Annotated in this window: 106 protein-coding genes and 1 pseudogene (1 of these 107 running past the window's edge); 76 read left to right on the forward strand and 31 right to left on the reverse strand. The window is 50.3% G+C overall.

Translation table 11 applies throughout. The features are described 5' to 3' along the window. Window positions 1-60: 60 nt before the first annotated feature. The 11 genes from ACR9FF_RS06105 (at window position 61) to ACR9FF_RS06155 (ending at window position 20702) form a co-directional block, all read left to right on the forward strand. Window positions 61-1866, forward strand: a complete 1806-nt coding sequence (locus ACR9FF_RS06105; RefSeq protein WP_127490966.1) for a cache domain-containing sensor histidine kinase — start codon at window positions 61-63, stop codon at window positions 1864-1866. 51 nt (window positions 1867-1917) lie between these two features. Beyond that, complete coding sequence (locus ACR9FF_RS06110; protein ID WP_435169698.1) at window positions 1918-3243, forward strand: ABC transporter substrate-binding protein; 1326 nt, start codon at window positions 1918-1920, stop codon at window positions 3241-3243. A 190-nt stretch (window positions 3244-3433) separates the two neighbouring features. Continuing rightward, a complete protein-coding gene (locus ACR9FF_RS06115) occupies window positions 3434-4798 on the forward strand; it encodes an MATE family efflux transporter (protein ID WP_435169700.1) in 1365 nt (454 codons plus the stop codon). Window positions 4799-4999: 201 nt separating this feature from the next. After that, complete coding sequence (locus ACR9FF_RS06120; protein ID WP_435169702.1) at window positions 5000-8632, forward strand: AAA family ATPase; 3633 nt, start codon at window positions 5000-5002, stop codon at window positions 8630-8632. A 15-nt stretch (window positions 8633-8647) separates the two neighbouring features. Continuing rightward, window positions 8648-9079 (forward strand): hypothetical protein, encoded by a 432-nt coding sequence (locus ACR9FF_RS06125; protein ID WP_435169704.1) that lies wholly within the window; start codon window positions 8648-8650, stop codon window positions 9077-9079. A 21-nt stretch (window positions 9080-9100) separates the two neighbouring features. After that, window positions 9101-9751, forward strand: a complete 651-nt coding sequence (locus ACR9FF_RS06130) for a hypothetical protein (protein WP_435169706.1) — start codon at window positions 9101-9103, stop codon at window positions 9749-9751. 291 nt (window positions 9752-10042) lie between these two features. Further along, on the forward strand, window positions 10043-10966 hold the full coding sequence (locus tag ACR9FF_RS06135; protein ID WP_435169708.1) for an ABC transporter permease: 924 nt from the start codon (window positions 10043-10045) through the stop codon (window positions 10964-10966). A gap of 18 nt (window positions 10967-10984) precedes the next feature. Then, complete coding sequence (locus ACR9FF_RS06140) at window positions 10985-11869, forward strand: carbohydrate ABC transporter permease (RefSeq protein ID WP_435169710.1); 885 nt, start codon at window positions 10985-10987, stop codon at window positions 11867-11869. A 56-nt stretch (window positions 11870-11925) separates the two neighbouring features. Beyond that, complete coding sequence (locus tag ACR9FF_RS06145; protein WP_435169712.1) at window positions 11926-13497, forward strand: extracellular solute-binding protein; 1572 nt, start codon at window positions 11926-11928, stop codon at window positions 13495-13497. Window positions 13498-13635: 138 nt separating this feature from the next. Then, window positions 13636-19575, forward strand: a complete 5940-nt coding sequence (locus ACR9FF_RS06150; RefSeq protein WP_435169714.1) for an S-layer homology domain-containing protein — start codon at window positions 13636-13638, stop codon at window positions 19573-19575. Window positions 19576-19733: 158 nt separating this feature from the next. After that, the gene (locus ACR9FF_RS06155) at window positions 19734-20702 is read left to right on the forward strand and encodes a Gfo/Idh/MocA family protein (RefSeq protein ID WP_435169716.1); all 969 of its coding nucleotides are present in this window, start codon (window positions 19734-19736) and stop codon (window positions 20700-20702) included. A 150-nt stretch (window positions 20703-20852) separates the two neighbouring features. On the opposite strand, the gene ACR9FF_RS06160 is transcribed toward ACR9FF_RS06155, so the two are convergent. Beyond that, entirely contained in the window at window positions 20853-23489 is a 2637-nt protein-coding gene (locus tag ACR9FF_RS06160; protein WP_435169718.1) for a glycoside hydrolase family 3 N-terminal domain-containing protein, read from the reverse strand. Window positions 23490-23671: 182 nt separating this feature from the next. On the opposite strand from ACR9FF_RS06160, the gene ACR9FF_RS06165 reads away from it, so the two are divergent. Further along, a complete protein-coding gene (locus ACR9FF_RS06165) occupies window positions 23672-24895 on the forward strand; it encodes an enolase C-terminal domain-like protein (RefSeq protein ID WP_435169720.1) in 1224 nt (407 codons plus the stop codon). A gap of 28 nt (window positions 24896-24923) precedes the next feature. After that, window positions 24924-25760 (forward strand): NAD-dependent epimerase/dehydratase family protein, encoded by an 837-nt coding sequence (locus ACR9FF_RS06170; RefSeq protein WP_435169722.1) that lies wholly within the window; start codon window positions 24924-24926, stop codon window positions 25758-25760. Between the two features lie 48 nt (window positions 25761-25808). On the opposite strand, the gene ACR9FF_RS06175 is transcribed toward ACR9FF_RS06170, so the two are convergent. The 5 genes from ACR9FF_RS06175 to ACR9FF_RS06195 form a co-directional block, all read right to left on the reverse strand. Continuing rightward, window positions 25809-26693: a carbohydrate ABC transporter permease gene (locus tag ACR9FF_RS06175; RefSeq protein ID WP_435169724.1), complete on the reverse strand. Its 885-nt coding sequence runs from the start codon at window positions 26691-26693 to the stop codon at window positions 25809-25811. 12 nt (window positions 26694-26705) lie between these two features. Further along, entirely contained in the window at window positions 26706-27668 is a 963-nt protein-coding gene (locus tag ACR9FF_RS06180; protein ID WP_435169726.1) for an ABC transporter permease, read from the reverse strand. Between the two features lie 19 nt (window positions 27669-27687). Further along, window positions 27688-29277, reverse strand: a complete 1590-nt coding sequence (locus ACR9FF_RS06185) for an extracellular solute-binding protein (RefSeq protein ID WP_435172045.1) — start codon at window positions 29275-29277, stop codon at window positions 27688-27690. Between the two features lie 111 nt (window positions 29278-29388). Further along, complete coding sequence (locus ACR9FF_RS06190) at window positions 29389-30255, reverse strand: AraC family transcriptional regulator (RefSeq protein ID WP_435169728.1); 867 nt, start codon at window positions 30253-30255, stop codon at window positions 29389-29391. A gap of 114 nt (window positions 30256-30369) precedes the next feature. Continuing rightward, window positions 30370-31518, reverse strand: a complete 1149-nt coding sequence (locus ACR9FF_RS06195) for a glycosyl hydrolase family 8 (protein WP_435169730.1) — start codon at window positions 31516-31518, stop codon at window positions 30370-30372. 380 nt (window positions 31519-31898) lie between these two features. On the opposite strand from ACR9FF_RS06195, the gene ACR9FF_RS06200 reads away from it, so the two are divergent. Beyond that, a complete protein-coding gene (locus ACR9FF_RS06200) occupies window positions 31899-32285 on the forward strand; it encodes a VOC family protein (protein WP_435169732.1) in 387 nt (128 codons plus the stop codon). 132 nt (window positions 32286-32417) lie between these two features. Here ACR9FF_RS06200 and hxlB read toward each other — a convergent pair whose 3' ends face one another. From hxlB to ACR9FF_RS06215, 3 genes are all read right to left on the reverse strand, one after another. After that, window positions 32418-32969: a 6-phospho-3-hexuloisomerase gene (gene hxlB / locus ACR9FF_RS06205; protein ID WP_435169734.1), complete on the reverse strand. Its 552-nt coding sequence runs from the start codon at window positions 32967-32969 to the stop codon at window positions 32418-32420. Between the two features lie 6 nt (window positions 32970-32975). Next, complete coding sequence (gene hxlA, locus ACR9FF_RS06210) at window positions 32976-33605, reverse strand: 3-hexulose-6-phosphate synthase (protein WP_127490935.1); 630 nt, start codon at window positions 33603-33605, stop codon at window positions 32976-32978. A gap of 176 nt (window positions 33606-33781) precedes the next feature. Next, the gene (locus tag ACR9FF_RS06215; protein ID WP_435169737.1) at window positions 33782-34177 is read right to left on the reverse strand and encodes a winged helix-turn-helix transcriptional regulator; all 396 of its coding nucleotides are present in this window, start codon (window positions 34175-34177) and stop codon (window positions 33782-33784) included. Window positions 34178-34235: 58 nt separating this feature from the next. Between ACR9FF_RS06215 and ACR9FF_RS06220 the strand changes: the two genes are divergently transcribed. Together ACR9FF_RS06220 and ACR9FF_RS06225 are read left to right on the forward strand one after the other, a co-directional pair. Beyond that, window positions 34236-34643, forward strand: a complete 408-nt coding sequence (locus ACR9FF_RS06220) for a hypothetical protein (RefSeq protein ID WP_435169739.1) — start codon at window positions 34236-34238, stop codon at window positions 34641-34643. Further along, the gene (locus tag ACR9FF_RS06225; RefSeq protein ID WP_435169741.1) at window positions 34615-35046 is read left to right on the forward strand and encodes a hypothetical protein; all 432 of its coding nucleotides are present in this window, start codon (window positions 34615-34617) and stop codon (window positions 35044-35046) included. The genes ACR9FF_RS06220 and ACR9FF_RS06225 overlap by 29 nt, the downstream gene beginning before the upstream one ends. Window positions 35047-35098: 52 nt before the next feature. On the opposite strand, the gene ACR9FF_RS06230 is transcribed toward ACR9FF_RS06225, so the two are convergent. Genes ACR9FF_RS06230 through ACR9FF_RS06245 form a run of 4 tightly spaced genes read right to left on the reverse strand, consistent with a single transcriptional unit; the run spans window position 35099 to window position 39142 of the window. Then, entirely contained in the window at window positions 35099-35320 is a 222-nt protein-coding gene (locus ACR9FF_RS06230; RefSeq protein WP_127490929.1) for a hypothetical protein, read from the reverse strand. A 2-nt stretch (window positions 35321-35322) separates the two neighbouring features. Continuing rightward, the gene (locus tag ACR9FF_RS06235) at window positions 35323-36495 is read right to left on the reverse strand and encodes a Ger(x)C family spore germination protein (RefSeq protein ID WP_435169743.1); all 1173 of its coding nucleotides are present in this window, start codon (window positions 36493-36495) and stop codon (window positions 35323-35325) included. Beyond that, on the reverse strand, window positions 36492-37604 hold the full coding sequence (locus ACR9FF_RS06240; RefSeq protein ID WP_435169745.1) for a GerAB/ArcD/ProY family transporter: 1113 nt from the start codon (window positions 37602-37604) through the stop codon (window positions 36492-36494). The genes ACR9FF_RS06235 and ACR9FF_RS06240 overlap by 4 nt, the downstream gene beginning before the upstream one ends. Next, window positions 37601-39142 carry a spore germination protein gene (locus ACR9FF_RS06245; RefSeq protein WP_435169747.1) on the reverse strand — a complete coding sequence of 514 codons (1542 nt, stop codon included), beginning with the start codon at window positions 39140-39142 and terminating at the stop codon, window positions 37601-37603. Before ACR9FF_RS06245 ends, ACR9FF_RS06240 begins: the two co-directional genes overlap by 4 nt. 259 nt (window positions 39143-39401) lie before the next feature. Here ACR9FF_RS06245 and ACR9FF_RS06250 point away from each other — a divergent pair, with 259 nt between their 5' ends. The 3 genes from ACR9FF_RS06250 to ACR9FF_RS06260 are packed head-to-tail and all read left to right on the forward strand — an operon-like array spanning window position 39402 to window position 40991. Further along, window positions 39402-39617 (forward strand): DUF6199 family natural product biosynthesis protein, encoded by a 216-nt coding sequence (locus ACR9FF_RS06250; protein WP_127490921.1) that lies wholly within the window; start codon window positions 39402-39404, stop codon window positions 39615-39617. An 18-nt stretch (window positions 39618-39635) separates the two neighbouring features. Continuing rightward, a complete protein-coding gene (locus ACR9FF_RS06255; protein ID WP_435169749.1) occupies window positions 39636-40238 on the forward strand; it encodes a hypothetical protein in 603 nt (200 codons plus the stop codon). Window positions 40239-40283: 45 nt separating this feature from the next. Then, entirely contained in the window at window positions 40284-40991 is a 708-nt protein-coding gene (locus ACR9FF_RS06260; protein WP_435169751.1) for a hypothetical protein, read from the forward strand. 49 nt (window positions 40992-41040) lie between these two features. Here the strand turns inward: ACR9FF_RS06260 and ACR9FF_RS06265 are convergent, their stop codons facing one another. Both ACR9FF_RS06265 and manA read right to left on the reverse strand, forming a co-directional pair. Further along, window positions 41041-41916: an ROK family protein gene (locus ACR9FF_RS06265; RefSeq protein WP_435169753.1), complete on the reverse strand. Its 876-nt coding sequence runs from the start codon at window positions 41914-41916 to the stop codon at window positions 41041-41043. Between the two features lie 87 nt (window positions 41917-42003). After that, window positions 42004-42951: a mannose-6-phosphate isomerase, class I gene (gene manA, locus ACR9FF_RS06270; protein ID WP_435169755.1), complete on the reverse strand. Its 948-nt coding sequence runs from the start codon at window positions 42949-42951 to the stop codon at window positions 42004-42006. A gap of 102 nt (window positions 42952-43053) precedes the next feature. On the opposite strand from manA, the gene ACR9FF_RS06275 reads away from it, so the two are divergent. After that, complete coding sequence (locus tag ACR9FF_RS06275; RefSeq protein WP_435169757.1) at window positions 43054-44091, forward strand: substrate-binding domain-containing protein; 1038 nt, start codon at window positions 43054-43056, stop codon at window positions 44089-44091. Window positions 44092-44106: 15 nt separating this feature from the next. Here ACR9FF_RS06275 and ACR9FF_RS06280 read toward each other — a convergent pair whose 3' ends face one another. Further along, a complete protein-coding gene (locus ACR9FF_RS06280; RefSeq protein WP_201006122.1) occupies window positions 44107-44502 on the reverse strand; it encodes a DUF2500 domain-containing protein in 396 nt (131 codons plus the stop codon). Between the two features lie 190 nt (window positions 44503-44692). On the opposite strand from ACR9FF_RS06280, the gene ACR9FF_RS06285 reads away from it, so the two are divergent. From ACR9FF_RS06285 to ACR9FF_RS06295, 3 genes are all read left to right on the forward strand, one after another. Further along, window positions 44693-45289, forward strand: a complete 597-nt coding sequence (locus ACR9FF_RS06285; RefSeq protein WP_127490908.1) for a TetR/AcrR family transcriptional regulator — start codon at window positions 44693-44695, stop codon at window positions 45287-45289. A 93-nt stretch (window positions 45290-45382) separates the two neighbouring features. Further along, complete coding sequence (locus tag ACR9FF_RS06290) at window positions 45383-47473, forward strand: YhgE/Pip domain-containing protein (RefSeq protein ID WP_201006127.1); 2091 nt, start codon at window positions 45383-45385, stop codon at window positions 47471-47473. A gap of 202 nt (window positions 47474-47675) precedes the next feature. Continuing rightward, entirely contained in the window at window positions 47676-49520 is a 1845-nt protein-coding gene (locus tag ACR9FF_RS06295; RefSeq protein ID WP_435172047.1) for an LTA synthase family protein, read from the forward strand. A 201-nt stretch (window positions 49521-49721) separates the two neighbouring features. On the opposite strand, the gene ACR9FF_RS06300 is transcribed toward ACR9FF_RS06295, so the two are convergent. Continuing rightward, window positions 49722-49925, reverse strand: coding sequence for a DUF6199 family natural product biosynthesis protein (locus tag ACR9FF_RS06300; RefSeq protein ID WP_435169760.1), 204 nt, complete (start codon window positions 49923-49925; stop codon window positions 49722-49724). Between the two features lie 311 nt (window positions 49926-50236). Next, entirely contained in the window at window positions 50237-50722 is a 486-nt protein-coding gene (locus tag ACR9FF_RS06305) for a hypothetical protein (RefSeq protein WP_435169762.1), read from the reverse strand. 201 nt (window positions 50723-50923) lie between these two features. Here ACR9FF_RS06305 and ACR9FF_RS06310 point away from each other — a divergent pair, with 201 nt between their 5' ends. Continuing rightward, a complete protein-coding gene (locus ACR9FF_RS06310) occupies window positions 50924-51403 on the forward strand; it encodes a nucleoside deaminase (protein ID WP_201006131.1) in 480 nt (159 codons plus the stop codon). A gap of 297 nt (window positions 51404-51700) precedes the next feature. Then, window positions 51701-52834 carry a sporulation protein YunB gene (yunB, locus tag ACR9FF_RS06315; RefSeq protein WP_435169765.1) on the forward strand — a complete coding sequence of 378 codons (1134 nt, stop codon included), beginning with the start codon at window positions 51701-51703 and terminating at the stop codon, window positions 52832-52834. 55 nt (window positions 52835-52889) lie between these two features. Here the strand turns inward: yunB and ACR9FF_RS06320 are convergent, their stop codons facing one another. Then, entirely contained in the window at window positions 52890-53918 is a 1029-nt protein-coding gene (locus ACR9FF_RS06320; RefSeq protein ID WP_435172049.1) for a M23 family metallopeptidase, read from the reverse strand. A gap of 176 nt (window positions 53919-54094) precedes the next feature. On the opposite strand from ACR9FF_RS06320, the gene lipA reads away from it, so the two are divergent. Together lipA and ACR9FF_RS06330 are read left to right on the forward strand one after the other, a co-directional pair. Beyond that, window positions 54095-54997, forward strand: a complete 903-nt coding sequence (gene lipA, locus ACR9FF_RS06325) for a lipoyl synthase (RefSeq protein WP_317981750.1) — start codon at window positions 54095-54097, stop codon at window positions 54995-54997. 35 nt (window positions 54998-55032) lie between these two features. Next, entirely contained in the window at window positions 55033-55830 is a 798-nt protein-coding gene (locus tag ACR9FF_RS06330; RefSeq protein WP_317981751.1) for a YutD family protein, read from the forward strand. A gap of 83 nt (window positions 55831-55913) precedes the next feature. Here ACR9FF_RS06330 and ACR9FF_RS06335 read toward each other — a convergent pair whose 3' ends face one another. Both ACR9FF_RS06335 and ylbJ read right to left on the reverse strand, forming a co-directional pair. After that, window positions 55914-56702, reverse strand: a complete 789-nt coding sequence (locus tag ACR9FF_RS06335) for an NAD kinase (protein WP_201006145.1) — start codon at window positions 56700-56702, stop codon at window positions 55914-55916. Between the two features lie 84 nt (window positions 56703-56786). Beyond that, window positions 56787-57845, reverse strand: a complete 1059-nt coding sequence (ylbJ, locus tag ACR9FF_RS06340; protein WP_435169768.1) for a sporulation integral membrane protein YlbJ — start codon at window positions 57843-57845, stop codon at window positions 56787-56789. Window positions 57846-58255: 410 nt separating this feature from the next. Between ylbJ and ACR9FF_RS06345 the strand changes: the two genes are divergently transcribed. Further along, complete coding sequence (locus ACR9FF_RS06345) at window positions 58256-58639, forward strand: globin (protein ID WP_041613309.1); 384 nt, start codon at window positions 58256-58258, stop codon at window positions 58637-58639. A gap of 13 nt (window positions 58640-58652) precedes the next feature. Continuing rightward, window positions 58653-59378 (forward strand): DUF2225 domain-containing protein, encoded by a 726-nt coding sequence (locus ACR9FF_RS06350; RefSeq protein WP_435169770.1) that lies wholly within the window; start codon window positions 58653-58655, stop codon window positions 59376-59378. A gap of 15 nt (window positions 59379-59393) precedes the next feature. Here ACR9FF_RS06350 and ACR9FF_RS06355 read toward each other — a convergent pair whose 3' ends face one another. Next, on the reverse strand, window positions 59394-59636 hold the full coding sequence (locus tag ACR9FF_RS06355) for a hypothetical protein (RefSeq protein ID WP_435169772.1): 243 nt from the start codon (window positions 59634-59636) through the stop codon (window positions 59394-59396). Beyond that, the gene (locus ACR9FF_RS06360; protein WP_015842834.1) at window positions 59633-59824 is read right to left on the reverse strand and encodes a YycC family protein; all 192 of its coding nucleotides are present in this window, start codon (window positions 59822-59824) and stop codon (window positions 59633-59635) included. The genes ACR9FF_RS06355 and ACR9FF_RS06360 overlap by 4 nt, the downstream gene beginning before the upstream one ends. A 152-nt stretch (window positions 59825-59976) precedes the next feature. On the opposite strand from ACR9FF_RS06360, the gene ACR9FF_RS06365 reads away from it, so the two are divergent. Beyond that, window positions 59977-61761 carry a M3 family oligoendopeptidase gene (locus ACR9FF_RS06365; protein WP_201006158.1) on the forward strand — a complete coding sequence of 595 codons (1785 nt, stop codon included), beginning with the start codon at window positions 59977-59979 and terminating at the stop codon, window positions 61759-61761. 71 nt (window positions 61762-61832) lie between these two features. Here ACR9FF_RS06365 and ACR9FF_RS06370 read toward each other — a convergent pair whose 3' ends face one another. Beyond that, the gene (locus ACR9FF_RS06370; RefSeq protein ID WP_435172259.1) at window positions 61833-62126 is read right to left on the reverse strand and encodes a hypothetical protein; all 294 of its coding nucleotides are present in this window, start codon (window positions 62124-62126) and stop codon (window positions 61833-61835) included. A 39-nt stretch (window positions 62127-62165) separates the two neighbouring features. Next, window positions 62166-62417, reverse strand: a pseudogene (locus ACR9FF_RS06375) (DNA-binding response regulator); the annotation flags it as partial. A 446-nt stretch (window positions 62418-62863) separates the two neighbouring features. On the opposite strand from ACR9FF_RS06375, the gene ACR9FF_RS06380 reads away from it, so the two are divergent. The 28 genes from ACR9FF_RS06380 to ACR9FF_RS06515 all read left to right on the forward strand — a co-directional run bounded on the left by ACR9FF_RS06380 (window position 62864) and on the right by ACR9FF_RS06515 (window position 91695). Continuing rightward, entirely contained in the window at window positions 62864-63181 is a 318-nt protein-coding gene (locus ACR9FF_RS06380) for a transposase (RefSeq protein ID WP_201004885.1), read from the forward strand. Further along, window positions 63178-64056, forward strand: coding sequence for an IS3 family transposase (locus ACR9FF_RS06385; RefSeq protein ID WP_201005073.1), 879 nt, complete (start codon window positions 63178-63180; stop codon window positions 64054-64056). Before ACR9FF_RS06380 ends, ACR9FF_RS06385 begins: the two co-directional genes overlap by 4 nt. A 456-nt stretch (window positions 64057-64512) precedes the next feature. Next, the gene (locus ACR9FF_RS06390; RefSeq protein ID WP_435169776.1) at window positions 64513-65130 is read left to right on the forward strand and encodes a CBS domain-containing protein; all 618 of its coding nucleotides are present in this window, start codon (window positions 64513-64515) and stop codon (window positions 65128-65130) included. A gap of 6 nt (window positions 65131-65136) precedes the next feature. Continuing rightward, on the forward strand, window positions 65137-65934 hold the full coding sequence (locus ACR9FF_RS06395) for a pyruvate, water dikinase regulatory protein (RefSeq protein ID WP_435169778.1): 798 nt from the start codon (window positions 65137-65139) through the stop codon (window positions 65932-65934). A gap of 87 nt (window positions 65935-66021) precedes the next feature. Continuing rightward, the gene (gene glpX, locus ACR9FF_RS06400; RefSeq protein ID WP_127490892.1) at window positions 66022-66990 is read left to right on the forward strand and encodes a class II fructose-bisphosphatase; all 969 of its coding nucleotides are present in this window, start codon (window positions 66022-66024) and stop codon (window positions 66988-66990) included. A 26-nt stretch (window positions 66991-67016) separates the two neighbouring features. Beyond that, window positions 67017-67424, forward strand: coding sequence for a nucleoside-diphosphate kinase (gene ndk / locus ACR9FF_RS06405; protein ID WP_127490891.1), 408 nt, complete (start codon window positions 67017-67019; stop codon window positions 67422-67424). Further along, window positions 67421-68071 (forward strand): fructose-6-phosphate aldolase, encoded by a 651-nt coding sequence (fsa, locus tag ACR9FF_RS06410; RefSeq protein WP_435169781.1) that lies wholly within the window; start codon window positions 67421-67423, stop codon window positions 68069-68071. The genes ndk and fsa overlap by 4 nt, the downstream gene beginning before the upstream one ends. 214 nt (window positions 68072-68285) lie before the next feature. Next, window positions 68286-69041: a YveK family protein gene (locus ACR9FF_RS06415; protein ID WP_435169783.1), complete on the forward strand. Its 756-nt coding sequence runs from the start codon at window positions 68286-68288 to the stop codon at window positions 69039-69041. 102 nt (window positions 69042-69143) lie between these two features. Next, complete coding sequence (gene galU / locus ACR9FF_RS06420; RefSeq protein ID WP_435169785.1) at window positions 69144-70031, forward strand: UTP--glucose-1-phosphate uridylyltransferase GalU; 888 nt, start codon at window positions 69144-69146, stop codon at window positions 70029-70031. Between the two features lie 11 nt (window positions 70032-70042). Then, window positions 70043-70732 carry a sugar transferase gene (locus ACR9FF_RS06425; RefSeq protein WP_201006189.1) on the forward strand — a complete coding sequence of 230 codons (690 nt, stop codon included), beginning with the start codon at window positions 70043-70045 and terminating at the stop codon, window positions 70730-70732. A gap of 27 nt (window positions 70733-70759) precedes the next feature. Further along, window positions 70760-72136, forward strand: coding sequence for a sugar phosphate nucleotidyltransferase (locus ACR9FF_RS06430; protein ID WP_201006196.1), 1377 nt, complete (start codon window positions 70760-70762; stop codon window positions 72134-72136). Between the two features lie 161 nt (window positions 72137-72297). Then, on the forward strand, window positions 72298-74529 hold the full coding sequence (locus ACR9FF_RS06435) for a glycosyl hydrolase family 28-related protein (protein WP_435169788.1): 2232 nt from the start codon (window positions 72298-72300) through the stop codon (window positions 74527-74529). Window positions 74530-74686: 157 nt separating this feature from the next. Beyond that, window positions 74687-75448: a YveK family protein gene (locus ACR9FF_RS06440; RefSeq protein WP_435169790.1), complete on the forward strand. Its 762-nt coding sequence runs from the start codon at window positions 74687-74689 to the stop codon at window positions 75446-75448. Next, a complete protein-coding gene (locus tag ACR9FF_RS06445) occupies window positions 75429-76112 on the forward strand; it encodes a CpsD/CapB family tyrosine-protein kinase (protein WP_201006202.1) in 684 nt (227 codons plus the stop codon). Before ACR9FF_RS06440 ends, ACR9FF_RS06445 begins: the two co-directional genes overlap by 20 nt. Window positions 76113-76350: 238 nt before the next feature. Next, window positions 76351-77277, forward strand: coding sequence for a glycosyltransferase family 2 protein (locus ACR9FF_RS06450; protein WP_435169792.1), 927 nt, complete (start codon window positions 76351-76353; stop codon window positions 77275-77277). A 35-nt stretch (window positions 77278-77312) separates the two neighbouring features. Then, window positions 77313-78683 (forward strand): O-antigen ligase family protein, encoded by a 1371-nt coding sequence (locus tag ACR9FF_RS06455; RefSeq protein ID WP_236013388.1) that lies wholly within the window; start codon window positions 77313-77315, stop codon window positions 78681-78683. Continuing rightward, the gene (locus tag ACR9FF_RS06460; protein ID WP_435169794.1) at window positions 78655-79809 is read left to right on the forward strand and encodes a glycosyltransferase family 4 protein; all 1155 of its coding nucleotides are present in this window, start codon (window positions 78655-78657) and stop codon (window positions 79807-79809) included. The genes ACR9FF_RS06455 and ACR9FF_RS06460 overlap by 29 nt, the downstream gene beginning before the upstream one ends. A 12-nt stretch (window positions 79810-79821) precedes the next feature. Next, complete coding sequence (locus tag ACR9FF_RS06465) at window positions 79822-81168, forward strand: lipopolysaccharide biosynthesis protein (RefSeq protein WP_435169796.1); 1347 nt, start codon at window positions 79822-79824, stop codon at window positions 81166-81168. Continuing rightward, complete coding sequence (locus ACR9FF_RS06470) at window positions 81165-82301, forward strand: glycosyltransferase family 4 protein (RefSeq protein ID WP_435169798.1); 1137 nt, start codon at window positions 81165-81167, stop codon at window positions 82299-82301. Before ACR9FF_RS06465 ends, ACR9FF_RS06470 begins: the two co-directional genes overlap by 4 nt. Then, window positions 82298-83353, forward strand: coding sequence for a glycosyltransferase family 4 protein (locus tag ACR9FF_RS06475; RefSeq protein WP_435169800.1), 1056 nt, complete (start codon window positions 82298-82300; stop codon window positions 83351-83353). Before ACR9FF_RS06470 ends, ACR9FF_RS06475 begins: the two co-directional genes overlap by 4 nt. Before the next feature lie 24 nt (window positions 83354-83377). Beyond that, window positions 83378-84565 (forward strand): glycosyltransferase family 4 protein, encoded by a 1188-nt coding sequence (locus tag ACR9FF_RS06480; protein WP_435169802.1) that lies wholly within the window; start codon window positions 83378-83380, stop codon window positions 84563-84565. Continuing rightward, window positions 84562-85755, forward strand: a complete 1194-nt coding sequence (locus ACR9FF_RS06485) for a glycosyltransferase family 4 protein (RefSeq protein ID WP_435169804.1) — start codon at window positions 84562-84564, stop codon at window positions 85753-85755. The genes ACR9FF_RS06480 and ACR9FF_RS06485 overlap by 4 nt, the downstream gene beginning before the upstream one ends. Then, window positions 85752-86900: a glycosyltransferase gene (locus tag ACR9FF_RS06490; RefSeq protein ID WP_435169806.1), complete on the forward strand. Its 1149-nt coding sequence runs from the start codon at window positions 85752-85754 to the stop codon at window positions 86898-86900. The genes ACR9FF_RS06485 and ACR9FF_RS06490 overlap by 4 nt, the downstream gene beginning before the upstream one ends. Before the next feature lie 155 nt (window positions 86901-87055). Beyond that, window positions 87056-87931: a hypothetical protein gene (locus ACR9FF_RS06495; RefSeq protein WP_435169808.1), complete on the forward strand. Its 876-nt coding sequence runs from the start codon at window positions 87056-87058 to the stop codon at window positions 87929-87931. Continuing rightward, window positions 87928-88221 (forward strand): lasso peptide biosynthesis PqqD family chaperone, encoded by a 294-nt coding sequence (locus ACR9FF_RS06500; protein WP_435169810.1) that lies wholly within the window; start codon window positions 87928-87930, stop codon window positions 88219-88221. Before ACR9FF_RS06495 ends, ACR9FF_RS06500 begins: the two co-directional genes overlap by 4 nt. 4 nt (window positions 88222-88225) lie before the next feature. Next, window positions 88226-88690 (forward strand): lasso peptide biosynthesis B2 protein, encoded by a 465-nt coding sequence (locus tag ACR9FF_RS06505; protein ID WP_435169812.1) that lies wholly within the window; start codon window positions 88226-88228, stop codon window positions 88688-88690. Window position 88691: 1 nt separating this feature from the next. After that, window positions 88692-89879, forward strand: a complete 1188-nt coding sequence (locus ACR9FF_RS06510; protein WP_201006237.1) for a nucleotidyltransferase domain-containing protein — start codon at window positions 88692-88694, stop codon at window positions 89877-89879. A gap of 13 nt (window positions 89880-89892) precedes the next feature. Beyond that, window positions 89893-91695, forward strand: coding sequence for an ABC transporter ATP-binding protein (locus ACR9FF_RS06515; protein ID WP_435169814.1), 1803 nt, complete (start codon window positions 89893-89895; stop codon window positions 91693-91695). Window positions 91696-91737: 42 nt separating this feature from the next. Here the strand turns inward: ACR9FF_RS06515 and ACR9FF_RS06520 are convergent. Together ACR9FF_RS06520 and ACR9FF_RS06525 are read right to left on the reverse strand one after the other, a co-directional pair. Further along, window positions 91738-92900, reverse strand: a protein-coding gene (locus ACR9FF_RS06520; RefSeq protein WP_317980299.1) for an IS3 family transposase whose coding sequence is annotated in 2 segments (ribosomal slippage) — window positions 91738-92624 and window positions 92624-92900 — 1164 coding nt in all. Because the reading frame shifts where the segments join, the coding sequence is not laid out codon by codon here. Window positions 92901-93070: 170 nt separating this feature from the next. After that, complete coding sequence (locus ACR9FF_RS06525; RefSeq protein WP_201006241.1) at window positions 93071-93190, reverse strand: paeninodin family lasso peptide; 120 nt, start codon at window positions 93188-93190, stop codon at window positions 93071-93073. Between the two features lie 280 nt (window positions 93191-93470). On the opposite strand from ACR9FF_RS06525, the gene ACR9FF_RS06530 reads away from it, so the two are divergent. The 10 genes from ACR9FF_RS06530 to ACR9FF_RS06575 are packed head-to-tail and all read left to right on the forward strand — an operon-like array spanning window position 93471 to window position 103636. Beyond that, window positions 93471-94583: a hypothetical protein gene (locus ACR9FF_RS06530; RefSeq protein ID WP_435169817.1), complete on the forward strand. Its 1113-nt coding sequence runs from the start codon at window positions 93471-93473 to the stop codon at window positions 94581-94583. Further along, entirely contained in the window at window positions 94561-95814 is a 1254-nt protein-coding gene (locus ACR9FF_RS06535; RefSeq protein WP_435169819.1) for a CpaF family protein, read from the forward strand. The genes ACR9FF_RS06530 and ACR9FF_RS06535 overlap by 23 nt, the downstream gene beginning before the upstream one ends. Beyond that, a complete protein-coding gene (locus ACR9FF_RS06540; RefSeq protein WP_435169821.1) occupies window positions 95805-96668 on the forward strand; it encodes a type II secretion system F family protein in 864 nt (287 codons plus the stop codon). The genes ACR9FF_RS06535 and ACR9FF_RS06540 overlap by 10 nt, the downstream gene beginning before the upstream one ends. Window positions 96669-96678: 10 nt before the next feature. Beyond that, complete coding sequence (locus ACR9FF_RS06545) at window positions 96679-97527, forward strand: type II secretion system F family protein (RefSeq protein WP_435169823.1); 849 nt, start codon at window positions 96679-96681, stop codon at window positions 97525-97527. 34 nt (window positions 97528-97561) lie between these two features. Then, on the forward strand, window positions 97562-97753 hold the full coding sequence (locus ACR9FF_RS06550; RefSeq protein ID WP_127490866.1) for a Flp1 family type IVb pilin: 192 nt from the start codon (window positions 97562-97564) through the stop codon (window positions 97751-97753). Beyond that, complete coding sequence (locus tag ACR9FF_RS06555) at window positions 97722-98447, forward strand: TadE/TadG family type IV pilus assembly protein (RefSeq protein WP_435169826.1); 726 nt, start codon at window positions 97722-97724, stop codon at window positions 98445-98447. The genes ACR9FF_RS06550 and ACR9FF_RS06555 overlap by 32 nt, the downstream gene beginning before the upstream one ends. Next, window positions 98444-100657 carry a hypothetical protein gene (locus tag ACR9FF_RS06560; RefSeq protein WP_435169828.1) on the forward strand — a complete coding sequence of 738 codons (2214 nt, stop codon included), beginning with the start codon at window positions 98444-98446 and terminating at the stop codon, window positions 100655-100657. Before ACR9FF_RS06555 ends, ACR9FF_RS06560 begins: the two co-directional genes overlap by 4 nt. Next, window positions 100623-101594, forward strand: coding sequence for a TadE/TadG family type IV pilus assembly protein (locus ACR9FF_RS06565; protein WP_127490863.1), 972 nt, complete (start codon window positions 100623-100625; stop codon window positions 101592-101594). Before ACR9FF_RS06560 ends, ACR9FF_RS06565 begins: the two co-directional genes overlap by 35 nt. After that, a complete protein-coding gene (locus ACR9FF_RS06570; RefSeq protein WP_201006282.1) occupies window positions 101591-102106 on the forward strand; it encodes an A24 family peptidase in 516 nt (171 codons plus the stop codon). The genes ACR9FF_RS06565 and ACR9FF_RS06570 overlap by 4 nt, the downstream gene beginning before the upstream one ends. Window positions 102107-102124: 18 nt before the next feature. Further along, window positions 102125-103636, forward strand: coding sequence for a DUF6382 domain-containing protein (locus ACR9FF_RS06575; protein WP_435169831.1), 1512 nt, complete (start codon window positions 102125-102127; stop codon window positions 103634-103636). Between the two features lie 31 nt (window positions 103637-103667). Here ACR9FF_RS06575 and ACR9FF_RS06580 read toward each other — a convergent pair whose 3' ends face one another. The 3 genes from ACR9FF_RS06580 to ACR9FF_RS06590 form a co-directional block, all read right to left on the reverse strand. Then, window positions 103668-104570: a TIGR01777 family oxidoreductase gene (locus ACR9FF_RS06580; protein WP_435169833.1), complete on the reverse strand. Its 903-nt coding sequence runs from the start codon at window positions 104568-104570 to the stop codon at window positions 103668-103670. A 17-nt stretch (window positions 104571-104587) separates the two neighbouring features. Next, entirely contained in the window at window positions 104588-105094 is a 507-nt protein-coding gene (locus ACR9FF_RS06585; RefSeq protein ID WP_435169836.1) for a hypothetical protein, read from the reverse strand. Between the two features lie 177 nt (window positions 105095-105271). Further along, the gene (locus tag ACR9FF_RS06590; protein WP_435169838.1) at window positions 105272-105709 is read right to left on the reverse strand and encodes a DUF2621 domain-containing protein; all 438 of its coding nucleotides are present in this window, start codon (window positions 105707-105709) and stop codon (window positions 105272-105274) included. 99 nt (window positions 105710-105808) lie between these two features. On the opposite strand from ACR9FF_RS06590, the gene ACR9FF_RS06595 reads away from it, so the two are divergent. The 4 genes from ACR9FF_RS06595 to ACR9FF_RS06610 all read left to right on the forward strand — a co-directional run bounded on the left by ACR9FF_RS06595 (window position 105809) and on the right by ACR9FF_RS06610 (window position 110396). Then, entirely contained in the window at window positions 105809-106939 is a 1131-nt protein-coding gene (locus ACR9FF_RS06595; protein WP_127490858.1) for a deoxyribonuclease IV, read from the forward strand. A gap of 47 nt (window positions 106940-106986) precedes the next feature. Next, window positions 106987-107865 (forward strand): formyltetrahydrofolate deformylase, encoded by an 879-nt coding sequence (gene purU, locus ACR9FF_RS06600; RefSeq protein WP_435169840.1) that lies wholly within the window; start codon window positions 106987-106989, stop codon window positions 107863-107865. Window positions 107866-108021: 156 nt separating this feature from the next. After that, window positions 108022-110040, forward strand: coding sequence for a transketolase (gene tkt, locus ACR9FF_RS06605; protein WP_248758222.1), 2019 nt, complete (start codon window positions 108022-108024; stop codon window positions 110038-110040). Window positions 110041-110078: 38 nt separating this feature from the next. Further along, entirely contained in the window at window positions 110079-110396 is a 318-nt protein-coding gene (locus tag ACR9FF_RS06610; RefSeq protein WP_015842878.1) for a pyrimidine/purine nucleoside phosphorylase, read from the forward strand. A 339-nt stretch (window positions 110397-110735) separates the two neighbouring features. On the opposite strand, the gene ACR9FF_RS06615 is transcribed toward ACR9FF_RS06610, so the two are convergent. Next, window positions 110736-111650 carry an NAD(P)-dependent oxidoreductase gene (locus ACR9FF_RS06615; protein ID WP_373312756.1) on the reverse strand — a complete coding sequence of 305 codons (915 nt, stop codon included), beginning with the start codon at window positions 111648-111650 and terminating at the stop codon, window positions 110736-110738. Between the two features lie 270 nt (window positions 111651-111920). Between ACR9FF_RS06615 and ACR9FF_RS06620 the strand changes: the two genes are divergently transcribed. The 4 genes from ACR9FF_RS06620 to ACR9FF_RS06635 form a co-directional block, all read left to right on the forward strand. After that, window positions 111921-113270, forward strand: coding sequence for a glucose-6-phosphate isomerase (locus tag ACR9FF_RS06620; RefSeq protein WP_127490854.1), 1350 nt, complete (start codon window positions 111921-111923; stop codon window positions 113268-113270). Continuing rightward, window positions 113270-113902, forward strand: coding sequence for a YigZ family protein (locus tag ACR9FF_RS06625; RefSeq protein WP_435169843.1), 633 nt, complete (start codon window positions 113270-113272; stop codon window positions 113900-113902). The genes ACR9FF_RS06620 and ACR9FF_RS06625 overlap by 1 nt, the downstream gene beginning before the upstream one ends. A gap of 246 nt (window positions 113903-114148) precedes the next feature. Beyond that, a complete protein-coding gene (gene cysT, locus ACR9FF_RS06630) occupies window positions 114149-114964 on the forward strand; it encodes a sulfate ABC transporter permease subunit CysT (RefSeq protein WP_435169845.1) in 816 nt (271 codons plus the stop codon). Window positions 114965-114966: 2 nt separating this feature from the next. Beyond that, on the forward strand, window positions 114967-115343 hold the 5' end (the start) of the coding sequence (locus ACR9FF_RS06635; protein WP_127491085.1) for a sulfate ABC transporter permease subunit. It continues 421 nt past the right edge of the window; only the first 377 of its 798 coding nucleotides appear in the window; its start codon is at window positions 114967-114969; its stop codon lies beyond the right edge, outside the window.

Consider the following 115343-nt stretch of genomic DNA (forward strand, 5'->3'; position numbering starts at 1 on the left):
AGAATCGGGTATGCCGTCACAATGAGGGAAACGCAAACTTTAAGGGGGAATGTTATCGTTATGAGAAAAGTTTCGTTTCGGCTGGCGTCGTCCTTCCGCAACCGTATGATTTTTATCTTTTTGCTTATTATCATTGTCCCGTTCCTGCTCTTCGCCTACTATTCCCACATCAAGTCGATTGAGGGGATATCCGAGACGAATACAAAGATGACGATGAGCTATCTTCTTCAGGCGAAGAAGAACTTCGAAATCTATTTAAATAATTTGAATGAACAGGTCAACGAGGTTATCGGCAATAAAAGCATTCAGGATTTACTATACAAGGAGCCCGTTGACGAACAGGACGAGGAATCGTTTGCGGTAAATATGTTGACGGCTCTCTATCATGCCACGCCGGTTATCGATGCTTTCCGGGTGAAGGTATATCCGATTAATCCAACGAAGTACCCTTCCTATATGCGATCTATCGATGAGTCCGTGCGGATTGGCGACCAGTACTGGTTCCAACGTTCGAAAGCAACGGTAGAGCCGACCTGGTACCTGACCATGCCGAAGCAGGGGAAATACGCAAAGCCGCTGCTCACTTACGTGAAACGGTTTACCGGATTGTATGATTCCAAGCTAAGGGGGCTTATTGCGACGGATCTGTCGGACGATTTCCTGGAGCGGTATTTCTCCCCGTCGGATCAGCTCAAGGATCAAAAGCTGCTGCTCGTAAACGATAAAGGCATTGTGCATTACGATTCGGCCGTCAATGAATGGACCGGTCAGCCGTTCCCTTCGGAGTCTTTCGTGGGCTATATGAAAAAAAGCGACGCCGGTTCGCAGTCCATCGCTATCGGCGGACAAACCTACCTGGCGACCTACGTGACGATGGCCAATCATCCTTGGACGATTGTCAGTTTAACGCCGCTCAAAGAGCTGACCGGTGCCATGGACGAGATTAACCGTGTCCTTATTATTTTTCTGATCGTGTACTTGGTGTGCTGCTTCAGTGTCGTAATCTATCTGACCGTAACGTATACGCAGCCGATCGCCCATCTTGTCCGCCTGATGCGCAAGCTGGAATCGGATAATCTCCATTTTTTATCGCCATGGTCCTCCCGCAAGGATGAAGTAGGCTGGCTGTACCGGAGCGTTGGCAGCATGGTGCACCGGATAGACGGGCTTGTGAAGGATGCTGCGCGCTCGGAGCGCAACAAGAAGGCGCTGGAATTCCAGGTGCTCAGCCATCAGATTAATCCGCATTTCCTGTACAACACGCTGGAGTCGATCAGGTGGAAGGCAGAAAACCACGGCCGGAGCGATATTAGCGAGATGGTATCGGCGCTTGGCAATTTGCTTCGCTTGAGCCTCAACCAAGGGAAAGAAATCACGACGCTGAAGCGGGAATTCGATCAGGTGAAAGCTTATGTGGCGATTGAGCAGGCACGGATGGGCAAGACCGTCCGGATCCTGTACGCTTGCGATGAGGAAACGCTGGAGCTGCCGTTCCTCCGGCTGCTCTTGCAGCCCCTTGTGGAGAATGCGATCCAGCATAGCGTGAGGGATAACTTCGACAAAGGGAAGATCATGATTGCCGCAAGGCAAGAAGAGGATGATATTGTGATTGATATCGCCGATAATGGGAAAGGCATACCGCAGCATGTGCTCGACCAGCTTGAGCAGGCGGAGGAACCGTCAGGCGGCAAGTTCTCGCCATCGCGCAGAGGCGTGGGACTGCGTAACGTGAATGACCGGCTGCAGCTGTATTTTGGCGAGGCGTATAAGCTGAAAATTGTAACGGGACCGGAGATCGGAACCAAAATTACGTTAAGGCATCCGGTGCTGAAGGAAGGCCAGGAGCTGGATTCGACCTTTGAGTGAAAAAAGGGGAGCACGTTCCATGTCATGCTGCTATAAAAGGAGGAGTATCAATTGAATAACAGACGTTACGTTATTGGAAGTTTACTCCTGACGCTTATACTGGTTCTTGCCGCATGCTCCGGCTATTCGGCAGAGTCTCCCGCCAAGTCTCCGGAGCCCGCGCCGGTTACGCTCAGGCTGCTCACTTGGGCGGATGACCGTTACCTGCAGCTGTACGAGATGTTCCATAAGAAATATCCCTGGATTACGATTGAGCCGGTTAAGGTGGAAGCGAACGAGAAGGACATTATGGCGAAAATCAAAGAGCTGCAGAAGGCCGGGACACCTGCCGACCTGGCCTGGATTGACGGAGATCTGCTCGCCTATGAGGAAAAAGGGCTGTTGGAAAATTTGAAGCCTTATATGGACAAGGACTCCTCCTTCCAGGATAAAGTGCTCCCGGACGGTTACTTCGATACGATGAATTTCCGCGGGCGCAGACTAGCCGTGCCGTTCGTGGATGTGCCGATGTGGATTGTCGTTAACAAGGATTTACTGGCCAAGCACGGGGTGGAAATGCCGCCAAACAGCTGGACGTTTGATGACTTCCGATCCATTGCGAAGCAGGTAACCGACCCCGCGCAGGGCGAATACGGACTTACGACAAGCAATGAATTCGTCATGCGCCTGCTCCCGCTTAAGGCGGCGGCTGACGGCCATGCGGCCAATCTGGCTTATTTGGACGAGAGCATGACCCAAAGCCTGCTTAACACGCCGGCCGTTCTGGATGATGTGCGCTGGCTGAGCGGCTTTGTGACGGAAGACGGCTCCATGCTCTCGTGGTCCAAGGCCAAGGAGCAGCATGATGTCGCGCGCAATTTCATGAATGGCAAGACAGCCTTTGAAGTCGGAGGCGACTGGCTGCTGCCGCGGTTGAAGAAGGATGCAAAGTTTAACTGGGATATCCTTCCGTTTCCGCGCGGGAAGCTGAATCAATATTCTTTCCACATTTACGGACCGCTGGCTCTGCTCAGCGGATCGGAGCATAAGGATGAAGCTTACAAATGGATCAGCTTCCAGTTCGAGCTGGAAGCGCAGAAGTGGAAGATCGACGAGGGCGCCAATGCTTCCGTCATAGATCCGGAGCTGACCGATTATATCGACGCAGCTCCAATCTGGCAGGGCCGCAATATCGAAGCGGTCAAGATGACCAAAGACAACGGCCTTGTCCTTCCGGGAGCAACGATCCCCGGTTTCTCCGAATACAACTGGGTCAACATGATCAACGAGATCGTGTTCAACGGTTACGATATCGAGCATTTGATCCCGGAGACGACAAGCTGGAATAAGAAGACGCTGCAGCTTCGCGAGCAGTGGAAGCGGCAGACGGCTAAATAAAGAAATGAAGCCATCCATTTTAAATGGATGGCTTTTTGTTTGTTCTCCGCACAACTATACCCAAGGATAGTAACTGATCTTCATATCACTTCTTTTCAGCGGGGGGACTCCCTCCTATAATGAAAACAGGTTTTGCTTTGCCTATAGTAAAGACCGGGCAGAATCGAATTCCATATGAAGAGGTGCAGTCTTGCAGTTGGTCAAACGAATCCTAACATTAGCGATTCCGTCTATCGCCACATTTTCCTCCATGACTTTTACCGGATTGCTGGTGCTTATGATCGTCGGAAATCTGGGAGCGGCATCCATTGCGGTTGTCGGTATTACGAACATTATCATTTATAATCTATGGGCTTTATTCTCCGGCGTGCAAGGAGCGATTAACTTTCTCGTTGCCCAGAACTATGGCTCCGGCAATATCCGGCAGGGAAACCAACGGATGCAGATTGCGCTTTTAATTACGGCCGTACAGGGAGTGACCCTGCTCATAGGCAGCTTCCTGCTTCCTTACGGTATTCTCTATCTTATGGGCTCGAATGAAACCATCCTTACCCTTGGCTCTCCTTATTTGCTGGTGAGAATGATTGCGCTGATCTTTACGATGTTTAATACCGTATTTTTTGCTTATATGCGGGCGGTTGGGGATACGCGTACGCCAATGACCCTCTCGCTCATTAATAGCGCATTGGTCGTTACCTTAACTTATGTCCTTGCCTATGGAAAGTTCGGTTTTCCGGAGCTGGGGCTTCAAGGAGCGGCTTGGAGCATGGTGGCTGCCGAAGCGGTGACCTTCCTGCTTGGATTGTTGGTCTATTACAGTTTCATGAGCGGCATGTACGCAACGCGAAGCTGGGTACGCATCGAGGTTCAACAGGTGCGCCTATTGTTGTTCGAGAGCGTTAAGCTAGGCATTACGGAACTGTCCAACAGCGTTGGAATGCTTGTGTTTACCGCATGTATTACAAGGCTTGGCACAACCGCTATTGCCGCCAATGAGATTGCGCTTAACATCTTGTCCTTCGGGTTTATGCCTTCGAATGGCTTCGGCGCTGCGGCTACGATCGGGATTGGCCAGGAAGTGGGGAAGGGCAACGGGGCTTTTGCCCGAAGATTCGGGATTGTGACGGTTTATCTAGGCCTTATCTTTATGGCGTTGATCTCGGTCGTCTTCTTCCTGTTCGCCTTGCCGATCGCCAAGCTGTATACCTCGGAGAGGGAAGTGTACGAAACGGCGATTGCGCTTATCCATCTAACCGCTTGCGTCCAGCTGTTCACAGGGGCAAACATTATTTTCGGCGGCGGACTTCGAGGCATAGGGGACACCACGTTTTTGTCCCGGACGGCACTTATCTTGAACTGGCTGTTATTCATCCCGCTAACGATTTTGTTAACCAGAGTGCTAGATTGGGGGCAAACCGGCGCTTGGTCCGCGCTATGCCTGCTCATCGTGCTTTCGGCGGTTGCGAACGGATGGCGCTACTTGACGATTAACTGGTCGCAAGTGAAAGTGAAGACAGGCAAAGTACCGGTAACCTCATCGGCAGGACATATGTGAAAAAGAGAAGACGTCCATTACGGACGTCTTTGTTTTTTTTCTACGAGGATCTTTCTAGTGGCTGTTGACAAGGTTTTGTATTTAGAAACTATGAACTTTTGGCTAGTCCATAAGCCTTAATAGCTAGATTACTCTGCCATATATTGTGATATACTGTAGAAAAATAGAGCTCTCTGCGGCTTTAGAGAGGATAGCATGACTATGAAGATACTACTTAGAAGAGTTTATGCTGCGTTTCGGTTTCTTCTGCCAGAAATGCAACTCATTCAATTGGTTAAAGAGAAAGGTTTTTTTGCCCCTAAAGAGCCTTCATTTCCAAAGCGAAAAAAAGAAAGCTCACAGCAGTTTTCTCATGAATATCAGCAACGCAGTTCCAGATTGAATCACAGAGGAGCAGCGGCAAACTTAAATCCTTCGTTTGGAACCGGCAATAACTCCGCAACAGCGAATAGTTATTCTGCAGCTACTCCAAATGCAGAAACATTCGAGCTAAGTATTAATGAAATCGAAAAGATTTTCCAATCCATAGAGTCGGAAATCAACAGCAAGGTATACGGCCAAGAATCACTGATCACGGAGTTGATCGCCGCTTATAAGCAAGGATACATTAATGAACGGAAAGGACAAGCCCGAAATGTGATTCTATTGGCGGGAAATGCAGGCACAGGCAAAAAGACGGTACTCGACCAGTTGGTTAGTGCCATGCATCCGCACAGGCTGAGTCTTAGGCAGCAAGCGGTGGAAATCGATCTAAGCAGGTATGAAGAGGAAGAAATCTCGGGTAATTTCATTACCGATATGTCCAGTGCTTTTGCGGATGGGGAAGGTACAGTTATATTCCGTGGATTCAATGAGGCAAATGCTTCTATTCTTAACTTAGTTGCACAGCTTGCATCTGAAGGGAGTTTTCGCATCAAAGAAGGGGTGCGTATTAACGCAGCGAATTTTTTTCTGGTCTTTTATATGGATTATCCAATCACTAAACGCGAGAATGGCAGTCAGATTCCGTCCGATATAGCCGCACAAATACCTGTATCCGTTTTGCGCAGCATCAGGACTGCCGTTATTTCTCTGCCTCTAGATCATCAGTCTCTAGAGCGAATTACGGAATCTCTAATTAATAAAGCCATAGAGAAATTATCGGAGCAAGCAGAAGTATCGGTTTCCGTTTCTTCTTCTGTAATTGATGCATTAGCTGAAATGGCTACGATGAACAAAACGTTTGGCGAGGCAGTTCAATATTGGATAGATAATGAGCTCATGCCAGTGGTGGCGGGCTTGCGTGCTAGAAATGAGATTCGCAGGAAAGACAAAGTCAAAATTAAGTTTGAGAATGGTGTATTCTCGGTAGAAACTCGTCAAATTGAGGTTCCGATCAAGGTGCAGTCATTTGACCGCACGGAATCCGTTGATGAGGTTCTGCAAGAGCTTCAACAGTTAACCGGTTTGGAGTCGGTAAAGGAATTCGTAGAGGAATTGCTGGAGACTGTGCAAGTCAACCGGCTTAGGTCACGGGAAGGCCATAACACTGTAGCCATGGCGCTTCATATGGTTTTCACCGGTAATCCGGGAACGGGCAAAACGACTGTCGCTCGCTTGGTTGCGCGTATTCTAAAAGCCATGGGCTTATTGTCCCACGGTCAGTTGGTAGAGGTTGCAAGACAGGATCTTGTGGGTCAATACCTGGGTTCAACCGCTCCTAAGACAATGGCCAAGATAAATGAAGCAATAGGCGGTGTTCTATTTATTGACGAAGCCTATACACTGGCACGTAACGATAGCGATTCATTTGGCCTTGAAGCTATTGATACAATCGTAAAAGCGATGGAGGATCATCGTGATAATCTCGTTGTTGTCATTGCGGGCTATACGCAAGAAATGGAAACTTTCTTGCGGGCAAACCCTGGGTTGAGGTCAAGATTTCCTTATATCGTTGAATTCCCGGATTATACGCCGAATGATATGCTGGATATTCTCCTTCGCATAGCTAAGTCGAACGGCTTCGAGATTGACCAGAACGCAAATGAGGGCTTATTGGAGTTATTCGGGCAAAAACAAATTCCCGGCCGCAACGATAGCGGCAATGGCCGCATGGTCCGCAATCTTTTCGAAGAGGCCGTTCGCAAACAGTCTACCCGAATAAGCAAAACGGGCGAAGCGAATTTACAGCTTCTTATCGGGGAAGATTTTGGAATTGGCGAGAAAGAAGTATTTAATATTGAGAATGAACTCGCAGCTATTGTTGGCATGGAAAAGGTCAAAGCGTTCATCCGGGCGTTGGAGAAACAGTTGGTTGTTGACCGCAGACGCAAAGAAGCGGGCATACACGTTGATACGGGGCAAACGATTAATATGATTTTTTCCGGTAATCCGGGTACAGGCAAGACAACTATGGCCAGATTACTCGCCCGCATGCTCCAATCAATGGGGTATTTGAAAAAAGGTCATCTTGTCGAGGTTGATCGTTCAGATTTAGTAGCGGAGTATGTGGGCCAAACGGCAAACAAGACCAAGATTGTGGTAGAATCCGCGCTTGGTGGCGTTTTGTTTATTGACGAAGCTTATGCCCTAGCGCAAGACGGCGTACAAGGCGGGGGCTTTGGGAAGGAAGCCATCGATACTCTAGTTCGTTTGATTGAACTGCACAAGGATAATCTTGTCGTAATATTAGCGGGATATACAGAAGATATGCAAGCTTTCGTTCGAGTTAATCCCGGGATGTCCTCTCGTTTTCCGCTGCAAATTGAATTTCCCGATTATACAGCCGACGAGATGGAGCGTATCGCATCCTTAATGATAAAATCCAGGGGCTTTGTCATGGATTCAAACGTGAGTCAGTTACTTCGCGATTATTACGAAAGGAAGCAAATTCCGGGCAAAAAAGACGGAGGCAATGGCCGCTTGGTCCGCAATACTTTGGAAGCGGCAATTCGTCAACAGGCAGAGCGGCTTGCGGAGCATCCGGAAATTGCGCGGGAGAAGCTTAATGAGCTTCTAGTGGAAGATTTCGGTATTGTGGACGAAGCAAATCCAGCAGGCAATACAACGAATGCTCTTAACACTTTAGATGAAGTGGTAGGACTGGCAACGGTTAAAGATTTTGTGCGCAGCATGTCCGCACAAATCGAGGTAGCCAAGCGCAGACAAGAGCTTGGGCTTCAGAAGGCGTCTGCTCAGACGCTGCACATGGTATTCAAAGGGAATCCGGGTACAGGCAAGACAACGATTGCTCGCATATTGGCGCGCCGATTAAGAGAATTGGGAGTTATTAAGACAGACACACTTATTGAGACCGATCGCTCGGGATTAGTCGCCGGCTACGTTGGCCAGACAGCCCTTAAGACGAAAGAGGTCATCGAAAGCGCGCTTGGCGGTGTGCTTTTTGTAGATGAAGCATATGCATTGGCGGAGGGGGATCAGTTCGGGAAGGAAGCCATTGATACGCTTGTGAAGGCGATGGATGATTATCGGGACAGGCTATTAGTTATATTAGCCGGTTACGATCAAGACATGGAGAGATTTCTCGACCAGAATGCCGGACTGCGATCCCGTTTTCCGAATATTATTACGTTCCCGGACTATTCATTAGACGAACTCGTTCAAATTTCTCATAACTTGATTAGTTCACAAGGCTACGTCATGCAAGGGGAAGCTGAGAGCAAGCTGCGTGGCATCCTGGAGAAATATAAGGGGAATCAAAGCGCCGGAAACGGACGTTTGGTACGGAATTTAGTTGAGAAGGCGATAAGAAGTCATGCGATGAGACTAAGCGCCAAGGTTGATGCGACAGCTGAGGAATTATCTACAATTACAGCTAAAGACTTTGTAGAGTAGGAGGGCGAAAATAAATTGAAATGGTTGATAGCGATATTGTACCACCCTTTAATGATTTTAATGATTCCAATTACCCTGTTAATGCCTATTATGGTTTTTAGTGATGCAGTATCCATTATAGAAAATGAAGTACCGGCTTCAACTATAGCTTTTACTATTATTGGTTTTTCAGCATTTCTGGTCTATATAGCAACACGAAGCCAATTTTTCGGGAAACCGTACCGTAAAATTACAATACTGTTACCACTTTTGCACATGTGTATTTACACTTGCGCAGCTATAAATACAGGTATTGTGATCTTAAATAAATGGGCGGATGAAGCACTTTTTTCAAAAGCAGGGGCAGTTACTCTGGCATTGATTGCTTTTATTGTAACCCGGCTATTGATGTCATTACTGTATTGGAAGTATCCGATGATCCAAAGAGTCCCAAAGGAAGAGACTTAGTCTATATATGGGGGGAATTTCATGGCATTTAATAAAGGTAATAGACAGAACCAAAGGAATAATCAATCTAATATTCGACCACTCGATTCGCAATGGTACCTGAAACACGAGAATCAAGAGTTAAATTCTAATGCTGAACCTGAATCGGAAATCTCAGTACCAGTTGTACAGAAACCTAAATGGATTAAGAAGCATCAATTTTGGATAGGAATCACTGCAATTGTGACTATCGCAATTGGAATATTTATAGGAGGTATGAAAAATTACTCAATGAAAGATGTAGTTTCCAATGGTATAGGTAAGGGGATACCCGCAGGTACAACATTGATTTCTGCGGATGCTGACGCAGATTTGGTACCGAGAGATTATGATATTGAGATGAAAAAAGGTAAAAACTCAAGTCGAGTACTCATTTGGGATTTTGCAGCTGAAGATGGTGATGTCGTGACGGTAAAAGTGAATGATGTTGTTATTGCAGCTAATATCCAAATCATGCATAAACCGGTACCGTTGGAAATCACTCTACCAAGCAAGGTCGAGATTGTGGGAGATAAAGATGGTGGAGGCGGCATTACCTACGGCATCAAGTTCCCCGGTGCAGCAAATAATAGCTCCTATTTTAACGCAGCGCCTGAAGGAACGGCCAACACGTATAATCTGACTATTCCTTAAAGTTAGTCATTTCACTGATTCTATATTTTACAGCGAGCAACAACACCCATACAAACAAAGCCGTCCATTTCGGACGGCTTTTTGCTTTGATTAAGGTATTGATACCGCCCATTTAGGAGAAGGGACATACCCTCTCCCCCACAAAAGGCGTATCTAATCTCTAATCAATACAAAAATCGTCCCTAGTTCGGCTTTGTTTAATCCCAAACTAGAAAGGATAAGATTCACTCATGGTTTTCGATTTCCCTCAAATCTACAATAAAACTATCACAAGAGAGAAGGGAAAACGCTATGAAAAATGGAGTCATTCGGGAATTGTTTAAAAATCGCACCTTACTGCTTATGTTCCTCCCTGTAGCGGTACTCCTATTTTTGTTCAACTACCTGCCGCTGGCCGGACTTGTAATCGCCTTCAAAGATTTCGACTTTACAAAAGGCATCTTCGGCAGCGACTGGATGGATCCGCTATTCGATAACTTTGATTACCTGTTCTCCTCGGACACGGCGTTCCGGGCCGTGAGAAACACGATTCTGCTGAATGCGCTGTTTATCACCGTTGGCCTCATTTTCGAAGTCGGATTCGCGCTTCTGCTGAACGAGGTCAGGAACAAATATTTCAAACGGGTATCGCAATCCCTGACGTTCCTGCCGTTCTTTATCTCCTGGATCGTCGTTGGCGTATTCGCCTACAACCTGCTCGACTTCGAGAGCGGTGCGATTAACCACTTCCTTATAACCATTGGCCTCCAGCCAATCGACTTCTACAGTGAAGCAGGCTTATGGCCGCTGATTCTAACCATTGCAATCAGGTGGAAGGCAACGGGTTACGGCACGATCATCTACCTGGCCGCTCTGACTTCCGTGGATAACTCTTATTATGAAGCGGCTTCGATCGACGGAGCGACAAGATGGCAGCAAATCCGTTACATCAGTCTTCCGATGCTGCGTCCAACGGTTATCATACTAACGCTGCTCGCCGTGGGAAGAATTATGAATGCGGACTTCGGGATGTTTTACGCGATGGTTGGCGATGCTTCCCTGCTGTTCCCGACGACAGACGTTATCGATACGTTCGTGTACCGCAGCTTGCGTAAATCCGGCGACATCGGCATGGCATCCGCGGCAGGCTTCCTGCAGTCCATGATCGCATTTGTCCTGGTTATCGCGAGCAACTACGCGGCACGCAAAATCGATAAAGATTCAGCTATCTTCTAGGAACGGAGGAAACTCAATATGCCCGCAAAAAGGTTCTCAATCTCGCAATCTCTGATTATTCTCGTCATTTCCTTGTTCAGCTTGTCCTGCCTATTCCCGTTCATCATGGTTATATCGGGCTCGCTAAGCACAGAGAAGGACATTATGGATTTCGGCTATACGGTGTGGCCGCATCACATTACGCTTGACTCTTACAAAATCTTGCTCCTCGGTTCCAACCGAATTATCGATGCTTACGGCATCAGCATTCTCGTAACCGTTGCCGGTACCATTCTATCGGTGTTTGTCACCAGTATGGGCGCCTATGTAATGGCGAGGAGGTCGTTCAAGTACCGGAATATTTTATCCGTCTACGTCATCATTACGATGCTGTTCAACGGCGGTCTGGTACCTTGGTATATCATCTGCGTTCATTATCTGAATTTGAAGGACACGCTTTGGGCATTGATTCTGCCGATGCTCGCCAACGCGTTTAATATGTTCCTAATCCGCAACTTCATGAATTCGATTCCGGAAGAGATTAACGAGTCGGCGAAAATGGACGGAGCGGGGGAATTCAAAATTTTCTACCGCCTGATCATGCCGCTTTCGCTGCCCGTACTCGCCACTGTAGGATTGTTCGTCGCCTTGAGCTACTGGAACGACTGGTTCCTCGGCCTCATGTTCGTCGACAAGCAGGAGCTTCAGCCCCTGCAGCTGCTGCTAAGAACATTGGTATCCAACGTTGAGTTTCTTAAGAGCTCGAGCAACGCTTCGGCGATGCAGCGCATATCGGCGCAAATTCCGTCGGAATCGATCAAGATGGCGCTTACGGTCGTTACGATCGGTCCAATCGTTTTCCTGTATCCGTTCCTGCAGCGTTATTTCGTCAAAGGACTTATGGTAGGCGCAGTAAAAGGATGACTATATCGGCTAACGCCGTGTAGTATATAAATCACAAGCATAAGGGAGAGGTCAGGATGAAGAAGAAGGTCCGCATTATGTCGTTAGCTCTCGCTACTACGATGTCGCTCAGCTTAATGCTGTCGGCATGCAGCAGCTCCAATAACGGCAACGGCAACACGCCAAGCGATAGCAGCAGCGGCGGGAACACTCCTAAAGAAAGCACGGCAGCCGAAAGCACGGAGCCGGAAAAAGAAGTGACGCTGAAGTTCTACTTCGGCGGCGATAAAAAAGCGGCTACGGACGAAGTATGGTCCAAAGTCAGCGAGTACGTGAAAGAAAAAGGACTTAACGTTAAATTCGATATCAACTTTATTCCGTTTGGCGACTTCAAGGATAAAATGCTCGTTATGGCCGCTTCCGGCGATAAATGGGATATGAACTTTGACGGCGATTGGCTGTCCTACAAGCAAATGGCGGCAAAAGGCTCTTACATGACGCTGAACGATCTGCTGCCCGAGTATGCGCCTAACCTTTACAAGAAATACCAGGAGCAAGGCACACTTGGCGCCGCTACTGTTAACGGCAATATCGTAGGCCTGCCATGGACGATGAAGATGAATGAACGTAAGTTCATCGCCTGGCGTTCCGATTTGACTGAAAAAGCGGGAATCGATGTTCCGGAAGGTTCGATTAAGACGATTGAGGATCTTGACAAATTGCTCCGCCAGATGAAGGAAGCTTATCCGAACGAAAGGATTAACCGCACAACCCCGTTGTCCATGTATATGGTCCGTGATGAGTGGGTGGACCTGAACTTCCATGGCCTTGGCTTCTACTTGAACGATCCAGCCGTAAAGGTTCAGCCGGTCGAGCAACAGCCATTTTATATGGAAGCATCCAAGCTGGTCAAAACATGGTATGACGACAACCTGATTAACCGTGATGCCATGATCGACAAAACGGATGGAGCAGCCGAGTGGAGAAACGGTAAAATGCTCGTGACGCTTACTTCCCATGAATGGGTTAACGCGAATCCAGGCTTCTCCGATCCGACGTACAAACTGTCATCTTCCGTGCTTTATCCGGATAAAAAGTTCGTGAACCGAACAGCGCTCGCTAACGTTGTTGCTATTAACCGCAACTCCAAAAACGCGGATCGCGTGCTCCGCTTCCTCGACATGATGGAAACGGACAAAACGCTTTACGATCTTGTTCAATACGGTATCGAAGGCAAGACTTACGTTCTGAACGGAGATACGGCCGAATATCCGGAAGGCATGGATACAACAACAAGCAACTACATGGAGTGGGGCGGCCAATGGGCGTTCTGGAAGCCGCAATTCATGCGTCCAACGATGACTTACGGACCGGACTTCTGGGTGAACGAAGCGAAATTCGCAAGCGAGCCTAACAACGTTAACTCGCCAATCGACGGTCTGTTCCTCGCGGAAGACACGATGAAAAACGAGTTGGCAAAACGCGATGCGGCAAGCGACGAGCTGAGCCGGCCAATTGAATTCGGCGTAGTGAAGGATGTTGACAAAGCAGTTAACGACTACATCGAAGCGCAAAAGAAAAACGGTCTGGATACCATTATCGCTGAGACCCAAAAACAGATCGACGCATTTCTTGCCAACAAGAAGTAATCCAGCAGCAATCTACTAACATATCGCACAGACAAACAAGAGAAGCCGGCCTGATGACACCTATGGGGGGCTTCTCTTTTTCTTGGACTTGTAAGCGGATACAATTCACAAATACATCTGCAAACTGGAGGTTTGATTGTGATTACGAACCGAAATTGGACAAAAGCACGTGCCGGAATGGCGAAAATGCTTGTCATGCTGATTATTTTTTCTTCCGTTGGTTTTATGGGACTGCCGAGTGCTTATGCCGCGGACGATGCTTCCGATACAGCGTCGGTTACGCTAGGTGAGACCCCTGTGGAAAGCGGGATCTCCGGCAGAGCCGGCGATAACGGCGACGGGCTTCTAACAGGAACGGAAGCAGGTACTCCCTACTGGCAGACGAATAAAGCAGAAGGTACCACTTATCTCTATATGAACGTAAGCGACGATTATTTATTCGACAGCGCGGATTACGATGTGGATGTAACCCTCCGCTACTTCGATGAAGGAAACGGAAGCTTCCTGCTGCAATACGATGCACAGTCGGCTGCGTTCAAGGACAGCGCGAAGTTTACGTACACGGATACAAAGACATGGAAGGACTATACCTTTAATTTAAGCGATGCCAAATTCGCCAACCGCACGAACGGTTCCGACTTCCGAATCGCCATTGAAGGCGGAGGGATTAACGGCGAACAGAATCCGGACCTGAAGCTAGCAAGCGTAACGGTCAAAAAGACGCTTAAGGAAACGGCTGCTCCGGAAGCCAGCATAACGCTTGGCGCAACCCCGGTATCGCATGGCATTACAGCCCATCCTGGCGATGGCGCCGCGGACAATCTTTTGACTGGCGAGATCGGCGGCAAGACGTACTGGAAAACGAACCAGACGATCAGCCCAACCGACCATGGCGCCAATATTCTTTATTTCTACTTTGACGTTTCGGACAGTTATTTGTTCGACAACGAGGACCAGGATGTTTTCGTAACGGTCGAGTATTACGACAGCGGCAGCGGCAGCATGAAGCTGCAGTACGATGCGCAGTCGGCAGCCTTTAAGGATGCGCCTGAATTTACTTATACGAACACGAATACGTGGAAAAAACATACGTTTAAGCTTGGCGATGCCAAGTTCGCAAACGGCACGAACGGCGGCGACTTCCGCCTTCACGTATCCGGGCCGGGGGCGATTGGCGCCAATCCGGATCTCTATATCGCTTCGGTATCGGTAAAAACCCAGCCGCAGCAAAATGTTTCGACGGAGACAAAGGTGTACGACACGGTTTATCCGACGGATGACGTTGTCATCGCCGATATGAGCGTGAAGGACTTCGGCGCGGCCGGCGACGGCGTGAAGGATGATACCAAAGCGTTCCAGGACGCGCTTGCCGCAGCGGGCAACCGCGGGGGCGGCGTTGTTTTTGCGCCGGCGGGCACGTATAAGCTGACTAGTCATCTGATCGTTCCGACAGGGGTAACGCTGCGAGGCGATTGGATTAGTCCCGATTCAGCAGGCGGCGAAGTAAAAGGAACGATCCTGGCTGTCTATGCCGATAAAGGCATCGAGAACGGTCCAAGCTTCCTGCAGCTGGCGCCGGTGAGCGGCGTGACGAACTTGTCCGTCTGGTATCCGGAGCAGTCGCTGAATGCCCCGGTTGCTTATCCTTGGACGTTCGAGCAGTTATCGGGCGACAGCATGACGGTCAAGAATGTGACGCTTGTCAATTCTTACAACGGCATTAAGATTGGTCCTAGCTGGAACGAATTACATTACGTACGGAATCTGTACGGTACGGTGCTGAAAACGGGCATTTTCCTCGACTTCACGACCGATATCGGAAGACTGGAGCATATCCGTCTGGCATCCTCGTATTGGGCGGGCTCCGGCTTGGCAGGCTCGCCGCAGCAGGCAGAGCTGAAAGCCTATACGACCGGTAACACCGAAGGGATTGTCATGGGCCGCTCGGACTGGGAGTATATGTCCGATATTGATCTGGCCGATTTCAAGAACGGCATGCGGATTACGACAAGAACGGGTAGCCTGGAGACGGCTAACGCCCAGCTCTACAAAATCAATGTTCATGACAGCAACGTGGCGCTGAAGGTTGAAGGCGTGAACGATTTTGGACTTTTAATCTCGGACAGCAGCTTTAAAGCCAACGTAGGCGTTGACCCGAAAGCGGTCTATGCAACCGAAGGCTTCCACTCCATCGTTCAGTTCAACCAAGTAACGTTTGGCGGTACGCCTCATCATGCGGTTGTGAATGAAGGCAGCGGCGTATTGTCGTTCGAGAACAGCACGTTTGAGAACTGGGATGATCAGAACGGCGGTTACGCGATTGCCGCGAAGGGCGGTTCGCTTATTCTAGGTCAGTCGGCTTTCTCCAAGACTGCCAAGCATGTGCTCTTGGAAGACAGCGTAGCGACGGTTAACTCGGTGAACTCCGGACATAACGGCAGTCTGGCGGTAACCGATAACAGCGATGCGGCAGAGGTTAACGTTCATCAGGATGCGAAATACGTGCTGGAGCAGCAGCCAGCCGTTGCGGCGCTTGATCTGGCGAACCGTCCGAAACCGGCCAACAACAGCTTGTTTGATATTACGGCCGCCCCTTACGAGGCGGACAGCACCGGCGAGACGGATGTATCCGCGAAAATCCAACAGGCGCTTGACGATGCCGATGCGGCAGGCGGCGGTACGGTTTATTTGCCGGCGGGTATTTACCGCGTCAATAATCCGCTTACGGTTCCTAGCGGCGTAGAGCTACGCGGTTCATGGGATGTTCCGCATCATACGATTGGCGGCGGTACGGCGATTTTCACCAATTACGGGGAAAACAACGCTGACGGCGCTGCGTTTATCTCGCTTGAACAGGATGCGGGCCTCCGAGGCTTATCCGTTTATTACGACCAGCAGAGCTGGACGAACGTGAAACCTTACGCTTGGACCGTTCAAGGCAAAGGCAGCGGCGTTTACCTGATTGATACAACTCTTATCAACCCTTACATGGGAGTCGATTTTGGCACTTACGATACGAGCGGTCATTACATTGATTACGTTGCCGGCTCTCCTCTGATGGAAGGCATTTTCCTCGGCGGCGGCGCTGACGGCGGTTTGATGCGCAACGTTCAGTTCAACCCGCATTATTACGGGCGCAACAATTTCCCTAACCATCCTTCCACGGATCAGGACTTTGATGCGGTATGGAGCTACCAGAAGGAAAATCTGGATGCGTTCCGGATTGGCGACGTGAAGAACGAGACGATCTTTAATACGTTCGTATACGGTTCGAAATACGGGATTCATTTTGAAGAGCAGAATGGGGTTGGACCTGAAGCGGTTGTCATCGGCCACGGTACGGATGGCAGCAAGAAGGGCGCCGTGCTTGATGCGGCGGGAGAAGCGGGTCTGAAGCTGATTAATACCGAGCTGGTGTCGATGAGCTCCTCGGACAAAGTATACGTGGTTGTTGGCGAGGATTTTGATTCCAAGGCCGTATTCTTCAACTCTTCGATGTGGGGAGATACGACACGTTCCTTTGATATTTTCGGAGGAGATGTCCGCATTCAGCAAAGCAACTTTACGAGAGTCGGACAGCGCGGCATTAACGCGCTTGGCGGCGACATTACGCTTTACGATTCCTACTTCCAGCAGCCAAACACGAATCATGTATATGCCGGTCCTGACATTGAAAAGCTGATTATCGCAAACAACCTGTTTAAAGGCGGTTTGCAGCTCATTAATGAAGCGGGAACAAAGGTGACGGGCTCGAACCTGGTTCCGGTTGCGCTTGATCTAGTGAAGGGAGAGTTCGACGAGAGCAACCCGGCTAACGCGAATTTTGCCCTGAAGCTGACCAATATGACCGAATCCGATCCGCTTGCCGGCAAAATTGAAGTTATTGCGCCGGATAGCTACAAGGACAAATTTGTGCCTGTTCGTTTCAACGGTATCGTGCTTGGAGAGAGCGTACTCGTTAAGCTTCCTTATTTGCCCGCGGATACGCTGAAGTACAAAGTAACGCTGGATAATGGCTATTCCTATGTGACGCAGGTGAAGACCGCTCAGTCGTTTGCGACTCGCAAGGACGACAACAGCCAGGTTCAGCCTACTATCGATATTTCAAGCTCCACCAATTACTCGAGTCTAGGCGGCATTTGGGGCGGCAAGGACGACCTGAGCGCGCAGGCGAATGTACATTGGGATAACGATAATCTCTATGTGACGGTCCGCGCAACGGACAATACGCATTACCAGACCTGGACGAACGGCGATATTTGGCAGGGCGACAGCTTGCAGCTTGGCATTGATTTATCGAGAAAGGACGGCTCTGCCAGCCAAAACGTAAATGAGCTTGGTTTTGCCCTTACGAACAGCGGCACGGTCTCCAAGTGGAGATGGCGTGCGCCGGCAGGTGTAGCTGGCGGAGCATTTAACGATGCGGATGCGGTTATTACGCGGGATGAGGCGACTCATCAGACTGTCTATGACATTACCATTCCGCTCTCCGCCTTGCATGGTGCTGGTTATACGTTCTCGCAGGAGGATCCGCTTGGTCTGACGATTTTGCTCAATGAACATGACGGCGCCGGCCGTTCGGGCTTTATCGAATATAACCAGGGGATTGGAACAAGCAAGGACGCTACGCAATTTGGCGATTTGTACCTGCTCAGCTCGGATTACGAAAGTCTGCTCGAGCAATCGGCGGAAGCAGCGGTAGCAGCGGCTGAGCAGCATAAGGATGTAACAAGCATTGATGCGGCAACCAACTTTGTCAGCCTGCTTCCGCAAGGAACGGTAAAATCCGGACTGTCGGCAAGATTGTCGGCGCTTGGCGGAACAACAAATCCAGGTAACGGGCCGGGTTCCGGCTCGGGTTCCGGTTCTGGGCAAACGGATCAGCCGAAGGTGACGGTTGGCGCGAATGGCGCGGTTCAGGTGGAAGGCAAGGGAACGCTTGATGCCGGTTCGAAACATGCAAAACTTTCGCTGACCGCTGCGTTGCTGGATCAAGCGTTCTCGAAAGCAGCGGCTGGTCAGGACGGCAAGAAGAAGGTTACCGTGGTGCTTCCTAGCGTAGCTGGAGCTAATGGCTACTCCTTGGAGCTTCCTTCAAGCTACGTGAACCAGCAATCGCCGGATAAGCAAATCGAACTGGTAACCCCGACAGGGACTATACTGCTCTCGAGCGATATGCTGAAGCCGGATGCGGGTAAGCTTGGTCAGACGGTAACCATCAGCATTGGCAGCGCGAATACCAGCGGTTGGAGCGAAGAGCTGAAGAAGAAGCTTGGCGACCGTCCGGTTGTGGATTTGTCGATCCAGTCTGCCGGTCAAACGATTGACTGGCATAACAGCCAGTCGCCGGTGACGGTATCCCTTCCGTATACCCCTTCGGCTGCCGAGAAAGCCGATGCCAAAAAGTTGACCGTCTGGTACATCGACGGAAGCGGCAAGCCGTTCCCGGTACCTAGCGGACAGTATAAGGAAGCTGCCGGAAGCATCGTATTTACGACAAAGCACTTCAGTCAGTATGCGGTTGCTTTCGTGCAAAAATCGTTCAGCGATCTGAACGGCTACGCATGGGCGAAAGAAGCAATCGAGGTGCTTGCGGCGAAGGGAATCACTAACGGCGTATCCGATGCGTCTTACGCTCCTGGCGCATCGATTAAGCGGGCCGATTTCGTGAAGCTTCTCGTCGATACGTTTGGTTTTACGACGGACACTCCGGGCGGCTTTGCCGACGTGAGCTCGAACCGTTATTATGCCAATGCGGTAGGCACGGCCAAGGCTCTTGGCATTACGAACGGTGCCGGCGGCAACCGCTTTAATCCGGAAGCTCCGATTACGAGAGAAGAAGCGGCAACGTTTATCGAGCGTGCTCTTACTGTTGCGAAAGCCGGTCTTCCAGCCGGCTCCGAGGATGTGCTTGCAGGGTTTGCGGATGCCGATGATATTTCGGCTTACGCGAAGAGCAGCATAAGCTCGCTTGTAAAGGCGGGACTCTTGCAGGGTCATGACGGACTGCTGGAGCCAAAAGGCCGGTTGACGCGGGCGGAAGCAGCCGTATTGTTCTACCGGATTTACAATAAATAATTTAGGATGAGGGGAGCCGGATTCCGTGCAGGAATCCGGCTCCTTTTTGGCGTATTATTAGCGTACTAAACATGCCTTTGCACCAATAAGCTAGACAAGTAATGCCTTAATGAGATGCATACACTGGAATGGCTATTCATGTTGGGAGGCTAGATGGAATGAGCAACATTCGGATCGGGTTTATTGGAACGGGAGGTATTGCCGGCTGGCATGCCAAGCAGCTGCTGGAGCTCCCGGAGATTCAGATTACCGCGCTATCGGATACAAGCGAAGGCAATCGCATTGCTTTTGCTGAAAGATTTGGTTTGCAGGATGCCCGGCAGTTCTCCGCTTATGAGGATATGCTTGAGCAGGGGGAGCTGGATGCGGTTGTGATTTGCTCGCCGCATACGCTTCATTTCAGACAAGCCTACGATGCGCTGGATAGAGGGCTGCATGTGCTTATCGAGAAGCCGATGACTTGCTCGTCGAAGGAAGCGGAGCAGCTTATTCAGAAGGCGGAAGAGTCGGGGAAAGTGATGCAGGTGTCGTACCAACGGCATTTTCAGCCGGAATTTCTGTACATTCGGGATGCCATTGCAAGCGGTGAGATCGGGAGGCTGACTTCTGTAACCGCTTCACTTAGCCAAGAGTGGTATCAGCTTACGGAAGGCACGTGGAGGCAGGTTCCTTCGCTCTCCGGCGGCGGATTCCTGATGGACTCCGGCAGCCATATTATCGACGTGCTGCTCTGGACGACCGGAATGACTCCGGTTGAAGTAAAATCCCAGCTTCAGAACCATGGAGCGCCGGTTGAGATCGACAGCTTCACTTCCATCCGCTTTGCGGAAGGGGCTCTTGCGGGCCTCAACTTCGCCGGTTATGCGCCAGGCTGGAACGAGACGTTTGCGTTCTGCGGGGACAACGGCGGCATCTACTACGACAACGGTAAAATTACGCTTCGCCGTTTGAACGAGGAGCCATTCGTACCGGAGCTTCCGGAGCAAACCACGAACCAGGACAAAAGCTTCATCGACGCCATCCTTGGCCGCCACGAAGTACTTGTTCCGGGCGAGTTCGCCTTCAAGGTCGTATCTTTAAGCGAAATGATCTATCAGGCAGCGGGTTACGATCCGCTGAAGAGATAACAAGAAAGGGTTGCCCCTACACGGGGGCAACCCTTTTGTTTTTGTGTTTTAAAGGACTGCCAATCTCCTTGCCAACGCCCGCCAACCGGTGCACTTGAGCTAACTTGCCTACTGTAACCTGCCAAAGAGGTCTTACAGCACGCGAACGGATTAGTTCACCTCAAACTCGCCTACCAGGGCGATGTTACTGGAGCTTGGGCCGATTAAGGCGCGGAAGGTCCCGGGCTCGACGGTCCACTGCAGGTCTCGGCCGAGGACGCGGAGGTCGCGCGGGGTCAGCGTGAACGTGACGGCTGCGGTTTCTCCCGCTTGCAGGTGGATCCGCTTGAAATGCCGCAGCTCTTTCTCCGGACGCGCGACGGAGCTGAACACGTCGCTCACATAGAGCTGAACGACCTCGTCGCCGGCGCGGTCTCCTGTATTGGTCACGTCGAACGTTACGGCCATGCTATCCTCTACACCCATCTTCTCCGATTCCAAGCGGAGATTATCATAGCGGAAGGTAGTGTAGCTCAGGCCGTGGCCAAAAGTATAAAGCGGCTCGTTATTGCCGCCGACATAATGCTTTTGCCCGCCGCGGCGCCGGTTATAATAGACCGGAATTTGGCCGATTGTCCGCGGGAAGGAGATTGGCAGACGGCCAGCCGGGTTGTAAACGCCAAACAGCACTTCAGCAATGGCGTTGCCGCCTTGCTCGCCCGGATACCAGGCTTCGATAATAGCCGGAATATGCTCCGATTCCCATTCCAATGTCAGTGGACGTCCATTCTGGAGAACCAGAATAACGGGAGTGCCCGTCTCATATACGGCCTTCAAAAGCTTAAGCTGGTCGCCCGGCAGCTCCAGGCTGTTCCGGTCAATGCCTTCCCCGCAGGTGCGCTCGGAATCGCCAAGCGCGATAATCGCAACATCGGCTTGAGCCGCGACAGCTACCGCATCTTGAATGCCAATCGTGTTATGATTCCACCCGAGCACGATTTCGACGCCGTTGGTATCCTTGCAATATTCTACGCGGATATCGTATTCGCGACCGGCTTCCAGCTCGATCGCCACGCTGCGTTTGGCGCTCTTGTCCTTGCCCCAGCCGTCTGCAACAAGCTCGCCGTCCAGCCAGAAGCGCATGCTGTCCTGACTGATCGTGCCGATATAACCGCTGAAGCTATGCTTCGGAACAAGCTTGCCTGTCCACCGGACGGAGAAGCCCATCGTGTTAATGCTTTGATCCGGCTTCGTAATGACCCAGTTGAAGTTGATGTTCCGATCCAGCTTGCTCAGCACAGGTTCGCCTACCAGCTCCGGATTGTTGAAGTATTCGCCAACGAGTCCCGGATTGCCGCTGCCGTCATAGAGGCAGTCCGCCGGAATGGCTTCCAGCTCATCGGCCAGAATACCCGTACCCTTGGCATACAGCACTTTCGTCTCGGAAGTAACAGCCCGTTTAATGCCCTCGAGCAGAGTAACCGGTTCAAAGCCTTCGATATAAGGCGTGTAGTCGCCAAGCCGGACTTCAGCCGCGCTAGGTCCAATAACCGCAATGCTGCTCAAAGTTTTGCTGAGCGGGAGAGCTTTAGCCTCATTTTTCAGCAAAATAATGCCTTCCCGCGCCGTCTGAAGCGCCGTATGTCCATGCTCGGAACGGCGGATTACCCGCTTGGAAAGCTCTGGATCGGCATAAGGGTTCTCGAACAGGCCTAGCATAAACTTTACCTTGAGCACGCGGGAGACGGCTTGATCCACAACCGCCGAATCCAGCTCTCCGCTCTCTACCATTTCCATAATGGACTGCTGGTAGAGCTCATGCGGATAGTCATAATATTGCATATCCGTACCGGCAACAAGAGCCTGGCGGATCGCTTCCTTCTCCGAATCAGCCGTAAAATGGGCATGCTGCAGGCGGGCGATAGCTCCAAGATCGGAACGGACAAAGCCCGGCATATTCCACTGGCCGCGCAGCACTTCCGTAAGCAGGCTGTAGTCCGCGGAGCAAGGAACGCCGTCGATCGAATTATAGGAGCACATCGCATTAACCGCGCCAGCCTCCACGAAAGCCGCTTCAAAGACCGGAAGGTGGTAGGCATGCATATCGTTAAGGCCGATGGAGGCGGGAGAGTGGTTCAGTCCGGATTCCGGAATACCGTGTACGGCAAAATGCTTGGGCTCCGCAATGATGCTGGTATTCGCAGACAGGTCATCGCCTTGAAGTCCTTTAATCATCGCCACCGCCATGCGGCTCGCCAGATGCGTATCCTCGCCAAACGTCTCTTCCACGCGTCCCCAGCGCGGCTCGCGGGCCAGATCCAGCACCGGTCCAAACGTCTCGTGAATGCCGACGCTGCGCGATTCGGCCGCGATCTGCCGGCCAATCTCTTTCACAATCTCCGGGTTCCAGGTGGAAGCCATGGTGATCGCGTGCGGATATACCGTAAAGCCTGGCCGCAGTAGGCCGTGAAGCGCCTCTTCGCTGAACAGGATCGGAATGCCCAGCCGCGTTTCTTCCACCGCATAACGCTGCAGCTGATTATTCGCTTCGGCCGTGCCGTATAAGTCATGCAGACAGCCAATGCCGTCCTTGCCAACCACTTCTTTTACTTTGTCCCAGTTCACGACCGCATCGTCGGCCATAACGGTAATCATATGCGGATGAGTGGCGCTCATAAACGAAGCGCCGAAATATTGATCCAGCTGACGGACCTTCTCCTTTATCGTCATTCTCCCTAGTAAATCTTCCACGCGTTGCTCAATCGGAGCATCTGCCCTTTTGTACAAAGCCGCATTGGCGTTAACCATTTTCCATTCCTCCCGTTACTTGATCTAGCATGGCTATATCTAATCTAGCGCAAGAACCGGCGCCTAGACATAGCTCAAGCGAAAGAGGCTAAGAATGCGACAGAAAGTTTAAAGATGTCTCATTTAGAGCGCGCCCAAAGCGGACTAGAATGGGGGGAGCACGACAAGAGGAGGGTAATCGAATGGCAAAAATAACGGGAATCAAATGTATTCGCACCCGCAAAAACGGGACCTGGACCATCGTCAAAGTAATGACCGACCAGGATGGGCTGTACGGGCTTGGCTCCGCATCCGATGTCTATAATCCGGAAGCGGTCGTGCAAATAATCGAGCAATTGCTTGCCCCTCTATTAATCGGCAAGGATGCCGCCAATATAGAAGATTTGTGGCAGACGATGTATATGAGCGGGTATTGGAGAAACGGCGCATTGCTGCATACCGCAATCGGCGGCATCGACATGGCGCTGTGGGATATAAAAGGCAAGGAAGCGGGGCTTCCCGTCTACCAGCTGCTTGGCGGAGCCTGCCGCGCTGCGGTTCCTTGTTACGGTCATGCCGGCGGCAAGGATATTGCCGAGCTGAAAGAGGATGTGCACCGGTTTATGGAAGAAGGCTATACCGTCATCCGCGTACAGATGGGCGGCTACGGCGGAGGCGGCTTTATTGACCGGGATAAGGCGAATATTCCGCAGCAGGCATGGGGAAGCGGTCCGGTATTTGACGAGCAGTCATACTTGCATGCGATCCCGCATATGTTCGAACAGCTACGGAATGAATTCGGCATGGGCGTCCAGTTCACCCATGACGTGCATGAGCATTTGACGCCGGTAAACGCGATTCAGCTTGCGAAGCGGGTAGAACCATACAGCTTGTTCTTCCTAGAGGATGCCATCGCGCCGGAGCAGATCGGCTGGTACCGTCACTTGCGGCAGCAATGCGCAACTCCTCAGGCCGTTGGCGAGCTGTTCGTGAACCCGCAGGAGTGGACGCAGCTGATCAAGGAGCAGCTGATCGACTTTATCCGCGTGCGCGTATCCAAGGCGGGAGGCATTAGCGCCTGCCGCAAAATCGCCGCTTTAGCCGAAGCGTTTGGCGTACGTACCGCTTGGCAGGAGGGCGGGGAGAATGATCCCGTCAATCAGGCGGCGGCCGTCCACCTCGATATGGCGATCTGGAACTTTGGCATTCAGGAAGTGAACCATTTCAAGCCGGAAGAGAAGGATGCCTTCGAAGGACATATCAAGCGGAAAGGCGGCTATCTGTATCCGTCGCAAAAACCGGGTCTCGGCATCGAGCTGGATGAGCTGAAGGCGCAGCAGCTGCTCGGAGAAGGCTGGAGCAAATCGGTGTATTTCAATCCTTATCAGCTGGACCGCAAGGCGGACGGCACGCTGGTACGCCCATAATTTCTTCATTAATAGGAGTGTTATCCGTATGAAAACAATTGCAGTAACAGGCGGCAGCGGCAAGCTGGGGTCGGCTCTGATCAAGGAGCTTCAGCAGGAGGGCTATAGCGTGGTTTCCTTGGATACGCAGCGTTCCAACGAGCTGAGGTGCCGCCAGATTAAAGTGGACCTGAACGATTTCGGACAAGTCGTCTCCGCGCTCCATGGGGCCGATGCGGTCATACACTTGGCTGCCATTCCGGCTCCGCTTGGTTACCCTTATCCGTATATTTTTTCTAATAATGTGGTGTCCGGCTACAATATTCTCGAAGCAGCTTCGCTGCTCAACATTCGCAAGGTTGTTGTTGGCTCCAGCGAATCCTCGTATGGTTTTGCTTGGGCGCCCACCCCGTTCTCGCCGGATTATCTTCCGGTGGACGAGGAGCATCCGCAGCAGCCGCAGGAATGCTATGGCCTATCGAAGATCGTAAACGAGCTGACGGCCGCGATGTTCGACCGCCGTAACGGGATGCAGGTGATCTCGCTCCGCTTCTCCATGATTACGAAGCCGGAGGATTACAATCATCTTGCCATTAGCAAGCCGGAGGCGTTCAAAAATATTTTCTGGAGCTACATCGACATCCGGGACGCCGTCAGCGCTTGCATCGCTTCGCTTAAGGTCGAAGACAGAGGCGCAGTCTGCCTCAACATTACAAGCAGCGATACGCTGAGCGACCGGCCAACCGCGGAGTTAATCGAACAGTTCTATCCGGATGTAAAGGATCTGCGAGATCCGTTCCCGGACCGGACGGCATTCGTCAGCAACAAGGAAGCCGAGAGGGTGCTCGGCTGGAAGCCGCGGCATTCCTGGGCGGACAGCGAATAAGCCACAAAGCCAAAAAGCCCTGACCGATCAAGCCGGTCAGGGCTTTTCTCATCCTTTTATGGAGCCAATCATAACTCCCGTAACGAAATGCCGCTGCGCAAACGGATACATAATCCATACCGGCAGGCTGGAGACGATAATAATCGTATACTTGATGCTTTCGGCAAGCAGAATTTTGTCCTCCAGCCCCACATTACCATCCACGGCCGCCGATTGGCTGATCATCAGGATTTCGCGCAAGACGAGCTGCAGCGGATAATGCGACTCGTCGCGCATATAGATAAGCGCGTTAAAGAACGAATTCCAATGGCCAACCGCATAGAACAATACCATGACGGCCAGAATCGGCTTCGACAGCGGCAAAATGATGTTCACCAGCAGCCGCCAGTTCGAGCAGCCGTCGATATGGCCCGCCTCCTGGATCTCCCACGGAATGCTGGATTGGAAGTAAGTTCTCATGACGATCAGGTTGTACGTCGATATGGCGCCCGGAACAACAAGCGCCCAGATCGTATCCACCATCCCGAGATCCTTCACCAGCAGGTAAGTCGGAATAAGCCCGCCGCTGAAAAACATCGTAAGCGTAATAAGCAGCATCAGCATTTTCCGTCCGGGAAGGTCGGGCCTCGACAGCGGATAGGCGGCCAAGGTCGTCATTATGATGTTTATGACCGTTCCGGAAGCAGTGTAAACGATGGTATTCCGGTAACCGATCCAAACCTCGTTATTATGAAAAATATTCGTATAGGCCTCTAGCGTTAAGCCCTTTGGCAGCAACCACACCCCGCCGTCGAGCACCCTAGCCGGATCGCTGACGGAAGCGCTGACGACAAAAAGCAGAGGATACAGCACAAGAAGAATAATAATTGCGGCAAGTGCGTACACAACCGCGTTAAACAGCCGTTCACTCGATACTCCCGAGCGGTTGATCACGGGTTTCCCTCCTTACCATAAGCTTGTCTCGGACAGTTTGCGGGCGAACCGGTTCACGAAGAGCAGGAGCGCCAGATTAATGACCGCGTTAAACAGTCCAATCGCGGCGGTATAGCTGTATTCGCCTTTCAGAATGCCCGTCGTATAGACAAAGGTTGAGATGACATCGCTGGCCTCGATATTCATGCTGTTCTGCATAAGAAGCACCTTCTCGAACCCGATATTCATAAAGTGGCCGATATCCAGAATAAGCAGGATTACGATAACCGGCACGATGCCGGGCAGGGAGATGTGCCAGATCCGCCGCAGCCGGGAAGCCCCGTCCATCTTGGCCGCCTCATACAGCTGAGGATTAATGCCAATGAGGGCCGCGATGTACATAATCGACTGCCAGCCCATGTTCTGCCAGATGTTCGAGCTGATAAAAATCGGCTTGAACCATGCCGCCTCCTCGAGGAACCGGATGGGCGTACCGCCAAACGCCTCGATTAGCCCGTTGACGGGGCCGCTTTTGGGAGAGAGGAACAGCTGCAGCATCCCAACGATTACGACAATGGAAATAAAATGGGGAAGGTACGTAATATTTTGCAGCCATTTGCTAAAGCCCCTGCTCGGAAGCTCTTGAATAATGAGAGCCAGAACGATCGGAATCGGAAAGGCAATCAGCAGCGAAAATAAATTGATGGAGATGGTATTCCACAGCAGCCTCCAGAAATAATACGAATCAAAGAAGCGGGTGAAATGCTCGAACCCGACCCATTTGCTGCCTACGATTCCTTTGGCCGGATTAAAGTCCTTAAACGCGATTTGGAGCCCGTACAACGGACCGTATTGGAACAGAAGATACCAGGCAATAGGAAGTAAGAGCATCAAATATAAATCGTAGCGTCTTGCTATCTTTTTAAACAGCCGGGAGCCGCGCATGGAGCGGCTCCGCGGACTGGTGGTCGGATGATTGGCCTCGGCCGGTCTCATGTGCGACCTCCTTTTCAGCTTATTGTTTCACTTTATCGTAGGCATCCTGGTACAACTTCTGCAGCTCGTCGATCTTCAGCTTCTTAAGCGTAGCTTGGAAGTCATCCCACTTATCGAAGCTAAGCGCGCCGGTAATAAACTTGGTGCTTTGCTCGTCGTAGTATTTATCAAGGTCGTTGCGGAGCACGTCCACTTTCTTCGCGGTCTCCTCGTCGAACATCGGAGCGGCATAACGAACCTCGGGCATGTAAGGATCAAGCTTCTTTTGGGCCTCTTGAACTTGAGGCGGATTAATAAAGGAGGCTACATTCTCGCTGATGAGATGAGGTGCGCCGCCTCCCGCGTAAGGCGTAATTTTGCCTTGGTTTCCGGTATTCAAAAATTGCTCCGTATAGTACGGAATGCCGTCTTTCAGCTCATAATTCTCGCCTTCCCGGCCGAACCGGAGCAGGGTGGAGCCTTCTTCGCTGTAGAAATAATCGATCCAGCGCATGGTTGCTTCCGGATGCTTGTTCACGGATGTAATGGCGAACGAGCCTAAGTCGCGGGGAACCGGAGCGCCTTGGCTTTGCAGGCGGTCGCCATGCGGACCTTCAAGCGGCGCGATACCGGTATACTGGTCTTGAATCGGCAGGAACGAATTATTGGTCTGATCGAAGAAGAAGCCAACGTTGCCCGATCCCTGCTTGGCGATATATTGGGCTTCCGTCTGGGAGAACACTTCCGGGTCGAGCAGCTTCTCGCTGTAGAGCTTGTTCAAATATTGCAGCAGCTCCTTGTTGCGGTCATTGCCCATCCATATTTCCACTTTGTCATCGACCAGATTGATGTTATAACCAAGCTGCGTATCAAGGCCGAACGAACCGCTCATCATCGGAATAATCGGCAGGCCTAGACCAACCCCGGCGCTGGCGCGGGCCGTCAACGGGATTTCATCCTGCTTTCCGTTGCCGTTCGGGTCATTGTCCCGGAAGGCAACCAGCACATTATACAAATCCTCCGTCGTTTGAGGCTCCTGCAAATTCAGTTTTTTCAGCCAGGCTTGATTAATCCATTTCTTGTCCGTTCGTGCAGCTCCTACCGTAACAACCGTAGGCAGGGCATAAATATGGCCTTCCGGCGTTGTAATCGCAGATCCAATCTCCGGATATTGCTCCATCAGCTTTTTGAAATTCGGAGCGTAATCATTGATCAGATTTTCCAGCGGAATTAATTGGCCGGCCGTTCCGTAGCGGATCGCTTCCAGCGAGGTAAGAGAGGAACGGAACAGGGCGTCGGGCAGCTCATTGGATGCGAACAGCAAATTCTTTTTCTCCTGGAAGCCATCCGTAGGCACTTCGGTAAACTCTACATCAATGTTGCTTTGCTTGGCATAGTCCTGGAACACGGGCATGTCCTTGAACGGGCCGTTGACGGGGGCAATACGCGAGAACATTTTCAGCTTGATCGGCTCCTGCACGATCGGAAAGCCGGTTTGGCTGACTTCGCTTGAGGATGCTTCCTTTGAGCTGTTTTTGTTATCCGCGTCATGGCTTGAGCTGCACCCGGCTAGCGTCAAAGAAAGGGCAAGCATCGCGGACGCGGTAATGGTACTCCGTTGTTTAATCATCATTACAGCATTCTTCTTTAAAACATAGTATTCAAAGTCATATAGTTGGTTTTGTGAGCTGAATTTAGCATAAAGTAAGCCGTATGAAATAGAAATAACATTTCGTTGTGATCAATTTGGCATTTTGTTAGATGAGAGCAGCTTGCTGCGATAGTTCGACGGCGACATGCCGGTGTACGTGCAGAAGGCTCTCGAGAAGGTATAAAGGTCCGTATAACCAAGTGAAAGCGAGATATCGGTAATCGATAGAGTCCGGCTTTGCAGCATCTCGACTGCCCGTTCCATCCGCAGCTTGATCAGATATTCGCGGGGACTCATGCCGAAGCTTTGTTTGAATCTGCTGGACAGATGCGAGCGATGCATGCCGGACCACTCCGCCAGGTCCGTTACGCTTATGCCTTCCGCATAATGCGTCTGCATGTATTGCAAGCAGGCTTTCAGCCAATCTTTCTCCTCGCTCGCTTCGGGAATCGGACGCGACAGCATTTCGAACAGCTGGTACAGCATCATCTGCAGCTGCAAATCGCCGTCCTTCCGCCAGTTTTTCATTCGTTCCATGCATGCCTGCAACTGATTGGCAAGCTCAGCCGTGAGCCTGTTGCGCAAATACGGCTTTTGTTCGGACACTCCGATCCTTCGGACGAGCATCTCCGCTTGGGAGCCGGTAAAGGCTAACCAATGCAGCTTCAGCGGAGACGCGGAGTCATATTGCGTAATCCAGTAGCTGTGCTTCACATCGGGGAACAGGCAGAACATGCTGCCCTTCGGCAAGGTGATGGTCTCGCCCATACTGGACAGCGTAACCGAGCCGCTAAGCACAAAATGAAAGGAGAAGCATTCAATCACCCTTGGTCCAACGCTGTAATTCGCCTTGGCGATATTGTGGCCCGTGCGAAGCGGCCAAAGCCCTCCAAGCTTCTCAAATTCGTTAGGCGTGTAATAAATGATGTCTGCAAATTCATGGCCGTAATCTTTCAACGGAATTCACCCCATAAAAAAAGACATAGCAGTGCCAAGGGGCACATGCTATGTCTCTAGTAGTCTAGTCGACGATCTGTCCATTGTAGCATAGATCGTCATTTCCGTTCAGGGCTAGGCGTAAATCCGGTAGCTGCCGCTTAATGCCAGCAGGCTGAAGAAATAGAGGCAGTTATCGTAATAACGGCGCTCGCCCTTGCGGAGAGGGGTGTTCCAGAACAGCTGAACAAAGTAACCGGCATCCTGGCCATCCGCTGCAAGCGAAGCCATGGCATTGGTGGCGAGCAATCCGATAGGATGCAGCGCAGGCTCGTCGAATGGTTTGCCGTCAATCGTATAGCGGCGGTAAGCCGCAACGTCGACCGGGCGGAAAAACCGCTGGATCCGGTTCGACTGTCCGACCTGCCACGGGTCCTGGCGGAACCATGCCCAGTCTAGACCGATATTGGCCGCTACCCGGTAAGCATCGCTGTAGAAATGACGGAAGTCGCCATGCCGCTGCACCTCAGCCGGCGTTCCGTCGTAGTTGGCGTACTCCGGCGACAATCCTGTCTCAGGATGGCAGGCCGCATGCAGGTAAGTCCGGCTTGCGGAAGCCGCTTCCCGCCAGAACGGCCTGTCTTCTTCATCGGCCCATAGGGCAAATAATTCGTAGAAATGGGGGAGATGGTAGGATGGATCGCTAAATGGCGACTCCGGTACAAACTTGATCAACTTGTTTGCCGGTTCCCACATCGGACTGCCGCCATTGCCGTCTTCGCCCTGGTGGATGCAGGCCCGCAATATCCGTCTTGCCTGCTCCGCGTAATTATACGGCTCCGGACCGTCGCCCCAGCGGTGTGCGGCAAAGAATAGCGCCATGGCGAAAAACTCCTCGCCATCCGGCGCAGGACCTTGAGACAGACGGGTACCGTCCGTCTTGCAATGCCATGCGAAATAATCCTTGTAACGCCCTTCCGTATGCTGCATATAAGTGACGGAGAAGTTCCACAGCCGGTCGAAAATATCCTTGTCGTTCATCTGAACGGCCATCATCATGCCGTAAGACATGCCCTCGGACCTTACATCCACATTGCCGGTATCGAGGAAGTAGCCCTTGTCTTCTCCCATCGGGTAATAAATCCGGATATCCGGATCGCCATGCAGCAGATCATTCCAAGCCTGCTCCAGCCTTGCCTGTATCGCTGTCTCGGAATAGCCGAGTTCCTTGAACAAATTCCGGTATTCACCGGTATAATAAGCCCCTTTTTCCAAAGCTGTCATAGTAGTAAAAACCTCCATTTCGTGGTGTACAGCCCCATCTTAGCACAGGAGGAACCATACAAATTAAAGCGTTTTCAGTAAAAAGCTTAGATTAACGCTGTGAGAAGAAAATAAGCTGATGACGGGCACGTTCTAGTGCATCTAGAATATCTGCAGGATAAGTGGGAAGCTTTTACGACACCGGGCCCATAGAGTTATACGTCGTAAATATGCCTAGACCAATTTCAATCTGAAGTCTACTTCGGCAGTTGATCGGAGGATCAGCTGTCTTTTTTACGGAAGTAGCAGGATAGCACCATGACTTGGCGAATTGTTAAAAAAGGTAAATTAAGGGAGTTATCTGGCGTTATCAAAAATTTATATGAAAGGGAGATGAGGAAATGAATGCAAAAGTAAAACAGATTGAATGTGTTTATATCCCCATAACAAACCCGTTCGAGTCTGCAGAATGGTACCAGCGGAACTTAGGCCTTTTACTAAGAAATCCAGTGACTGAAGATCAAGTGCAATTAAAAGTAGGAGAGAACCAAGCTATATTTTTGATTAAGACAAAGGAGAAAACTACACTTAACTATATTGAAGCAGGCGGGACAGAAATGTCGGCCATTACACTTGAAGTTACAAACATAGAAGAGATTTATAACAATATGAAAATAAATGGTGCGAGAATTGAAGGTGTTAATGAAACAGAAGGTTGCGGGGATTTCTTTGATGTGTTTGATCCTGACGGTAATAAAATATCCATTTGGGGCGGATGGAAATATTAATGGTTGCTTCTCATTCGGATGGGGAATTTCGGTGAGAAACTTAAGTTCAATAAAACAGCGGCAGTCTAGGACGTCATTTCCTTGTCCTTGGCTGTCGCTGTTTTCAATTCTAGGCTTCACGGCGGCGCGGCTCTATTCCAGATTCGCGTGATTTCCGTACATGGCCGTACCTTGCAGCTCCTGCTGCTGCATCAGATTCAAGACGATTGTATCCAGCAGAAGCAGAAGGCTTTGCTCGAACAAGGTGCCCATCGGCTGGCTTGAGGCTCCGGAGATGCTGTCCTTGGTCACAGCCGGGATCGTTACCCGGGAGGAAGCTGCAGCGCCTAAAGTTGATTCGGGAACAATGGTCACCACGCCAACGGCTGCGCCGATGCTTTGGGCTTTGGCGGCCATGGTTGCCAGCGTTTTGGTCTCGCCGGAGCCCGAGCCGATCAGCAGCAAATCCCCTTCCGCAATGCCCGGCGTAACGGTCTCGCCTACGACGTAAGCGCGGAAGCCCATATGCATCAGGCGCATGGCAAATGCACGCATCATCAGTCCGGAACGTCCGGCTCCGGCAACGAAAATCTTGTCCGCTTCCGTTATCCGGTGCGTTAAAGCATCGATCTCGCCAGGCTTAACGGCCTCAAGCGTGCGTTCCAGCTCTTGAAGAATGGAGGAGGCTGCGCTCAGCGTACTCATTGGCTATTACCCTTTGATCAGCTGCTGCATTTGAGCGGCAACCGCCTGCTTGTCCTCGGCGCCGGTAATGCCGCCGCCTACGATAACCAGATCCGGCTGGGCGCTGATTACTTCGGGCAGGGTTTGAAGCTTGATGCCGCCTGCGATCGCTGTTTTTGCCTGCTTCACGACGCGTTTAATTGTAGCCAGATCCTCGAACGAGTTTTTGCCGTCTGCCTGATGATCGTAACCGGAATGAACGCAGATATAATCAACGCCAAGGTTATCGATTTCCGCTGCGCGCGCGGCAATGTCTTTTACGTTGATCATGTCGACCATAATCTTTTTGTTCTGTTTGCGGGCTTCATCAACCGCGCCTTTAATCGTGGAATCGTCGGATACGCCAAGAACGGTGATGATGTCGGCGCCAGCTTCGGAAGCCTTCATGACTTCGTAACCGCCGGCATCCATAATTTTCAGATCGGCCAGTACTTTAAGCGACGGGAATTCGTCTTTAATTTCTTTAACGGCGCGGAGCCCTTCGTTAATGACAACGGGGGTGCCAATCTCAACGATATCGATATAAGGGGCAACCTCTTTTACGACTTCCTTTGCCTCCGGGATGTTTACCAAGTCAAGTGCCAATTGCAATTCCATAGGTTGAATCTCTCCTTTAATTAGGGGTGTTGAAACCGATGAGTTCATATTAGGGGGATACCGAATGTAATGGAAGTACGCACTTTCAAGTAAGTCCGTATCCTGCAGGAAACTATGAAGCGCAAAAAAGCAGACTCCATGCGGAGTCTGCCGTTTTTATTGCGAAATATGCGGGTTTAAATTTCTGCAACTTGAAGGGGGACCGGCTTCGAATCCGAGGTTCTGCCCAGTACCTCTTCGCCATAATGCTTGCCCCAGTTGTACATCAGCTTCAGGATCGGCACGAGGCTTTCTCCATGCGGGGTCAGCTTATATTCGACCTTCGGCGGAACAACCGGATAGACGGTCCGTTCGACAAGCTGATCCTCCTCCAGCTCGCGAAGCTGGTTTGTCAGAATCTTTTGCGTGATATGGGGAATGAGCTTTTGCAGCTCGCTGAACCGTTTTGTGCCGTCAATGCCCAGATGCCAGAGGATGATAAGCTTCCATTTGCCTCCGATTAACGCAAGGGTTAGTTCTTTTTCACAGTTGATTTGATCAATCTCAATTCGGGAACGAATATCTTTCGCCAATGTTAAGCACCTCCACATAGCTAACCGTGTCACAATAGATTACAAGATTATCGGGCTCATGTCTATCTGGTTAACGAACTATATTATGTATTTCATTTCAACGATTGTTACCGTACTTACGCTGCTGTTATTGTTAACCGGACCGATCATTACGACTTATTTTCTTGTGTATGTCAATCTTGCCATCATGACGCTTTACGGCAATTCCATGGCGATTGGCTATTCCGGATTAATGGGCGTCCTTCTGACGGTTTATTGCTATGTAAGTCCCGACAAGACCGAGATTTTCGGCAATAACGCTCCAACCACGATGTTTATGTATTTCTTTATGGTAGCGGTTCCGCTATACGTATCGACCAAATTCAGCGAGCGGCTGCAGCATAATATTATTAAGCAAGGCGAGCAGGCGATGCTGGAAAACAAACGGTCGCTTGAGCTTGTCGGACAGGTCGTTCGTTCAGTATGAACTTGAAAGCCAATATGACAACGGCCGGTTCGATTTCCAAGGAAGTAACCTCGGCGCAGAGCAGGTGCTTGAAGGGCAGCAGTCCGTTGCAGGAAGTACGGCGGCAGCCCGCAAGGTAGCGGATGTGATGCGGGCGTTGGCATCTGACGCCAATAAGCTGGAGAGTCACTCGGGAGAGGTCGACTATTCGGCGGAGCAGCTGCAGGAGCAATATGCGAGGATTACCGGGCAGATCGTATCGATTGCCGGCTCCACGGAGCAGAATATGGCGGCAATCCAGGAAATGTCGGCCAGCATGACGACGCAGGACAGCCGGATTGTTGAGATTGTCGAGAGCTTCCTGCAGTTGGATAAGCTAACTTCCGATCTGAACGAGATGACCGAGAGCAGATCAGAGAAATAGAAATGAAAGGCCAATGAAGCCTAGTTTCATTGGCCTTTTTGCATGGCGCGCCTTACGGCTGAACAAACCTTTTGAGCGGTTTGAATAGAAATTCATCCAGTGTAGGAGTACCCGGCGTATCGGGAACATCGACAAACATGAAGATGCAGATAACCGCCAGGAGGGAGAAGAACACGGCTTTTTCCTTGACGCCCCATTTTTTTAACTTCGGCCATTCCAGCCATAGGATCAGGGAAATGCTAAAGGCGATAAATACAATAAACTGCAGCCTCATTTTTATTGCACCTCTTCGTATGGCATTCCGCCGGGCGTATTAATTAATCCCGGTTTCTTAATATCGGTTTCTACCTCGATTGTCACCTTTATTTTAGCGAACTGCTCATCCCACTGCTCCTTTACCCGCTCCCACTCTTTCGGATATTTCTTGTGGTAAACCGTGGCGAAGTGGATGGTATCCGCTTTTAGTTGCTGCAGATAAACGACGGCAGCCTCGATCCGACGATGGATATCGTTACGGAACGCCAGATTCATCTCCTTCAAATCTTCCGGCTTCATGGGATTCATCCTTGAATTGTTCTGAACAATGCTTCCCTCGGATTGAACTTTAATGGTCATCGACCAGTTATTCCCTTCAATATGAGGAGTCAAGCGCACCTTCGTTTTCACAGGATGCAGGGAAACCTGCTTCCCTCCGACATCAAACGTAATGCTGTAATCCTCGGCAACGTTATCAATCAGAAGAGCCCCCCGCAGCAGTTTTTCTGTAAGCTCGCCCGACAGCTTGCCCTTCTTCAGAATGGCTGCGCCTTTCATATAAGGGATTGTCTGAACGGGTTTGTCGGCCAGCTTGGATGGCGGCAGGATATAGACCATCGGAAGGGCATTGGACTCCGAATCCCCTTTTAGATCCATGCTCATTTGCTCCATAGTAACAAGCAGGCCGGTGCGCAAATTGGAGATTTCGCGTAATGCCTCTGACGAAGTGCGTTCAATCGGCGGAATGAGGTTGAGAGCTTCGCTTGCCTTTCCTTTGCTGACCATCATATAAGCCCGTTCCCGGGGCTGAGGATGCCGGACGAGATAATCAAATTCCTCGCGGATACCGATTCTCGCGATTTCCTCGCCGAATATAAATATTTTGCATTGTCCCCAGAACAGCCTTCTTGGCATTTTGCGTTGAAGCTTGGACAAGGCGTCTTCTATATTGCTTCCTTCAGCGGAACGTGTAATAGCCCGGGGGCCGCCGCCGCCGATTGCAGCTGTTTGCTGACCGCTCCCCTGATTCTGGGGAATAATGACCTGCACGGTAACCAGCATTTTATTATCAGTTCCCTTGTCAAAGGCGGTTGCCGAGATCAGCGCAAGATCGTTCAGCTCGGTTCGGTCCCAACATCCGGTAAGCAATAGCACGGAAGCGCTGAACATCATAACGAGCAGTAACCTTCTCATGAGACAAGCTTGCTCCATTGTTTTCTGCACAAAGCAATAATAAACAGCAGGAAAGGGACCACAAGCATAAAGGTGGACAAGTGAAACGAGCCTACCGTGGCGAGAAATCCGGCCATTTTGAAGAAGCTAGGGATATCCCAGAAGCAGTGAATAACAATCAGAATGCCGATGGGGAATACATAGGGCTTATAATCCTTCAGGTTAAAGCAGGAGGTGAAGGACAAGACGGCAGCGTAATAAACAGCCGCGATTTTTATGAAATTGCCAACCACCCACATGGCTAAAAGCAAAGCCTCCAGATTCTCGAAAAAATCAGCGCGGGAAATATAACGGAAAGCCGTTAATACCGGATATACCTTATTGGCTGTATCGGGACCAAGCACGAACAATGCAACAAGGCAAACATACGTTAAACTGGCAGAGACAGCCAAGAGTGAAAGAAAGCTGTATTTAACCGTTTTGTTCTGATCGATCACGCTGGGCAAGAAGTAGGCGATAATCAAAAATTCGGAATACCACGAAACCGGGGCTAGCGAGCCTTTAATCACCGGAATAAATCCATGGCTCATAAACGGCAGAATATTGCTGACCTTGAAATCCGGCAGCAGCAACAGCAAGAAAAATAACGGCAAAATAAAAAGCGGAGTTAACAGTAACGTGCTTCTGACGATTAGTTCAACCCCGCCTCGTACAGCAAACGCAGCAAGCAGTACCATTAAGATCACCAGGCAGAACATAGGCGTTTTGAATAAGAAATTGCCTGTTACAAATTCGGCATATTCCCTGGAGACAATGCCGCAGGTAAATACGAAAAATTGGAAATAGATAATCCCCAGAATTTTTCCGGGCACTTTGCCGATAATGCGCTCACTGTATTGAATCAGATTTTTATTCGGGTACAGTTGATGCAGTTTAATCGAGATGGCAAGCACGCTTCCGCCTGCTAATATGGCAAGGACAGGTGCAAGCCAGAAGTCGTTCATGGCGTAATGGGCAGAAATAGCGGGGATGGTTATAAAACCCGTTGCCAATATAACCGAGTACATTAGAAGAGAGACTTGAAAAGAAGTGATTTTTCCGTTATCCATCTCGAATCCCATTCCCTTCATTCGTCATTTGAGCCCTGTGAGGGCTTCGGCATTTGGCCCTGCGCTTGCCGGTATTTATTCGTCTCAGTGACCAGATCTGGCCTTGCGTCCATCATCCAAATTGGCGAACGGATGAAAATATCCTTTAGATCGCTCTTCACCACGGAGGATAAATAAGGAACGTGAAATGATTTCAGACTGCATAAATGCAAGACAAGCGCGATAAGACCCGACATGATACCGAGAAGGCCCAGCGAGCCCGCTAACAGAATAAAAGGAAACCGCAGCAGCCGTATGGGCAGTCCGGTGATGTAACGCGGAATCATAAAGGATGAAATGCCCGTAATCGCAACAATGATAACCATTGGCGCGGATACGAGACCGGCTTGAACGGCCGCCTGCCCGATAACAAGCGCCCCGACGATACTGACAGCCGCACCTATTTGCTTAGGCAATCTTACCCCGGCTTCGCGCAAGGCTTCGAACGTGATCTCCATCAGCAACGCTTCAACGAGCGCGGGAAAGGGCACGGCTTCGCGCGAGGTTGCCATACTGATTAACAACGAACCAGGCACCATTTCCTGATGGAAAATGAGCAGGGCGACGTAAAAAGAAGGCAGCAGCAGGGAGATCGCAGCGAAAAAATAACGCAGCCACCTGATGGCCGTGCTGAACAGAAACCGCTGGTAATAATCCTCGGCGGACTGCATGAGCGAAAAGAAAGTGATCGGCGCGATTAAGGCGAAAGGCGTTCCTTCCGTCAGTATCGCAACCCGGCCTTCAAGCAGGTTGGCGCTGACAACGTCCGGTCTCTCTGTGCTTAAGATTTGCGGGAATGGCGAGAGCGGGCTGTCTTCGATTAATTCTTCGATATAACCGCTTTCGAGAATCCCGTCGATCCGTATGCGTCCGAGGCGCTCCTTGACTTCGATTATCAGCTCGGCTGCTGCCAAACCTTCGATATAGGTAACGATAATGTTGGTTTGCGTATATTCGCCGATGCAAAGGGAGTCCATTTTGAGCAAGGGACTTTTGATGATCCGGCGAATAAGGGATGTATTGACGCGTAATGTCTCCGTAAAGCCTTCCCGGGGTCCTCTTATGACGGATTCCGCTGTGGGCTCTTCAATCGACCGGGTTTGCCAGTTGCTGAGGCCAAAGGTAATAGCTTGAGCTTCATCATTGATCAGCAGCAGAGGCTCTCCGATGGACAAATGTTTTATAGCCTCGTCGAAAGTAACGACAAGCTTGGATGAAGCCGAGGTGATCAGATGCTGGGCCAAGTAGCCGATTGAAATCGTCTCTCCGTTAAATCCCATAAGCGGCTCAACGATCGTCTGCTCGATTCGGGAGGCATTGGCTAATCCGTCGATGTAATAAATAACAACCTGGTTGCTGTCCCCGACCGGGAAGGATCGAATAATGAAATCGGAGCACTTCGAATAAACCTCTTCAAGCTGTTGTTTGTTCTGCTCCAAGCTTGAGAAGAGCGGATGTTGAGGCGCCTCCTCCTGCTGATTGCTATTCTTATTGGTTGGTGCTGGTTTTGAATGAATCATTCGTAAAAGTCTAGATTTTCTCATAAATTTACTTTTTACAGAATGAGTATGTCCTATTCGCTTCATTTCGGCATTCCGCGTCTCGGAACTTTATCGTCTATCGGAAAATGCTTAAATTATTAATATAAATAACAAAAATAGGGTATTTTCAATTTGCGTATAGTCGTCTATATTGAGAATTATTCAGGCCTTCCCCGTCATGTCAACGATCGGAGAAGGTCTTATTGCGCTCGGCAAATGGACAAATGGAGATGATAACGTGGTAGTTTTCATTTCGCTTATTTTCATTATTGCAGGAGTTATGGGATGGCTGTTCCCTTCTTTGAGTTGGCATATGAAGCATGGCTGGGCCGTGGACGGCAATTCGGGTCCAAGCGATAACTATATCTTTTTCAGCAGGTTCGGAGCCGTAATCGTACTAGGCTGGGGAATTTATATGCTTATTACCGGAGATTTGGGCAAGCTCAGTTCATAGAAGAGGCGAGGGATTAGGATGAGAAGAGTACCGATGGAACGGCCGACGGACCACTACGATGCCCGTTTATTCAAGATTGACGAACAGCTCTGCGCTTTGCTGGAAGAACGAAGAGAGATTTCGAATCACAACCCGGGGTTTCCGCCCTTCAAGAGCATTGAGTGCTGGGCTGACCGGTATCGCCTGTACCCGGATTTGTTAAAGTCCTTATTTAGCCTGTTATTGAATGAAGAAGTTTATCTGCCGCTGGTTGAGCCAGCGGGCTTTCGCAAGCATCTGCACGTTCTCCGGTGCGTAGAGAGCGGAGACAAAGTCTATACGTTGTCCGGTATAAGACAATACGAGAACGCAAGCGTCGTAAACTTGAGCATACATGGGGACTACCGGGAGCGTAACAATGAAGCCATGCGCACGCATACTTATATCGAGCTGGAGCTAGGCGATGGCTATCATTGTTATATCGAACAAGGAACAAGCACCGGGGGCAACTCCGCTTATGGCTTTGTTGTTTCTCCCGCGCTGCCGGACGATCTTGCCGGTATCACCTTTGCATTCCGTGAATACGAGAGGCCGTTAAAAAGGAAGCCGACGGGCGTAGAGATTGTTTTTCGGATGGAATAATAGACAATGGCCTTACTGGGGAAGTTAACCAGGGAGGCTAGGAATATGAAATGGATAATGTCCTTCATTGTGGCTATGCTGCTCCTTTTTCCTGGGAATGGGGCGGATGCTAGGCCGAAGCAAGAAGCCGTTCATCAGATGATTAATGCGCTATTGAGACATAAGTACGATCTGGCGCAGAGTTATCTCGCCAATGGCGTGAAAATGCCGGAAATTAGAGAAGATAGTCCGATCATTCAGATGGAAGGTCTTCCAGCGAGGAAAAAGGACCATCGCATCCTTATCGGATATTTCCGGGATGAAGCGTTTAAGAGCAAACGTATTGCATTTATTTGGGAGTTAACGATAAAACAGGATCGAATTATCCGGCTTGATGCCCTATACGATGGAGCCAATCCGCTTGTTAATGAAAATAAAGCCGTAAGGGAATACAGGAATCAGTTCGACCGTCATGTCATGGTACCTGGGCAGTTTCCTTTCGAGGTACATAAGGTGCAGGGTGAGATCATAGGCCGGAGGATTGCATTGCAATACGAAGATGATGCGAATGATCGGTTTCTTCTTATTCAGGCGGAGCCGGTTCGGCCAGGAAGGCCAATCCTGGATTGGCCTAAGCCAATGAAAGCGAAGGGAAGTTATGAATCCCAGCTTCAAAAAGACGGAATGCAGTACATGGTGACTCTTGGGCACAGGAGATGGCTGAGTCATGTTAAACCAGAGGACTTAGGCGATGTTATATCGTCCATGAAATGAAGAAAAGGCCTTACCGGTCTAAATCCGGTAAGGCCTTCTTTCATTATTGCTAGCGCTCGAGCGCGTCGATTCCAAGCGCGATCGATCCGCATAGACCGGCGTTGTCGCCAAGTCCAGGCGGCACGATATACGAATCAATGCCTTCACGCAGCGCTTCGTGCGAAGCGTAGCCGTTCAGGTTCTTCTGTACTTCCGCGCGGATCAGCGGGAACAGCTGCTCCTGATGCATAACGCCGCCGCCAAGAATAACCTTCTTCGGAGACAGCAGCAGTATCGCGCTGGAGATGGCTTGGCCGAGATAGAAAGCTTCCATCTGCCATGCCGGATGGTCCTTCGTCAGCGCGTCAGCCTTCACGCCCCAGCGTTGTCCGATAGCGGGACCTGCCGCCATGCCCTCCAGGCAGTCGCCATGGTAAGGGCAGAAGCCTGCAAACGTATCCTCCGGGTGTCTGCGGGTAAGCACATGGCCGCCTTCGGGATGCAGCAGCCCATGTACAAGCTTGCCTTCCGTGTAAACGCCAACGCCAATACCGGTACCTACCGTGTAATAAAGCGCGCTGTTAAGACCTTTTGCCGCGCCCCATTTGGCTTCGCCAAATGCCGCCGCGTTTACGTCCGTGTCCCAGCCGTAAGGAACGGGAAGCTCACGCTTCATCGTGCCGAGGAAATCATAGCCGGACCAGCCTGGTTTAGGGGTTGTCGTAACAAACCCATAGGTAGGGCTGGCAGGATCAATATCGATCGGTCCAAAAGTGCCGATACCGATAGCTTCAACCTGCTTATCGCGGAAGTAGTTCAGGACCTCGCGCAGCGTGGAATCCGGATGCTCGGTCGGCAAGCTGATCCGTTCTTCGATTTCACCGTGTTCGTTGCCAATCCCGCATACAAACTTTGTTCCGCCTGCTTCAATTGCTCCAATACGCAAGTTCGTTGCCTCCTTAAAAGAATTGCCACACGAACGGCCTCGTTTTTGACCGTACGTGGTAAATCTTGCTTCGTAAGCTGCAGTCTGTTATTCGTGCGAAATAATAAGCTCAAGCTGGCCGCGAAGCGTAAAGCTTCCGAAGCCCAGCGGAAGAATGAAATGATCGCCTTTTTTCAGCGGGTAGCTGCCTGTGGAATTCTCCAGCTCGCCAGTTCCGTCGAGGACGCTGCAGATCGTAAATTTAGCAGGCTCCGGGAATGCCGATTCGCTGCTCGTATTCCATTTTTGAACCGTAAAAAAGCTGTTGGATACAAAGGTAGTTACCTCGGTACCGCCAACGGTTTCCGTGGAGAAGGATGTCTCCGCATCCACATGAGGCACGGTAGTGACTTCAATGCCTTTGTCCAGATGAAGCTCGCGGGTCGTGCCTTTATCGTCTTTCCGGTCATAATCGTAGATCCGGTAAGTGGTGTCCGAGCTTTGCTGCGTTTCCAGTACTTGAATGCCTTTGCCAAGCGCGTGGAGAGTGCCGCTAGGAACATAGAAGAAATCGCCCGGCTTCACGGTTACCTTCGTCAGAAGCTGATTCCACTCGCCTGCGTCAACCATTTGCTTGAATTGCTCTTTGGTAGCCGCGGAATGGCCGTAAATAATTTCAGCCCCGGGCTCGCAGCCTAGAATGTACCAGCACTCGGTCTTGCCAAGCTCGCCGTTCTCGTTCACCTGCGCATAGGCATCATCCGGATGCACCTGTACGGACAGGTCATCCGATGCATCGAGGATTTTGGTCAGCAGCGGGAATTTAGCCGCCTTGGAGCCGAACAGCTGCGGCTCTTGCTCCCACAGCTCGCCAAGCTTAAGCCCTTTGTAAGGACCGTTATGAACAACGCTTTGACCGTTAGGGTGAGCGGATACCGCCCAGCATTCCCCGGTACGGTCAGACGGAATATCGTAATGGAATTGCTCTCTTAATTGCTTGCCGCCCCAAATTCGTTCTTGAAATACAGGTTCCAGGAAAATCGGTTGATTCGCCAATCTTGATCCCTCCAAGTCATCGATTACAACTTTACTAAACTTGACAATATAAACATCTGTAAAGTAAATTGATTATAACATAGGAACAGAGGAAGTTGAAGAATGCCGCGACCAAAAAAAATATCCATGCAAACGATCGCCGATAAGCTGGGCATATCCCGCAATGCGGTTTCCTTGGCGCTATCTAATAAGAAGGGAATCGGGGAAGAGCTGAGGCGTCAAATTATCCAGACCGCGCAAGAGGTTGGTTATCCGCTGAACGACGGCCAATCTTCCGTTAGCGCGCCGGTCCTCGTGCTGGTACCGGAGAGGATTTTGAGCCATGAGGATAACGAGCATTTTTTGTTTTATCATGATTTGATCTGGGGACTGGACAGCCGGCTGCAGGAGGAAGGCTATAGCGCGGTAATTGTACGAATCAGCATTGCCCAGGAAGAGGATCGTATCCTCCCCGAGCTGGTTCAGCATATCGACTATCAGGGGATTATCGCTTTTGGCATATTAGAGAAGGATTATATCTTGAAAGTGCAGCAGACCCTTACAAAACCGATGCTGCTGTTTGATTCCTATTACCGGGATATTGAGGCGTCCGCCGTGACTTCGGCTAATATTGAAGGGGCAAGCTATGCGGTGAATTCTCTAATAGAAGCGGGTCACAAGCGGATCGGCTGCATAGCGCCGGTTAACTTGACGACCAGTCATGAGGAGCGGTGGTTTGGTTATACGAAGGCCATGTTGGAAAATAACCTGCCGCCAGACTTTTCCCTATGCCTGCTGGAGTCGGAGGGCTTTGGCCGGACGCAAGAGGAACTGTCGGCTTATTGCGACCGGTTCGGGAAGGGAGAATACCCGACGGCTGTGTTCTGCGGGAATGACCGGATTGCTCTATTGCTCATGAAAGAGCTGGAAAAGCGGGACATCCAGGTACCCGGCGATGTATCGGTTATCGGCTTTGACGGGCTTGCCATGTCCGCGGAGACGAATCCTCCGTTAACGACGATGGCGGTCAATAAAAAGGCGCTATGCACCGCAGCGGTCGAGGTGCTTGGTCAAATGCTCCGGCAGCCAGACAGTCCCGTTGTGCGCTGCAGTGCCGCGCCTGTTCTTCGTGTGGGGGGCTCTGTCAGATGTCTGGCATGAGCCTTTTTTTTATGTTTACAAGCTTGCTCCGCTATTGCGCTCGAAAGCGACGATCCACTCGCCTTGCGTGGCGGCATAACCGGTATCGCCTTCTACAACAAGGCCGTACAGGTTTTTTACATCGAGGAACTCCTGGCGCTCGCCGTTAACAAATTCTAAAGTAATGTAATAATAAGTATGGGACGAATGACTGACGTGGCCATCATGGTTATGGGAGCTCTGCCTCACGTCCATTCGTTTGGATACGACTTTAGCGAAAGTCGACTCTTTGGGAGAGGTCGCATTTTGCACATACTTAGCGCCGCGGTAAATGACGGTACCGATGACGATAACGAATCCGATGACGATAACGATGGGAATAATAGTGATCATTAGATCAAATCCCATGGGTGATCCAAAGCCGTTGTTCATTCCTTGCTCCTCCGATGCTTCCACGATATGGATAATAAGTATCGTTGATTGTACGCAAGGAAGAGAAGAAAAGTTGCACTTGATCTTGCAACATCGAATATGTTATAAATGGAATATGACTGAATGACCGGAATTGAATTTTGGTCATTTTACGAAGATTCATGTCCGGAGAAGGAGAGGAGATTGGCTCATGTCCATTGACCGCAAAGCGTTAATATTGAAGGCAGCGACGCAGTCGTTTGCGCAATTTGGCTATAAAGCGACCACAATGGATCTGGTGTCCAAGATCGCAAGCGTAGGCAAAGGCACGATCTATACTTTTTTCAAGACGAAGGAGGAGCTGTTCGAAGCGATTCTGAACAAGGCCGAGATCGAATTGAAGGAAGCGATGAACTGCGGTTTCGATATGGAAGGCCGTGATCGTTCATTTATTCATAGTGTGTTCAGCCTGCTTGATTCTATCCTCGAATTCCGTTCGGATCATGAGCTGTTCGTGAAGCTGGCTCAGGAGGTTAGGGACATCGGCACTGTCCAGGCGCTGGAGGGGATCCGGCGAATGGAGCTATTTGGGCTTGAGTTTCTGAAGCAGAAGCTGGACCTTGCGATTGAGAAAGGCGAAGTCAGGGAATGCGATACGACAATCACATCCTATATGATCTTCCGCTTGTATCTGGGTCTTGCAACGGAATGGAACAAGTCGCATAGCGAGCCGCTTACCAAAGAGCAGATTAAGGAGAACATCGCAATGCTTATTACCAAAGGCATTATGAAGGAATCCCGATCTTAGAAAATTCCAGCCTGTAAAGGGCTGTTTTTTTGGTCCAAAATGACCAAAATACGAATTTAGTCAGTTATTCAACCGAAAGAAGGATGTGTGAACATGAGGCCGATTCAAGTTTTTCTCAAGGACATGAAGACTTTGGCGACCAAAAGAATGCTGCTGCTTTCTTTTATTGGCGTCGCCTTGCTTCCAATGCTGTACAGCAGCATATTGATTGACGGCTCGATGGACCCTTACGGCCAGACGAGCAAGCTTCCCGTAGCCGTTGTCAACCTCGATAAAGGGGCGACTTATGAAGGGAAGACGATGAATGTCGGGAAAGACTTCGTTGAGGAGTTGAAGAAAAGCGATAATTTCAAATGGGATTTCGTAAATGAAGAGCAGGCGAAGGATGGCATGGAGCATAACGATTATTACATGACCATCACCGTGCCAGGCAATTTCTCGGAAAATGCGGCAACCTTAACGCAGGAAAATCCGGTTCAGGCGGAGCTGATTTTCGAGCCGAACAGCCAATATAACTTCGTGGCCGGTCAGATCGGTAACAGCGCCATGAAGGAATTGCGATCGAAGCTTAACACGCAAATTACCGAAGCGTATACCCGCAGCATGTTCGAACAGGTGGGTACCATCTCCGACGGTCTGGGCAAAGCGGGAGAAGGCGCAACCGAATTGAAGGACGGAGCGGGCAAGCTGGAGGACGGCATAACCACGCTGAAGGAAAATCTCAATAAGCTGGCCAGCGGCACTTCCGAGCTGAGCGGCGGCGTATCCAAGCTGTACGATGGCGCAACAAGCTTAAGTCAAGGTACCAGCCAACTGTCGTCCGGCGCATCGGGCTTAGCCGGCGGCTTGGGGCAATTGTCCGCGGCCGAGCAGCAGCTCGAAGACGGAGCTTCGCAGTCCAAAGCTGGCGCAGCCCAGCTGGCGGAAGGATTAAAGGCTTCGAAAGACGGCGCGGCTGCGCTGAAGCAGGGATTAACCGCTTCTTCCGCGGCAAGCGGTCAGGTAGCTGACGGTGCGGACCAGGTTGCAAAAGGACTCGAGCAGCTGATGGCTGGATCGCCGGAGCTGCAGGATAACGAGGCGCTAAAGCAGCTGCTAGCGGCAAGCAAGCAGGTCGCAGCAGGCAGCGCGCAGCTGAAGGAAGGGCAAGAACAGCTCCTGGCTGGCAGCAGCAAGCTGGCGCAAGGCCAAGAGCAATTATATGCAGGCGCCAATTCGCTTAGCAAAGGCCAGGAAAAACTGGCTTCCGGCCTTGAGACCTTTGGCGGGAAGCTGAAGGAAGCGGGAACCGGTGCAGAGCAGCTTGCTGCGGGCGCAAAAGCCGCAAACAGCGGCGCCGCCCAACTGAAGGATGGACTTGGCAAGCTGTCCGGCGGCGTAGAAGGCATTGCCGACGGCTCGAAGCAGCTGGATCAAGGCGCAGGACAGCTGAAGGACGGCTCGGCGCAGCTCGTGAACGGCTCGGGCGAGCTGGCTACGAAGCTGAATGATGCCGCTGCCGAGACCGGCAGCATCAAAGATGGCGACAATATCGTAAACATGTTTGCGGAGCCGGTTGTCGTAAAAGAAAACACGGACCATAAGCTTGACCGTTACGGACTTGGTATTGCTCCTTACTTCTTGTCGCTGGCGTTGTTTATGGGCGCGCTTGTTTATACGACGGTATTCTCGGTGCGCGATTCGTACACCTTGGGCGCATCGCCGATGGGCCGTTTCATGAGCCGCACCTTGACGTATGTAAGCATAAGCCTTTTGCAATCTTTGATTGCCGATGCCGTACTCCTGTACGGATTGAAGATTGACGTAACAAGCGTACCGCTCTTTGTATTCTTTACCATTCTTACAAGCCTGGCGTATACGTTTATTATTCAAGCGCTTGTTACTTGGCTGGATAATCCGGGACGCTTCCTGGTCGTTCTGCTGATGATCTTCCAGCTGACCTCAAGCGCGGGCACCTTCCCGCTTGAGCTGCTGCCGGATTGGATGCAGAAGCTGAACCCTTGGCTGCCGATGACTCATGCGATTACCGGCTTCAAGACGATTATCGCAAGCGGCGATTATGCCCTGATGCGCGAGCAGATGCTTGTCCTTGGCGCATTTGCCGTCGTGTTCCTGGGCCTTACCTTCCTGTACTTCAAACGTCAGTCGAAGAGCCCTGCCGAGAATATCACGACAGCTGTGTAAGGATAGGGACTGGATAGCTATCTAGTAATTAACATGGAACATGCAACCACGTGCCCTTTTCTCTTACTAGTAAATCGGTTACTATAAATAGAATAAGTAGATAAACGAAGCGGCCGTCATTTGACGGCTTCTTTTCTTTTTTTCGCATGGGAGAGTGAGTACATTGATATCGTTCTACAAAGATGATTACCGGCGGTCGCCGATGATCGGAATATGGCTTCTGCTGCTTGTAAAATCCGTCCTGTTCCGGGTGTTCCTGTTCGGAGAGCTGCAGTGGAACGGCCTGCTGGCGGATGCGGCGGCCTGGCTGGGACTGCTCCTTATCGTGGAGCTAGTTACCGCCGCAAGATGGAGAGGGATTGCTTATTGGGCGGTGAATTTGATTGTTTCCGTTCTGCTCTTTGCGTCAACCGTCTACTTCAGTTATTACGGCTCCGTGCCTACGTACACGGCGCTCAAGGCGCTTGACCAAGTCAATCAAATTCAAGACAGCGTCGAATCGCTAATTAAGAGTATTTATTATATTTATTTTCTGGACCTTGCGATTCTAGCAATCTTGTATATCGTTCGTTTGATCCGAGGAACCCGGGTACCGGGACGAAAAAGAATCGGCCAGCTTCGTCTCGTCATTGGAGGACTTCTGATCTGTATCGCAGTATCCGGAAGCCTGGTTTATGCCGGGAGCGATATTCCGAATGAACTGGAGCAAGCCGAAGGGCTGGGCTTTATCGGATATCAGGCGGCTGCGGCCTGGAATAACCAGAGCGAGAAGGCGATGGCGAGCAGCGGCGATATCGAACAGACCAAGGTGGATATTAACGAGCTGATGTCTTCTTATTCTTATCAGGATCAACCAGGGAAGCCGGCTATTCAATTCGGAACCGCACAGGGGAAAAATGTGATTGTTGTGCAGATGGAAGCTTTTCAGAACTTCCCGCTTCATCTGTCCGTTGGCGGAACGGAGCTGACGCCCGTGCTGAACAAGCTGGCCGACGAGAGCTATTATTTCCCTCATATCTATCAGCAGATCGGCCAGGGCAACACCTCGGATGCGGAGTTTATGTCGAACACCTCGATTTATCCTACAGGCGAGATTGCCATGTCGACGGGTTACGGCAACCGCGAGCTGCCAAGTATGCCGCGCATGCTGGAGAGCAAAGGGTATGAGGCCAACACGTTTCACGTAAACGATGTGACGTTCTGGGACCGGAATAAGCTGTATCCGGCGCTTGGTTTTAATCATTATTATGACAAACCGTTTTATACGAATGATCACTTTAATGCGTTTGGCGCATCGGATGAGGAGCTGTACCGGGTTGCCGTAGACAAGCTGCAGGCGCTGCATGAGCAGAACAAGCCGTTTTACGCGCAGATGGTAACCGTCTCCAGCCACTTCCCGTTCGAGGTGCCGAAGGACCGGACGGATTTGACCCTGCCGGCTTCCATGGAGGGAACGCAGCTCGGCAATTATTTGCAGGCCGTTCACTACACGGACTATGCGCTTGGCACGCTGATTGACCGCCTGAAGGCGAACGGCATGTGGGACGATACCGTGCTTGTTGCGTATGGTGACCACTTTGGCCTGCAGCCGGAGAAAGCCAGCGCGGCGGAGATCAGCCAGCAGCTGGGCATTCATTACGATGACCGGCTCAGCCGGTTCAACATCCCTTTGATCATCCATGTTCCGGGTCAGAGCAGCGGCCATGTCGTGGACCAGCCGGGCGGGCAGCTTGATATTATGCCAACGCTCGCGAATCTGCTGGGCGTGAAGCCGGGGGACGAAGGCGTCGTTCCATTCGGGCATGACCTGCTGAACATCAACCATAACGTATTTGGCATGCGGTATTATCTGCCGACAGGATCGTTCTTCAACAACGATATCCTGTTCGTTCCGGGTAAAGGCTTTGACGATGGCACAGCCTATTCGCTGAAAACAATGGAGCCGGTTCAGGACTTCGCGAAGTACAAGAGCGACTACGACTACATCATGAAGCTGATGAGTTTGTCGGACCAGTATGTCCGGCAGTTGCCTAAGAGGGCTCCGTGAGGGGAATTGTAGTTTCGTCTCGACGAAAATGAATCTCCTTCCGGTCGCTGTTGCTTTCACTTTGCCTTGAACGATGTTCTAGATGATGCAAAGTGAAAAGCAAAGGCGAGCACTCCGTTCCTCCAGGAGATTCATTTTCTTGTTCCTTTCTACAATTTTATTAAACCACAAAGGGCAGCCAGTATTTGGCTGCCCTTTGGTTTAAAGAAAAGGGGAAAATCCGGAGAACAGAAAGATGCCAATCGCGATACCAATGATGCCCGAGATTCTACCCATAACGAGCGCGGCATCGCTAGGCTCTGCATTCTTGAACCGCCAGCCGTATTGCATGTACCAGCCCGCCCTCGGATACAAAAGATTGAGAATTCCCAAAACAATAAAGATCACGCCAACAAGCTGGAACATAGAAGCTCCTCCATTTCGTAATGGAACGGTTAACCATCCAGTAGTTGATCTAATCATAATGCAGATGGGATGTAATTGGAATAAAAAGGGGCAGCCCAGATTCATTGGGCTGCCCTATTCTGCTTACTCCCACCGTCGGAGCAGGAGGAGTGAAGGAAATGTATCTCCTGGAAGAGTGGAACGCTCGCCTTTGTCATTCTGAATTCTCGTTATACGAGTAAATTCAATAATTCAGAATGACAACAGCGACTGGAAGGAGATACATTTCCGGAATGACGGACATAATCCGGCACCATTCCGCCATCCCTCCCTTAATTCTGCTCCCGACGGAACCCTTCTTCTTTCATGTATTCCTCTACTTCGCCATACGCTTCAAACGCCATCTCCAGATTAAGACCGGAGTAGACGTACCACATATCGTCTTCCCATTTAACGGTCAAGCTTTGATTGTCCTCGTTGGTCCATAGCTGGTCTTTCTTCTTGCGGTTACGCGACGGCTTGGGAGCGGGCTCTTCCTCGCGTACGGAAAGCGAATCGATCGATTGGCGGAGCAGCGTACGAAGCTGCAGCTCGTTGTAGTCGCGGATATTGATCATGCCCTTTTCGTCCTGGCTGAAATTGCGCAGCAGCCCGGCATACACGAAGCCGTTACCGTTCGGGTGCAGGTGGTACACGACATTTTTCCGGTCATATAAGCTGTTCTCGAATTGGAAGTTCACGCGCCCCAAAGATACATCACTGCGAGTTAGCTCCGGGAACGATTCAATAATAGTCAGCTTTTCGTCAAAAGTTAACATAACATCCTCCATCATCTATCCAAAATGTGCTTCGGCTATTATAGCACAAGCGTCTGCCGCATACGAAGCGGCTATCCCGACTGTGCGCGGGAACTAAAGAGGCATGCCCCGGATTAGTCACCGCCACAAAGTTACCCCCGGCTCGTTTACTCCTCGCGCAGCTCTGACCTAAGATAAGGGAAACGAAGGGAGCGAGAGAGCATGAAGCAGGATCATACGTATTATTTGAAATATTGCATAGAGGTGTCCCGCAGGTCGAGAGAGAACGGCAATACGCCCTTTGGCGCGATCCTTGTGAACGAGCGGGGCGAGATTGTGCTGGAGCAGGAGAACGTCGAGCTTACGGAAAGACGGTGCACCGGCCATGCCGAAACCGCGCTCATGGAGAAAGCCTCCCATCAATACGAGCATCATGACCTGTGGAACTACACCCTCTACACCACCTTTGAGCCATGCGCGATGTGCTCGGGTGCTATCTATTGGGGCAATGTCGGAAAAGTGGTCTACGCCGCGACGGAGGAAGCGCTGCTGAAGCTGACGGGCGATCACGAGCAGAATCCGACGTTTAATCTTCCTTGCCGGGATATTTTCGCCAAAGGCCAGAAGCCGATTGAAGTGATTGGGCCCTTCCCCGAGCTTGAAGAAGAGGTTGTGGCCGTACACAAAGGGTACTGGGACTAAAATCTAACAGAAGCTGCCGGACGGCCGCCCTAACGGGAGGTCGTCTTTTTTGTCCTTGCCCCGCATAAGCATGTAAAGGTACGGGCTTACGAAGCAAGAATTACCACAACTGGCCTAAACATGGCCATTAGTGTGGCAATTCTTTGGTCTATGCTTACGAAGCAAGAATTACCACAACTGGCCTAAACATGGCCAATTGTGTGGCAATTCTTTGGTCGATGCTTACGAAGTAAGAATTTCCACAAATGACCACGATAAGGTCATTTGTGTGGCAATTCTTTTCAGGAGGCGATGGAAGTGACGAAATGGGGACGAAGGGGTTGGATGCTTCGGTCACTTGGCCTGAGCCGACAGCAGCTATGGTCTAACCGCCCTTTTGCGAAGGTGAAGCGGGTCAGCTGGGGCAGCAAAATTTCCGCTTCGGGCAGCGCGCCAAAGCCATGGGGATCAAGCAAATGGAAGTCACCGCGAAAGCCAAAGTCAGCGGGTAACTGGGGCGGAATGTGGCAGCCGCGCAAACGGCCGGTAAGACCGCCCGGAAAAGGCATCAAAACGATGAGCATCAGCTCGGTAGGAAGCGGAGGCGGAGGAACGAGGCTGAAATCCGGCAAACGGCGCACCAAGCTATGGATTATCGTCACTGTGCTTATTCTTCTTATTGGAACCCTTCAATCCCTTGTTTATATCGAAAAGCATCTGCGTCCGCCTCTTATGAAGGTTGCCCAGCTGCGGATCAAGCAGGTTGCTACGCAGGCGATTAATAAGGCCACGACGGATGAGGTTGTCAGCAATGCCGATTTCGAGAAGCTGATCGATTGGAAAATGAACAGCGACGGCAAAGTATCCGGCTTTATGCTGAACTATGCCGAGCATACGAAGATCCGGTCGGAGACGATCAAGACGGTACAGGCAACGCTTGATGAGCTGAAGGAGATTCCCGAGCATATCCCGGTCGGCAACGCGCTTGGCAGTGCGCTGATCTCGACGTACGGTCCAAGAATTCCGGTCAAGTTCGAGCCGGTGGGAGCCGTGAAGGTGGACCTGAACACGCGCCAGACGAATGCCGGCATCAATATGATTCTGATCGAGGTGTACATTCATATCGTATCCGAGGTTGCCATTATCGTGCCGTTCGAGACGGATCCGCAAATCGTGGAGACGGAAATTCCGATCTCGTATCTGCTCGTTGTTGGCGACGTTCCCATGTATTATTACGATAATGAGGGCAAGGCGGTTGGCGAATCCGCGCCAAATGCTCCGAATATCTCGCTGCCCATGTCGAAGGGCCAAGGAGTTACCCAGCAGTCGGACGGAAGCATGCTGAAAGAGCAGCTGGATTCGGGCGAATCTCCGCTGCCTGCAAGCAGCGGCAACAATTCGGCTAATAACGCAGGCAACGCGAATGCAGCCAATGCGGGAGGCGGCGGATAAAAAGAAAGGGGCATCCCAAAAGGTCCGGTCGAATCGGCCTTCGGGATTGCCCCTTTTATCTGTTTGCTGCTTTTAACCGGTTCCGCTCATCCTGTTCCCACCGTCGCAGGAGCGGATAAGGATCAAATGCCCATTCGATAAGCCCGCGGTCGCGATAAACCCCGTAATGCAGATGCGGCGGGAATTTGCCTTGCGTTCCGGGCTTGCCGTATCCGGAGCTGCCGACCCAGCCGATCGTTTGGCCGGGTTTTACAATCGTACCGATGCCAATGGTCTTATCGAATCCGGACAAATGGGCGTAATAGTGATAGTAGTTGTTCAAATCCCGGATTCCGATCCGCCAGCCTCCGTAAGGATTCCAGCCTTTTATCTCCACGACGCCATAGCAGGTGCTGCGGACGGGAATGCCGTGATTGGCGAAAATGTCGGTTCCTTCGTGAGTCCGCCGTCCTCCCCAGCCGCGGGCATTGCCCCAGGTGCTGCGGTACGAATAATTGGTTCCGACCGGGACGGGGAACGCATGCTCATACAAGTCCAGACGTCCGAAGGTAGCGTAAATATTGGAAAACTGCTGAATACGCTGCACAGCCCTGCTATTATGGTAATATTCCCATACGCCAATGGAGAAATCGTCTTCCGTAGACCCGCCATACTGAAGCAGTCTGTTCGCTACGGAATAGAGCAGGTCGAGATCGTTGTTGCGGTCGGCAAAGCCGTCCCCGTCTCCGTCGCGGCCAATGCCGTTGAACCACTGAATCGAAGCCGGTACGTTATCGGACGAATCCGGATTAAGCGGGCCGGCCCATTGCTCCTCGTCGATGTAGATGCCAACGATACTGCCCAGCTGAGGGCGGGCTTTTGGCCGGGCTTTGGACAACGTTCGCTCGTATTGGTCAACGGCAGCGATACGGTACCAAGGAATGCCGGTAACGGTGCTTAGCCTGTCGTAAAGCTGCTGTCTGCTGGTTAAGGAATCAACCTCTCCTTCCGAAGATTGGGTTTGAGCAGGCTTAGCGTTACCGGCATTTGAGTTCGCGTTTTTTTGAATCGGATTTGCATAGCCTGTATGCCCGGATATTAGCATGGAAGCGACAACGGCAGCCAAGGCAATAGAAAAAGTCTGTTTCAATCGTTCCACCCTTTCGAAAGCTCGAAGCAATATTCGTTATGTTTTGCAAATCATTGGATTTTATCCGAACTATGCTATAATAAACGGTGAGATTCGACTGTCCAATTGAAAGTGAAAGCAGGGAATTCCAGATGAAATCAAACAAAGAAAAATTGAAAAAGCCGGACTGGCTTAAAATAAAGCTTACAACCGAAGGCAACTACACCGAAATCAAAGACATGATGCGCACCAAAACGCTGCATACCGTCTGCGAGGAAGCGCGTTGCCCGAATATTTACGAGTGTTGGTCCAACCGTACGGCAACCTTTATGATTTTGGGGGATATTTGTACGCGCGCCTGCCGCTTCTGTGCCGTGAAGACAGGCCTTCCTACGGAGCTTGATCTGCAAGAGCCGGAACGCGTAGCGGAAGCAGCGGAGCAAATGGGACTTCGCCACTGCGTAGTAACATCCGTTGCCCGCGATGATTTGGCTGATGGCGGCGCTTCGATTTTTGCGGGAACGATCAAGGCTATCCGCGAGCGGATGCCATTCACTCGAGTAGAAGTGCTTATTCCCGATTTTATGGGTAACGAGGAGTCGCTGAAGGTCGTTATGGATGCGAAGCCGGACATTCTGAACCATAACATCGAGACCGTTGAGCGGATGTCGAACCGCGTGCGCGCGAAAGCGAAATACAGAAGATCCCTGGAGCTTCTAAGACGCGCGAAGGAAATGAATCCGAAGATTCCGACGAAATCCAGCATTATGCTTGGCGTTGGCGAGACTTACGAAGAAGTATTGCAGGCAATGGATGATCTTCGTGCGGTAGACTGCAACATTCTGACGCTGGGTCAATACTTGCAGCCTACGCCGAATCACATGCCGATTGAACGTTACGTGCACCCGGATGAATTCAAAAGCTTGAAGGAAGAGGGCTACAAACGCGGATTCCGCCATGTCGAGTCGGGGCCGCTGGTACGGAGCTCCTATCATGCCCATGAGCAGACGGATTCGGCTGCCGAGGCAGAGGAACGCGAGCTTAGCAACGTATAGCTTCTATTGGGGAATTCGAAAGAGGGGAAACGGAATTGATCCAAATTGGCGGCAAAATATATGAACTAATCCATGAAAATCGCAACGGCTGGAACGCGGATGCGTTCAAGGATCGTTACAGCGAAGTTTTGGAACGCTACGATTTTATTATTGGCGACTGGGGTTACAGCCAGCTGCGCCTGAAGGGCTTTTTCCGCGATAATCATATGAAGGCAACGAAGGACAGCGCGTACTCCGGAATGTCCGATTATATTAACGAATACTGCAATTTCGGCTGCCCGTATTTCGTTCTGGAGAAGACCGGTACGGCTGCAAAATCCCCGGATGAAGAGGCGGGAGATGAGCAGGAAGCTTCTTCGAAACAGGATACTTACGAGCAGGACAAGACTGATGCCGAGGACGAGCAGGAGGTTGGCGCTTCCTCGCTTGCGGATGCCGTACTGGCTGGTGCCGCGGCAGCGGCAAGGGAAAGCGCGGCTGCGGGCAGAGGCGGCGGACGTCACGCTGAGGATTCCCAGCAGCAACAGCAGCAGCCATCCCGACAGCATGGCCAGCATCATCAGCAGCGCAGCGGGAAAGATCAGCACCGCAGAAGTTATCGTTCTAACGGCAAGAAGCCGATTAGACCGGCTGCGAACAAGGATGTTGCCGCAGCATCCGAGCAAGCGGCGGTTCATTCTCCGTCCGGCCCTAAGCGAGAGCGGGGAGAACGCGGAGAGCGGGACAGAAACAGGGAGAGCAACAAAGTTAACAACCGTGATAACAACAGGGATAACAACCGAGATAACAACCGGGATAACAACAGCAACAAAGAGCAAAGCAGCCGTCCATAAACATAACGAAAGGGCTGTCCACAGGTCATCGAGACCAGTGGACAGCCCTTTTTTATATTGGAAGGGCTTCGATAGAGGTTTTCTCACATATCAACAAACGCATCGCGGACGCGGTTCCAGAACGGGAACGGACGGTACCTTGCAAAGCTGACTTTGCGGGTAGAGACGCTGCAGCGGATGGAGCGGATATCGGTCCGTTGAAGGCTGAGATGATCAATCGTAAGCAGCAGACGTTGCTCCTTTTTCGAGATAATATCGCAATGATGATGCTGCGGCAGCAGGAACGACGATCCAAGCGTCCGGTACACGCGATTGTTAATCGATGCGATCTCTGCTATCTGCAGCGATTCAATGGACGGGTGAACGATAGCGCCGCCGACGCTCTTGTTATAAGCGGTGCTCCCTGACGGAGTGGAGATGACAATCCCGTCGCCCCGGAACATTTCGAAAGACTCATCGTTAACGCTAAGCTGTACGACAAGGGTAGCGTCAACGCCTTTTAACGTGAATTCGTTTAATGCCAGGTAATAAAAGTTCTGCTCATCGGTTTCCACCGCGATTTCCGCAAGCGGATAACGGACGAGATGGGGCGTTTCTTCCGCCATCAAGGTGACAAGCGTCTCTAATTCATCTGCTTTCCAGTCGGCGTAAAAGCCCAGATGGCCCGTATGAATACCAACAAAGGATACATCGGTTACCCGGTCGGTATATTTGTGGAAAGCCTGGAGCAGCGTTCCGTCTCCGCCAATGGACACAATGATGTCCGGCATGTCGTCATGACGCGTGAGTCCGCGTTCTGCCGCCAGTTGATGGAATCGCTCCGCCAATGATTTCGATAATTGATCGCCACGATCGATGACTGCGTATTTCAAGAAATTTAAACCCCTTCCGGCCTATTGCAAAGATACTATGATGATATAGGAATATGGCTTCAAATTCAACGCCGATACAAAAGTTTAAGGCGCGAGCCATCCCCACAGCAGATAAACGAGAGCAACGGAGATAAAAGCGTGAGCAAGGCGGGCCAGCATAAGCGGCATGTATCGCAGGTCCGTACGGCTTAGCAGGCTGAGCACCTGGGCATGCACGGAAAGCCCTCCCCAGGACAAAATCCAAGCGGCTATAGCGGCCTGATGCATCAACCCGGTACCTGCTTCCCCCGCAGCCCGCGCGCCAAGGGTGACCTCGAATAAGCCAAACACGACGGCGTCGGCAAGCTTTGCAGGAAGCCCAAAGGCGCCGAATAATAACCGCAGCCCTTCGGCCAAAGCCTCAACGATGCCCGCATGAGTGAGCAGCTCCATCACGACGGAGAAAAAAACGACAAGCCCGCCTACAACCATCATGAGGCGCAGCGCGGATTGAATGCTGTCCTGCAGCAGCTTGCCGAGGCTTCGGCCATCCATAAGCCTGGCTTCATGCATCGCTTTGGTTGCTTCAACCAGCCGGGAGCTCCGGCGTGAAGGCATTCGCCTTAGAGATTCGGTAACCGGCTCGTGGCGGTCATGGAACCGCATGAGAAGTCCGATAATAAAAGCTCCGCCATAGTGGGCCGCTGCAAGCACGGGAGCGAGTGCGGCATTATGGAAAAAACCGACCGACACCGCACCGATCAGAAAGATCGGATCCGAAGTTGTCGTAAAAGCGACAAGTCGCTCGCCTTCGGCGCGTTTGACAAGGCCTTGCTCCCATAGTTGGGCGGTAAGCCTTGCCCCAACCGGATAGCCGGATACATACCCCATCGTAACGACGAAGCTTCCGATGCCCGGCAGGCGGAATAACGGCCTCATCAGCGGATCGAGCAGCTTGCCGAAGAAATGGACAATCCCGAAGCCGAGCAGCAGCTCGGAAATGACGAAGAAAGGGAAAAGGGCCGGGAATAAGACCTGCCACCATATCGATAATCCCCGCAGCGCCGACTCGAGAGTTTGGGAGGGGAACACGGCCATCAGTAGGACGATGAGCAAAGCGATAAGGCCGGTTATCGAGGCCGGCCGGGTAAGCGTTCGGAGCATAGATGCGTCCTCCTTTGGACTTTGGGACATGCGGAAAAGCAAAAATGTACAACCCCTACATGAGGTATATGAAGAAAGGTGGACATCCATCACTACAGGCTGGTTTTAGCTAAAGAAAAATTTTTTCATAATTCTAAGAAAACGCTTGCAAAAAGGGCTGGACGGTCCGTTTTTTTATGTTACAATGGAGTTACCTTTGAAGGCTTGGAGTGATGATAATGAGTATAATCGCTGGCATTCTGGTCTGTGCGTTTGTGTATGTCATCCGAGAATCACTGACAGCACCGGGAGAAGAGGACTACGAAGGTTAATCGTTGCAGCTAATCAATAATAATCCCGCATTGGTGACGATGCGGGGTTTTTTTTATGTTATAATACTAAATACCTACACGATGGAGATGAAATTGACGATGAATAGGAATATAAGCCTTTATGAAGCGATTGGTGGAGCTGAGACTTTAAGACGAATCGTTGAGTCTTTTTACCCTAAAGTGCAGGCGCATGAGCTGCTTGGTCCACTATTTCCGGAGAACATCATCCCCGTTATGGAGAAGCAGATTATGTTTTTGACGCAGTTTTTTGGAGGACCTACGCTGTTTTCCGATGAATACGGCCATCCAATGATGCGGGCGCGGCATATGCCTTTTCCGATCACGCCGAAGCATGCGGAAGCCTGGCTTGATTGCATGAAGCGGGCACTGCAGGAGGCTTCCGGCCTCGATGAAGAGCTGCAAGCGTACATTATTGAGAGACTGTCAGGTCCGGCCAACCATTTTGTGAACACACCCGAATAGGAGATGGATGGGCATGGAGCCGCTCTATCAGACAAAGATGAATTGCATTTGCTGTGAGACCATCTTTTCGACATCACGAGTACGCCCGAGCTTTAAAAAAGCGGTGGCTATCGATTCTGATTTTTGCGGTTATTACCGGGCGGAAGCAAATCCGGATTTTTACGTGGTCCGGGTCTGTCCGACTTGCGGATTTGCAACAACGGAGAATGGTACGCAAAGGCTTACCGAGCGTCAGCGCAAAAATTATTTGGAGCAGATCGGCTCACGCTGGACTCCTTATGATTTCGGCGGCGAACGCGATGCGGCGCAGGCGATGAAGGTGTACAAGCTGGCCTTATTGTCGGCGCAGGCGGTTGAGGAAAAGCCAAGAGTTATAGCGGGTATTTTGCATCATATTGCATGGTTATACCGTTACGAGGGAAATGGGCAGGAGGAACTGCGATTCATGCGGTTCGCTCTCCAGGCATATATCAAGGTCTACGAGGAAGAAGGATCGCAATTAAACAATGCGAAGCTGATGTACATCATCGGAGAACTCAACCGGCGAACGGGCGAGCTGTCGGAAGCGGTAAAATGGTTCTCGCGCATTGTCAGCGACAAACGCATTATGGATGAGGCGATGATCCGCCGGAGCCGCGAGCAATGGCAGCTTATCCGGGAACAGCTGGAGCAAGGGCAGCCGGTATCGCCGGCCGCTGCGACGGGAGATACTGAGTCTCCCGTGCAAACGACGGCATAATTGGCTTGTCCTGCATTAATGGCTCAGCTTGCGGAGCCGCTGATCCGTCAGCATATAGTCTTGATCCATATCGAGGACCGTAACTTTGTTATGGCAGCACGGGAAGACTAGCAGCTTTTTCTTCCCGTGCTGAATGTCCTCGATTTCCCGCACGCGAATAGGGATGAGTACGTTCTCGCTGCTGCAGAAGGGGCAGCTGGGAACGTAAACGTCCTTCATCACAATGTCATAGGGCCAAGTCCTCTCGAACGGAATCATGAGGACGACTCCTCCGTACCGGGAGCGGATTCAGACGGCTTACCCGCCTCTGCTTCCGCTTTTGCCAGTTCGGTGAGCTTCTGCAGTAATATATGTTTAGGCATATGCATTAAATGCTCGAGCGGCACGCCAAGCTGCTTGGACAACTTGATTGCGGTTTCGGGTGAAATTTGCAAGGGTTGTGACATGGTGTTATTCCTCCAATCTGGATATAATTAAGTTATACACCGCTGAAGCAAGATTGCGCAAATTTATTTGTCGATCTTTTTGTGGCGGTGTTTTTCTGTTTAAGGCTTACATATACGAGGTCAATAAAAACGCGAAGGAGAGGAACGGTTGAATGGCGACTAGCAATTATCCAATGAAATGGGATTTGGAGACGTTTTATGAAGGAGGCTCGGGTTCGGCCGCTTTCGCCAGTGAATTGGCCGGCATCGAGAAGGATGTGGCCGAGCTGGACCGGCTGCTGTCCGACAGCTCCCTGGGAACCAAGAAAAAAGTTGAAGATACGACGGCTATTCTGCAGTCCGTGCTGATCCGTCTGCGTCAGTCGGAATCGTTCGTTGAATGCCTGCAGGCACAAAATATGAAAGACTCCGCGGCGAGCGGATTAAGCGACCGCGTAAAAACGATCAGCGCGAAGCTGCTTGGAGCATTAACGCGTTACGATAATGAGCTTCGCCAGATTGGCGATGAGGAATGGGCCGCTATCTCTAGCGACGGTTCGCTTGGCGAGGTCGCGTTCAGCTTGTCCGAACGCCGCGAGCTGGCGAAGGAAAAGCTTGCGCCTGAGCTTGAAGCGCTCGCCGGCGATCTGGCGGTTGACGGCTATCACGGCTGGGGGGCTCTGTACGATCTGATCGTATCCCGTGCGAAGTTTACGGATATCGGCGAGAACGGGGAAGAGAAGATTCTCTCCGCCGGACAGATGTTCAACCGGCTGTCGGACGGCGACCGTTCGGTCCGTATCCGTGCTTTTGCCGAGTGGGAGCGCGAGTGGGGCGACGCGGCAGAGCTCTGTGCGGATGCGCTTAACCGCCTCGCCGGATTCAGGCTGAAGCTGTACGGCAAACGCGGCTGGGACTCGGTGTTGAAAGAGCCGCTGCAAATTAACCGGATGTCCGAAGCGACCTTTAACGCGATGTGGTCGGCGATCAACGAAGGCAAGCCGAAGCTGGTCCGTTATCTGGAACGGAAGGCGAAGCTGCTGGGTCTTGAGAAGCTGGATTGGCATGATGTCAGCGCGCCGCTTGGTTCTTCGGCGCGAACAATAAGCTTTGACGAAGGCGCGAAATTTATCGTGGAGCAGTTCCGCAAGTTTAGCCCGGATATGGCGGATTTCTCGGAAGTGGCCTTCCGGGACGCCTGGATCGAAGCGGAAGACCGTGCGGGCAAGCGCCCTGGCGGTTTCTGTACCTCTTTTCCTAAGAGCCGTCAGACGCGGATTTTCATGACCTACTCGGGCACTGCGGATAACGTTTCGACGCTTGCCCATGAGCTTGGACATGCGTACCACCAATATGTCATGGACGATTTGCCGGCGCTGTCCCAGGAATACGCGATGAATGTGGCGGAGACGGCCTCGACGTTTGCCGAGCTGATCGTATCGGATTCGGCCATGAAGTCGGCTGTTGATCGCGAAGAAAAGCTGGGCCTCCTGGAGGACAAAATCCAGAACGCGGTTGCGTTCTTTATGAACATTCATGCCCGGGTATTATTCGAGACTCGCTTCTATGAGGAGCGCAAGCAAGGTATCGTACCGGTCGAGAAGCTGAACAGCCTGATGGAGGAGGCGCAGCGCGAAGCGTTCAGCGGAGCGCTAGGCGAGCTGCATCCGCATTTCTGGGCATCCAAGCTTCACTTCTATATTACGAGCGTACCGTTCTACAACTTCCCGTACACGTTTGGCTACCTGTTCAGCGCCGGAATCTATGCGCGAGCGCTGCAGGAAGGGCCGGCGTTCGCGGAGCGTTACGTGCAGCTTCTGCGCGATACCGGCCGCATGACGGTGGAGGACTTGGCGAAGAAGCATCTTGGCGTCAACCTCGAAGAGGCCGATTTCTGGCGCGAAGCGGTTGAGCTTACAACGAAAGATATCGACTTGTTCCTGGAATTGACGGAATAGATATTGGGGAAAGGGCATCATCCTTGGGATGATGCCCTTTTTTTTATCTTCCAAGAGCAGTTCTCGCTCTTTTAGTGAATGATTCGATCGTCCAGGTTTTCGCGGTTTGCCACAAAGCTATGGAAACGCATAGTTCCATTACCTTCTGGCCGTAATATATTTTCCTTTACCATTTTCCGCAGAAGACGCCGAGCTGTATCGATATGAATGGACAAGTGGCTGCTTACGTCGCTCGATCGAATCGGCTTCTCTGAACGAAGAGCAAGCTGTAAAATTTCGCGCTGAATAATTTTTTTTGTTGAGCGCTCATCGTAATGATGATTTAACCAAGTGCCCATAAACTGTTGTACAATTTGCTCGCACATTCGGGGTCTCTCCTTAACATCGTCGTACGAGAACCGAAGAACTCGCCATCCATCTATCATTAGGTGGTTTTGGCGTATTCTATCGTCCGAGAATTGACTGCGGCTGGTCTGGGAAAAATGAGGACCAAAACCGTCAATCTCGATATTAAGTTTCAGTGGATATTTGAGATAAGCAAAATCCAGGTATCTGTTACCGTCGCGGAAGTCTGCTATCTCGTATTCGGGATAAAGATGCTCTAGGGATCGGAAAGCCGGGTACCATACATTTTTGCAGAAACAGAATCTCAGCATGAGCGTGCCCTTGTACCAGTCTTTCTTTTGCTTTGCCTTTACGTTTCTTGAGGTGCATGTTGAACCATTTTTGATGGACGGATTGAAATGACAATTTATCCGGGCTCCTTTCTAGAATAAAAAAACACGCCGCGGTTCCCAACGTTAAACGTTTGGAAAGCGGCGTGTTCTTCACGTCCGAAATCTGATTTGTGTAGATAATACCATTTTATGGGTTGTGCATCAAGGGTGTGTTACTTGGTGAGGAATTAGTAGTTAGATAGCAGGCGGTTGGCGGGACGGTGGAAGGCTGTGGTAGAAGAGTAGCAGGCAAAAAGCCTGCTACAGACGATCAGCGAGACGGTGGAGGGATGCGAGTAGGCGATTAGCAGGCAAAATGCAACTAGAATGGAAAGTGGACACCCGTTAAGAGAATTACCATAATGGTCTTAACAGGAGGTGTTCACATGGGTGAGCAACGGCAAAGGTACACAGAGGAGTTCAAGCGTGAGACCGTAAAGTTTGTCCAGGAACAGACGAAATCAATTGGGGATATTGCTCTAGATCTCAACATTCCATCGAGTACACTTCACCAGTGGATGGGAAAGTATCGTACTTTCGAGAACGAGCCAATTGGGAACATGGATAAGATACGGCAACTTGAACAGCAACTCCGTGAAAAGGAACGAGAGCTCGTGGAGAAAGATCGCCGCATTGCTGACGTTGAAGAGGAGTTAGCTATTGTAAAAAAGGCAGTGCACATCTTCAGCAAGCCAAAGAATTGAGATTCCAGTTCGTTGAAGACAATCGCTCGGAGTTTTCTGTGGAGAAGATGTGCAAAGTTATGGGTATTTCGACGAGCGGGTACTACAAATGGAGAACAGCAGAACCAAGTCCACAGCAGCTTGAAAAGGTAAAAATCCAAGAGCGTATCCTCTTTCACTTCCATGACAGCAATGAGCGCTATGGAAGTCCCAAAATCACTCATTTACTTCACCAAGAAAAGCTATTGCCAACAGAGCGTACAGTGAGCAAGTACATGGCTGAGCTGGGGCTTCGTTCTTGTGTCTCCAAAAAGTATAAGGTGCAAACGACAGACTCTAATCACGATTATGCCGTGGCACCAAATACGCTCAATCAACAGTTTGAGACGCCAAAGCCTAATCAGGTTTGGGTAGCAGACATTACGTATATCGCTTGCAGGGAAGGGCGTCTGTACTTGGCAAGTATCATGGATCTCTGTACGCGAGAAATTGTAGGATGGCGCCTAGGAAGCCGTATGCAAACGGAGTTGGTTTTAGGTGCCCTCGAAGATGCAGAACAAGCGAAGAAGCCGAAAAAAGACCTTATCCATCACTCTGATCGTGGCTCCCAATATGCTTCAAAAGAGTATCGTGACAAGCTAGTAGAGTACGGGATGCAAGCAAGTATGAGCCGGAGAGGTAACTGCTACGACAATGCCAGCATGGAGTCCTTTCACAGCATTCTGAAAAAGGAACTGATCTACTGCAATCCAACCTTTAGAACGAAACAACAAGCACACCAAGAAATTTACCGCTACATTGAGTTCTTCTACAATCGCAAACGAATTCACGGCTCGCTTGGTTACATGTCGCCAGTTCGTTTTGCAGCTCAATTCAAGCAAGCAGAGGCAGCATAATTACACTAACTCAGTGTCCACTTTCTTGACAGAGGTCCAAAAAGCCTGCTGCAGACGATCGGCGAGACGGTGGAGGGATGCGAGTAGGCGATTAGCAGGCAAAAAGCCTGCTGTAGACGATCAGCGAGACAGTGGAAGGCTGTGGTCAGAAGAGTAGCAGGCAAAAAGCCTGCTGCAGATAGTCGGCGAGAAGCTAGATATATGCGAGTACTCGATTAGCAGGCAAATAGCCTGCTAAAGATAACCAACATCATGATAGATGGTGTCAGGCGCTTGTCCCACTGGCTATATGCACAGCATAAATAGAGCACAATTCGGATGCGATAGAACATATATTGTGTAATAAATATATATGTGATATATTAAATCCGATTAATGATGGTTATATAGGTAAATGTGTGTAATAAAAAGGTGAGAGGGTGAACCGTTATCCAGCTATCGAATCGCCAGCTAGAATTGCTTGAGCTCGTTAAAAAGCATGCGCCGATTACGGGCGAGCAGCTTGCGGAATATATGGGCGTCAGCCGCCCGACGCTGCGCTCGGACCTGTCGCTGCTTGTGATGCTGAACCTGCTTGACGCGAAGCCGAAGGTTGGCTATTTTCTCGGCGAAGCCTACCGTTCGACCGACGATACGGCAGCGCGCCAGCGCTTTGACAATATTAAGGTTCACGAGATCCAAGGCGTTCCGGTCAATATTCCGGAGACGTTATCCGTCCAGGATGCGGTTATCACCTTGTTCACGGAGAATGCCAATACGCTTCTGATCGTGAACGAGAACAAGAATCTCGCGGGGATTGTAACTCCCAAGGATCTGTTGAAGATCACGCTCGGAAATCCGGGTGCAGGTGCTATCCCGGTAAGCATGGTTATGACGCGTTTTCCGAATATCGTCACGCTTGTTCCCGAAGAATCCGTTTCGGATGCGATTCGAAAGATGATGCTCCATCAAGTGGACTGCCTGCCGGTTATTATTTCGGGCGAGGGCGGACCGGAAATTAGCGGATGGGTATCGAAATCGAACATTATCCGGCTGATGTCGGATATTGCAACAGCATCGGAACTGGGGGATTAGGAGCTTATGTCAGAGCAAATTATCTATGTTTGTTCAGATGCGGTAGGGGAGACCGCGGAAGCCGTCGCGAAAGCGACCTTGCGGCAGTTCGCATCCGATCATGTCAAAATTAAACGATTCGGCCATGTAAAGGCCGAAGAGGAAGTTATCCAGATCGTTGCCGAAGCAGCCCGTACGGGCGGCTTTATCAGCTATACGCTTGTTCAGCCGGAGCTTCGCGAGCTAATGAAGGAAGAATCGTTCCGCTGGGGCGTACGGGCGGTTGATGTAATGGGCCCCATGATGCAGGCTTTCGTGGATACCTTTGGCAGCTCGCCAAAGCGCAAGCCAGGGCTTCTCCATTCCATCGACGACGATTATTACCGCCGGATGGAAGCGATTGAATTTGCGGTGAAATACGACGACGGCAAGGATGCCCGCGGCCTGATGCAGGCTCAAGTGGTTCTTATCGGCGTATCACGTACGTCCAAGACTCCGCTCAGTATTTTTTTATCCCATAAAGGAATCAAGACGGCGAATCTGCCGCTAATGCCTGAGGTCAGACCACCTGCCGAGCTTACGCCGGCACCGGGCCGGTTAATTGTTGGGCTCACGATGCAGCCGGAGCATCTGCTGCATATCCGGACTGAGCGTCTCAAGACGCTTGGTCTTCCGGAGTCCGCGCAGTACGCTTCCATGGAGCGGATTATGGAGGAGCTCGCTTACGCATCCAGCGTGATGCAGGCATTCCAATGCCCGGTAATAGACGTTACGAATCGAGCGATTGAAGAGACCGCGGGACTTATTATCGAGCAATTATCTTAAGTACCCCTAGAAAATCTTGCACAAAAAAAACGCCGCCAACGTATTTATCGCATAAAAATGGCAATACGTATGAGAGGATGCCCAAAAATGTTAGAACGCGAATTGTCTTTAGAGCTAGTTCGAGTCACGGAGCTTGCGGCGCTTGCCGCTTCCCCTTGGATGGGCCGGGGAGATAAGAACAGCGCCGACGGCGCGGCAACCGAAGCGATGCGGAGCATGTTTGATACGGTATCAATCCGTGGTACGGTTGTTATAGGCGAAGGCGAAATGGATGAAGCGCCGATGCTTTACATTGGCGAGCAAGTCGGCAGCATGCAGGGACCCGAGGTTGATGTTGCCGTTGATCCGCTCGAAGGGACGGAGATCGTTGCTCGGGGACTCAATAACGCAATGGCCGTATTGGCTGTTGCAGGCAAAGGCCAGCTCCTTCACGCGCCTGACATGTATATGGAAAAGCTTGCGGTTGGACCGGAGCTTGCCGGCAAGCTGTCTCTGAAGGACCCGATCCGCATAACGCTGGAGAAGGCGGCGCTTGCGCTGGATAAGCCAATCACGGACTTGACCGTGATGATTCTGGACCGTGAGCGCCATGCGGATATAACCCGCGACTTAAGGGAAGCGGGCGTTCGGATCAAGTTTTTATCGGACGGGGATGTCGCGGGAGCGCTAGCGCCTTCTTTTCCGGAAGCGGGCATCGATCTCTATGTTGGTTCGGGCGGCGCTCCCGAAGGCGTCCTTGCGGCGGCTGCGCTCAAGTGCTTGGGCGGCGAAATTCAAGGCAGGCTGATTCCCGAAAGCGAGGAGCAATATGAACGCTGCGTCTCTATGGGACTGGCGGATCCTCGCAAAATATTAAATATCAACGATATGGTAGGGACCGGGGATGTTATTTTCGCGGCAACCGGCGTAACGCCCGGTGAGTTCCTGGGCGGAGTGCGCTATATGCCGGAGCAGCGCGCGGAGACGCATTCCATGGTCATGCGGGCACAGACGCGTACCGTACGGTATGTGAAGTCGCTTCATTATTTACCGAACAAACCTCTATTGCGCAAATAAAACTAGGAATGAAAGAAGGAATGGAAATGGAACGAACCTTTGTCATGGTGAAGCCCGATGGCGTAAAGCGTGGATTAATCGGCAGCATAGTAGCAAGATTCGAGCACAAAGGCTTTAAGCTCATACAGGCGAAATTGATCGAGATCGATACGCCCCTGGCAGAGCGCCATTACAGCGAGCATGCGGCGAAGCCTTTCTTTGGCGAACTCGTCGAGTTCATTACTTCCGGTCCTTCTTTCGCCATGGTCTGGGAAGGCCCCGGTGCCGTAAAAAACGCCCGTACCCTGATCGGCCGCACGAATCCTACGGATGCGGATGCCGGCACGATTCGCGGCGATTACGCATTAAGCGTAGAGAGCAATATCGTTCACGGCTCCGATTCCGTTGAGAGTGCGGAACGCGAGATAGAGATGTTTTTTGGCGGACAGCTATGAAGTTTTTCCTGGATACGGCTAATGTCGAGGAGATTAGAAGAATTGCGAGGCTCGGTCTCGTTGACGGGGTAACGACGAATCCGTCCCTGATCGCGAAGGAAGGCCGTGAATTCAAGGAAGTTATCCAGGAAATCGCAGGTTTTATTCACGGTCCCATTAGTGCGGAAGTAATCGGTACGACTTCGGAAGAAATGCTGATGGAGGCTTTTGATATCGCGGATTGGGCCCCCAATATCGTCGTTAAGCTGCCTATGACCGAGGACGGTCTGTATGCAACCCGCGCTTTGTCGGAAAAAGGCATTAAGACCAATGTAACGCTGATTTTTACGGCTGCGCAAGGTCTGATGGCTGCCAAAGCAGGCGCAACCTACATTAGTCCTTTTGTCGGCCGTCTGGATGACATTGGTACGGATGGCATAGGGCTAATTCGGGATCTCCGGACGATCCTTCATAACTACGGGATGCATGCGGAGATCATCGCGGCAAGCATCCGCCATATCGGGCATGTCGAGCAGGCTGCGTTGGCCGGAGCCCATATCGCAACGATTCCAGGAGCGCTGCTTCCTTCACTTTGGAAGCATCCCCTTACGGATGCCGGCATTGAGAAATTCCTTAGCGATTGGGACGGCAGGAAGCCGAATTTGTAAAGAATAAAACCGTTCACTAACCCTCATCAAACGGGTAACCGTTTGCATGGGGGTTTTCTTTTTGCCGGAACGCTTCGCTGCAACGATATGTCGCAAAAATATGAAAACCGTTGAAAAAGCTATTGACATGATACGTATCGTATCTTAAAGTAGGGTATACAAATACCGATACAAATTGTATCCGAAGTCTTACAAGGCTGTAGGAGGGAAACGCGTGGAATTAAAGCAGTATGCTCAGATCGTTTTGAAAAAATGGTGGCTGATTGCCGCCATCGTTATCGTTGCTGTTGTTGCTACCGGCATTAAAAGCTACTTCTTCACAACTCCGGTCTACCAGGCCAAGGCCACTCTTATCGTCAATCAATCTCCTCAGCAAGCCGGCGTAGAAACGCTGAATCTTGGTTTGCTTCAATCCAATGTCATGCTTATCAATTCCTATAAAAAAATCGTAGAATCGGCCTACATCATGGAAAAAGTTGTCGAGCAAAATTCGAGCCTTGGGGTCACTTCTGATCAGTTATCGCAAAAGGTTACGGTTACCTCGGCAGACGATTCACAGGTAATGGACATTATGTACGCCGGTTCCTCCTACAAACAGGCTGCCCAGATTGTCAATGCGGTATCTGAAATTTTCAAAGACCAAATACCCCATATTATGAAGGTTGACAATGTTACGATTCTCGACAAGGCCGATGAAAAGGATATTCCGAGTCCAATCAATAACAGCCCGATCCTGAACATGCTGATCAGCTTAATCGTTTCCTGCATGCTGGCTGTCGGCATCATCTTCCTGCTTGATTATCTCGACGACACAATCAAGAACGAAGCGGAAATGCTGCAAACCCTTGATCTGCCGGTTCTTGCCCTAATCAATAAGATCAATAAGCAGGATATGGCCCAACAGAATAAGCCGACGATGAAGGTTAAAAAAGAACGAAATGAAGCTACGTACGCGACGCTTAACCAATAAGAAATAATCGAAAATGGGATTTGGTTTGGCAGCCCTAGACCTATAAGTCAGGGCTTGTATTTTATAGAGATACTATATTGGATAGGTGAGGGTGAGAGTGTAATGAACAAGGTGAAAAAGGCAATTATTCCTGCTGCCGGGCTCGGAACCCGGTTCCTTCCGGCAACCAAGGCGATGCCGAAAGAAATGCTGCCCATCGTTGATAAGCCTACGATTCAGTACATTGTGGAGGAAGCAATAGCATCCGGCATCGAAGACATTATTATCGTAACGGGCAAAGGAAAGAGAGCGATCGAGGATCATTTCGATCATGCATTCGAGCTGGAGCATAACTTGTTCAGCAAGGGCAAGTTCGAACTGCTGGATGAGGTTCGGCGTTCCTCCAATGTGGATATCCATTATATCCGCCAGAAAGAGGCGCGGGGGTTAGGTCATGCCGTATGGTGCGCTCGCAATTTTATCGGGGATGAGCCGTTTGCCGTCCTGCTTGGGGATGACATCGTGCAGTCCCACGTGCCTTGCGTAAAGCAATTGATTGAACAATACGAACGGACAGACCGCTCCGTCATAGGGGTTCAGACGGTCCGTGATGACCAAACTGACCGTTACGGCATCGTAGACCCGGATGAAAGCTTCGACCGGTTGTATCAGGTGAAGCGGTTCGTAGAAAAGCCTGCCAGAGGACAGGCGCCCTCTAACCTAGCCATTATGGGGCGTTATATTTTGACCCCTGAAATATTCGATTGTCTAAAGGACCAGCAAGAAGGCGCCGGAGGAGAGATCCAGCTAACCGATGCGATTCAGAAGCTGAATGAATTGCAGGGAGTATATGCTTATGATTTCGAAGGTACCCGGTATGATGTTGGCGAGAAGCTTGGTTTTATTACAACGACGATCGATTTTGCCCTCAGAAACGAAGAACTCCGTATTCCCCTGCTCGCTGCTATGGAAGAAATGATGCTGCGGGAGCAGTCCAATAAGATTAATTAGAGGTGAATGTTATGGCTCCGACTCCTCAGCAGAATGATCTGGATGCAGTCTTTGATGCAGCGACCATATATACCGCCTACGAGCGTCGGCCTCTACGGATTTATTTAATGGTCAAGCGCGGATTCGACCTCATTGCCGCTAGTTTGGGGTTGATTCTGCTTTCTCCGATTTTTCTTCTTGTTGCCTTATTAATTAAGCTGGAAAGTCCGCAAGGATCGGTTTTTTTCTATCAAACGCGGGTTGGCCGCAACGGACAGCCTTTCAAAATGTTCAAATTTCGCTCAATGGTGACTAATGCGGAAGCGATGCTGGATAGCCTGCTCAGCCAAAATGAAATCCAAGGCGCCATGTTTAAGATGAAGGAAGATCCCCGGATTACCAAAGTCGGCAAATTCATTCGCAAGACAAGTATCGATGAGCTTCCTCAGTTGTGGAACGTTATTCGCGGGGACATGTCGTTGGTTGGTCCACGTCCAGCATTGCCTCGTGAAGTGAGCGAGTACACGAACTATGACAAATTGCGCCTCAAGGTGCAGCCTGGCTGCACAGGCTTATGGCAGGTAAGCGGCCGCAACGAGCTCAGTTTTAAAGAAATGGTGGAGCTTGATCTTAGATATATTGAGGATCGGGGATTTCTGCTGGATTTGAAGCTTATTTTGCGCACCGTAAAGGTCATGTTTGGTTCTAAAAATGCTTATTAAAGACATTTGCGAACGGAGGAGTTTGGAATGAGGCTTGTTCTGTTATCGGGCGGATCAGGAAAAAGGCTGTGGCCGCTTTCCAATGATGCCCGTTCCAAGCAGTTCCTGAAGGTGCTCGAGGATGAAAGGCATCAGCATGTGTCTATGGTTCAGCGGGTATGGGGACAAATTACGGAGCGCGGACTTGGCGACTGCAGCTATATTGCTACAGGTAAATCCCAGATTGAAATGATGCATAATCAGATCGGCCGCCATGTACCGTTAATTATTGAGCCGGAACGCAGAGATACGTTTGCGGCAATTGCTTTAACCGCTGCTTATCTTTATTCGGAGCAAGAGGCAGGACTGGAAGAGGTCATTGCGATACTGCCGGTTGATCCTTACGTGGAAGGTCGTTTTTTTGACGAGGTTAAGAAGCTGGAGGATGTTTTGAATGACTCTGAAGCTAATCTTGCCTTGATAGGGGTGAAACCGACCTATCCTTCCTCTAAATATGGTTACATCGTGCCTTCTGCTTCAAGTAAGCAAGACAATTCTGGTTACCGTCAAGTCAATCGCTTCGAAGAGAAGCCATCAGAAGAACGTGCGGCCCGGCTGATCGAGGATTACGATGCGCTCTGGAATTGCGGCGTATTTGCCTTTAAGCTTGGTTTCCTCATTGGGCTGCTCGAGCAGAGAGGGCTGCCTCTTCATTACAAGGAGCTGGTTCTTCAATATCATACCCTTCCTAAGGTGAGCTTCGACTATGAAGTGGTTGAACGGACAGATCACATTGTCGTGAGCCCGTATGACGGGTACTGGAAGGATCTCGGCACCTGGAATACGTTAACGGAAGAGATGGGCAGCCGTCTGATCGGCAAGGGAATGATCAGCGAGGATAGCATAAATACTCATCTGATTAACGAGATTGACATACCGGTCTCCATTCTTGGGTTATCCAACGTTGTTGTGGCTGTAAGCCCGGATGGAATCCTTGTGGCGGACAAAAGCGCCAGTCCAAGAGTGAAGGACTTCATTAATTATAATCAAGGTCCGATGTTCGAGGAACGGAGCTGGGGCTGGGCACGGATTCTGGATGATCAACGCTATGATGACGGCCGTTCGGTAGTAACGAAGCGCGTGGGAATCCTGCAGGGGCGCAATATCAGCTATCAGCTGCATATTAACCGGGAAGAGGTTTGGACCATCGTTAAGGGCGAAGGCGAATTCATTCAGAACGGCAATTACATGCGGGTGAAGGCAGGCAACGTGCTTCATATTCCGATGAAGACGCTGCACAGCATTCGGGCAGTATCCGAGCTCGAAATCATCATTGTACAATCCGGCAACGGGGGCGAGGACAGCCGGATCGTTGAGCTGTACAATACCTGGGAAGAAGTCGAAGAGCATTGTACGAATATGTAGGAATATATGAACATGTCTCGCTGGCGCATTTTTCTCCATACGGAGGGCAATGCGCCTTTCTATTAAATTAATAAATCTAATCTATGAAGGAGGGCTATTCGCGGTTGCCGTTGCTATATTGGCTGCATATATGGAAGGAGGAGAAGAAAGGGGGAGTAAGTATGGCGACTGGTAAAACAAGTAACATGGGCATGAACATCTGGGGAACATCTGAAACGGTCAAACCATCCGAATTAAACGCAAACTTTACTGCGCTCGACAACGAGCTTGGTGCGCGAGGGATGGACATTCGGTGGAAGGGAGCTGATGCCAGCGGTGCTGCCGGCAGCTACAATGCACTCCTAACGGCAGTCAACGACACGGCAACAACCGCGATTTTTGTTCCGCCCGGCGTATATCTGATCGAGAAGAGCATAACGATACCCGCTACCAAGAGGCTGGAGTTCGCCCGCGGCGCCCGGCTGAAGCCGGCAAAAGGAGTTACTATTACTGTAAACGGAACCATTGCAGCCAGTCTTTATGATTGGATCTTCGACATTACGGCGGGAGGAACCATTGCGGGAACGCCAAAGGTAGGCGATATTTATCCGACATGGTTTGGAGCCGTAGGCGACAGTACGGCGGATGATACCGCAGCTTTTCAGGCTGCGATGGCGATTAGCGGCAAGAAGCATCGGATATTTATCCCTGTGGGCAAATACCGGATTCGCCAGACCTTAATCAATAATTCCCGTGGAATGTACGGTGCTGCGAATTACCTGGATGAAGATCAGAGCGGGTCACTGCTTTTGTGGGATCCGATTGACAAGACAACCGATTTATTACCATGTATACGGATAGAGAATGCTGGGGTTGATGCGATCTTTGAAAACTTCGCAATTATCGGTCAAGTGAGCTACAATTCGAGAACGCTATCGACCTGGGTCAATAAAAGTCTGTTTGATCAGGATTCTTACAGCATGTTTGCTGCAGGCACCACGGCAATTGAAGTAGCTGGAGGGGCCAAGCCGATTTTCCGAAGTGTCAGCACCAAACAGGTAAAGGTGGGTCTGCTGCTAAACAGCACAGACGGGCATATAACCTCTTACGATTGTACGTGGAACGGTCTTATCGGGCTTTACTGCGTGAAGAACAGCGAAGACTATTATTTTGAGGGCGGCGGCATTACCGGCGCATTCTGTTGTATCATGCTAGGGATAAAGGAGCATGTTGGCCATTATGGCGGATTTAATGCAACGATGAAGCGTGTGCATATGGGGTATTCGCCTTATGGGATCTATCAGGTCATCGATTCGGACACTTATAATAATGGAAGCGGTGTTGTTGGAGGGCTTAGCGGAACGATGGAATCTGTCCGGTTCGAGCAGATTGGTGAGGCTGCGATTCGGCTATTGCCGAAATCGGTAACAAACGGATTCTACATGTCCGGCTTTGGGATGTCCTGGTCTTCCATCGATCCGAACGCAGCCGAATATTATGCCCTGCCCGATACCTTAAAAGCCAGTCAGTCGAAGCAAAGCTACGGCGTATATCTGGGCACGATTATGAATGCCCAATTCGATGATATTGAAGGCCTTGTTGTTAAATCGAATGCACCTGGCGCATTGGGTACTGCCTATATCAACATGCTGGAAAAGGATAATGTTATCTCGGGTCTTCAGGCTAAATATGTTAAAATCGTAAAGCGTAATGTGATGGCTACTTTGCTTTACTCTACGCCTTATTCAGTAGGAGAGTCCATTCATGCCAAGGCGAATAACCCGGTAAGCCACGGTAATTTAATCGTCAATCCGGAGCAACAGAACAACTGGAAGATTGTTGCGGGTACCGGCATCAGCCTTACTATGGTAACGAATCTTGATTCTCTGCCTGTTCCCTTTAGCTCGGAAATGAAGGCATATGTAGATAAAGCTGTTGCTGGGGTATTGAAAATTACACCTAACGGCTCAAGTAACCCTTTTGTCGGAATCCCGTTTAATCCTTCACCACTTTCTATAGATACGAAACGTTACATTTGTTTTGAATATTTTATTTTATCCCCGCAATCCCGATACCGCAGCCGGCTTGAATTCGGAAATTTTACTACCCTCTACGATAATACGTTTGAGGTGCCTGTAAATCAATGGACGAGGATCTCCTGCAGGGAACAATATGCTCCAAACGCAAACGCCTATTCGGTTTCCTTCTTTGATTTATCAGCTTCACAGCCAACCTATTTGGCGGCTGTCATGGTATCTTATGATACGAACAGCTCTTACTCTCCGTACAATCATGCTTATTCAAGGCCAGCAATTGAAAGCGGAGACGCCTTTATTCTGACGGATAAAGCAACTGGGGCAAGAGGCAGAATTGAACTTGTTAACGGTAAACTGCAAATTACGATGATTCCATAAAGCGCTATTTCTATACCTGCTCATAAGCCGACAATTATGAAGTACTACTTCCTAATTGTCGGCTTTTGTGATGGAATAGTTCTTGACATGCTACTAATTGTATCATAAAGTTAGATATATACAAAACGTATCTAAAAGTACCGGCGGAGGTGCGTAAGTGGAAATTAAACAGTATTTCAGAATTGTACTTAAAAAGTGGTGGTTGATTCTTTTGTTTGTCTTGCTTGCTTGTACGGCATCTGGTGTAAAAAGCTACTACTATACAACACCAATCTACGAAGCCAATGCGAAATTAATTGTAAATCAATCCGCAAATATGAATCAACAAGGCTACCCGAGCGTTGGTCTGCTGCAGACAAACCTTATGCTGATGGACTCCTACAAAGAAATTATTGTTTCTTCCGCCATACTGGATAAAGTGGTGCAGCAATATCCTGCAATCGAGGATTCCGCTTATCAGCTGGCCAGCACACTTTCGGTCAGTTCGTCGGACAACTCTCAAGTGCTTAATCTTACTTATTGGTCCACCTCGTACGAAGCTGCTGCAAAGACTGTAAATGCCATTTCCGAAGTCTTTAAAGAGCAGATTCCCCTCATTATGAACGTTGATAATATCACCATCTTGAACGAAGCCAAAATAAATGACGGTCTATCACATGAACCGGTCAATATCAATGTCTTTATGAGCATTGTAATGGCCTTTATCCTCTCCCTTATGGTTGCGGTCGCACTGGTCCTTATCCTGCACTTCCTAGACGACACTGTAAAAAATGAAGAGGAACTCAAGGAGCTTCTAGGTATTCCGCTTCTGGCTACAATGGGGAAAATGAAAAAAGAAGATTTACGCGGCAAACGCGGCGAGCAGGTCCTAATTAGAAAAGAAGCAGGTGAAGGTTCATATGTCTCGCTCAACCAATGACAGTCGGTTAGTTGTATTGATTAATCCAAGCTCTATTGTATCTGAAGCTTACCGAACGCTGCGTACCAATATACAGTACTCCTCGGTTGATTCATCGATTCAGCTCCTGATGGTCACATCTGCCCAGGCAGGAGAAGGTAAATCAACAGTCATCTGCAACTTAGCAGTTGCGTATGCGATGGAAGGGAAGCGGGTTCTTCTCATTGATACGGATCTGCGAAAGCCTAGCGTTCACCGGATCTTCAGCCAGACCAACCGTCAGGGCTTAACGAGTTTGCTAACCGGGATGAGTACGCTGGAGGAAGTAGTGAGGGATAGTGGAGTGGACAATTTATCGCTGATAACGTCCGGGGCAACCCCGCCTAACCCGGCCGAGCTGCTTGGATCCACTCGGATGAAAACTTTAGTCGATGAGCTAAGGGAAAGTTATGATCTTATCTTGTTTGATACTCCGCCGGTACTCGCCGTAACAGACAGTCTGATTATTAGTTCTTTGAGTGACGGTGTTCTCCTTGTTATCCATGCCGGAAAAGTGAAAAAGGCTTTTGTGCGCAAGGCTAAGGAAAAGCTGGATTTTGTACAATCCCGTATTATCGGTGCTGTATTTAATCAGATGAAAAGGCAGGATATCGCTTATATGAAATATTATGGATCAAGCAAATAGCATAACATCGACACCGGAGTGCAGCAGAAGATAGGTAATGTCTACTGAACCTTTATCACTGTAGGCACTCGGTCACGCTGTGGGTCAATTGACCTTAGACATCATTGTCGATAGTGTGATGTGAGGACAGGTTAAATGCCTATTTTATTTCTTTTTTAAAATGCTAGCTATGTTTTCTTGCCCCGGCAAGAGGATATAGCTAGTTTTTTTAAACCGTAAAAAGGACCGGTGAAGTTTCATGAGAATCAGCGTCGTCATTCCTACCTTCAAGCGGGTGGACAGCTTAACAAATTGCTTGGACGGACTATCCAAGCAGCAACGGCAGCCGGATGAAATCATAATTGTTGCAAGAGATACGGATCAGGAAACAATAGACCTGCTTAGTCATTCGGGCAACACGCTTCTGAAATCCGTACTCGTTTACCGATCAGGCGCAGTGGCTGCTTATAATGCGGGGATAAAATCGGCATTTGGCGATATTATCGTCATTACCGATGATGATACAGTTCCTTATCCCGACTGGCTTGCTAGAATTGAACAGCATTATGAGGCAGACTCACAGCTGGGCGGACTTGGCGGGAAAGATTGGGTATATCATGCCGGACGTCTCGAATACGGTGAGGCGAGAAGCGTCGGAAAGCTTTCCTGGTTCGGAAGAATGACCGGCAATCATCATATCGGAATAGGTGCTCCAAGAGAGGTCGATATATTAAAGGGGGCCAATATGAGCTTCCGAAGAGAAGCGATTGCAGGTATCAACTTTGATGAAAGACTACGCGGAAACGGGGCACAGGTTCATCTCGAAATTGGAGTAAGTCTGCTCGTAAAACAAGGCGGCTGGCGGCTCCGTTATGATCCTAGTGTGTGTGTAAACCATTACCCGGCTGAGAGGTTTGACGAGGACAAGCGAAACTTGTTTAATGAGACCGCTTGTATGAATATGGCGCATAACGAAACTTACATGATCCTGAAGCATTCCAATGCGTTTCGAAGAATGATGTACGTGATGTGGGTTATAACGGTAGGCAGCAGTCCATCGCCTGGACTGTTACAGCTGATCCGGATGGTTCCGCGTGAAGGAGTAACCGCCTTTCGTAAGCTGAGCACCACATTCAGAGGCAGATGGGACGGTTGGAAAACTTGGATAATGTCAATAAATTCATAGATTTAACCCGGACTGCCTTTCTGAAAACTGCTAGCTTGGCCGGAGTATTATTTATTGTTGCGGTAATTGGCAATATTTCTGCCAAGACATATTTGTTCCAGGAGCTCTGGCAGCTGTCAGTCGTTTTATTGCTAACGATGGGCGCATTATTCATCCAGCAGGTCAAGCCGATTGCCTATTTGCCCTACATGTTGGCTGTTTGGTCCGTATACCCGGAATTAAGGCGGCTGCTTGACTGGTCTTTCAACTCCTATAGTGACACCCCCATTATGGCCTTAGCACCGTTTCTTGTCAGTCTAACGATGCTTATTCCAATTATAAAAGGTTATAAAAGGCTTTCCCGGGTATCGATCGGCGTCTTGGCCACTGCCATGTTTGTGTTTGTTTATGGCCTTATAATCGGATTGCCTCAGTACGGGGCAATGGCGGCCGGCTTTGATTTTATCAATTACCTGTCACCGCTGCTTATTGTGCCATATATCAATGTGAGTACATTCCATAATTCCGCTAGAGATCTATGGCTGAAAAGTTTTACCTCCATCGCTGCTTTGGTCGGAATATACGGGATCATTCAATATTTCGCCATCCCCCCGTGGGATAAATTCTGGATGATTCAGTCTGAGATGCAGTCGATCGGGCACCCCGAGCCGATGGAAGTGAGAGTATTCTCCACCTTGAATTCACCGGGACCGGCCGGAGTTTATTTTTCTTTTGCACTAGCTGTAATGGTAATGAATAAGAAATGGCGTGCATTCGGAGTACCCGGTCTGCTGCTTGTTGTCTTTGCTTTGCTTCTGACACTTGTAAGAAGCAGCTGGATTGGCCTTGCCGCAATGATTATTGCTTATTTTATGCAGGCTAAATCCCAAAATAAAATGAAGCTTGTCACCATGCTTGCTGCACTGGTCATTTTCTTTCAATTTGTACTTCCAAGCCTGCCGGGTTCGGATTCCATCACTTCCCGCTTTGAATCATTTGGCAATTTGAGCGAAGATACTTCCTATCAGGAAAGGCTTGCTTTCTCAACGCATATTTCGCAATATATTTCGGCCAATCCGCTTGGGAACGGCCTTGGCAGCACGGGGCTTAGCGCCAAACTTAACAAGAATGCCCTTCAGGATTTCGATAACGGATATTTGAATGTATTTTATACGTTTGGTCTGCCTGGAGGATTACTTTTTATCGGACTATTGTTGTTTTTGCTTGTTTACACGTTAAAAACGACAAACGAACACAAGGAATACCGTCACCTCGCGTTTGGAACGATGGTAGCCGTTATGTTTTTGTTCTTAAGCAGCAATATGATGTCGGGTGTCGGAGGGGCATGTATCTGGTTTTTGGTATCTATGGTTTTTATGGAGCATAAGGAGAAGGTGAATGATGAGAATTTGCTTCGTTACCCATAAGGTGAAAAAAGGCGATGGACAGGGACGTGTAAATTACGAGGTTATTCAGGAAGCTGTTGGACAAGGACATGAGATTATCATCATTTCCTCTGAGATATCCGAGGATTTAAAGGATCATCCGCTTGTTGAATGGAAGGAAGTAACCGTTAAAGGATGGCCGATGGAACTGCTCAGGAACCAGGTGTTTGCGATCGGAGCAACGATTTGGCTGGACAGACTTCGTTCCCGTGTCGATCTAACGATTGTTAACGGATTTGTCACCTATGCAAGGTCAGATATCAACTGTATTCATTTCGTGCACAGTGCCTGGCTTGCTTCTCCCTATCATCCTTACCAGGAAAGGAGAAGCCCGAGGTCCTTCTATCAATATATTTATACAAGTTTTAACCGGTATTTAGAGCGGAAAGCAATGAAGCGTTCAAGAACTATCGTTGCCGTGTCGGAACAGGTCAAAATGGAATTGGTTCAATATGCCGGCATTGGAAAAGAATGCATTGCCGTCATCCGTAACGGCGTTGATTTGCAAGAGTTTTACCCGAGACCGGTAAAGCGCGCTAATCTGAAGTTGTCTGAAGACACGGTGTACGCCATGTTTGCTGGCGATATTCGATCATCGCGCAAAAATCTGGACACGGTACTGAAGGCACTTACCAAGGTTCATGATGTTCATTTGCTTGTAGTAGGCTGGACAGAAGGCAGTATTTATCCTCAAATGGCAGCCGATCTTGGTATTGAGGATCGTGTTCATTTTTTGGGATACCGCAAGGATATGGCCGAATTGATGTCTGCAGCCGATTTATTCGTTTATCCCTCCCGGTATGAGCCGTTCGCGCTAGTTATTCTGGAGGCAATGGCGACAGGTCTTCCGGTTATTGCAAGCCGTAACTGCGGGGCGGTTGAACTGCTGAATGAGGAGGCGGCTGTTATACTCGATGATCCGGATGATGCGGTTGCTTTGGCTGAGGCGATAAGGAGTTGTGTTTATGACCGCCACCGATTGAAGCGCATGGGTGAGCAAGCGGTGCATATTGCCGGGGGTAATTCATGGAATGCGATGGCCCGTCATTACAGCCAATTAATAGATGAGACGGCAAGGAAGAAGACTTTTGCAGCAGCAAAGTCTTGAAGGGAAATGGATATGGCTATATTAAGGATGTTGAAGCGAAAAGATAGCTTTGGTTATATGACCCAGATTTTTGCGTCAAATGTATTTATCCTCTTGCTTAATACGATGACCGGCATCATCATTGCAAGATATCTTGGACCAGAAGGCAGAGGCGAACAAGCAGCCATGATTATGTGGCCGCAGCTGCTTTCCTATATCGTTACGCTCGGGCTGCCCTCCTCTATAATCTACTATATGAAGCAAAAAAACAGTGATCATGGCTCCCTGTTTCTTGCCTCCCTATGGATGTGTTTCGTTCTTGGTACCATATCCATGATCGGGGGACTTGTGTTTCTTCCGAGCTGGATGGATGGCTATTCCTCCGATAAAATCCGGTTTGCTTGCTGGGCGCTTATTCTTGTGCCTTTTGGTCTTCTGGGAGCAATCAATAACGCCGTTCTGCAAGCCCGGGAAGAGTACTCGTTATTTAACCGCATCCGCTACTTGCCGAACGTTATTACTCTCATTCTGCTTTTTGCCCTGGTTGTAACCGACAGTGTCAATCCATTCTATACGTCGCTTGCTTATGTCGCTCCAACGATACCGCTGTCCTTATGGATCATGATCAGGCTGTTGTCCGTCTATTCGTTTAAGCAAAAGGGGGTTATAGATTCCTCCAAGCAGCTTGTACAGTATGGCATCCGGTCCTATGGTACAGATCTTGCGGGGACCTTATCCTTTTATATCGATCAGGTGCTTGTTGTTGGTTTACTGTCGCCTGTAAGTCTTGGTATCTATCTTGTCGCCCTGAATCTGTCGAAGATGCTGGATATCATTCAAGCTTCGGTCGTCTCGGTCTTGTTTCCACAAGCCTCAGGACTAGATCAGACAGAAGCGATAGAGCTCACCTTGAAGGTTTACCGGATAAGCTCGGTGATTACGGTCATTCTCGTGCTTGGTGCTATCTTGCTGGCCCCTTTCGGATTATTGCTGCTCTACGGCAAATCCTTTGAGGATGCCATCCCGATCTTCCGCATTCTTATTATTCAGGCTGCTATTGGCAGTGCGACATGGACTCTTGCGCAAGGCTTTATGGCTACGGATAAGCCGGGCAGGGTTACGCTGCTCAAGGTTGCCTCATTGATTATGAATGCCGTACTAATCAATCTACTTACGCCGCATCTGGGAATTATGGGGGCAGCGTATTCGCTTCTTATATCCGCAGGTGTCAATTACTTGTTTATTTTGCTTCTTTACCGCAAGGAGCTTGGAACTAGCTGGACGGCTTTCTTGTTCAGAGTAGAAGATTGGCGCTGGGTGAAAGAGCAGCTAAACAGGAGAAGATCAAAGCCTATGGAAAAGGAGGGAGCTTTATTATGAATATTCTCTTAACGATTCATCATGAGATGAACATAAACGCAGGGGCTGCTAATGCAACCTATCAATTATACAGAGAATATGAACATGCCGGGCATCAGGTCAGTTTATTTACCTATGATAACCTGCCCTCCTATTTGCCCGGAAAATTGAAGGCTATTGCTTTCCCGTTTTATTTGTTCCGGCATATCCGGCGTGCAGGTCAGAAGCTGGATATTGTCGATGCATCAAGCGGTGATGCATGGATCTGGAGCCTGTTTCGGAGTAAGAATCGGGAGCCTTCTCTTATAACGAGAAGTCACGGACTTGAACATACGATGCATGAGGGTTTGCTGGAGGAGCATAAGCGTGGAAATATCAGATTGTCCTGGAAATATCCGCTTTATCATGGCGGGCTCCGGCTCTGGGAGGTCGCTTTATCCTTCCGGAAGTCCGATGGAGCCTTTTTCCTCAACAAGCAGGATTATCAATATGCTGTAACCAGATTGAAGGTGAAGCAGGCAAGCTCGCGTCTGGTCAGGAACGGGCTTCCCGAATATTTTCTTGGCTTGCCGGTAACTGTAACGGAAATCCAGCCGGGTGACAAAATCCGGGTTGTGCAGATTGGCAGCTACATTATGCGAAAAGGTATCCAATATACGGCAGAAGCCATGAATGTGATATTGCGTGATTATCCGCATGTGGAATTGTCATTTATCGGAACAGGTTGTCCGGCTGAAACGGTACTGGCAGACTATGACCCCGGGCTTCATTCCAGGATTCATGTTATTCCTGCTTACAACCATAAAGAGCTGCCGGCACTGTTGGCCGGACATCATATCAAGCTGCTGCCGACTTTGTCGGAGGGTTATCCTTTGTCCCTTCTGGAAGCGATGGCTTGTGGTCTTGCTCCGGTAACTTCCTTCACGACAGAGGCTTTTCTCCGTGATAATGAGGATGCGCTGGTCATTCCTGCGAGAGATCCGGATGCGATTGTAAGGAAGCTGAAGCTGCTGCTGGGTGACCCGTCCTGCTTGTTTGAACTCAGAATGAAGGCTTACCAGACAGCGCAACAGCATGACTGGAGGCAGATTGCCGGAGAAGCTATCGAATTCTATGAAGAAGTACGCGGGAACGGAGTGAAGAGGAGCGGATGAAAATCGTACATATCGCCAATCATGTTCAGGAGGTTGGCAATGGCATTGTAAACGTCATGGTTGATTTGGCCTGCGAACAGGCGAGGATGGGACATGAGGTTATTGTGATGTCGGGAGGAGGAAGCTACGAGCATCTTCTTCATGCAAATGGGGTAGCCCACTGTACGCTCGATCAAACGAGAAAGCCTGCATCGATGCTGCGGGCTTTTTTTCGTTTCCGTTCGGAGATCAGACGTTTGCGTCCCGATATTATTCACGCCCATATGATGACAGGCGCGTTACTTTCCCGATATCTGAAAGGGCTCCATTCTTACAAAATTATTACGCATGTACATAACGAGTTTCAAAAGCACGCCGACTTGATGAAAGTTGGAGATGCGGTTATTGCAGTAAGTGATGCTGTGGCCCAATCTATGGCTGCACGGGGGATTCATAAGAATAAACTAAAGGTCGTACGAAATGGAACCGTCGGAAGCCCTAGAAAAATCCAAGGTTCTTCCATGCTGGATTTGAAAGGAGTAACAATTGTGACGGTAGCCGGGCTATATACACGTAAAGGCATCGGAGATTTAATAGAAGCCTTTGATCAGATTGCCGCTAAGGTAGAGGGCGTTGAGCTGTATATTGTTGGTGAAGGGCCGGATCGATCCTTATTTGAGAGCATGGCAAGCTTATCCTTTTACGGAAACCAAATCAAATTCGAAGGCTTTCAGCATGATCCTATGCCTTATATGCAGGCTGCAGATGTATTTGTTCTTGCTTCTCACAAAGACCCGTTTCCGCTTGTCCTCATAGAGGCAAGGGAAGCGGGTTGTGCCATCGTTGCCACAGGTGTGGATGGCATTCCCGAAGCATTGGATCATGGAGGCTCCGGAGTGCTTGTTCCTCCCAGACAGCCAGCTGTATTGGCGGAGGCGGTAATTGATTTGCTGGAGGATGCGAAGAAAAGAGAGTATTTCCGGGAACAAGCGAGGCAAGGACTTGATTTCTACCGGGTGAAGCGTGTCGCGGAAGAAACATTACATATCTATGAGGAAGTATTAAACAGATAAGCAGGATGAAAAGAGTGATCGCTAATGAATGTGTTAACGACCGGATTAGGATGGAATGATCAGCAGCCCGGAGGACTAAACCGTTATTTTGTAGACTATACAAGCGCCATGAAGCAATACGGCCATTCAGAGCTTGGGCTCGTAGTGGCTGAGCCCGGAATAGAACTGAATACAAGCCTGAATGTAGCCAATACAGCAGTAAAGGCAAGTAATCTGCTGGCCCGGATCCGATCGGTCCGTAAGCACACCCTGCAGGCTGTGCAGCAATTTCGCCCGGATGTCTTTAATCCGCATTTTGCCTTATATGCATCGATGGTATCCAGGCAATCACTGCCGGAACATATTCCGATCGTCACCCACTTTCACGGGCCGTGGGCACTCGAATCGAAGCTGGAAGAAGGCAATAAGCCGCGACTTGTCCGGGAAGCCCGGTATTTGCTCAAGAAGCAGGTCGAACAGCTGACCTACCGGCGTTCAGACCGTTTTATTGTACTAAGCGAATACTTCAGGGACATATTGTCGGGCAATTACGGTATTGATGACAGGAAGATTCACATTATTCCCGGAGCTGTTGAGCATGAGCGGTTCAAGCCTCATCGGGACCGGGAGGCATTACGGGCTAAGCTTGGTATTGCCCCAGGCCAAAAGCTGTTGTTTTGCGCAAGGCGTATTGTACGCCGGATGGGCATTGACCGTCTGATTGAGGCTATGCATGCAGTAACCCGTGAGCACCCGACAGCTTTGCTGTATATTGCCGGGGATGGTCCTATGCGCAGCGAGTATGAGCAGCTTATTGTGAAGCTTGGTATAACGGCAAATGTGAAGATGCTCGGCAGGGTATCCAACGAAGAATTGGTAGAATGGTATCAAGCGGCAGATTACAGCATCGTCCCGACGATTACTCTTGAAGGCTTTGGCCTTGTTACCATTGAGTCAATGGCTTGCGGTACGCCGGTGTTTGGAACACCATACGGCGGCACCAATGAAATATTGCGCAAATTCTCGCCCGATCTGCTGTTTAATGACGGGACTGTTGAATCGATAAGCGGAAAATTAATCCATGCCTTAAGCGGGAGACTGGCCATTCCGACAAGAGAAGCCTGCAGGGAGCATGTTCTACAGCGGTATACGTGGAGCAGTGTGGCCGGTGCGGTCACCGAAGTATTCAAGGAGGCACAGCAGATACGCCAAAAAGGGGGAACCGGCAGATGAGAATCGCCTACTATAACCATACAAGCGCGGTAAGTGGGGCAGAGATGAATCTGATGGTGACGGCTAAGCATTATACGAAAGCTCACCCGGTAATTTTTGCGCCGGAAGGCGAGCTGCTTGACCGGGCAAGAAAAGATTGGCTTGAGGTTGTACCCCTGGCCAGCTTTAATGCTAGGCTCAGCCGCAATCCGTTCCGGCTGGCTGCAGGTTTAATCGGAATGTTTAAGGCCGGTTGGCAGTTATCGGAAGCCGTTAGGGAACAAGACATTCAAGTGATTCATGCCAATTCGCTGCGGGCGGGCATGATGGCTTCGTTTTTCTCCTGGCGTCACCGTATTCCTGTTGTGTGGCATCTCCATGATATCCCGCCTAAAGGGCTGACCGGCTGGTTAATACGAATGTATGCGATGAGGGCTGCGCAGTCGGTTATTGCTATTTCTGAGCCCGTCATGAAAGATTACCTTAAACTTGGACAACGGATTCAGCTCGTTCACAACGGGGCTGTGCTAAGCGAATTTCCTGTTAAGGAGAAGGAATATATTAGGGAGAAAATCCGAATGCAGCTAAATACCCCTTTAGAGAGCAAGGTTATGACCATTATAGGTCAAATCGCGCCATGGAAACGACAAGAAGATGCGATTCGGGCCCTTCATGCATTAGTCCAACAGGGAGAGGAGAATTATTTATGGATTGTCGGAGAGCCAAAGTTTCGTCTGGAGAATGAGCTGTATCTGGAGGAACTTTATCGGCTGGCCGAACGGTTGAAGGTGAAGGATTATGTTCGTTTCACAGGTTTTCGCGAGGACATTGATGAAATTTGCTGCGCGGCGGATCTGCTTCTGCTGTGTTCGGAGAACGAGCCCTTCGGGCGTGTCATCATCGAAGCAATGGCACAGGGAACTCCTGTTATTGCTACAAGTGGCGGAGGGGTATCTGAGATTATTCAGCATAAGCGTAACGGACTTTTGTATACAACCCGTAATATATTGGAGCTAGTCCAAGGTATTCAAGATATTCAAAGGAATGAGGAACTGCGTAGAAGGATCTGCGAGAACGGCATTGAACGGATAAAAAATCATTTCTCCATTGAGCAGGCTGCGGCAGCGACAGAACAAATATATTCGCACTTAACGACCGGGGAAACGGGAACAAACAGCGGGCTCCGGCAATCCAGGGAGGTGGCGAAATGAATTACCGGATAGCCATTGTTCATGATTATTTAAACCAAATGGGCGGAGCGGAGAGAGTTGTTGGCGTTATTCATAAGCTTTTCCCGGAAGCGCCTATCTATACGACTATAGTCGACAGGGAAAAGTTATTGCCCGAATTACGCAATGCTGACATCAGATCGACATGGATGCAGCGTATTCCGAATATTTTGCGTGATTTTAAACTTTACTTCTGGCTGTATCCTTTCGCAGTAAGGTCAATGGATTTCGAGAACTATGACATCATAATTAGCTCAAGCAGCGCCTATGCCAAGGGAATCCGTAAGCCGGATCAAGCGGTTCATTTATGTTACTGTCACTCTCCGATGAGGTTTGCCTGGAATTTTGACGGCTATATCGAGAATGTGAAAGTATCTCGATTTCGGAAAATAGCCGCAAAATGGCTGACCTTCCCCTTACGCCTGTGGGATAAAGCAAATTCAAAGCAAGTTGACCGGCTGATTGCCAATTCCAGCGTAGTGAAAGAAAGAATACGCAAGTATTACGGATTAGAGTCTTCTGTTATTTATCCTCCTGTCGAAGTAGAGCGTTTCTCGATCAGCGAGGAGGCTCCGGGCGATTATTTCCTCATTGTTTCAAGGCTGGTCTCTTATAAGAAGATTGATATCGCCATCGAAGCCTGTTCCCGCCTCGGACGAAAGCTTCTGATCGTGGGAGATGGCGACGACCGCAAGCGCCTTGAAGCCATGGCCGGACCAACCGTTCAATTTCTGGGCAGAAGAAGCGACGAAGAGGTCACCCGTTACATGCAGGGATGCCGAGCACTGCTGTTCCCGGGGCTCGAGGACTTTGGCATTACGCCGCTTGAAGCGAATGCCTGCGGTAGACCCGTCATTGCCTTCCAGGCAGGCGGGGCTCTTGACACGATCAAACCCGGATTAAACGGTTTGTTTTTCAAGCAACAGAATGCTGGAGATTTAATAGAAGCACTTCAAACGTTTGAGCAGCAGCAATGGAATCCTCAGCTTATTCGGGAACATGCGGAGACATTTAATGAACGTTACTTTATTGAACGGTTATTGTCCAGTCTTCAAAGTGCAATTGATCCGATGGGTAGCAGCATCAAACATTACGGGGTAGGAGCAGGCATTCATTTCGGGGGATAGTTCTGTCTTTTTTGATACATTTTGTTGATAAACACGGTCTATTTTGCTACAATTAGTATCACAAAGATAAAGAGGTGAGTCCGATTAGGGAGAATGAACGTTTTGAAAAAAAGTTTTATTCCGCTTATGGTCTACGGTTGGCAAGTGAAATGGAAATGCCGGAATTATGGGTTGAAGACGATGATGGTACCGCGGCGGACGTGAGCATTGAATATGCGGATTTAAGAGGCTATATACAGAACTGGGGGCCGGATCAAAAACGCCATATCGATCTCGCTCGAAATGAAATTGTGCTTCATATTCCGGAAGCGGGCTATTATCGAATAGCAGAAAATTCCCTTATTCAAGTGATGCCTGAAGAAGGATCGGATTTAAGAGAAGTCCGAATTTTCCTGCTGGGAGTATGTCTTTCTATTCTCATGGTAAATCGCGGGATTGCTCCGATGCATGCCAGCGGTGTCATGATTGATGGAAAGGCCTACATCATTGTTGGGGACTGCGGGGCAGGCAAGTCAACGCTTGGTGCTGCGTTTAGGCAGGCAGGTTATAAATTGATCAGTGATGACATCGTAGGGTTGACGATTGATGAGAACAACAAGCTTACGGCATACCCTGGTTATCCGCAGCAAAAGCTTTGGCAGCAAAGCTTGGATTATTTGCAAATGGAAGCAGCGAACTATAGTCAGATTCTCGATAATTATGCCAAGTTCGCAGTTCCATTTGGGGATCAGTTCACAAAGGAGCCTCTGCCGCTGGCAGGCATTTTTGAACTGGAGAAAGCCGATATTCCTCAAATTGAGATGAAGCCGCTGAAATCACTCGAGCGGGTACAGCTCATTCGATATCATTTATTTCTCGGTAAAGTTTTAAATGAATTACACAAGGAGCAATGGCTGTTGAACTTTGCGGCGAAAGCAGCGCTTGCGATTCCGTTCTATCAGTTGAAACGCCCGGTTAACGGATTCACGGCACCGGATCTGGTCAATCAAATCATAAGTACAGTGAGAGAAGGAGAGGTCGTAAAAATATGAGCGATCAAAGTGTATTGGTAAGCGGGCGGATCAAGCAGGCTGAGGGGTATTTGGTAAGCGACATGGGTGGAGACAAAGTGATGATGAGTATTCAAAGCGGCAAATATTTTAACCTTGGACAATCCGGCGGTGCCATTTGGGAGCACCTCGCAGAACCAACAACTTTGGAAGACATCGTAGGGAAGCTGTGCGAAGAGTACGAGATTGACCGGGATACTTGTGCAAACCAAGTAGCAGCTTTTCTGCAGCAGCTTGCTTTGCAGGGGCTTATTGTCAGCGCAGAGGTATAAAAAGATGGGACGGCTCCGTAAATTTATTTCTTCCGACAGAGCCTTTAAGTTTATGCTGCTGGAAGCATTCTTTTACCTCGGCTGGGCTAGAATCCTGAAGGCGATTCCATTCGCGAAGGTAGCTCCCAGCCTGGGGAATGCAATGAGGGAGACATCTTACACGACTGCTCGTGAAGATGAAGAGCTTATACATACCATTGCTCGGTCTATACGGATTATGAGCCGCTATACGTTATGGGAAAGCAAATGCCTGGTTATGGCTATCGCCTGTATGAAGATGCTGGAGAAACGCCGGGTAGAAAGCACTTTATATCTTGGCACGATGAAAAATGGCAGCGGAAAATTAAGTGCTCATGCCTGGCTCCGGACAGGTCCTTATTATGTAACGGGTGCCGAAATTATGAAACGGTATACGGTTGTCGGTATTTTCGGGAAAAGCTTAGCCGACAAGAAAGTAAGGGGAGAATGAAATGAGTCGTCCTTTAGATGTCAGCTCGTTTTCGAAAGAACTAAAATTTATGCTCAATTTGCTTCGATCCGACTGCCCAATCGATGCTGGCGAAGCCATAAGGCAATCAAAGGATCTGGACTGGCAGTCATTTCTGAAGCTTGTTACGTATCATGAGACGTTTCCTGTTTTGTACCCATTATTGGTCCAATTAAATGAAGAGCAGCGATGGACGCCTGATTTCGTGATGAATAAGCTGAAGACGGTTTATTCCAGAAATACGTTCGAAATGCTTCATCTGCGCGGAGAGATGGAGCGGATGAATGAAAAATTTGCTGATCAAGGAATACGCTCCCTCATTCTGAAGGGTCCGGTGCTTGCGGCGATGCTTTATGGTGATATATCGGGGCGTACTTCCGGTGATCTGGATATTCTGGTATCAAAGCAGGATTGGGACAAATGCGTAAAAATTTTGCTGGGGGAGGGCTATGTCCGGGGCGAGCAATATGATGAATCTACTGAAATATTAAATAATACTGAACGCAAAACTCATCATATCTCCTACATCCATCCTCAGAAGAGAATTGAGATTGAGCTGCATTGGCGTTTGAATCCTGATTCGGTCATTGAACCGACCTTTGAGGAGCTTTGGAGCAGAAGGCAGTCTAGTCTGCTGAATAAATCGGTCTTTACGCTTGGCAGCGAGGATCTGTTTGTATATTTAATATTGCATGGAACAAGACATGCCTGGACCAGCCTGCGATGGTTGATGGATATTGACCGGATGCTGAGCGGATTCATGAACTGGAACCGTGTGAATCAACTGTTTGCGGCAAGCCGAAGCACCAGACTTGGCGGCAAGGCCCTCATCTTATCCACCCAATTACTCGGAAGCCTGCTGCCGGAAGAGGCATATGCCATGACTTTGGATCCAAAAGCACACCGGTTGGCACAGCTTGCCCTAATCTTTATTCGGCAGAAGGTTATTTTATTTCCTGAACCGGAAAGCAAAGAAATCGCCGTGGCCTATAACCGCTATTTACTTGCTTCGATGACATTCAGGCAAAGGCAGTTCTACATCTGGAATAAATTATATCCAAGCTCAAAAGACGTCACGGTGCTGCATTTGCCCAAATCCATGCATTTTCTTTATTTCCCTCTCCGCCCATTCCTCTGGTTCTGGCGGCAAGTGAAACGGCAGACAACCTAAGGAGGAGCTTACTGTGAAAGAAATTTTAATTTTTCTTCGGAAGCTTTATGCCTCTTCAGGAATACTTCTTTATGTTCTCCTTCTGCTGATGCTTGCCGTAAGTGCGCTGGAGGGAATTGGGATTTTTCTTATTATCCCGCTGCTGAGCATTATCGGTGCCTTTGATATGGATATTGACGACATACCGTTCGTTGCGAGTGTGATGGATAAACTGAATGATTCGGATATTCCGCTCAATCTGCCCGTTGTACTTCTTATTTATGTGGTTCTAGTCGGCGGTCAAGCCCTTCTGCAGCGCTATCAGACAATCCTCTCATCCCAAATTGAGCAGCGTTATATCAAAGGACTGAGGCAGGAAACTCATGAATCGCTGTTAAAGGCAAAATGGGAGTATTTCCTCGGTAGAAGAAATTCGGACTTTAACCAGGTACTGTCTACCGAGCTGAATCGGGTGAGTAACGGGATCAGCCTCCTGTTAACGTTAATTTCCGCCGCAGCCTTTACCTTGATTCAGATTGGATTTGCAACGTGGCTTTCTGTAAAACTGACATCGATAATTATATTGAGCGGTCTGCTGCTTTCTCTGGTATCACGCAAATTTGTACGGAAATCTGCGAAACTGGGCAAAGAGACAACGAAGCTGTTTCAAAACTATTTCGCGGGATTAAGCGATCATTTCAATGGTATCAAGGATATCAAAAGCAATCTTCTCGAGCGCTCGCATATTCGTAAGTTTGCCGAGCTTTGCAGCCATATCGAGAGAAATTATATGAGAGCTGCCAGGGTATATGCCAACTCGCAATTTTTATATCGATCATCATCAGTTGTTTTAATTGCTGTTTTTGTATATGTTTCATTAACTCTGCTGCATGTAGCCGCCGAGCAGCTGCTGTTAATCGTTTTGATCTTCACCCGTTTGTGGCCGCGTTTTATCACTATCCAATCCAGTCTCGAAAGGATAGTGACCCAGTTGCCTGCAATGCAGTCGTTAACGCTGCTTCAGCAGGAAAGTCGTGACGCACAGGAAACACGGCTGATTGATGATAAAGAGGAATGGCCACCGCTTCATATCCGGGAAAGCATCGTTTGCGAGCAGGTAAGCTACCGTTATGATAAGGGCTCTACGCGGTTAGCTTTAAGGGAAATAGATATGAGAATTCCGGTAAATCGGATGACGGCAATCGTAGGAAAATCGGGAGCGGGTAAAAGTACTCTCGTTGATCTCCTGATGGGACTTATTCAACCGGACGAAGGAAAAGTGCTTATTGACAATGTCGAGCTAAATGAAGAACGACTGCATCGTTACCGTAAGTCGATCGGTTATGTATCTCAGGATCCTTTTTTGTTCCACGGCACTATAAGAGAAAATCTCCAGCTCGTCATGCCGGATGTGACAGAGAAAGATATTTGGGAGGCACTCCGATTCTCGGCTTCGGACGAGTTTGTCCGCAAGCTGCCGCAGGGTCTGGATACGGTGATTGGAGACCGTGGCGTGAGACTCTCTGGCGGGGAGCGCCAACGGATTGTTCTTGCACGTGCGATACTAAGAAAGCCATCCATCCTAGTACTGGATGAAGCGACTAGCGCCCTCGACAGTGAAAATGAAGTTCAGATTAAAGAAGCATTGGACCGCCTGCGAGGAGCGATGACGATTATTGTTATTGCGCATCGTTTATCTACAATACGGCATGCGGACCAAGTTATTGTGCTGGAGAACGGTGAAATTGTACAGCAGGGGAGTTATTACCAGCTGTCGCAGGAAACCAGAGGAACGTTTAAAAAACTGCTTAATTATCAAACTGAGGCCAACGCGTAATGGTCATAACCCCGTCAAGTAGACATCTATAAAAAGACAACTCTATGCTGCGACCGTTTCACGGTATTCCACCGGGGAACGGTCGTTTAGCTTCTTCTGGAAGCGTTCGTTGTTGTAGAACGAAACGTATTCTTCGACCGCTTGTTCCAATTCAGACATCGTTTGCGGACGAACAAGATAAATCTTTTCCGTTTTAAGATGTGAAAAGAACGACTCGATGCAGGCATTATCATAGCAGTTTCCACGTCTAGAGTGGCTGCCAATGACCCCGAGCTTCTCAAGTTTGCGGTTATATGCGTTAGAGGTGTACTGGAATCCTTGATCGGAGTGCAGGAGAACACCGGTGAGATCTGCTCTCTCGCTTAGGGCATCGACTGTTTTGGTAACAAGTGCAAGGTCGTTTCGTTCGGCCAACTGCCAGGCAACAATCTCATTGTTGTAGAGATCCAGAATAGTTGAAAGGTATGCAAATTGCTCTCCTACCCGGATATAGGTAATGTCCGTAACGAGTTTAAGCAGTGGCGCCTCTGCAGAAAACAGGCGTTCCAACCGATTGGGATAAACAACAGATACCTGCTTTCCGAAGAAGCGCCGCTTCTTTCGGATCACCGAGCGGATGTCCAGTTTCTTCATGAGCCGATAAACACGTTTATGGTTCACATGCAGTCCTTCGCGTTTCAAGGCGACTTTCATGCGTAAGTAACCAAAGTAAGGGTGTAGTCGGTGGATCGCCATGATATGCCTCTCTAGAAGTCGCTCTTCCTGTATACGAGCGGTTGGATCGGATACCCTTTTCCGCCACTTGTAATAGCCTGCTCGTGATACCTCGGCAAATTTCAGAAGCCAACGCAACGGATACTTTTGCCGCATTCCCTCAATGATCTCAAAACGAATGGCTTTGCTAGTCACTCCCCGTGTAGATTTGGATACCGCTTTTTTAAGTACTCAATCTCCGCTCTTAGGTAAGCCATTTCTTCCTCTACGCTGCTAAACTTAGTCTTCGGTTTACCCTTTCGCGTAGCTTCTTGTACGAAGGGCTGTCCTGCCCGATGTCGTTTGACCCATACCTCAACCTGCGTTTTGTTTTGTATTCCCAGACGCTTCGCGACCTCACGGTACGCCAAGTTGTCCTCCGTAACCAGCCTCACTGCTTCTAGTTTTAAATCTTCAGGATAACTTTTGTTCGTACGACCTGTTTTCCCCATGAAAAATCCCCTCCGGCAAACAACTAGTAAGTTCATCTTAACAGATGTCTTTTTCTTGTTGTCTACCGTGAGGGGATAATACCATAAGCGTTGGCTTTTTTTTACGTTCTTTATGAAATGCAAAAACTCGTTTTCTCATAGAGAAAACGAGTTTTTTGTGCAATAAATGATTAGCTGTAGTGATGGCTACCTCTACCTGGTCTGCCGAAAGTTTCAGCCTCAACGTCACCGTCGAAAGTCATTTTAACATCAAGTACTTCCAATGCAGGAGCTTCCCATACTTTTTTCATACTTTCACCTCCTCCTTATCGTTCAAGTACCTCGATATGTATGAGATACGTTACGTTTCTTATTATAACATATAACGATACGATTTGTATCATTTATCCTGAAATAGTTTAGAATTTTTTTTACAGATGATAGTTGACGGACATTTGGATATAGTGGTAATATTTATGCAATAAATGGAATCGGCAAACATACGGAAGCACCGTAGAAGGCCGCAGGTAAACTGCGCCTTTTACGGTGCTTTTTTGCGTTTGCCGGAAGAAGAAAGGCAGGAGCAGGCAGGTGAGACATCAATTAGTGATTGCGGTCAAGGAGCAGGATTATGTAAGAAGACTGGCCGATTACGTGCGAGACAGCCCGTTCGGCGAAATGTGGCAGCTGACGGCCTTCACTCATGCGGAAGCGTTTGTACAGTTTCTGAAGTCAGGTTATCCGGTACACGGAATTGCCGCACAGCCTTATATGCTGGAGGCCGCTGCCGGGATTTTGCCCGAGGGAGTTCCGGTTGCTGCGCTGGTTGCTGCGCCGGGCCAGCTCCCGCTTTATCATGAACTGCTTCAATATCAGGCGCTGCCGGGTCTATTGCAGAGGATGGCTTCCTTAATGGCGCCTGTTTCGCAGGCGTCTGCCAGAGAGCAATCCGTTCAAGTCATTGCCGTTTATTCAGCATCCGGCGGAGTAGGAAAAACAACGCTGGCCAGACAGCTTATTCATACGGCAGCGAGCAGTGGGCAGCGAATATTTTATCTCAACCTGGAGCGCTGGAATGCGGTGGAAACATGGCTGGAGTCCGGGGCGGTGCATGGAGATGAGGGCTTGTCCCAGCTGCTGTACATTCTCCAATCGCATCCCGACAGGGTTGGAGAGTGGCTTGGGCGGCACAGCAAGCGGCATGCGCTTTTGCGCGCGGATTATCTGTTGCCTTGTTCGAATCCGGAAGACCGTTTGACGCTTCAAGCCTCGGATGCGGATGCCATAGTACGGGCGATCGCGGCAAACGGACAATACGATCTGATTGTTATCGATCTGGATGAAGGGCTGGATGAGCTGCACTTGTCCGTACTGGAGCTAAGCCACGAAGTGATCTGGCTGGTAACGGAGGATCCGGCTGTTCAGCGCAAGAGCCAGCTGGCCTATCAGTACGGCGTGCAGCGTTTCGGGGAGCGTTTCCGCTTGCTGGAGCCAAGGCTGCAACTAGTCGTCAACCGCAGTGAAGGCCAACTGCATTCGAGACGGAGCATTTTCAAGCCGGCTTGCGCGTTCCTTCCTGATACGGCCGCAATGGGCAGGGGGGCAGCCGCCGTTCTTGCGTCGCCTCCGTATATGGCAGCAGTGGAAAGGCTATACCTGCAGCTGGCGAAGGAAGAAGGAGGTGCGCCAATTGCTAACGGATGAAGCGGTTCTTGAGTTAAAAAACCGGATTAAGGACCGGCTTGATTACTCCGGCTCGGTAACGGACGAACAGTTAACCGCCATAGTGGAGCAAACCGTATTTTCCTGGAGCAGCAGCCGCCCTTTAACCGCTTCGGAGCTGGCTTCGCTCGTTCGGCGCCTGTTTCATTCGTTCCGGGGGCTTGATATTTTGCAGCCGCTTATGGATGACCCGACGGTAACGGAAGTTATGATCAACCATCATTCGGAGATCTTTATCGAACGAAGCGGCCGGCTTAGTCTGCTGCCCGCAGCTTTCGAGAGCAGAGAGAGGCTGGAGGATTTGATTCAGTCCATTGTCGCAAGCGTAAACCGGGTCGTCAATGAATCTTCGCCGATTGTAGACGCCCGTCTCAAGGATGGATCACGCGTCCATATCGTATTGCCACCCGTTGCGCTTAGGGGACCGGCGATGACGATCCGTAAATTTCCGGAACAGCCGCTGACGATGGACGAGCTTGTGGCAAAGGGAGCTTTAACCGGGGAAGCGGCGTTTTTTTTGCAGCAGCTTACGAAGGCGCAATACAACATTTTTATTAGCGGCGGTACCGGGACGGGGAAAACAACCTTTCTTAATGCCTTGTCCCAATACATTCCCAGCGACGAACGCTTAGTCACGATTGAAGATTCCGCCGAATTGCAAATCCGGAGCGTTCCTAACCTTGTTTCCCTTGAGACGCGGAATGCCAATACCGAAGGGAAAGGGGAGATTGCGATTCGCGATCTGATTCGGGCGTCGCTTCGGATGCGTCCTAACCGAATTATTGTTGGGGAGGTACGCGGCGGAGAGGCTTTGGATATGCTGGCGGCTATGAACACGGGCCATGCGGGCAGCATGTCCACCGGTCATAGCAACGGTTCCAGGGATATGATGTCCCGGCTGGAAACGATGGTGATGAGCGCGGCGGAAATGCCGGTTCAGGTCATCCGCAAGCAAATCGCTTCGGCTTTGGATATTGTGATCCATCTTTCGCGCTTCAGGGACCGTTCCCGCCGCGTGACGGAAATTTGCGAGATCGTCGGGATGGAGGATGGAGAGATTGAGGTCCGGCCGCTTTTCCAATTTGAAGAGGAAGGCGAGGAAGGCGGGAGTGTGATCGGCACGCTTAAGCGCACCGATTATAAGCTCTGTCATACCGATAAGCTGAGGATGGCCGGCATTAAGCTTGCGGAGGAGGTAACGATATGCCCGTAATTCGAGCTGCGCCTCTAGCGGCAAAAGTGCGGACGATACTGGAATGGTGCGGTTGGGACTCGTCATTTCGGGCTGGCGGTCGGCGCATAAAGCTGCCAACCAATGTTAAGCCGCTTCAGAACTATAACGAGTACCAGCTGTCATATAAGCAGTTTATGGGATCGGCGGCTGTTGGCTTCGTCCTTGTTTTCGCTGCCGTCTACCTCATCTACCATTCCTTTATCGTATCCGGTTTGTTTGCCGCTGGAGGCCTGATTGCTCCAAGACTGTACAAGTCCTTCCTGCTTGCCCGGCGAAAGGAAAGGCTGCAACTGCAATTCAAAGAGGCCTTGTATTCCTTAGCCTCATCGCTGGCCGCCGGCCGATCGGTGGAAAATGCTTTTTTGGCAACGATTGACGATCTCAAGCTGCTGTACCCGGACCCGAATACGGAACTTCTGCTCGAATTCCAGATTATCAAGCATCGCCTCGATAACGCGGAACCGCTAGAACAGGCGCTGCGCAGCCTGGCAAAGCGTGCCCACCTGGACGATATTACGCAATTCGCCGACGTGTTTGCGGTATGCAAACGCTCCGGAGGGGATCTGGTTGAAGTGATGAAACGGACCTCGCAGACGATCGGCGAAAAGCTTGAAGTCAAACAGGAAATTTCCGTATTGCTTGCGCAAAAGCGTTTTGAAGCGCGGATTATGATGGCTGTTCCTTTTGCCTTCCTCGGTTTTCTGAGCGCTTTTGCCCCCGATTACATGAAACCCTTGTACGGGGGAGGGGGATATGTCCTGCTGACCATCGGCCTTGCCGTATTGTCCTTTTGTTTCTGGCTGATCCATCGGATTATGCAAATACGCGTATAGGAGGCGTGGAATGGCTTTTCTTGTACTGCTCTTGCTGCTGTTTTGGGGACTGCTTATAGGGAGGGACGGATTGGCGCAGCTTCTGCAGAAGAGACAACCGGATTGGAAGGGATTATTGCTCGTTAGACCCTTTGACCGGCTGCTGGAACGCGGGAAGCTTTACGAGCATCTGCAGCTTCCGCTCAGCAGCTACCATTCGAAGCAGATTATCCTGAAGGGCATGGATTGGCAGCTGAATCAGACAAAACAGCATATAGCGGAAACTACGGGTTTCGGCTATGCCGTGTTGTGCGGCTGCACTCTTCTGGCCGTGCTGGCGAAGGAGCCGCTGCTTATCGGGATTGGCGTGCTGATAGGCTTGTTGCTTCCGGTCAGGCCTTTTATGGAAGCAGGCCGGATGGTTGAACGAAGAAAACAGGCCATTGTTTCCGAGCTACCGGAAGCGCTTAGCAAGCTGATGCTGCTTGTTGGCGCGGGGGAACCGGTACTGCAGGCGTTCTCCCGCTGCCTGGATGGGAAAGATCCGGCTGCGCAGCCTTTATATAAAGAGTGGGACAGAGTGGTTATCGCCTTAAGGAACGGGGAGTCCTTCAGTACGGCGCTTGAGCGGTTCAACCGGGGCTGCGCCGTTCAGGAGGTATCTATTTTTACTACGGTCATGCTGCTTAATTATCGCAGGGGCGGCGATCAATTTGTCCTTGCTTTAAGGGAAATCTCTTACTCCTTATGGGAGAAACGCAAGGCGGTTGCCCGTTCCCGCGGGGAAGAGGCTTCCTCCAAGCTTGTTTTTCCGCTAGTGGGCATATTGCTCGTGTTAATGGTATTTGTTGCGGCTCCGGCGATGCTGCTCATGTCTTGAACCTTTAAATCAATGAATAGAGAGGATGTTTACTATGTTGAAAAAGTTAGGTAAAGCCGTTCGTTCCTTCTGGCGCTCGGAAAGCGGTCTAGGGACGCTTGAAGTGATTCTGATTATTGCGGTTGTTATTATTATTGCTCTTCTATTTAAAGATTGGATTATCCAGTTAATAGAGAAGCTAATGGGAAAAGCCGATGATGAAGCGGACAAAATTTTCTCCAACTAACCGAAAACGCAGCTTGCCGCAATGGCTTTGCCAAACGGAAGGGAGTTTTACGCTGGAATCCGCGCTGGTGTTCCCGGTTATCTTTCTGCTTATTCTTATGTTTCTCTTATTCAGCATGTATATCTATCAGAAAGCGGTGCTCTATTATTCCGCCTCCGAGACGGCGGAAAGGGCTTCGTTCAGTTGGGATAACAGTCACCGCAATGCCCGTAACGGGATGCTGACAACCGGTCAGTATGACGGCTTGTACTGGCGGGTGAGAGGAGATTTCATGCTTGGCTCGTTGTTTGGAATAACGGCTGACCAGACGGATGTAACCTTGGAACTGCCAGGGGCGCAGGATACGGATAAGCTGGAGCTTGCAGGCACGAAGCTGCATTCAGCATCGGCTTGGCTTACAGGCGATGCGGAGCTGCCGTTTCAAGGGAATATCGCTTACGCAAACAGCCTGCTCAAGCGGGAAGTAACGGTAAAGCTGATGCAGCCGGTGTCGCTTGCTCCGCTTGAGCTTACGCTCGGGCTGTCCGAGCCCAAGACGGTTGCGGCGGCCAGCATCGTTGATCCGGTTCAGTTTATCCGGGATGTCGATACGGTGCGGTATTACACCGCCAAATTCAGCAGCGGAACGTCGAAGCAGCAGGCCGGAAAAACGCTGACGGCATACAGCGGCGGCGGGAAAGCAGGCAAGCCGTGAATAAGCCATCGACATCTTACGGTTCGATAACGATATTTTCGGCGGTTGTATTGTCGGGTCTGCTTCTATTCTCCGCGGTACTCATCGATTACGCAAGAATGGCGGTATTGCACAAGGTTACCGAGGATGCTGCCAGATCCGGCGTCCGTTCCGCTCTTTCCGCTTACGATAATCGGCTGTATGAACGGTATGGGCTGTTTGGGCGGGGAGGGACGGACAGCAATGACATTTTTGAACAGACGGTTCAGGCGAATTTGGGAACATTCTCCCGGCAGAAGGGAACCTTTAAGCTGGTACAGGCTGAGCTCCAATCGGCGCATATCGATAACGCGGAAGTATTGGGAAAGCACGAGGTGTTTTCCCGGCAGGTACTGGAAGAGATGAAATATAAAGCTCCGGTCGATTTCGCCTTGGAGCTGGCCTCCAAGTTTGCCCCGCTTTCCGGAGCAATGAAAGAAGCAACCGTTACGGTTAATATGCTGGAGGAGCTTCGGAAGCTGTATGACAAACGGGAGGAAAAGCTGGCTGCAGCTTTGCAGCTGCAACGCCAGGCCGCGGAAACCGTTGGCGGCATAGCGGGCCTTATTCCGACCAAAGCGCTGGAGCTCGCCACGGGCACCGAGAATGCCGCTAGGCTTGCCGGCGATTACGCCCAGTACGCGAATTGGGTCATGACCGACCAACAGCTGGTTCAGCAGGGCAAGAAACCGAAATATTCGGATCAAATCGAGGCTTACGCGGAAAAAGCGAGAGGTTGGACTGACGGTATGTCCAAGGAGCTTAATAAGGCCAGGAAGCAGCATGATAAGCTGCAGCAGGAAGCGGTCAAAGCAATCAACGAGGCTAAGCAGGTTAACGCGGACATGCAGCGCATCAAACAGGAGACGGCAAATGCTCCTTCTAGCAGCAGTTATGACCGCGTAACCGGCAAAAATCTCGTGGGTGTCGATACCGTTACCCCCGTCATGGATACCGCGCCGGAAAACGATATGCAGGAGATCCGGAAGCTGACAGATGAGCTTATTTTGCCGGACGGTTGGTTTGCCGAATATAACGGGGAGATTGCGGATCAGGCCACGGTGTTTGCTTCGCTGCAAATGGAAGCAGGAGGCTTTATTGCCAATCTGACAGCGGGCCTTGCCGTTCCCAATCTCTCCAACGAGCAGATCAAGGAGGGAGCCGTTAATCTTCGGATTGCTTATGAGCAGTATGAAGCGGCTTACGTGCGCAAAGGCTCAAGTCTCGACGAGCGGGAGCAGAAGCTGACCGATAAGGAGCTGAAAAAAGAACGCCAGGCACAAGAGGCAAAGGCGGGGGAGCTATGGTCCCAAGCTCGCCGCTTGCTTCACGGAATGACATCGGTTCCCCAGAGCGAGGAACATCTTCAAGTCATTCAGGATATCGAAAAGCGATATAAGAACAATCTTTTATTCAATCAGGAAGCTGCCGGCGCCGAAGCGGAAGGGCTTGCCCTCGCGCAGGATGCGCATGAGGAGGCGGAGGAAGCGGCATCCGCCATGAGCGGTTTGTTTGGCGGCATTGCCGATATGCTGGAGCAAACCAGAGACTCCGTCTATTTATCGGAATATACGGTTTCGCATTTTGCTTCCTTTGCGCCGCAAAATCTGAGGGCATTGCTTACAAGCGGCGATACGAACGAGCTTGCCCATGCCGTCGCATTCAGCAATCAGGAAGCGGAATATGTCATTTACGGGTTTCATAGTCCAACGGCGAATTTGGCCACCGCTTATGGCGAATTAATCGGAGTTAGAATGGCGATCCGGACGATGGAAGGGTTGTCTGCCTGCCGGCCCGCCGCCCATCCCCTCCTGATCTTGTCATGTTCGGTTGCATACGGCCTGGAAAAAACAATGGAGGATATGGCCGCTTTTACCGAACGCGGAGCGGCTCCGTTATCCAAATATATAAACGTGGATGTTGCCTACACGGATTACCTGCGGTTGTTCATGCTGGGCCACGGGGGAGCCAACCGGCCTTCCGCTTTAGCCAGGATGATTGCCGTTATTGAACATAACGACGGGGTTACTTTGTCCAAGGTTCCGACTGCTTTAACGGGAGAAATAAAGGCCTCTGCCAGGCTGTGGTTTTTACCGGGCGTGATGGACATCGTCCAGCATTTTGGATCCTTGCAAGGAAAGGTTGTTGGCGGCAAGTATGAAACCGTTCAAACGATTGGCTGGTCTTATTAGGCGGCGTGGAAAAGCCGGGGGCGGCGAGAACGGCAGCATGGTGCTTGAGGCGGCGCTTGTCATGCCGCTGCTCCTGATGATCCTGCTGCTGTTCATTACGATGATCCGCTTATGCGCCGTGCAAATGGCCCTTCAATCTGCAGCGTCCCAGACGGTCCGGCAGATCGCGACGCATATTCGCCCAGCCGACCTAACCTTTCAAAAAGCTTCCTCTTCCATTCCCGATCTTGGTTTTATCGGTCTGAAGCTGCCCGATTGGGGAGGAGCAATAGCGAAGGAGGCGGCAGGGTGGCTGCCGGCTCCCGCAGACGCGTTAGCTTCGGCGGCTCTTGAAGGAAACTGGCAGCCGGTCACGGATGCGGCGACTACCGAGCTGGGGAGGACCGCCGTCGAGCCGCTGCTTCGGCAATTCGCGGATGAAGCGGTGCTGGAAAAGGAGCGCTTGGGCCTATCCCATCTGTCCTTGCCGGATCTGAAGGAAAAACAGGTGCCATATTTGACGATTGAAGCGGAATACGAGTTTCCTTTATCTTTGCCGTTCTTAAACAGAAAGATCGTATTGCGAGAGCAGGCATCCGAACGGGTTTGGGTCAGCGATGCGGCGCCTGCGAAGGAAGAAACCGCCGCTGCTGACGTAACGCCTATCCAGATCGTTTCCATTCAGCCGGTTCCGCTGCATCCCGGGAACAAAGCAACCGTTATAGCATTAACCTCTCCGGGTGCGTCAGCCTCGCTTACGGTCAATTATAAAAGCGGCACAAGCACGGCAAAGCATCTTGGCAGCGCAACGGCGGATGCAAACGGTTATGTGCAATGGACATGGCTGGTGTCCGGCAATACGACTCCGGGAACCTGGGAATTAACCGCAACCTCGGCGTCTGGAGAAACGGTGTCGATGCATTTTAACGTAACAAAGAAGGAGGACTCTCCGTCATGACGATACAGCTTTTGGCTGCAGGACTGCTCTTGCTTGCCGCATTGTATACCGATTTGAAATCGATGACTATTCCTAATCTGCTTACGGTTCCTTTTCTGGCAGGAGGATGTGTCTATGCCTTGTTCGCCGGTGGGGGTCACGGACTTTTGCTCGCCGTCTACGGTGCGGCGGCAGGATTTGTCCCGCTGCTGATTCTTCATTTGGCAAAAGGAATCGGCGCGGGTGATGTTAAGCTGTTTGCTGCACTGGGAGCTTGGCTTGGCGCATTGGCCGTGCTCCAGCTTATGATGTACGCCATCTTGTACGCGGGGCTGGTGGGACTAGTCCTGCTAGTTTTCCATAGACCGTTTGCCAGAAAAATGACGGCGGGCATGTATACGTTCTTTTCCCTTCGTTTCGGAGGACGGCCGAATGCTTCTTCGTGGCTGGCATGGGCGAAAAATGGACGGACCTTTCCGTTTATGCTGGCGGTGGCCCCGGGAGCTTTAACTTTATGGATGATATCGGGTTAATCGAAAGGAGGAGTATTCGTGAGGCAGCCGTTCAGAATAGATTTTTCCATGAACCGAGGGCATGAAATGATTGTCGACCGGAAGGATGGCATTGTGCGGGATGAATTGGATGAGCTTGAGCTGCAGATGCTGCAGTCGGGCAAAATTCCGCATCTCTTGCCAGTCGAATGGCTGGAGATCGACGGGTGTGTCACCTTCCGTTATGCCCTGGCAGGGCGAAAAATGCTGCTGCACCGCCTGCAGGTCCAGCCGCTTTCGATGGAGCAATTTTATACGCTTTTGCTTGGCGTCGTCGAAGCATTCGAGGAGTGCAAGCATTATATGCTGCGTCCCGAAGGCTGTCTGCTTGATGACCAATATTTGTTTGTAGGCGAGCAGTTGAACGATATTTGCGTTGCTTATCTGCCTTTAAAGGACGGATTGCGTGACAGCGGATCAGGCGCAGGGGATCTGCTTTCTCTTGTAGTCAGGTGGACCGCGTATATTCGGGATATTGACGGAGTGGGCCTCCAACGTATCTTGCAGACGCTTAACGGCAGCAAATGGCCTCTATCCGAGCTAAGATCCGTTCTTCTCGGATTAATTGGGGATGCTTTTATCCAAGCAGGCCCGAAGCAGGCTCCGGAGCGTATTCCCGTCGTTTTACCGGCAGTTGCTTTTGCTGACAGTGAAGCAGACGATATCGTGCCTAAGGCAAGTTACGAAGCAAAGCCGCGAGCTGCTGGTTTAAAGCCTGCGGCAAAAGCGGCATCTGCGCCAACCGCTCAAGATATTCCGCTTGTGGAGCTTGAGGAGCAGGATTCCGATGCGGCAAGAAAAAAAATATGGGTAACGGCAGCTGTTGTGGCCATAGCCGTTGCTTGCGTATGGAAATATATTTATTTATCCTCGCATTCCCGAAGCAGCCTCTATATATGCCTAGGCTTAACCTTTATGGGAATAGCCGCTCTTTATATGGTTTGGTCGCGCAGGCTTCCGGCCGGACTGCTTGCCAAGGAAGGGGACGGAGAGGGAGAAGAGGATTTTGTTCCGGAATCCCGGCCGCTAGGCATGTGGCCGCGGTATGAGGATATTGAGCATGAAGAGATGGCACCGGTGATTCGAAAGGAAGCGGAACTCCACCCGCTTGCAAGCAATACGGCTGATCTTCGCAGCCAGCCGGCAATGGCGGAAGCGACGGTACTGCTGGCAGAGAGGGACATGGACCCTGCCGGACCGAAAGGTCAGGCCTTATACCGGGAGTGGGCAGGCGGCGGTTCCTGGATTGAGTGGCGGGATGAGACGTTTACGATAGGCCGGTTAGGAGAGCAGGTTAGCTATGAAGAAGAAGCCCATGGCATTTCCAGGCTTCATCTGGAGCTTGCGCGGGACGGCGGAGCTTACCTCGCGAAGGATTTGGGATCGCGAAACGGAAGCGTATTGAACGGCGAGGTCATGATTCCGTATAAGTCCTATCCGTTTAGCGCAGGGGATGTTATTCAGCTGGCCGGCAGCAACGGGCCCAAATACGAACTGAAGACGAGAGGTTAACCTCTCGTCTTCGGCTTGTTCTGCTTTTATTTTATGCTTGGCTTATTTCCTTCATTGCGCTTTCGATCGTCGGGTATTTGAACGCAAAGCCGTTTTCCAAGGCTTTGCGAGGCAAGGCGCGTTGCCCTTCGAGAAGCAGGGAGGACATTTCTCCGAGTACGGCCTTTAACAGAAAGGCTGGTGTTGGCAGCCAATGCGGTCGTCCAAAAGCCTTCCCTAACACGCGTCCGAATCGGTCGTTCGTAACCGGTTCGGGAGCCGAGGCATTTACCGGCCCCTCAATTTCGCGGTGATCCATGCAGAACAAAATCAGCCGGACCAGATCCTCCAGATGAATCCACGACAGCCATTGCGAACCGCTTCCAAGCCGCCCCCCGGCGAATAGCCGGTGAGGCAGACTCATCAGGGGGAACGCGCCGCCGGTCCGGTTAAGCACGACGCCTACCCGCAGCTTAACCAGCCTTTTTACGGGGATGGAATCGGCAGCTTTCTCCCACTGCTCCACAACGCCGGACAAAAAGTCGGTTACCTTCATTGGACTGTCTTCCGCAAACGTAGCCGTTAACGAGTTGCCGTATGCAGAAATGCCGGAGGCGTTAATCACGGCCTCCGGCTTGGTGTTCAGTTCGGTTACAAGCTTGGCAATACGCGCTGCGGCAACTATCCGGGATTGAAGAACACGCTGCTTGGAAGCTTCGGTCCAACGCTGGTTAATGCTTTCGCCGGCCAGATTTACGATCATATCCGTGCCCTCCAGCCGCTGAGGCGATGCGGCAAGCTCGTCCCATGTCATATCATGGAGCTTAGTATTCCGAGGTGAAGCGGAAGCCGTTCCTTTCCTGGATACGACAGTAACTTCATCGCCCCGTTCAAGCAGTGCCTTCACCAGCGCCCGGCCAACAAAGCCGGTTCCTCCCGTTACCGCAACGCGCATTGTTCATCCGTCCTTCATTAGGATTTGACTTCTAGCTTCTTCAGGAAATATTGCGTTACATCGCCGCTGACCTTTTCGGTATAGTCGAACTGTACCTTTGTGTCTGGCGGTATGCTGTTAATCTTGTCCGTCAGATCGTCCGTAAATTGAAGCACCATCGGTCCATTCGGCAGGTCGATTTCAACAGAGGTTGTGTCGGCTTGTCCGACAAAGACGCCTTCGTTTGTCTTAACGGCGCTGTCATCGGGCGCTGCGCTTGCATCCGTATCCGGCGAAGCCGTTCCCGTATCCGCCACTCCGTTGTTTTGCCCTTCGGACTGGCTATTTCCCGTATTATTGTCAGTTGTATTATTGCTTGTGTTCTCCGGAGAAGCGTTGGCCGGTTGTTCAACCGACGAGCCTTGTTCATTGCCGTTTGAATTGGCTTTGTCCGAACCGCATGCCGATGCGGTCATCATCACCGCGAGCAATACGGCGCTAGCCGCGATTAAGCTGCTCTTCTTTTTCGTTTTCATAGTTGTCATAGAAGCACCTCCTGAAAGCATTAGCTGAAGAATGAACATACAAACAGCCGTGTACAAGCTGTTTATATGTTTTATAACGAAATAATCCGTTTAAGGTTCCAATAGATTTGTAAACACTATTCATAAGGATTAAACAATGGGCTGCCCCTGTTCTGAAGCAGCCCGTTGCTCTTTTGTTTATTTATTGAGCAAATGCCGAAAGGGATCGTAGTCGATTCCCTTGCGTTCCAGGAAAGAAACAAGGCTTCGATAGTCACGCTTAGGCGTTGCGCGTATGTATCCTTCGATGCAGTGATCCCGCGTTACTTCCGAAGCTCCGTTGTCAATGGCGACCTGACCGATTTTCGCGGCAATGGAATGCTTGGCGATATCCCGGAAAGCGGACGGAACGGGAGAGACAAGCTCGTCCAGAAATCCTTTTGATTCGTCGGTCCACATGCTGCGGCTCCGTTCGACCCAGTAGTTTTGCCAGTCCAGCTTAGACTTGCCGTCTCGCTGAGGCAGCACCTTCAAAAACTTGCGGAACATGAAGAAACCGCCGATGGCCATAGCGCCGACCATTACGACCGCCCAGAAAATGATGAAAAACATAAACCAATCGGGAGCTGATTTCATACTGTACCTTCACCTCAGGAAGAATTATACCGTATTCCTAGATTTATTTCGACATTCCTTGTAAAATAAGGGTTGATCAACCGAAAGGGGCGTTTAAAGATGTTGAAAATCGGTTCCCATGTATCATTTTCGGACAAGGGGCTGCTTACCGCGGCCAAAGAAGCCGTATCCTACGGTTCCAGCTCGTTTATGATTTATACCGGCGCACCGCAGAATACACGGAGAAAGCCAATCGAAACTTTATATATTGAAGAAGGCAAACAAATGATGGAGCAGGCAGGCATCAACGAGATTGTCGTGCATGCGCCTTACATCATTAACCTGGGCTCCTATAAGGACGACACCTTTGAGCTTGCCGTCCGCTTCCTTCAGGAGGAAATCCGCCGTACCGATTATATCGGAGTGCGCAATATCGTTCTGCATCCGGGCGCCTATACGGACAAGGATGCCGAGTACGGCATCGCCCGCATTGCCGAAGGCTTGAACGAAGTATTGGAAGGCACAAAAGATACGAACGTTAACATCGCTCTGGAGACGATGGCCGGCAAAGGTACGGAGATCGGCCGCAGCTTCGATGAGCTTGCTCAAATTATCGATAAAGTGCAGAATAACGACCGTTTGACGGTATGCATGGATACCTGCCACATGCACGATGCGGGTTACGATCTTATCAATGATCTGGACGGCGTGCTGCAAAAATTCGATCAGACCGTCGGACTTGACCGCGTTGCGGTTGTCCATGTCAATGACAGCAAAAACCCGGTAGGCGCGGGCAAAGACCGCCATGCTCCCGTAGGTGCCGGCTGGCTTGGACATGAGGCGATTCATAGAATCGTTCATCACGAAGCTCTGGCGGGCCGTCCGTTTATTTTGGAAACGCCATGGATCGGCAAGGATGACAAGAAGCAGTTCCCGATGTACGAAGCGGAAATCGCGCTGCTCCGCGGCGATGCGATGGAGCGCTTTGGCGAGTCGTTCTTCGACCATGTAGAACGTCTGCATCACTTCTATGGCAAGCAGGAAATTGATCCTCGCCAGTTCGTATTATCGACCTGGGACGTTCTGAAGAACGATGCCAAGGCGAAAAAAGCGGATCCGCGCGAGCCAATGGAGCGCCTGTTCGATCTTCTGGCCGAAAGCGACGCGCTTCCGGGCGATTTGACCGAAGAACAAATCAACAAACGGATTACGGCATGGTTCGCCGGCAAGCAGTTACTTAAAACGGTGTAACCAAGCTTTAAGATAACCATTGCAAAAGGAAGGAAGTTTTAACGTTTATGTCTTCATCTACTACTGAGTCGCGCAGCGGACGCGCGCGCATGCTGATCTCGTGCCCGGACAGACCGGGTATCGTGGCGGCGGTTTCGCATTTCTTGTACGAGCATGGTGCGAACATTGTACAATCGGACCAATACACGATGGATCCGGAAGGCGGCATGTTCTTTATCCGCTTTGAATTCGATTTGAATGATATGGACAAGGAGCTTCCGATTCTTGTTGAAGATTTCGCCCGCGTGGCGGACCGCTTCGATATGAAATGGCATACGTTCCGCGCGAGCCGCAAGAAACGTCTCGCGATCTTTGTTTCCAAGGAAGACCATTGCCTGATGGAGCTTCTGTGGCAGTGGAAAGCGGGCGATCTGGACGCGGATATTGCGATGGTCGTGAGCAACCACCCGGATATGAAGGACATGGTCGAGTCGTTCGGCATTCCTTACCACCATATTCCGGTTACTGCGAATACCAAGGCGGAAGCGGAGCGCAAGCAGATGGAGATCGTTGCGGACAAGGCCGATCTGATTGTTCTTGCCCGTTACATGCAGATCATCTCGCCGAAATTCATCGAGCAGTTCCCGAACCGCATTATCAATATCCACCATTCCTTCCTTCCGGCCTTCGTTGGCGGCAAGCCTTATGCGCAAGCTTATAATCGTGGTGTTAAAATCATCGGCGCAACGGCACATTATGTAACGGAGGAACTCGACGGCGGTCCGATTATCGAACAAGACGTTCAGCGCGTCAGTCACCGCGACAATGTAGAGGAATTGAAACGAATCGGACGCACAATCGAACGGGTTGTTCTCGCGCGTGCCGTGAAATGGCATACCGAAGACCGAATTATTGTGCATCAGAACAAAACGGTCGTTTTCAATTAATCCAATAAATGCTCTAGCCTTTCTCCATTTTAAGGATGGCAAACGGGTTTTCGGAATGGTACAATATTCAAAGCCTTTGCGCTACAACTCGCGCTATATCCAGATATATAGAGAGAGACAGAGCAATTTTAAACAGGAATTAGGAGGAAGTAAGAAATGACAGTTACACAAAAATCGATTGAACAGCTGTCGATCGACACGATCCGTACGCTGGCAATCGACTCCATCGAGAAAGCTAAATCCGGACACCCAGGCATGCCAATGGGCGCAGCTCCAATGGGCTACCAGCTGTTCGCGAAAAACATGACGCATAATCCGTCGAACCCGACTTGGATTAACCGCGACCGTTTCGTTCTGTCCGCAGGACACGGTTCGATGCTGCTTTACAGCCTGCTCCACCTGAGCGGTTACGATCTTCCTCTGGAAGAGCTGCAAAACTTCCGTCAATGGGGCTCCCTGACTCCGGGTCACCCGGAATTCGGCCACACGGCTGGCGTTGACGCAACAACCGGTCCGCTTGGACAAGGCGTTGCTATGGCTGTAGGTATGGCGATGGCAGAAGCTCATCTGGCTGCTACTTACAACAAAGAAGGCTTTGATGTTGTTAACCACTTCACATACTCCATTTGCGGCGACGGCGACTTGATGGAAGGCATCTCCCATGAAGCGGCTTCCTTCGCAGGCCACCTGAAGCTTGGCAAATTGGTTGTTCTGTACGATTCGAACGATATCTCCCTTGACGGCGCGCTTGACCTGTCGTACTCCGAGAGCGTTCAAAAACGTTTCGAAGGCTATGGCTGGCAAGTTCTTCGCGTTGAAGACGGCAACGACCTGAACGCTTTGACTAAAGCAATCGCTGAAGCGCAAGCGGAAACAGGCAAACCGACTTTGATCGAAGTTAAAACCGTTATCGGCTACGGCAGCCCTAACAAAGGCGGAAAAGGCGGACATGCGGGTCCTCACGGTTCCCCGCTGGGTGCTGACGAAACTAAGCTGACTAAACAATTCTACGGCTGGAACGAAGAGCATCAATTCCATGTTCCGGACGAAGTTCGCGCTCACTTTGCTGAAGTGAAGCAGAACGGCGAGAAAGCAAACGCTGCTTGGAACGAGCAGTTTGAAGCTTACAAAAAAGCATACCCAGAGCTTGCAGCTCAATTCGAGCTGGCGACTTCCGGTCAATTGCCTGAAGGCTGGGATAAAGACCTGCCTAAATACACGACGGAAGACAAGCCGCTCTCGACTCGCGTAGCTTCGGGTAACGCTCTGAACGGTCTTGTTCACAACGTACCTGCTCTGGCTGGCGGTTCCGCTGACCTTGAGAGCTCGACAATGACTCACCTGAAAGGCTTGGCACAATTCAAACCGGGCAGCTACGACGGCCGCAACATTTACTACGGCGTTCGCGAGTTCGGTATGGCTGCAGCTATGAACGGCATGAGCCTGCATGGCGGCATGAAAGTATTCGGCGGTACGTTCTTCGTATTTACCGACTACCTGCGTCCGGCAATTCGTCTGGCAGCTATCATGAAACAACCGGTTACTTATGTTCTGACGCATGACTCGATCGCCGTTGGCGAAGACGGTCCTACGCATGAACCAATCGAGCAGCTGGCTTCGATCCGCATCATTCCTGACTTGACCGTTATTCGTCCTGCTGACGCAAACGAAACTTCCGCAGCTTGGGCTTATGCCGTTGAGAACCAAAGCAATCCGGTAGCGCTTGTTCTGACTCGTCAAAACCTGCCTGTACTGGAAGGTACGGTTGAAGGCGTTCGCGAGAACCTGAAGCGTGGCGCGTATGTGGTATCCGATGCTGCAAACGGTGCTCCACAGGCTCAGATCATCGCTACAGGATCCGAGGTTCAACTGGCTGTTGCGGCTCAAAAAGCGCTCGCTGAAGAGGGCATCCAAGTTCGCGTAATCAGCATGCCAAGCTGGGATCTGTTCGATAAACAAGATCAAGCGTACAAAGATTCCGTTATCCTGCCTGAAGTTAAAGCTCGCGTTGCTGTCGAAATGGCTCATCCGTTCGGTTGGGATCGTTTCGTTGGCGACAAAGGCGTGGTTATCGGTATCGACCGCTTTGGCGCATCCGCACCTGGCGACCGCGTAATCAAAGAGTACGGCTTCACTGTTGAGAACGTAGTAAGCAAAGTGAAATCGGTACTGTAATTTAATAAGCTATTTGGCGTAGAGGAGCTAACCATACAATGTCGCAATTTGAAAACGTAACGGTTGTCAAAGAAGCTAATGTTTACTTTGACGGCAAAGTAACTAGCCGCGCTGTTCTGTTCGCGGATGGCACGAAAAAAACGCTTGGCATTATGCTTCCTGGCGACTACGAGTTCGGCACGGACTGCATTGAGATTATGGAGATTTTGGCTGGCGACCTGAAGGTGCTGCTTCCTGGGGAAACAGAGTGGGTACACATTCAAGGTAAAGGTGAGTTCACCGTTCCGGCCAACACGAAGTTCAAGCTTCAAGTAGCCGCTGTATCCGACTACTGCTGCTCTTACATCTACGAATAGCATTGGTTGAAAAAGGGGCCGTCCCATTCGTCATAAATATGACGATGGGACGGCCCCTTTGTATTTAGGTTAAACAGCAAACTGTGCATATTAATGTTCTTCCGATCGCCATTGCTCAGGGATTTCCCTTGAATCAAAGAGGTATGGTTGGAATCCCTTCACAAAAGCGAACGCTTGATAGCTTTCTGCAAGAAAGCTGCTTCGTAAGCATAAACACTGCTTCTACAGAATCATTAAAATGCTCCGTTTGCCATTAACCTGTTCATTTCAAAGGCAAGAAGGGATTAAAAAAGTGGCCATGCAAGGAACTGCATGGCCATAATTAATTACACTTTTTTATTACTGCTTATCGCCGATCTTACGGCCGATCCATTGCTCGTAGGCTTGCGTCACGCTGCTCATGTCGAGCTCGCCGAGACCCATGGAGTCGCCGATTTGGAATAGGCTTTTTGCCGCTTCCAGCATTGGCGTAGGCACCTTCAGGCCATCCGACAGCACGGAGGAGAGGCGGAGATCCTTCAGCATAAGCGCGAGGGAGAATTGGACATCATAATCGCTGGCAAGCACTTTCTCGCCCTTCAGCTCGGCTGTACGGCTTGCTGCGCCGCCCGATTGGACAAGCTCGAGGAACGCGCTGCCGTTGATGCCGCCGCTTGCCGCGATCGCCATGCCTTCAGCCAGGGCCGCCATATTGATGCCAACGATGGTGTTATGCGCAAGCTTTGCGGTTGCGCCGCTGCCGTTAGCGCCCATGTAGATCACCTTGCGGCCCATAGCGGTCAGAACCGTCTCGACCTCTTTCAGGGTCTTCTCGGGACCGCCAACCATAAAGGTCAACGTGCCGCCTTCAGCCGCCGGCTTGCTGCCCGTAACCGGAGCATCAAGGAAAGATGCGCCTTTCGACTCTGCTGTTTCCGTAAGCTCTAGAGCGAGGGATGGAGAAATCGTGCTGCTGTCAATCAGGATGGTGCCCGGACGGACTGCGTCAAAAATCCCGTTTTCCCCATAATAAACTTCGCGGATCGCCGCGTCGTTGCTGATCATCGTGATCACAATTTCGGCTTCACGCACAGCGTCGGCCGGAGTTGCGGCTTCGTTTGCCCCGCAAGCGATAAGCTCGCCGGCTTTGCCGGCTGTCCGGTTGTACACTTTAACCTCAAAGCCGCTGCGAAGCAGGTTCGCAGCCATGCCGTAACCCATCACGCCAAGACCGATAAATCCGATTTTTTTCATGTACAGTTCCCTCCAGTGTATCTTTAAGTTCTAAGTATTAATCACTTTTATCTTCTATCATAGCTTAGATTCAAGCGGAATGAAACTTGCCCGGCTGTCGAAGGCAGACGCGGCCGTTCTCGCTTGGTTAGCTCCATAATGCATCAAGCCATAAAAGCTTTTACTAATCATTATAGATAATCTTCATACCTTTTTCATGGTTTGTTGCTTGTTTTTCAAATCTAAATCCGATATTCTAAAGGCTAAGTAAGACAGGTAATTGAAAAACAGTATCAGGGAGGCCTTTCTTTCATGAGTAAAACGGTAAAATTCGATTACACTAAAGCCCTTGGCTTTATTGGACAACATGAAATCGACAATTTGTCGGAACAAGTTCGTATCGCCCACGAACAATTACATAATGGTACTGGCGCAGGCTCCGACTACCTCGGTTGGATTGACCTGCCTAACAATTATGACAAAGAAGAATTCGCCCGCATCAAGCAATCCGCGGAGAAAATCAAATCCGATTCCGAAGTGCTGGTTGTTATCGGCATCGGCGGTTCTTACCTTGGCGCGCGCGCGGCAATCGAGATGCTCTCGAACTCCTTCTACAACCTGCAAACAAAAGAACAGCGCAAAACTCCGCAAGTTCTGTTCGCGGGCAACAACATCAGCTCGACTTACGTGACGCATCTGCTTCAATTGCTGGATGGCCGCGACTGGTCGATCAACGTGATCTCCAAATCCGGCACAACTACCGAGCCGGCTATTGCTTTCCGTATCTTCCGCGAAGCTCTCGAGAGCAAATACGGCAAGGAAGCAGCACGCAAGCGTATCTACGCAACAACGGATCAGGCAAAAGGCGCCCTGAAGAAGCTGGCGAGCGAAGAAGGCTACGAGTCGTTTGTTATCCCTGACGATGTCGGCGGCCGTTATTCCGTCCTGACAGCTGTAGGCCTTCTGCCAATCGCCGTTGCAGGTGTCGACATCGACGCTATGATGCAAGGCGCGGCAGACGCATCGAAGGAATACAGCAACCCGAACCTAGCGGAGAACGAGGCATATCAATACGCTGCGGCGCGCAACGCGCTCTACCGCAAAGGCAAAGTAACGGAAATCCTCGTGAACTACGAGCCGAACCTGCACTTTGTATCCGAGTGGTGGAAGCAGCTCTTCGGCGAAAGCGAAGGTAAAGATTACAAAGGCATCTATCCGGCGTCCGTCGATTTTTCGACAGACCTGCACTCGATGGGCCAATTCATCCAAGAGGGCAACCGCAACATCTTCGAAACGGTTATCCAAGTAAACGAAGTAGCCGAGCACATCACCATTGGCAACGATCCTGCTGACCTCGACGGATTGAATTTCCTGACAGGCAAAACGATGGACTTCGTTAACAAAAAAGCATTCCAAGGTACGCTTCTGGCCCATACGGACGGACAAGTACCTAACTTTATCGTGAACATCGCCGACATGACGCCTTATACGTTTGGTTACATGGTTTACTTCTTCGAGAAAGCCTGCGGCATCAGCGGCTACCTGTCGGGCGTGAATCCGTTCGACCAACCGGGCGTAGAGGCGTACAAACGCAATATGTTCGCGCTGCTTGGCAAACCAGGCTACGAGAAAGAAAAGGCTGAGCTCGAAGCTCGTCTGTAATGCTGGAGCGTTATTCTACGGTTAGAGGTCCGGGCAGCGAAGAGGTCGTTATCAAGAAGTCCCGTTTTATCGGCTACGCAAAGCCGGTGGAGACGGAAGAGGAAGCCGTTTCGTTCATCGATGAGATCAAACGGCTTCATCGGGCTGCCACCCATAACTGCTCGGCTTATGTAGTCGGGGAACGCGATCAGCATCAGAAAGCCTCCGATGACGGTGAACCTAGCGGGACGGCCGGCAAGCCAATCCTTGAGGTCATCAAGCATAAGGGCTTAAAAAACGTTGCGGTCGTGGTTACCCGTTATTTCGGCGGGATTATGCTTGGTGCCGGCGGTCTGGTCCGTGCTTATACGGACGGCGCGGTAGCGGGCATCGAAGCAGCCGGCGAAATCGTGAAGGTGCTGCACCGGGAAGTTTTTGTTGACGTGGACTATACGTGGTACGGCAAAGTGGAGAATGAGCTCCTCGGCCGGGGCACTCGTCTTGGCGGCACTGAATTTACGGATCGCGTTACGGTGAAATGCCTTCCCGTCGTATCGGAGGCCGACGCTTTTGTGGCGTGGATAACCGATTTGACGCAAGGACAAGCCGTCATTACGGAAGGCGAAGAGCTTTATTATATCGAAGGCGAATAAGAAAAGCCGCCCGTTGTCTTGGCTAAAAGACAGCAGGCGGCTTTTTGCTATTTTCTAAGGAATGTTATTACAGCAAAAATGGACAGTCCAATTACGCATAAAATGTAAATATGGGATTGACTAGACCAGTTGTTCTCTGCTAAATTTAGAATACCAAGTGATCTAATAGGAATTGTGTATTTACTATTGATTAAGGTTTAGCAAACACCTACGGTTCGAACCGGTGGTTTGGAGGTCATAAGCAGCATGAATGTCATGTTTCGCAGCAAGTGGTGGAGCTTCGGATTTCGGAGCGCGATTATGCTCTACTTTATTGTATTAATTGTACTTCCCATTATCGGAATTTATACGCAGTCGGTATCCAGAGGTTTTGTTCCCTTCTGGGAGAGTATATCGGATCCCCTGGCATGGAAGGCCGTGCTGCTGACCATTAAGCTGGCGCTTATCGCAACCGTCATTAACGTGCTGCTGGGTTCGATGATCGGATGGGTACTAATCCGTTACCGTTTTCCGGGAAGAAGGATTTTGAACAGCTTGGTTGACCTGCCGTTTGCTCTTCCGACAGCCGTAACCGGGCTTATGATTTTGCTTTTGCTTGGCCCAGGGAGCTTTGTTGGCGAGCTGGCTTCGAAGATGGGCTTTACGATTGTATTCCATCAGCCGGCGATTGTGATCGCCATGGTCTTTGTAACTTTTCCGTTTGTGATCCGGGCGGTTCAACCGCTGCTCGAGGAGATCGACAAATCGGAAGAAGAAGCTGCCTATACGATGGGCGCAAGCAAATTCCGTACCTTTTTTAGCGTCATCTATCCTTCAATGCTACCGGGAGCAATCAGCGGTGCGATGCTGGCTTTCTCAAGAGCACTAGCGGAGTTCGGGGCCGTTGTACTGGTAGCGGGCAATATCCCGGGCAAGACGCTGATTGCCGCCGTTTATATTTTTGGAGAAATTGAGAGTGACAATCCGCAAGGGGCTGCAGCGGTTTCGGTATTGCTGCTGACGCTTTCGTTTATCATTTTATGGACGGTCAACCTGATTCAATCGAGGAGGCCGGGGAAATGACAATTAGACGAACGTGGATTGGTCTTACTTATATCGTTTTTACCTTATTGCTGATTATTCCGCTTATCGAGATCTTCACGGGCTCGTGGGCGGACGGCTGGAGCGGTTTTGTTGAAGGGTTAACCCGCAAGCAATCGCTTCATGCCTTGCAGATGACGGCCATTATCGTAGTCGTTGTAACGGCTATTAACACCGTGTTTGGCGTTATGCTGGCGCTTTATCTGGTTCGCGCCCATTGGATCGGACCCCGCATGAAGCGGCTGCTCAACAGCATCGTGGATTTGCCGTTTGCCGTATCGCCGGTTATCGGCGGTTTGATGATTGTTCTTTTATTAGGTCCTAATACCGTAATCGGTTCATTTTTCGAGGATACAGGCTT

Source organism: Paenibacillus glycanilyticus (genome assembly GCF_051200795.1).
In the GTDB taxonomy this organism is placed as follows: Bacteria; Bacillota; Bacilli; order Paenibacillales; family Paenibacillaceae; genus Pristimantibacillus; species Pristimantibacillus glycanilyticus.

What these genes read in the sequence shown, in the direction of transcription:
- ACR9FF_RS06285 (WP_127490908.1), top strand. Translation starts at nt 44,693, where the DNA reads ATGTCCATTGACCGCAAAGCGTTAATATTGAAGGCAGCGACGCAGTCG.
- hxlA (WP_127490935.1), bottom strand. Translation starts at nt 33,605, where the DNA reads ATGGAATTGCAATTGGCACTTGACTTGGTAAACATCCCGGAGGCAAAG.
- ACR9FF_RS06620 (WP_127490854.1), top strand. Translation starts at nt 111,921, where the DNA reads ATGAGTAAAACGGTAAAATTCGATTACACTAAAGCCCTTGGCTTTATT.
- ACR9FF_RS06505 (WP_435169812.1), top strand. Translation starts at nt 88,226, where the DNA reads ATGGGACGGCTCCGTAAATTTATTTCTTCCGACAGAGCCTTTAAGTTT.
- ACR9FF_RS06395 (WP_435169778.1), top strand. Translation starts at nt 65,137, where the DNA reads ATGTCAGAGCAAATTATCTATGTTTGTTCAGATGCGGTAGGGGAGACC.
- ACR9FF_RS06510 (WP_201006237.1), top strand. Translation starts at nt 88,692, where the DNA reads ATGAGTCGTCCTTTAGATGTCAGCTCGTTTTCGAAAGAACTAAAATTT.
- ACR9FF_RS06450 (WP_435169792.1), top strand. Translation starts at nt 76,351, where the DNA reads ATGAGAATCAGCGTCGTCATTCCTACCTTCAAGCGGGTGGACAGCTTA.
- ACR9FF_RS06435 (WP_435169788.1), top strand. Translation starts at nt 72,298, where the DNA reads ATGGCGACTGGTAAAACAAGTAACATGGGCATGAACATCTGGGGAACA.
- ACR9FF_RS06320 (WP_435172049.1), bottom strand. Translation starts at nt 53,918, where the DNA reads ATGCTAATATCCGGGCATACAGGCTATGCAAATCCGATTCAAAAAAAC.
- ACR9FF_RS06625 (WP_435169843.1), top strand. Translation starts at nt 113,270, where the DNA reads ATGCTGGAGCGTTATTCTACGGTTAGAGGTCCGGGCAGCGAAGAGGTC.
- ACR9FF_RS06580 (WP_435169833.1), bottom strand. Translation starts at nt 104,570, where the DNA reads ATGCGCGTTGCGGTAACGGGAGGAACCGGCTTTGTTGGCCGGGCGCTG.
- ACR9FF_RS06120 (WP_435169702.1), top strand. Translation starts at nt 5,000, where the DNA reads ATGAAGATACTACTTAGAAGAGTTTATGCTGCGTTTCGGTTTCTTCTG.
- ACR9FF_RS06220 (WP_435169739.1), top strand. Translation starts at nt 34,236, where the DNA reads ATGTCTATCTGGTTAACGAACTATATTATGTATTTCATTTCAACGATT.
- ylbJ (WP_435169768.1), bottom strand. Translation starts at nt 57,845, where the DNA reads ATGCTCCGAACGCTTACCCGGCCGGCCTCGATAACCGGCCTTATCGCT.
- cysT (WP_435169845.1), top strand. Translation starts at nt 114,149, where the DNA reads ATGAATGTCATGTTTCGCAGCAAGTGGTGGAGCTTCGGATTTCGGAGC.
- ACR9FF_RS06260 (WP_435169751.1), top strand. Translation starts at nt 40,284, where the DNA reads ATGAAATGGATAATGTCCTTCATTGTGGCTATGCTGCTCCTTTTTCCT.
- ACR9FF_RS06105 (WP_127490966.1), top strand. Translation starts at nt 61, where the DNA reads ATGAGAAAAGTTTCGTTTCGGCTGGCGTCGTCCTTCCGCAACCGTATG.
- ACR9FF_RS06305 (WP_435169762.1), bottom strand. Translation starts at nt 50,722, where the DNA reads ATGTTAACTTTTGACGAAAAGCTGACTATTATTGAATCGTTCCCGGAG.
- ACR9FF_RS06490 (WP_435169806.1), top strand. Translation starts at nt 85,752, where the DNA reads ATGAATTACCGGATAGCCATTGTTCATGATTATTTAAACCAAATGGGC.
- ACR9FF_RS06245 (WP_435169747.1), bottom strand. Translation starts at nt 39,142, where the DNA reads ATGATTCATTCAAAACCAGCACCAACCAATAAGAATAGCAATCAGCAG.
- purU (WP_435169840.1), top strand. Translation starts at nt 106,987, where the DNA reads ATGTCTTCATCTACTACTGAGTCGCGCAGCGGACGCGCGCGCATGCTG.
- glpX (WP_127490892.1), top strand. Translation starts at nt 66,022, where the DNA reads ATGTTAGAACGCGAATTGTCTTTAGAGCTAGTTCGAGTCACGGAGCTT.
- ACR9FF_RS06360 (WP_015842834.1), bottom strand. Translation starts at nt 59,824, where the DNA reads ATGTCACAACCCTTGCAAATTTCACCCGAAACCGCAATCAAGTTGTCC.
- ACR9FF_RS06295 (WP_435172047.1), top strand. Translation starts at nt 47,676, where the DNA reads ATGATCGGAATATGGCTTCTGCTGCTTGTAAAATCCGTCCTGTTCCGG.
- ACR9FF_RS06480 (WP_435169802.1), top strand. Translation starts at nt 83,378, where the DNA reads ATGAATGTGTTAACGACCGGATTAGGATGGAATGATCAGCAGCCCGGA.
- ACR9FF_RS06275 (WP_435169757.1), top strand. Translation starts at nt 43,054, where the DNA reads ATGCCGCGACCAAAAAAAATATCCATGCAAACGATCGCCGATAAGCTG.
- ACR9FF_RS06165 (WP_435169720.1), top strand. Translation starts at nt 23,672, where the DNA reads ATGGCAAAAATAACGGGAATCAAATGTATTCGCACCCGCAAAAACGGG.
- ACR9FF_RS06235 (WP_435169743.1), bottom strand. Translation starts at nt 36,495, where the DNA reads ATGAGAAGGTTACTGCTCGTTATGATGTTCAGCGCTTCCGTGCTATTG.
- ACR9FF_RS06550 (WP_127490866.1), top strand. Translation starts at nt 97,562, where the DNA reads ATGTTGAAAAAGTTAGGTAAAGCCGTTCGTTCCTTCTGGCGCTCGGAA.
- ACR9FF_RS06590 (WP_435169838.1), bottom strand. Translation starts at nt 105,709, where the DNA reads ATGAAATCAGCTCCCGATTGGTTTATGTTTTTCATCATTTTCTGGGCG.
- ACR9FF_RS06470 (WP_435169798.1), top strand. Translation starts at nt 81,165, where the DNA reads ATGAATATTCTCTTAACGATTCATCATGAGATGAACATAAACGCAGGG.
- ACR9FF_RS06445 (WP_201006202.1), top strand. Translation starts at nt 75,429, where the DNA reads ATGTCTCGCTCAACCAATGACAGTCGGTTAGTTGTATTGATTAATCCA.
- ACR9FF_RS06365 (WP_201006158.1), top strand. Translation starts at nt 59,977, where the DNA reads ATGGCGACTAGCAATTATCCAATGAAATGGGATTTGGAGACGTTTTAT.
- ACR9FF_RS06540 (WP_435169821.1), top strand. Translation starts at nt 95,805, where the DNA reads ATGCCCGTAATTCGAGCTGCGCCTCTAGCGGCAAAAGTGCGGACGATA.
- ACR9FF_RS06495 (WP_435169808.1), top strand. Translation starts at nt 87,056, where the DNA reads ATGCCGGAATTATGGGTTGAAGACGATGATGGTACCGCGGCGGACGTG.
- ACR9FF_RS06180 (WP_435169726.1), bottom strand. Translation starts at nt 27,668, where the DNA reads ATGAGACCGGCCGAGGCCAATCATCCGACCACCAGTCCGCGGAGCCGC.
- ACR9FF_RS06460 (WP_435169794.1), top strand. Translation starts at nt 78,655, where the DNA reads ATGATGAGAATTTGCTTCGTTACCCATAAGGTGAAAAAAGGCGATGGA.
- ACR9FF_RS06475 (WP_435169800.1), top strand. Translation starts at nt 82,298, where the DNA reads ATGAAAATCGTACATATCGCCAATCATGTTCAGGAGGTTGGCAATGGC.
- ACR9FF_RS06500 (WP_435169810.1), top strand. Translation starts at nt 87,928, where the DNA reads ATGAGCGATCAAAGTGTATTGGTAAGCGGGCGGATCAAGCAGGCTGAG.
- ACR9FF_RS06140 (WP_435169710.1), top strand. Translation starts at nt 10,985, where the DNA reads ATGCCCGCAAAAAGGTTCTCAATCTCGCAATCTCTGATTATTCTCGTC.
- ACR9FF_RS06485 (WP_435169804.1), top strand. Translation starts at nt 84,562, where the DNA reads ATGAGAATCGCCTACTATAACCATACAAGCGCGGTAAGTGGGGCAGAG.
- ACR9FF_RS06200 (WP_435169732.1), top strand. Translation starts at nt 31,899, where the DNA reads ATGAATGCAAAAGTAAAACAGATTGAATGTGTTTATATCCCCATAACA.
- ACR9FF_RS06345 (WP_041613309.1), top strand. Translation starts at nt 58,256, where the DNA reads ATGAATAGGAATATAAGCCTTTATGAAGCGATTGGTGGAGCTGAGACT.
- lipA (WP_317981750.1), top strand. Translation starts at nt 54,095, where the DNA reads ATGAAATCAAACAAAGAAAAATTGAAAAAGCCGGACTGGCTTAAAATA.
- fsa (WP_435169781.1), top strand. Translation starts at nt 67,421, where the DNA reads ATGAAGTTTTTCCTGGATACGGCTAATGTCGAGGAGATTAGAAGAATT.
- ACR9FF_RS06350 (WP_435169770.1), top strand. Translation starts at nt 58,653, where the DNA reads ATGGAGCCGCTCTATCAGACAAAGATGAATTGCATTTGCTGTGAGACC.
- tkt (WP_248758222.1), top strand. Translation starts at nt 108,022, where the DNA reads ATGACAGTTACACAAAAATCGATTGAACAGCTGTCGATCGACACGATC.
- ndk (WP_127490891.1), top strand. Translation starts at nt 67,017, where the DNA reads ATGGAACGAACCTTTGTCATGGTGAAGCCCGATGGCGTAAAGCGTGGA.
- ACR9FF_RS06430 (WP_201006196.1), top strand. Translation starts at nt 70,760, where the DNA reads ATGAGGCTTGTTCTGTTATCGGGCGGATCAGGAAAAAGGCTGTGGCCG.
- ACR9FF_RS06370 (WP_435172259.1), bottom strand. Translation starts at nt 62,126, where the DNA reads ATGTGCGAGCAAATTGTACAACAGTTTATGGGCACTTGGTTAAATCAT.
- ACR9FF_RS06595 (WP_127490858.1), top strand. Translation starts at nt 105,809, where the DNA reads ATGTTGAAAATCGGTTCCCATGTATCATTTTCGGACAAGGGGCTGCTT.
- ACR9FF_RS06135 (WP_435169708.1), top strand. Translation starts at nt 10,043, where the DNA reads ATGAAAAATGGAGTCATTCGGGAATTGTTTAAAAATCGCACCTTACTG.
- ACR9FF_RS06585 (WP_435169836.1), bottom strand. Translation starts at nt 105,094, where the DNA reads ATGACAACTATGAAAACGAAAAAGAAGAGCAGCTTAATCGCGGCTAGC.
- ACR9FF_RS06380 (WP_201004885.1), top strand. Translation starts at nt 62,864, where the DNA reads ATGGGTGAGCAACGGCAAAGGTACACAGAGGAGTTCAAGCGTGAGACC.
- ACR9FF_RS06240 (WP_435169745.1), bottom strand. Translation starts at nt 37,604, where the DNA reads ATGAAGGGAATGGGATTCGAGATGGATAACGGAAAAATCACTTCTTTT.
- ACR9FF_RS06185 (WP_435172045.1), bottom strand. Translation starts at nt 29,277, where the DNA reads ATGATTAAACAACGGAGTACCATTACCGCGTCCGCGATGCTTGCCCTT.
- ACR9FF_RS06565 (WP_127490863.1), top strand. Translation starts at nt 100,623, where the DNA reads ATGAAACCGTTCAAACGATTGGCTGGTCTTATTAGGCGGCGTGGAAAA.
- galU (WP_435169785.1), top strand. Translation starts at nt 69,144, where the DNA reads ATGAACAAGGTGAAAAAGGCAATTATTCCTGCTGCCGGGCTCGGAACC.
- ACR9FF_RS06155 (WP_435169716.1), top strand. Translation starts at nt 19,734, where the DNA reads ATGAGCAACATTCGGATCGGGTTTATTGGAACGGGAGGTATTGCCGGC.
- ACR9FF_RS06145 (WP_435169712.1), top strand. Translation starts at nt 11,926, where the DNA reads ATGAAGAAGAAGGTCCGCATTATGTCGTTAGCTCTCGCTACTACGATG.
- ACR9FF_RS06310 (WP_201006131.1), top strand. Translation starts at nt 50,924, where the DNA reads ATGAAGCAGGATCATACGTATTATTTGAAATATTGCATAGAGGTGTCC.
- hxlB (WP_435169734.1), bottom strand. Translation starts at nt 32,969, where the DNA reads ATGAGTACGCTGAGCGCAGCCTCCTCCATTCTTCAAGAGCTGGAACGC.
- ACR9FF_RS06425 (WP_201006189.1), top strand. Translation starts at nt 70,043, where the DNA reads ATGGCTCCGACTCCTCAGCAGAATGATCTGGATGCAGTCTTTGATGCA.
- ACR9FF_RS06230 (WP_127490929.1), bottom strand. Translation starts at nt 35,320, where the DNA reads ATGAGGCTGCAGTTTATTGTATTTATCGCCTTTAGCATTTCCCTGATC.
- ACR9FF_RS06255 (WP_435169749.1), top strand. Translation starts at nt 39,636, where the DNA reads ATGAGAAGAGTACCGATGGAACGGCCGACGGACCACTACGATGCCCGT.
- ACR9FF_RS06525 (WP_201006241.1), bottom strand. Translation starts at nt 93,190, where the DNA reads ATGAAAAAAGTATGGGAAGCTCCTGCATTGGAAGTACTTGATGTTAAA.
- ACR9FF_RS06465 (WP_435169796.1), top strand. Translation starts at nt 79,822, where the DNA reads ATGGCTATATTAAGGATGTTGAAGCGAAAAGATAGCTTTGGTTATATG.
- ACR9FF_RS06290 (WP_201006127.1), top strand. Translation starts at nt 45,383, where the DNA reads ATGAGGCCGATTCAAGTTTTTCTCAAGGACATGAAGACTTTGGCGACC.
- ACR9FF_RS06545 (WP_435169823.1), top strand. Translation starts at nt 96,679, where the DNA reads ATGGCTTTTCTTGTACTGCTCTTGCTGCTGTTTTGGGGACTGCTTATA.
- ACR9FF_RS06195 (WP_435169730.1), bottom strand. Translation starts at nt 31,518, where the DNA reads ATGACAGCTTTGGAAAAAGGGGCTTATTATACCGGTGAATACCGGAAT.
- ACR9FF_RS06610 (WP_015842878.1), top strand. Translation starts at nt 110,079, where the DNA reads ATGTCGCAATTTGAAAACGTAACGGTTGTCAAAGAAGCTAATGTTTAC.
- ACR9FF_RS06555 (WP_435169826.1), top strand. Translation starts at nt 97,722, where the DNA reads ATGATGAAGCGGACAAAATTTTCTCCAACTAACCGAAAACGCAGCTTG.
- ACR9FF_RS06300 (WP_435169760.1), bottom strand. Translation starts at nt 49,925, where the DNA reads ATGTTCCAGCTTGTTGGCGTGATCTTTATTGTTTTGGGAATTCTCAAT.
- ACR9FF_RS06160 (WP_435169718.1), bottom strand. Translation starts at nt 23,489, where the DNA reads ATGGTTAACGCCAATGCGGCTTTGTACAAAAGGGCAGATGCTCCGATT.
- ACR9FF_RS06170 (WP_435169722.1), top strand. Translation starts at nt 24,924, where the DNA reads ATGAAAACAATTGCAGTAACAGGCGGCAGCGGCAAGCTGGGGTCGGCT.
- ACR9FF_RS06355 (WP_435169772.1), bottom strand. Translation starts at nt 59,636, where the DNA reads ATGATTCCGTTCGAGAGGACTTGGCCCTATGACATTGTGATGAAGGAC.
- ACR9FF_RS06130 (WP_435169706.1), top strand. Translation starts at nt 9,101, where the DNA reads ATGGCATTTAATAAAGGTAATAGACAGAACCAAAGGAATAATCAATCT.
- ACR9FF_RS06570 (WP_201006282.1), top strand. Translation starts at nt 101,591, where the DNA reads ATGACGATACAGCTTTTGGCTGCAGGACTGCTCTTGCTTGCCGCATTG.
- ACR9FF_RS06280 (WP_201006122.1), bottom strand. Translation starts at nt 44,502, where the DNA reads ATGAACAACGGCTTTGGATCACCCATGGGATTTGATCTAATGATCACT.